A 107,625-nucleotide genomic window follows, 5' to 3' on the forward strand; every position below is an offset into this window, starting at 1 on the left:
ACCCTTATTCCAAGTGGCTCGACAACACCCAGCTCATTCTCGAAGAGCTGAAGCCGGTTGAACCGCGTGCGCTGCGTCGTGACGTGTCGCTGCTCGACCGCCAGCAGGCCTTTGGTTACACCCGCGAGGACACAAAGATCCTGATGTCGCCGATGGCGACCACCGGTCAGGAAGCCGTGGGCTCGATGGGCACCGACACGCCGATCTCGGCGATGTCGGAAAAGTCAAAGCTGCTCTACACCTATTTCAAGCAGAACTTTGCGCAGGTCACCAACCCGCCGATCGACCCGATCCGCGAAGAACTGGTGATGAGCCTGGTGTCCTTCATCGGCCCGCGTCCGAACATTCTCGACCATGACGGGATGGCCAACGCCAAGCGTCTGGAAGTGCGCCAGCCGATCCTGACGAACGGCGATCTCGAAAAGATCCGCTCGATCGGCCACACGGAAGACCGTTTCGACACCAAGACGCTCGACTTCACCTACGCGATCGAGCGCGGTGCCGAAGGCATGCCGGAAATGCTCGATCGTCTGTGCGAGCGCGCCGAGGCGGCCGTCAAGGGCGGTTATAACATCATCGTGCTCTCCGACCGCCAGATTGGCCCGGACCGCATGGCCATTCCGGCGCTGCTCGCAACGGCTGCCGTGCATCATCACCTGATCCGCAAGGGTCTGCGCACCTCGGTCGGTCTCGTCGTGGAATCCGGCGAGCCGCGCGAAATCCACCATTTCTGCTGTCTCGCCGGTTATGGCGCGGAAGCCATCAACCCGTATCTTGCCTTCGACACGCTGACCGACATGCATATGCGCGGCGAATTCCCCAAGGAAGTCGATGCGCAGGAAGTGGTCTATCGCTACATCAAGGCTGTCGGTAAGGGCATCCTCAAGGTCATGTCCAAGATGGGCATTTCCACCTACCAGTCCTATTGCGGCGCGCAGATCTTTGATGCCGTCGGCCTGTCTTCGGAACTGGTCGAACAGTATTTCTTCGGCACCGCTTCGTCGATCGGTGGCATCGGTCTTGAAGAGATCGCTCAGGAAACCACCAGTCGCCACGAGTCTGCATTCGGCAAGGACCCGATCCTTGCCTCGACGCTCGATATCGGCGGCGAATATGCCTATCGCATGCGTGGCGAAAGCCATGCCTGGACGCCTGACGTCGTCGCCACACTCCAGCACGCCGTGCGTGGCAACAGCCAGGACCGCTACCGCGAGTTTGCCGAAATCGTCAACGACACGGCCGTTCGCATGAACACCATCCGCGGCCTGTTCAAGATCAAGTCGGCGGAAGAGCTTGGCCGCAAGCCGGTGTCCATCGACGAGGTTGAAGCGGCTGTCGATATCGTCAAGCGTTTCTCCACCGGCGCCATGTCCTTCGGCTCGATTTCGCGCGAAGCCCATACGACGCTCGCCATCGCCATGAACAAGATCGGCGGCAAGTCGAATACAGGTGAAGGCGGCGAGGAAAGCGATCGTTATCTGCCGCGCCGCGATGGTTCGATGAACCCGGAACGTTCGGCCATCAAGCAGATCGCCTCGGGCCGCTTTGGCGTCACGACCGAATATCTGGTCAATGCCGATATGCTGCAGATCAAGGTCGCGCAGGGTGCCAAACCCGGCGAAGGCGGCCAGCTGCCCGGCCACAAGGTTGATGCAACGGTTGCCAAGACACGCCACTCGACACCGGGCGTCGGCCTCATCTCGCCGCCGCCGCACCATGACATCTATTCGATCGAAGATCTGGCGCAGCTGATCTACGACCTGAAAAACGTCAACCCGACCTCCGACATTTCCGTCAAGCTGGTGTCGGAAGTGGGCGTCGGCACGGTTGCCGCCGGTGTCGCCAAGGCGCGCGCCGATCATATCACCGTCTCCGGTTTCGATGGCGGCACGGGCGCATCGCCGCTCACCTCGCTCAAACATGCCGGTTCTCCTTGGGAAATCGGCCTTGCCGAAACCCAGCAGACGCTGGTGCTGAACGGTCTGCGTTCGCGCATCGCGCTGCAGGTGGATGGTGGCCTGAAGACCGGCCGTGACGTCATCATCGGTGCGCTTCTGGGTGCCGACGAGTTCGGTTTCGCCACGGCTCCGGTCATCGCTGCCGGCTGCATCATGATGCGCAAGTGCCATCTGAACACCTGCCCTGTCGGCGTGGCCACGCAGGACCCGGTTCTGCGCAAGCGCTTCAAGGGCACGCCGGAACACGTCATCAACTACTTCTTCTTCGTGGCCGAAGAAGTGCGCGAAATCCTCGCCTCGCTCGGTTTCACCAGGCTCGACGAGATCATCGGTTCTTCGGATTTCCTGGCCAAGGACGAGATGCTCGACCACTGGAAGTCCAAGGGTCTCGATTTCTCGAAGATCTTCCACAAGGTGGACGCGCCGAAGGAAGCCACCTACTGGACCGAGCGCCAGAAACATCCGATCGACGACATTCTCGATCGCAAGCTGATCGAAAAGGCCATGCCCGCCTTGGAAAACAAGGAGCCGGTGGTTTTTGAAGCCTCGATCAAGAACGTCGACCGTTCGGCCGGTGCCATGCTCTCCGGTGAACTGGCCAAGCGCTGGAACGAAAAGGGCCTGAAGGACGACACGATCCGCGTGACCTTGACGGGTACCGCCGGCCAGTCGTTCGGCGCTTTCCTCGCACGCGGCATCACCTTCGATCTCGTCGGTGACGGTAACGACTATGTCGGCAAGGGTCTTTCGGGTGGCCGCATCATCGTGCGCCCGCCGGAAAACTCCAAGATCGTCGCCGAAAACTCGATCATCGTCGGCAATACCGTGCTCTACGGTGCGACCTCGGGCGAATGTTATTTCCGCGGCGTTGCCGGTGAACGTTTCTCGGTTCGTAACTCGGGTGCCATCGCGGTCGTCGAGGGCGTGGGTGACCACGGCTGCGAATATATGACCGGCGGCATTGTCGTTGTTCTCGGCGAAACCGGCCGCAACTTTGCAGCCGGCATGTCGGGTGGCGTGGCTTACGTGCTGGATGAAGTTGGTGACTTCGCCAAGCGCTGCAACATGGCCATGGTCGAGCTGGAGCCGGTGCCGGAAGAAGACGACATGCTGGAAAAGCTGCACCATCGTGGCGGCGACATCCAGCACAAGGGCCGCGTCGACGTGTCGGAAGACATGACCCGCCACGACGAGGAGCGTCTCTACCAGCTGATCTCCAACCACATGCACTACACGGGCTCCACCCGCGCCAAGGAAATCCTGGATCGCTGGGGCGAGTACCGTCCAAAATTCCGCAAGGTCATGCCGGTCGAATATCGCCGTGCGCTTGAGGAAATGGAACGCATGCGGATGGGCGTGGCTGCGGAGTAGTTCGACTGTCAGCGCCTTATGGTATCAGAGATAATCTGATGATGGAGGTGCCGATGTCTGCCGTATCGCACAACATGAGAAGCAAGATCATCCGAAAAGACGGTGTTCGGATGGTCGTCATTCCCGAAGAGTTCTTCTTGGTGGGGGAAGAGGTTGAACTTCTCCAGGATCGAGACGGTCTGATCTCGATCTTTCCCGGAGAAGAGTGGGCGAGGGAAGAGTTATGGGCTCGGTTCAATCCATTTGTTGAATGGAAAGACGGGACTTGGCCAAAAGAGATCCCCAAGTGGGACAAAGATTGACCTGACCACCCCGAAACGAGTGGTCCAGACGGTTCAGATAAAGGAAAAAGCATGGGCAAGGTAACGGGTTTCATGGAAATCGACCGGCAGGTGGCAAAGTACCAGCCGGCCTCCGACCGCATTCGCCATTTCCGCGAGTTCACCATCCCCATGTCGGATGCCGAGGTCACCAAACAGGCGGCCCGCTGCATGGACTGTGGCATCCCCTATTGCCACGGCCCGACCGGCTGTCCGGTGCATAACCAGATCCCCGACTGGAACGATCTGGTCTATAACAACAAGTGGGAAGAGGCGATCCGCAACCTCCATTCCACCAACAACTTTCCGGAATTCACCGGCCGTGTCTGCCCCGCACCTTGCGAGGAAGCCTGCACACTGAACCTTGAAGATGCACCGGTTGCGATCAAGACGATCGAACAGGCGATTGCCGACAAGGCCTATGAACTGGGTTACATCGTGCCGCAGCCGGCAACGGTGAAGACCGGCAAGAAGGTGGCGATCATCGGCTCCGGCCCGGCCGGCATGGCGGCTGCACAGCAGCTCGCCCGCGCCGGTCACGAAGTCCATGTCTATGAGCGCGAGACGAAGGCCGGCGGCCTGCTGCGTTACGGCATCCCGGACTTCAAGATGGAAAAGAACTTTATCGATCGCCGCGTCGAGCAGATGACCGGCGAAGGCGTCACCTTCCATTACGGCGTCAATGTCGGCGTCGACAAGCCGACCGAAGAGCTGATGGCCGAACATGACGCCGTCATCTATTGCGGCGGTTCGGAAACCCCGCGTCCGGCCGGTATTCCCGGTGTCGAACTGCACGGCGTCTATGATGCCATGCCTTATCTGGTGCAGCAGAACCGTCGCGTCGGCCGCGAAAACATCGACAGCACGGGCTGGCCGGCAGAACCAATCCTTGCCGGTGCCAAGCATGTCGTGGTTGTCGGCGGTGGCGATACGGCGTCGGACTGCGTCGGCACTGCTTTCCGTCAGGGCGCAGTCAAAGTGACCCAGCTCGACATCCGCCCGATGCCGCCGGAAAAGGAAGACAAGCTCGCCGTCTGGCCGTTCTGGGCGACCAAGATGCGCACCTCGTCTTCGCAGGCCGAAGGCGCCAACCGCGAGTTTCAGGTGGCAACGCTCGAATTCGTCGGCGAAGACGGCATGCTGACCGGTGTGCGCTGCTGCCAGGTGGATGAACGCCGCAAGCCGATTGCCGGCACGGATTTTATCATCAAGGCCGATCTCGCCTTCATCGCCATCGGCTTTTCCGGCCCGATGACGACGGGTGTTCTTTCGGAACTGGAAGGCAAGCTCGAACTGAACACCGACCGCCGTGGCTCGACCAACGTCGTTGCCAATGAGCGTGACTACAAGACCTCGATCGACAAGCTCTATGTCGCCGGCGACGTGCGTCGTGGCCAGTCGCTGGTCGTCTGGGCTATCCGCGAGGGCCGCCAGGCGGCGCGTGCGGTCGATGAGGCGCTGATGGGTTCGTCGGTTCTGCCGCGCTAAGCACAGTCGCTTCGTTATCGAATATCGGCCCTCTCGCTTACCGCGAGGGGGCTTTTTGCTGCCGTCATCGTTTGACGGAAAAGCGGAATCACCGCAGCTTCGTTGCCATGTACATTCTCAAGCAAGGCATCAAGAAAAACCCGGAAAGGCGATGGGCTTTGCCCGATCGCATCTTCTTCGGTCACGGCGCCTGCGCATTGCTGGCCGGCACTTTTCTGCGCAATCCACCATTGCCCGGCTTTTATGCCGAGCGCATCATTCCTTCTGAAGAGTTTGCCGGTGGGCATGCCTATGTGACCGATGGAACGGTCGTCTTCGACTATCATGGATACTCGTTGCGCAAACGGTTGCTGGCGCATCATGCCAAGGGCTGGTCGAAACGATATCCGGGCTGGAGTTGCTCAATCGAGACGGTCGATTTCGATCTGCTCGATACAGCTGAGTTGAACAGCCGCAAGATGCTGGGACCGGATCAGTATCTGCATGACGTCATTCCACGCGCGCAGGCGTTCATCGACAAGGTTGATCACGCTGCCGTTTCTGCCAGAGCGCGGGCCCTGATTACTGCGTCGCCTTGATCCGGTAATCATCGACGCGACCCGCAGGCGCTTCCGGCAGTTCGCCCCGTGTCACCAGAAGGTCGCGTGGAGATTGGCTCAAGGCCGGGGCAGGGGCGCTGGCACCGAGCAGGTCCTTGCCGCCGTCGAGGTCAGGGTCAGAGAGTGCAATCGGCTGGGTGGAGACGATGGCAGCCATCGGCGTGCCTGGAAGCACGGGCAAAGCCGGCAGGTTGCTGCCGTCGAGATTGACCATTTCGGCCGGTGGAACATCGCCGAGATGACGGCGGATGACCTTTTCCACGTAGAAAGCCAGCTTGCGGCGGCCGGCCTCGGTCATGTTGATGCCGTCGGAACTGCGCAGGCGCACCTGCTGGCCGTTCACGTCCGAACCGGTGACGATGAATTTCCCGTCCTCGTCGACAAAACCGTCCCAGATATCGACGAACTCGCCGCCGATCTCTTCGGCCTGGGTGCGGAAGATGGTGTTGAGTGTGACCGCATCCGCGGTCATCGAGGCGGATTGGAAGGCCGGCAGGCCCACCCACAACAATGGCAGGTCGTGGTCGCGGGCAATCTGGCCGAATTCGTTGACGCGTTGCTTGTAGATCTCGAACCAGCGTTCGGTGCGGAATTTTTCGCGCGCGTCATTGCTGTCGATCTGCTGTCGGTCATTGGCGCCGATCATGACAACAACGAGTGATGGTTTTTCGTTGGCGATCAGTTCGGGCAGTGCCTGTGGCCAGTCGTAGTGGTCCTGACGCACGAGACCGGATGCGGTCTCGCCGTGATTGACGACAAGGACACCGGGATTTTCGGCAAAGGCGGCTTCAAGGCCACCGGCCAGGCGGCCGGCCAGAAAATCTCCGACGACCAATACCTTCTTGGCATTTTCCAGCTTCTGCACGGGTTCAGGCTTCGGCTCGGCGGCAATTACCGGCGCGGCCGGTGCGGTGCGAACAGGGCGACGCGGTGTCGAGGCAGGGGCCGCCCGTCGTTTGCGGCGCGGTTCCATCTCTATCATCGACGGATCGCGCCGGCGACGGTCACCAAAAAACATGTCCATCAGGGTGCGGCGCTGCGGGCGCTCATAACGGCGGGGTTCGTCCAGATAATAACGCCGTTCCTGCGCGGCGACAGGCGCGACAAATTCCGGCAGGGCGATGATGACGACCGTCACCACGAGAATGGCACGCGCACCAAAAACCTTCAGTCGTTTGCCAAGGGGGAGCCGTGCAGCCTTCATGTCCCTGCCGTCCATTTCTTCCGGGCCGCGAGTGGACCGCAGCCCGGTTCCAGAGTCAACGATGCGATCATAATGATGGCATCGTGATGTCAGCGGATCGCCTTCAACAGCGAATGCGAGGGCTCGCCATCCTGCTGCATGCCGAGGCGTTTCTGGATCGCGGAAATGGCGGCTTTCGAGCCGGAGCCGAAATTGCCGTCGACTTCGCCGTCGTAATAACCGAGTTCCTTCATGCGCGACTGCAGCTCGAACTTTTCGGTGATGTCGAGCGTACCTTGCGGACGCGGCCAGCGTTGCTGCATGCCGCCGTAACCGGCGATCTGGTCGGCCAGAAGGCCAACGGCCAGCGCGTAACTGTCAGCGGCGTTGTATTTCTTGATGGTGAAGAAGTTTTTCATCATCAGGAAAGCCGGGCCGTCGGAGCCTGCCATCAGCTTCAGCGTGGCGCGATCACCCCCGCGCGGAAAACCCTTGCCGTTGGGGCGGGTGAAGCCAAGCGCTGCCCATTGCGCAATCGTCTTGGTCTGGCCTTCATATTTGGCGGCACCGGCCGGCAGGGCAGCTTCGTAACCCCAGGTCTTGCCCGAGGTCCAGCCGTTCTTGGCCAACAGGTTGGCGGCGGTGGCGAGCGCATCCGGCACCGAATGCCAGATGTCGCGCTTGCCATTGCCATCTGCATCGACCGCATAGAGCAGATAGCTGGTCGGGATGAACTGCGTGTGGCCCATGGCGCCAGCCCAGGAACCGGTCAACTGTTTTGGTGTGACGTCACCGGCCTGCAGGATTTTCAGCGCGGCGATCAGCTGGGTGCGGCCGAATTTGGAGCGCTTCGGGTCGGCCCAGGCGAGCGTGGCCAGCGCCTGCGGCACGTGGTGCAGGCGTTCCGGGTTTTCGAGTGCGGCGCCGTAATTGGATTCCATCGACCAGATGGCGAGAACGATATGCTGATCGACGCCGAACTGTCGTTCGATGGCGTTGAGCAGGCGGCCATGACGCGCCTTCATCTCGCGACCGATCTTGACTGTATAGGGGTTCACGCGGCTGTCGAGATAATCCCAGATCTTCGACTTGAATTCGGGCTGGTACTGCGCCTTCTGCAGCACGTCCTGATCGGGCGTGCTGATGCCCGCAAAAGCCTTGTTATAGGTCGAGCGGGTAATGCCGCTCTTGGCTGCCGTCTCATAGAAATTTGCGACAAAAGCCTTGAAACCTTGGTCTGCCTGAGCATGTATCGGAGTGACCGCGAGCGTCATGCCTGCGATCATCGAGAGAGCGAGCGCTTGAAAGCGACGGGGGCGAGTCATAGTCATGGACGGCGTATCCGTTGTTCTTCCAGTCAGGGTTTTCACCGGTGATGGCGGCCGGGTTACGGTCAGTGTAGAACATCAGAATAAATAAATTCTTTACCATGAGAACATCGCTCTGTCATTGCCCCGAAAAGGTTGAAATATATCCCTAGAGACCTTTTCACGGGCGACCGACAGACAGATAGATTGTGCTTTTAGGAGGCATGAGTGGGACACCAAAAGATTCGCAAGGCAGTATTTCCGGTAGCAGGCATGGGTACGCGCTTTCTGCCCGCGACCAAGGCCGTGCCGAAGGAAATGCTGACCGTCGTCGATAAGCCTGTCATCCAGTATGTGGTGGACGAGGCTATCGAAGCCGGTATCGAACATCTCGTGTTCGTCACCGGTCGCGGCAAAGGCGTTATTGAAGATTATTTTGATATTCAATTTGAACTGGAAGCACTCCTCAAGGAGCGCAACAAGAATGCCGAACTGACCATTCTTTCCGACATGCTGCCGCAGGCCGGTATGGCGAGCTTTACCCGCCAGCAGTCGCCGCTCGGCCTCGGCCACGCCGTATGGTGCGCCCGTGATATCGTCGGCGACGAGCCGTTTGCCGTGCTTCTGCCCGACATGATCATGTCGGCCGAAAAGGGCTGCCTCAAGGGCATGGTCGAGCTTTACGAAAAGACCGGCGGCAACATTCTGGCCGTCGAGGAATGCGATCCGGAACAGGCCCACAAGTATGGCATCGTCGGCGTCGGTGACGCTGTCGGCGAGGGCTTCAAGATCACCCAGATGGTCGAAAAGCCGGCCAAGGGTACGGCACCTTCGAACTTCTTCATCAACGGCCGTTATATCCTGCAGCCGGAAGTGTTCGACATTCTGGAAACCCAGGAACGCGGCGCCGGCAACGAAATCCAGCTGACCGACGGCATGCTGACACTGGCGAAATCCCAGGAATTCGCAGCCTACAAGTTCACCGGCGAAACCTATGACTGCGGCGCCAAGGATGGTTTTATCCTTGCCAACGTGGCTTTTGCCCTGAAGCGTGCGGACATCCGCCCGAGCGTGGAAAACGGCTTGAAGGCACTGGTTTCCAAGCTCGGCTGAGTTTTGGGGAATTGAATGAGAGAGGCCTCGGAGTGATGCTCCGGGGCCTTTTTTGCTTGTCTTAACGTCGCAACGTCAGGCCCGCGCCGATCTGCACCGTCTTGGTCGGTGACCCTCCGGCGTTTTCCTCGTGTTCGTAAGTCACGTCGCCGGTCAGATCGAGATAGCGGTTGAGCCGATAGGTGATACCGGCACCCAGCTCGTAGGTGCTCTCGTCGCTGCCGGACGGAAAATCGCGCAGCGTGGTGGCGCCGGTCAGGCGGGCGATCAGGTCGTTGCGCATCTGGTGCTGCACGGCGGTGGAAAATCGGTATTCGGCCCAGCCGTTGGCGCCGGCCGCCGTCGCATCCTGCAGCGTCGTGCGCAGGCCGAAATCGATATCGGTGCCACGACGCGGAGACCATGTGGCATTGCCGTCGAAGGCGACGGCGCCGAGGTCATCGAGGCGGCTGTCGTCATATTTGGCGACGACGTAACCGACGCCCAGTTCGCCGCGAAGCTTTTCGGAAAAATCGAATTCGACACCGCTGCGGACGGCATAATTGTTCGAAGAGCGCTGGTAGCCGGATGAATCGAAACGTTCGTCATACACGGCGCGACCGGCGGCGACCTCCAGGAAAGGGATGATCGCCGGCGACAGCTCGTAACCGATGCGCAGGCGGCCATCGACACCGGTGCGATCGCGATCACCACGGCTGACGGTGGTTCCATCACTCAGATCGACATCGCCATAAACGGAGCGCGCCACCGAGAGGGCAGCCGTACCGCGCATCACGCCAAAATCGCGCTGAACTGCAACGCCGCCACCGAACCGCTGTACGGTCGATTGCGTGCTGGCACCGGCAACCGCGTTCGGGTCGCTGTTGCTTTCACGCTCCAGCGCGTAATTGCCGGTAATGTTGGCGATCGTCTCGTTGGACAGGTCCAGCCGCAGGTCGGCATCAATCCGGCCTTCCGGTTCGAAATCGGCGCTGTTGCTGGTGCGGCCGGACAGCGTCTTTTCGAACGTGCCTTCCCCTGTCACCGTCAGCGCATGGCGGGACCAGTCGGAGGACAGCGTGCCGCGGATGGCGGTGGAAAGGTAGTTGCGGCTGGCCTTGCCGGCGCCGGTACGTTCCGTCTCGTGGTTGATGCTCTGGTTGACGCTTGGCCGCAGCGTGAATGTGCCAAGCCGCACGCCCAATCCGTCATCGGTGCGCGGTAGCGGATTGTCGATGCCGTCACGATTGAGTTCGGGCGGGTTGAGCGGGCCCTCGACCGGCTGGTTCAGATCCAGTTCCGCCGCCTGGCTGGTCTCATCGACAAGGCCGTCCTGATCGGTGCCCCGGCCGTTCGCCTGCCTGCCATTCAATATCTGATTTTGCGCCTGGTTCGGATCGTCCGCGCCGGCATCCTGTGCGTTGGGATCACCATAGGGATCAGGGGAGCCGGTCGGGATCGGATTGCCGGCGACAGGGCTGATACCGTTGCTCGAGCCGAGAGCGCCTGTCGGTAAGCTTCCTGAAGTGGCGGGCGTGCCGTATCCCGTGCCGCCATTGGTCGTTGTGGAATAGGAGCTCGCGCGATTGGTCGCCGCGCCGGGATAGGTCGTCTGGGCCAGAGCTATGCTGGGCACTAGGACGGTGGAGGCAAGAAGCACAAGCATCGGGCCGCGGCTCAAGGCCGGACGGTTCTGCCATGTCGGGCGGGCGAGACTGACGGATGGTGCAGGGGCGGGTATCACGGATGCGCGCGAAAAAGCCGCCCGCTTGCGGGGCGCTCCCGATCGAGCCTTTTGTCCTGTGCCGTTCATCGCATCGCCTGCAAGGGATAGATATTATCCAATCCTAAATCACTATGGTTAATGATCCGTTTCTTGGCCATTGAGGCTTCTTGTGCGGCGATCCGCCCATGTTGCGATCCTGTGTTGCGATGGACAAAAAATCGCAACGGCGTTACATGCACGCCATGACCCAGAACGCCGCTGAAACCACCGCTGCAACCGTGCCCTTGGCCGATGTCATCGCATCCGCCTTGCGGACCGTCGCCTTTGAAAAGCAGGGGCTGGATGCTCTGGAAGCGGCCTTGAACAATGGTCTGGCCGAGCCGTTCCGCAAGGCGGTCGATACCATTTTGGCAACGACCGGCCGTGTCATCATCACCGGCGTGGGTAAAAGCGGCCATATCGGCGTCAAGATGGCGGCAAGCCTGTCATCGACCGGCACGCCGACATCCTTCGTGCATGCCGCGGAAGCGGCCCATGGCGATCTCGGTATGATTGCGCAGAACGACGTGGTTCTGGCCATCTCCAAAGGCGGAGAAAGTGCCGAACTGAAGAGCATCGTCGCCTATACGCGCCGTTTTTCCATTCCGCTGATCGCGCTCACCTGCAATGCGCAATCCTCGCTCGGTCGCGCCGCCGATATCGTGCTGCTTCTGCCGGATGCTCAGGAAGCCTGTCCGCATGGTTTGGCGCCCACCACCTCGACGCTTTTGCAGATGGCGTTTGGCGATGCGCTGACCGTGGCGCTTCTGGAAGCGCGCGGATTTACGCCGACCGATTTTCGCGTGTTCCATCCCGGCGGCAAGCTGGGCGCGAGCCTCATGCACGTGCGCGACATCATGCATACCGGCGATCGCGTGCCGCTGGTCAAAAAAGGCACGCCGATGGTGGAGGCGATCACCGTCCTGTCGCACAAGCATTTTGGCTGTGTCGGCGTGCTGGATGAGGAGGGACGTCTGGCTGGCATCGTCACCGAAGGCGACATGGCCCGCAATCTGTCGCGCAATCTTAGCCAACTGTGTGTCGATGACATCATGACGCGCCAGCCGAAAACGATAAAACCATCGGTACTGGCGACGGCGGCGCTGGCCCAGCTCAACCAATATAAGATCGGCGCACTGCTCGTGGTCGATGATGACAACCGGCCGCTGGGGCTTGTGCATTTCCACGATCTCTTGAGGATCGGCGTCGCCTGACGCCGACCGGCTTTTTTCGTTTCAGGCCTGTTCGACCGTGAGGTCGCGTCCACTTGATGCGATAACCTTGACGCGTGTGCCGGCTGGCAGGTCCGGCCCCATCACCGTCCACGTTGTGTCGTCGAGCTTGATACGGCCGCGGCCTTCCGTGATCGGTTCGGCAAGCGTTGCCGTGCGGCCGACAAGGCTCTCGCCGCGGCGGTTGAGCCAGGGCTCGTCCGTCTTGGTGCCGCTGCCGTTATAGATGCGGCGGCCGGCCAGCGCGAAGACGACTGAAAGGGCGGCGAACAGCAGAAGCTGCACATGCCACCCCCAGAAGCTGCTGTTCCAGAGGGCCAGCGACAGCGCGCCGAGCACGACGGCTGCCGCGCCGATCCAGATCAGGAAAAAGCCGGGCACGACCAGTTCGAGCGCGAGCAGGACGAGCCCGACGATCCACCAGCTCCATGGCCCAAAACTGTTCCAGAGTTCGATCACCATGGCCTTAGCTTTCGGTGGAGCCGAACGGCGGCACGGTGGGCGGGCGGCGGATGGTCGGCTGGCGTGGTGCCGAAGGCGTGGAGGTCGGGCCGTTGCCGTCACCGCCAAACACTTCCTTGGCAATGGCGCCGATGCCACTCAGCGAACCGATCAGCGAGGAGGCTTCGAGCGGCATCAGCACGATCTTGGAATTGTTGGCCTTGCCGATTTCCACCAGTGCCTCGGTGTATTTCTGGGCAACGAAGTAGTTGATGGCCTGCACGTCGCCGACGGCAATCGCTTCCGACACGACCTGCGTTGCGCGGGCTTCGGCTTCGGCCAGACGTTCGCGGGCTTCGGCATCGCGGAAGGCGGCTTCACGTTCACCTTCGGCCTGCAGGACGGCTGCCTGCTTGGCGCCTTCGGCGCGCAGGATCTGCGCGTTACGGGCACCTTCGGCCTCGAGGATCTGGGCGCGCTTTTCACGCTCCGCCTTCATCTGGCGGCCCATGGATGCGACCAGGTCGGCCGGCGGCTGGATATCCTTGATCTCGATACGGGTGACCTTGATGCCCCACGGCTGTACCGCTTCATCGACGACGCGCAACAGGCGGTCGTTGATGACGTCGCGGTTGGAGAGAAGCTCATCGAGATCCATCGAACCCATCACAGAACGGATATTGGTCATGGTGAGGTTCTGGACGGCAATTTCCAGGTTGGTGACCTGATAGGCGGCCTGCGCCGGGTTGAGCACCTGATAAAAGGCAACGGCGTCAGCGGAAACGCTGGCATTGTCCTTGGTGATGACTTCCTGCGTCGGGATATGCAGGACCTGTTCCATGACATTCATGCGCGCGCCGATGCGCTCGATGAAGGGTGTCAGGATGTTGAGGCCCGGCTGCAGCGTGCGCGTGTATTTGCCGAAACGTTCGACGGTGTAGCAATAGCCCTGCGGCACGGTTTTCACCAGCGCGAACAGCAACAGGATCGCCAGAATGACGATGCCGATGACGAAAATATCGAACCCACTCAGGTCCAGCATGTGAAGCCCCCTTCAACTCGCATTTGATCGGCGGCGATCCTATGCAAGCGGCTTGGCATAAACAAGCAATAAGGGCAGGGAGGGTAGATTCCGGTGTGATTTCATCAACTTCGCTGCGGATTTGCAGGAATTTCCCGGATCAGGCGTGTCAGAAGCGGCAGAACATGGGCGGGGCGATCGCGCAGGTGCTCGATCAGTTCCCGTTCCAGTCCGCTCAGTTTTGCGCCTGTCACATCGGTGGTCTTCGGCTCGCCGGCCAGCAGCCAGTCCAGCGAGATGCCCAGAATATCCGATAGCCGTGCGGCGTTTTCGATCGACATGGCGTGGCCCTGCATCCATTTGGATACCGCCGCCGGCGAAATGCCGAGATCGGCAGCCAGTGCCATCATTTTCTGTGGCCCGCGGGCGCCAAGCGCCTGTCTCAGCCGCCTGCCACGATCGCGATCTATCTTCTGGGGTGTACGGCCTGGCAAAGAATCATCTCCTGCGTGCGTTCTTTGCAATATCCTCTTTTGGTTGTGAATTTCAACATGTGTTTGCGCAAAACACAATCATTGGACGAAAATAATGTGATTATCACAATGTTGTCAAAGGCCATTTGCAAGCGTGGCCCAACGGGATAAACAGCCGCCCAGAAATGCCGGTCGCAGCCTACCCGGTCAAAACAAGGACACCGATCATGAAGACACTCGTCGTCTGCTCCGGCGGACTCGATTCCGTTTCGCTTGCCCATCGCATCGCCGCTCAAGGCGATCTCATGGGTCTCATCTCCTTCGATTACGGCCAGCGCCACAAGAAGGAGATCGAATATGCCGCCGCAGCCGCAATGCGGCTGGGCGTATTTCACCAGATCATCGACATGCGGGCGATCGGCAGCCAGCTGACCGGCTCGGCTCTGACCGACGATCTCGATGTGCCGGACGGCCATTATGCCGAAGAAACCATGCGCATCACCGTGGTGCCCAACCGCAATGCGATCATGCTGACGGTTGCCTTTGGCGTGGCGGCGGCGCGTAAGGCTGATGCGGTGGCGATCGCCGTGCATGGCGGCGATCATTTCATCTATCCCGATTGCCGCCCGGATTTCATCGACAGTTTTGACACCATGCAGCGCCATGCGCTGGATGGTTATGCTTCGGTCAAATTGCTGGCACCCTATGTGAGCGGCTCCAAGGCCGATATCGTCAGTGATGGCGCCAAGCATTCGACGCCGTTCGCCGAGACGTGGTCCTGCTACAAGGGCGGGGAAAAACATTGCGGCCGTTGCGGCACTTGTGTCGAGCGGCGCGAGGCGTTTCATCTGGCCGGCGTGAAAGACCCGACGGATTATGCCGATCCGGATTTCTGGAAAGCGGCGACGGCCGGATTTTCGGCCGAGGAGGTGCGCTGATGTACCGGATCACCAAGGAATTTCACTTTTCCGCCTCGCACCAGCTGACGCATCTGCCGGCCGATCATCAATGCGCGCGTCTGCACGGGCACAACTATATCGTCGTGGTGGAGCTTGCCGCTGCCGAACTCGATGATGACGGTTTTGTCCGCGACTATCACGAGCTGAAGCCGCTCAAGCAGTATATCGACGACAATTTCGACCACCGGCATCTCAATGATGTGCTAAGCCATGAAAAGGTGACGTCGGAATTTCTGGCGAAGCATTTTTACGACTGGTGCAAGGCCCGCCTGCCGGAAACCTCTGCCGTGCGCGTCAGCGAGACGCCAAAAACATGGGCCGAGTATCGGCCATGAGTGCCGTTTCAGAAAAGATCCGCATCAGCGAGATTTTTGGGCCGACCATTCAGGGCGAGGGCATGCTGATCGGTCAGCCGACCGTGTTCGTGCGCACCGGCGGCTGCGATTACCGCTGTTCGTGGTGCGATACGCTGCATGCGGTCGACAGCGACTACCGCCATAACTGGCTGGCTATGGAGGTGGAAACGATCTGGGGGCAGGTGCGGCATTTGTCGGGCGGCGTGCCGCTGACCGTTTCGCTCTCAGGCGGCAATCCGGCCATCCAGCCGCTGGGATCGCTGATCCGGCGCGGCAAGCAGGACGGTTATCGTTTTGCCATCGAAACGCAGGGCAGTGTCGCGCGCGACTGGTTTGCCGACCTCGATTTCCTCGTGCTGTCGCCAAAACCGCCATCGAGCGGCATGGAGACGGATTGGGATATTTTGACCGACTGTCTCAGGGCTGCCACGGGATGTTCCTCTGGCGGCCCGCGCATCGGCCTGAAATTCGTGGTCTTCGATGATGTGGACTATACCTTCGCGAAGGATGCGGCGGCGCGTTTTCCCGATCTGCCGGTCTATCTGCAGCCCGGCAACCACACGCCGCCACCGCCGGATGACGATGATGCCCGTATCGATCTCGATGGCATCATGGACCGGATGTTGTGGCTGGTGGACAAAGTGATGGATGATCGCTGGTTCGCCGCAACCGTTCTGCCGCAGCTTCACGTTCTGCTCTGGGGCAACAAACGCGGCGTTTGACCTTCCTTCTTTGCCTTTCTCACCGTTGCGCTAGATTTATCGGCGGGAGAACTGGAGGAGGAGCGCATGCGCAAAAATGTGCTGATCGTGGGAGCGGGCCCGACCGGGCTGGTGCTTGCCTTATGGCTGACGAAGATGGGTGTGGCCGTGCGCATCATCTCGAAAGCGCCGGGGCCGGGCACGGCCTCGCGGGCGCTTGCCGTGCATGCGCGCACGCTGGAATTCTACGACCAGATCGGTCTAGCCGAGGCCGTGGTGTCCGAAGGCCACCATGTCGCCGGGGTCAACCTTTGGGTGGAGGGGGACAGGAAGGCGCGTGCGGAGTTCGGCGAGATCGGTGGAGGGCTGACGCCCTATCCCTTCCTGCATATTTATCCGCAGGATGCGCATGAAAAGCTGCTTCTGGCGCGGCTGGAAGCACTGGGTGTTTTCGTCGACTGGAATACCGGCTTCATCGACTGCCACGAAACCGCCGAGGGCATTTCGGCGCGGCTGGTGCTGCCGGACGGGAAGGACACCATCTATGAGGCTGCTTTCCTTGCCGGTTGCGATGGCGCGGGCTCAGCGGTGCGCAAGAGCATCGGCGCCGGTTTTCCGGGTGGCACTTACGAGCAGACCTTTTACGTCGCCGATGTCGAGGCATCCGGGCCGGCGATGAATGGCGAACTCAATATCGCACTCGACAGCGCCGATTTCCTGGCTGTTTTTCCAATGGATGAGGGGCGCCGTGCCCGCCTTATCGGCACGGTGGAGGAGGACGAGACGCATGCCGGCACGTTGCGTTTCGAGGATCTGAACGACCGGGCGATCGCCCATCTCGGAATTCAGGTGACGGCGGTCAACTGGTTCTCGACATATCGTGTGCATCACCGTGTGGCCGAGCGGTTTCGCAAGAGCCGCGCCTTCATTCTCGGAGATGCCGCGCATATCCACAGCCCGGCTGGCGGGCAGGGCATGAATACCGGCATCGGCGATGCCATCAATCTCGCCTGGAAGCTGAAGGCGGTTCTTGCCGGCGGCGTGCACGACATGGCGGCAGCCAACCGCTTGCTCAACACATTCGAGGCGGAGCGGATCGCCTTTGCCCGCAAACTGGTGCGCACCACCGATCAGGCTTTTTCCATGGCGACGGCTGATGGCTGGATGGCGCGTTTCGTGCGCACGAAACTGGTGCCGCTGGTCGTGCCCATGGCGACGCAGATCGAGCCGGTTCGGGATTTCATGTTCCGCACCGTGTCGCAGCTGATGATCCACTATCGCGGCGAATATCTGAGCCGTGGCGAGGCGGGCGATGTGCATGGCGGTGACCGGCTGCCATGGTTCGATCTGGGCGATGGCCGCTCCAACCATGACGGTTTTCGCGACCTCTGCTGGCAGGTGCATGTTTATGGATATGCCGGCCCTGAGGTTGAAGAATGGTGCCGTGAAAGCGGCCTGCCATGCCATGTGTTTCCGTGGCAGACGGAATTCGAGGAGGCGGGGATCGGCCGTGATGCCTGCTACCTGATGCGGCCGGACAGCTATGTGGCAAGTGCCGCACATGCGGCGCGACCGGAGGCGCTGGAACGTTATTTCTCCGACCATGGCATCACGCTGCCGTCGAAGGCGCAGGCCTATTCGGCGTAGATCATCTTCTTCGTCATGCCGCCATCGACCGTGATCGTCTGGCCGGTCACGAAGCCGGCGCTTTCAAGATAAAGAACGGCATCGGCGATATCTTTTGCACGGCCGACGCGTCCGGCCGGGTGCTGCGCCTCGTCTTCATGGCTGAGATCGGTTTCACTGCTGATCCAGCCCGGCGCGATCGCATTGACGCGGATCTTTGGGCCGAGGCTGACGGCGAGCGCATGGGTGAGCGCCACCAAGCCACCCTTGGAAGCGGCATAGGCTTCGGAATTGGGTTCGGACATGAAAGCACGGGTGGAGGCCATGTTGACGATGGCGCCGCCCTCGCGCATCAGCGGGGCGATGGTGCGGGTCATCAGGAAGGCGCCGGTGAGGTGGCTGTCGATGACGCGGCGCCATTCCGTCAGCGACAGGTCGAGAAGCGGCGTGCCGAGCGCGCCGCCGGTGGCGCCGGCATTGTTGACGAGAAGGTCCATGCGGTCCCAGCCGAGTTCGGCAACGGCGATTTCGACGGAGGCTTCATCGGATACGTCGCACTGGATATGCCGCACGCCTTCGACCGGATGCGGCGTGTCGGTGAGATCGAAGGAGGCGACCTCGAAACCGCGAAGAGCGAGTGCCTCGCAGATGCCGGTTCCGATCAGCCCGGCGCCGCCGGTGACGATTGCCTTCTTCATGGTGTGCCTCCTGTGGCTGTTGGACCAAGCTGCTCGCATCGCCTTGGCCGTTGGTGCTGCCCCTCATCCGGCTGCCGCCACCTTCTCCCCGTATACGGGGAGAAGGGTCCTAGCCGCGCCGTTGCCGTTCCCCCTCGCCCCGCGTGCGGGGAGAGGGGGCGCCGAGCGAAGCGGAGGCGGGGTGAGGGGCTTTCTCGCCGCCAATCCGACCCGCTCTACACCCAGCCCTGCAGCTCGCGGCGCACCACGGCCTCCAGCACATTCATGCCGTCGTCGCTGTCGTTCAGACACGGGATATGCACGAACTTCTCGCCACCGTGATGCATGAAGATTTCTCCCGCTTCACCGGCAATTTCCTCCAGCGTCTCGAGACAATCCGACACGAAACCGGGGTTCATGATGGCGACGCGCTTGATGCCTTCGGCAGCCAGCCCCTCCATCGTCTTGTCGGTATAGGGCTGCAGCCATTCTTCCGGCCCGAAACGCGACTGGAAGGTGATGCGCAGCTGATCCTCACGATAACCGAGCTTTTCGCGCAGCAGCCGCGCCGTCTTCTGACAGAAACAGTAATAGGGATCGCCGGCCTTGAAATAGGACTGCGGGATGCCGTGGAACGAGGTGATCAGCAACTGCGGTTCCCAGTCGAGGGTCGCCAGCGTGTTGCGCACCGAATTGGCGAGCGCCTCGATATATGCCGGGTCGTCGTGATAGGTCGGCACGGTGCGCACGGCCGGCTGCCAGCGCATCTTCATCAGGTGCTCGAAGGCCTTGTCGTTGACGGTTGCCGTCGTTGCCGCCGCATATTGCGGATAGAGCGGAAACAGCACGATACGGTCGCAGCCCTGCGCCTTCAGCGCATCGATCTTGGAGGCGATCGAAGGATTGCCGTAGCGCATGGCCCAGTCGACCACGACATTCGGTACATCCTTCAGGCGCTCCGCCATCAGCTCACCCTGGTTGCGGGTGTAGGTGCGCAGGTAGCTTTCGTTCAGATCCTTGTTCCAGATCTCCTCGTAGGCCTTGCCGACCTTTTGCGGACGCTTGTTCAAGACGATGCCGTAGAGGATCGGGTACCAGTAGAGTTTCGACCATTCGATGACGCGGCTGTCGGACAGGAATTCCGCGAGATACCGCCGCATCGACCAGTAATCCGTGCCGTCGGGCGTACCGAGATTGATGAGCAGGACGCCCACCTTGCCGAGGGATACTTGCGGGTGGTTGGCGGGCAGAACGGCTGTTGACGAGGTCATGCGGGCTTTCCGGCTGGGCGTGATGAGACCGTTATCTTCGAAGATGTCGGCCGATGCGCCTTATGTAGAAACAAAGAACGGTCCGGGAAAGCCCCGGACCGTCGTTTAGCGTAGGACAAATCGTCTTGGCGACGTTGTGTCGCCTTCGACCTGGCGGGCCGGCTTACTTGGCCGGCAGTTCCAGTTCCTTGCCGACCTGGATCAGGTTCGGGTGGCGCAGGCTGTTGGCCTTGGAGATTTCGCTCCAGCGGGTGCCATCGCCATAGGCGCTTTCGGCGATCGTCCAGAGCGAGTCGCCCTTGACGACCGTGTACTTGCTCGGGCCGTTGGCCGGCTGGGCGGTCTGGCCCGGAGCCTCGACAGCGGCCGGAGCCGTGGTCGTTGCAGCGGGTGCTGCCGGTGCCGGAGCAGTCGGGGCCGGGGTTGCTGCCGGAGCCTGTGCGGTGGTGGCCGGAGCCGGAGCAGCGGCGGGCGCTGCCGGTGCGGCATCGGCCTTCGGGGCAGGCTTGTAGTCGGCAGGCGTCAGGTCGGTGATGCGGCCATCCGTGTAAGGCTTGTACGGTGCGTTGGCGCCGACATACGCAGCCGTCACGTCGGCAAGGTCCGGACCGTAATCATAGGCATTCTGGGCGCCGGTCTTGAACGAGGCGTAACCATCACCGCCTGCGCGCATGAAATTGTTGGAGACGACGCCGTAGGTCTTGGCCGGATCGATGGCGACAAAGTTGTCGCCTTCCTTGGCCTGAACGTCGCTGACGCGGGAGCCGGCAGGCTTGGACTTGTCGAAGGAGAATTTCAGGCCTGCGACCTGCGGGAAGCGACCGGCGCCGTCATCGATCTGGCTGACGCCGTTTTCGAGTGCCTTCACCACATCCGCGCCCGAAAGCTGGAAGGTGGCAAGCGTGTTCTGGAACGGCAGGACGCTGATGACATCGCCCTGGGTGACGTCGCCTGATGCAATCGAGGCACGCAGGCCGCCGCCGTTGATGATCGCCATGGTCATGCCCTGACCCTTGGCGGCATCGAGCATGGCGTCGGCGACGAGGTTGCCCATCGAGCATTCCTTGGCACGGCAAACCGTGCGGTCGCCTTCGATCTTGTCGGAGGACTGGCCGATGACCTTCTTGCGCAGCTCGTCGATCGGCTTGGCAAGCTCAGTGACCATGGCGGCGACCGTCTGGTCCGGTTCGAACGCCTTGTCGACGAGGATCGGGTCGCCCTTGGCTGATTTGACAACGCCGTTGTCATCGAAGGTGATGGTCACTTCGCCGAGATATTTGCTGTAGGAGGCGGCGGTCACGACCGGCACCTTGTAGCCGCCGGCATTGTCGACGAAGGTCGGGTAGGGGCCTTCAGCCTTGGTATCGGTGTTGGACAGAAGCGTGTGCGAATGGCCGCCGACGATGACGTCGATATCGGCGATCTTGGCCAGAACGTCGAGGTCGCGCTTGTAACCGACATGGGTGAGCGCGATGATCTTGTTGACGCCCTCGGCCTTCAGCTTGGTGACCTCGGCCTCAATGGCGGCGACGTCGTCGTCGATCTTCACGTTCGGGCCGGGATTGGCGATTTCGTTGGTATCGGTGGTGACGACGCCGATAATGCCGATCTTCTGGCCGCCGACTTCAACGACGGTCGACGGTTTGACGCGATCGCCGAGCGTGGAGGCCGGCGTGACCTTGACGTTGGCGCCGAGGACCGGGAATTTTGCGCCTTCGAGGAAGGGCAGGATGGCGGTTTCACCATCGTCGAATTCATGGTTGCCGACCGTCATGGCATCGAAGCCGATGGCGTTCATGACCTCCAGCTCGGCCTTGCCCTTCAGCGTCGAATAGAACAGCGATCCCTGAAAATTGTCACCGGCATTGAGCGACAGCACGTTCTTGCCCGAAAGGGCGGAGCGGCGCTGTTCGAACGCGGTCTTCAGGCGGGCAGCGCCGCCGAAGCATTCCTGCGCGGCCTTTTCCTTGTCCGAGCAGGTCGAGTCATACTTGTTGATCTCTTCGACGCGCGAGTGAAAATCGTTGATGTGCAGGATGTTGAGTTCGAAATCGGCAAGCGCTGCGCCCGTGGAAAGGGCCAGAACCGATGCGGTCAAAAGCCCGGTCTTCAATCTCTTCAACATATCTCTCTCCATTTATAAAAGGCCCCTGTCGAAGCCGTTCCGCCTCGTTCTAGTTATCAAATATGACAGGCTTTCCGGGCCGCATGCTTTCATCAACAGCGGGGCGGTTCAAGGAGAAATGTGACAGTGCTGCGGGATGTCCACGGTGCACGCAAAAGCAAAGGGCCCCGCTGTCGCGAGGCCCTTGCAAAATCTCAAAATGGTTGTGACCGGACCACTTAGCTGCGGCGCGACAGCGAGAACTGCGAGCCGCTGTCGGCGGTGCAGTTGAGCTGGTTCATGTTGACGAGAGCGCAATTGACCTTGGACTGCGTCTTGCGCACCAGCGAGGTCATGTTGATCTCGACCAGCGTCGGCGACAGGGTGACGTAGTTGCCTGATGCCAAAAGCGCGTTGTTATCGGTGGAGCGGGTGTTGAACGTGCCGCCCTGGAAGGTGGAAATGATGCCGTTCGGGTCCGACCATGTGCCTTCGACGCCCTGCGGCTGGGCCGGGGCGGATGCCATCTGGCGCGGCGGGGGAGAGGATACGCAGGCGCTCAGGGTGGCAAGGGCAACCAGCGCCAGGCTCAGTTTCAGCTTCATACTCTTAAATCTCCGCAAATCGGCTCGCTGTCGGAACCATGCTGTCAAACCCTATGTAACGCAAGCGGTTGGCTTTGAAAGAGCCGTTTACCAATTCTTCAACATGAAAAACGCCCGCACGATGGCGGGCGTTTGACTATTTCCAGTTCCGGGCTGTTTAGCGAACCAGAATGTTCTTGAACTGCCAGGCGTCCTTTTCATCGATATCTTCCGGGAACAGGCCCGGACGACCTTCGAGCGGGGTCCAGTCGGTGTAATGACCTTCGACCGGGCCGAGGTAAGGCGTCTGCACTTCCAGGCAACGCTTGTAATCGACCTCGTCGGCTTCGACGATGCCGGCCTTCGGATTTTCCAGCGCCCAGACCATGCCGGCGAGAACGGCAGACGTGACCTGCAGGCCGGTGGCGTTCTGGTAAGGGGCGATGCGGCGGGTTTCTTCCAGCGACAGGCGCGAACCGTACCAGTAGGCGTTCTTTTCGTGACCGTAGAGCAGCACGCCGAGTTCATCGACGCCATCCTCAAGCTCGTCTTCGTTGAGGACGTGCAGGACCGGCTGCTGCTTGCCGCCATTGCCGAACATTTCGTGCAGCGAAAGCACCGCGTCATTGGCCGGGTGGTAGGCGTAATGGCAGGTCGGGCGGTAGACGACTTCGCCGTCCTTCTCGACAGTGTAATAGTCGGCGATCGAGATCGACTCGTTATGGGTGACGAGGAAACCGTATTGCGGGCCCGGCGTCGGGCACCAGGTGCGCACGCGGGTGTTGGCGCCCGGCTGATCCAGATAGATCGCGGCCTTGCAGCCCTTCTTGTGCTTCTTGGCGTTTTTCGGCATCCAGTTTTCGTGGGTGCCCCAGCCGAGTTCGGAGGGCTGCAGACCTTCCGAGATAAAACCTTCTGCCGACCATGTGTTCCAGAACACATTCAGCGGCTTCGGGTGCTTGGTGCGCTGGGTGTCGCGTTCGGCGATATGCACGCCCTTGACGCCGAGCTTCTTCATCAGCTTGGCCCAGCCTTCGCGGTCGTTCTGATCCGGCTCGTCGAATTTCAGGCCGGTGTCATTGGCAAGGTTGACCAGCGCCTGCTTGACGAACCACGAGACCATGCCCGGGTTTGCGCCGCAGGTGGAAACGGCGGTGGTGCCGCCCGGGTTCTTGGCCTTTTCCTTGCGCACGGTTTCGCGCAGCGCATAGTTGGTGCGCTCGGAATTTTTCATGCTGGTATCGAAATAGAAGCCGAGCCACGGTTCGACGACCGTGTCGATGTAAAGCACGTCGAGCTTGCGGCACAGCTTCATCAGGTCGAGCGAGCCGGTATCGACCGACAGGTTGACGCAGAAACCCTGGCCTTCGCCTTCGGTCAGCAGCGGCTTGAGCAACTCCTTGTAGTTTTCCTTGGTGACGTGTTCCTTGATGTGGCGCACGCCGTGCTTGGCGAGAATTTCCATGTCGGCCGGCTCTTCGCGCGGGTCGATGACCACCATCCGGCTCTTGTCGAATTTGAAATGGCGTTCGATCAGCGGCAGCGTGCCGCGACCGATCGAACCAAAGCCGATCATCACGATCGGGCCGGTGATTTCGGCATAAACCGGGTAGTTCTGGTCAGACATGTCATGCTCCCTAACGATCGACTGCTGTTGTTTCGCCGCAGTCCAAGCTTTTCACGCTTAATAGGCCAATGTGACGGATATTGTGACGCGTGTTTTAATGCGGTGCGCTAGATCATATTTCATCGTCACAATAAAGCGTTTGTTCCATCCTCATGACCGGTTCAAGGCACTATTCTGCAAGCGTTTTTTGCGGCTCGGTTTCGCGGGTCTGCGATTGCCGCAAAAGGGACACCAGTTCCGCCCGTTTGCGGCTGATCCCCTTGTATTCGGCCTCGTCGATCGACAGCCTTTCCAGTTGATCCGCCATGCCGGGGCCGAGGTTTTGCGCATCCGGCTGGGCGAGGATGGCGGCGATCGGATCGAGATAGATGCGGATGGTGAAAAGGATATCGCCCGAGGCTGGCAGCTTGGTCAGCGTCTGGCGCTCGACGCGGATGACGGACTTTTCTGCCGGGGTACCAAGCACCTGATCCGTGGGCATAGAGACGGGGTGATAAAGCGCGTGGCGCCAGTTGATCGACCAGTTCATCCGCCGCACCGGATTGCCGGGCTGCAGGCGATCGAACATGCGGGCGATCAGTTCGGCATTGCGACTGCCGGCCTGAAAACCGGGTACCGGCGCATGCACCTCGTTCATCACCTTGCCGAATTTTTCCGACAATTCCCAGGATGATGGGAAGGCCAGAAAGGCGGCGGCGATGCGCCAGCCGTTTTCGCCTTTGCGCATGATCACCAGATCGTCCTGCACCAGAAGGCCGGCGCGGTGGATGGGCAGCATGGTTCCGTCGGTCAGGTCGACCGACTGGTCGGCCATATGAATGCGGTTGCCCTCGCGGCGATAGATGTCTGGATGGTGCGTGGTCAGATAGGCCGCGAGCCGTTCCAGCACCTCACGCTGGGCATTTTCCGTGCCCGGTTCGGCACGCAAAACCTTGTCGCCATGCTCTGCCACGAGGCGGCGTTTTTCCGCCAATTCGAAACCGAGATTGTCATCCGGCTCGATCCAGCGCTCCGGATCGAGCGGCGACAGACCGATGGCGAAAAGCGGTGATGAACCGTCATAGGGCGTATAGGTCGGTGGCGCATGGGCGGGTGTCATGATGTGCAGGCTGGCGGTGTGTCGCGCGCTTGTCAATGTCCCCGTTTCTGGTGCTGGTTGCAACCGGCGTAAAAACACCCTGGCCCTTGGAAGACTTCTCGCGCGCCCTAGAAACAGGGCGAATGGGGTTTTCAAACGAGATGGTGCAATGACGGAATTTACGCTGACGGCTTATGTCGTGGCCGGCACGGCCTCGATCTTTTCGGCTTTCGGATCGCAGGATGCGGGCATCAAGGCGCATGTGCTGGAAAAGGCGGCGCCGATCATTGCCGATTTCGGCGGTGACGAAGGGCGCGCGCGGGTCGCCGACGGTCTGGACCGCATCCTTGCCAGCAAGCGCATCGAAAAATACCACTGGCATGTGGCGCTTGCCACCGAGATGCTGTTTGCCGCCTATGGCACGCGGCCCGAGCCGGATGGTGCAGTGCTGATGCGTTTCCCCGAGGATTATATCGAGCCGGTCAAGGCGCTTGGCCTGCCGAGCCTTGCCGAAGCGCTTGATGTGCTGGCCTACAGTCGGGAAGTCCGCATTCCGGTGCCGATCGACAAATGGGATGATGTCAGCGGCCAGTATTATTTCGACCGCGAAAAAGTGACCGTGACTTTTGGCGAGATCGAAGCGCTCGGTAATGTTTCGAAGGCCATCGACAGGCTTTATGACGAGAAGCCGGAGGTGTTTGGCGATCTCGATGCCGACGATGTGCGCCATCTGGTCGAAAGCGTGTCGAGCATGCTGTCCAGCGCGAAGGCGGCAGGGGCGGATCTGGCGGTGTTTCGCCATGGCGGCGTGTAAGGGCAGGGGCGTTTCATGGGCATTGTGCGAACCGGCAGGATGATCGCTGCCGTCAGAAGTGGAGCGGACCTGCCGCGCTGGGCGTTGTGGCTTACCTTCTGGATGGTGTTTTTCCTCGGCTGCAACATGGCGGTGGCGCTGGCGGACGAGGAGCGGAAAGCGTGCGATCTGGAGGGATTGAAGCGTTATCCGATGTCGTTTGCCATTGCGCAGCATGCTTTCCTGATCGGCACTCCCCAAATAAAGTTTATGGATGAGCCAGAACGGTCCCGGATGAGTTATGAGGATCTGATGAGGGCCGAAGGCGCCATCAAAAGGCGTGAGGCACTGGCGCGCGGGCTTGCGACCTATCCGGAAATCGAGCGCCCGATCCTCATGTTGGTCGCAGGAAGCCAATGGACGACAGCTCCGCATGAAAACGGGCTTCTGAATTTTTTCGTTCTGCTCGACGGGGTTTTTGTCGATGAGTTGCTGGCAACACTGGATGCCGAGGGCCTGACGGCCCATGCGGCCCTGCTGCGGGAAGGCAAGGCGCTGTTTGGACCCAGCTATGGAACCGTCGAACAGCGATACGACATGTGGAACAAGGGCAATGGCAGGTTCGACGGAAAAATCGACCGTGGTTTGAAGGACCTTTCCGCCCGCTTTCTGAAACTGCCCCGTTTGCTTGACGAAGCCGTCAAGCGTATCGAAGCCTCGCCGGAACTGACGGCCATTTACGAGCCGATCCGGGCAAACATGCCCGAAGAAACCCGTTTCAACCGCATGGCCGGCGGCATTTTTGCCTGTGTTGATCCTTACGGCGATGTGGATGCCGTGCTGTCACGCCTTTCCGCCCTGCCAAAGCCCTATTCGCAGATCATGGTGGTGAAATATTTTCAGGACGAGATGCTCAATGGCTCGGTGCATCAGGCGTTTTTCAATTCATCCGGCAATGTCATGCCGGACGTGGAGGCGGCATTGACCGATTGGGGACTGACGCAACAGGCCGAAGCGGTGCGCAAGGGGATCGCCATGTTCCCGACGCCCTATCCGCGAGACCTTGAGGAGAGGCGCAATTTCATGGCGACGAAGGGTGAGGATTTCGATACTGCCCTTTACGAACTGACCGGCCCCGTCGATGACGGCGCCATGCATGAGGCGATGATCCGCGTCGCGCGCGAAAACGACATTATTCCGAAGTGATGCAAGGCAACGATAGTGAATGACGCAATGAACGCCTCTTCGGCGCTGATCGCCTATGGCAGCTATGCGCCGGGCGGTGAAAACCATGCCAGGCTGGCGTTCTTTCCGGGCGAATGGCGCAAGGGATATGTTCTCGGCACCCGCCATACATCCGAGGACGATATCGGACCGGGGCATGACCCGATCGAGGCGTGGGTGCTGGAGTTTCCGCGCCCGCATGCCGATGTGAACGCACCGGAATATCAGGCATGGTCGCGTCGACTGTCCGATCTCTGGATGGGGCTGGACAATGTCATGGGGGCCAGGATGACTCGTGACAGCCGTCCATGGTGGCCCGAAGGATCGGATATTGCCATCGGTGCGGTGGGTCTGAAAGTGGCAAACATTTATCTGCCGCGTCATCGTTTTGCTGATCTGCCCGAACATGGCGACCAGCCGCAGCCGCAACCGCCTGAAGAACCGGCACCTGAAATGGTGGCGGAACCGGAGCCTTTGGTTGAGGCGGCCCCGGAGGAAGAGCACGACCTCGCAACGCTCTGGCAACAGACCTTTTCGGGCGAGAGGGAAAATGACCACAGCCATTTCATCGGGCTGATCAGGGACGCGCATCCCGACCAGTTTGACGCCCTGTTCGCCGATCTGCCGGATGGCGGCAGGTTTCTTGAACGACTGAAGCGGCTGTTCGCGGATCACGCACCGCCCAAAAAATCCACAGGGGTATCGGGCGAAGAAGATGCCGGCTTCCGTGCCCATCCGCTTGTCCGCAATGCCCGCCCACTGGACGTCCTCGTCGAGCTTGCGCGGCGTGACATCGCCCAGCGGGCCGGTTTTCTGCGTGCACGCGACAAGACAAGCCATGCCGAAGCGCTCGAAAACCTGACATTTGTGACCGGCAAGCCGGACCATCCGGAATGGGAGAATGCTGGCGATGCGCTGGACGCCTTTGCCGACGAGGTGCGCTATTCAGGCCCCAAACGGCCAGGCTGGCATTATTGTCTCAAGGAAGCCTGCCACGGCATCGACGCGGAGTACGTTCTGCAGGATTGGTTGATGCTGTTTCTGCTGCAGCCGGATCTGCCGGCCCCCAAGCCCAGGCCGCGCGGCGGGTTGATCTCCCGGCTTGGACTGCGGCGCGAGTCGCCGACGCTCGATCTGGAACCGGCCTATTCCCTGTGGAAGGCGGGCGGTCGGTATGAGATCGATGGCCAAAAATGCTGCGTTTATGAGGTCGAGCGGCGCGAGGGCTGATTATCGGCGAAATGCGCGCAGGTGATCCACCAGTGCCCGCAGTTTTGGCGCCATGTTTTTCCGGCTCGGGTAATAGAGATAAAAGCCCGGAAACCACGGGCAGAAATCCTCCAGAACCGGAACGAGTTCGCCGCGTGACATCGCGTCTCGAAAACTGTCTTCCATGCCGAAGGAAATGCCGGCGCCGGCAATGGCCAGCCGCACCATCAGCGTCATGTCCGTTGTGGTGATCGTGTCTGCGACGGCGACCGCAAACTCCTTGCCATTCTCTTCGAATTCCCAGCGATAGGGCGCGATATGTGGTGAAACCCGCCAGCCGATGCAGCGATGCCCGGAGAGGTCTCGCGGATGCGCGGGCGTGCCGAACCGTTTGAGATAGGCCGGCGATGCGACGGCGAGCTGCCGCTGGTCGCCGGAGACCGGTACGGCGATCATGTCCTGCGCGATCACTTCACCCAGCCGCACGCCGGCATCATACCCTTCCGCAACGATATCGAATTCCTCGTCGGTGACGGTGATATGCAGTTTCACATCCGGGTTTTGTTCGGCAAAGGCGGAGAGCAGCGGTCCGGACAGAAAACTTTCGGCAATGGACGAGACCGCCAGATTGAGTTTTCCACGCGGACGGCCGTGGAGGTTGGCGGCGCTGTCGAGCGCGCCACGCATCTCGGCAAGCGCCGGTGCCGTTTCGGCGTAAAGCCGCTCACCGGCTTCCGTTAGCGACACGCTCCTTGTGGTGCGGGACACGAGCGCGATGCCGAGTGTTTCCTCCAGCTTGCGGATCGTCTGGCTGACGGCCGAGCGGGTGACGCCCATGCGGTCGGCAGCGGCACGGAAATTCCTCTCCTCGGCGACAAGAGCGAAAACGGCAAGCGCGTTGAAATCCGGCAGCATTGGTTAGTTTTGCTTTCCAGTTTGTGAAGTAATGCGTGGCTTATCGCGACAATGATCCAAAACTATCTTCAAGACAACCGCAATGGGGCGGTCAACTTCATCGGAGAAAGTCATGGACAGAATTACGGACAAGGTTGTTCTCATCACGGGCGCATCGAGCGGTATCGGCGTCGGCATCGCCCATGAACTGGCCAAGGCCGGTGCCACCGTTGTGCTCGGCGCGCGCCGTACGGATCGGCTGGAAGAGGTGTCAGGCGAAATTCGCGCAAGCGGCGGCAGGGTGATGACGCGAAAGCTCGACGTCACCGATCGCGCCGATGTCGCCGCCTTCGCCGAGGCGGCCCGACAGGAATTTGGTCGGGTTGATGTGATCGTCAACAATGCCGGCGTCATGCCGCTGTCGTTGATGTCGTCGCTGAAGGTCGACGAATGGGATCGCATGGTGGATGTCAACATCAAGGGCGTGCTTTACGGCATAGCCGCCGTGCTGCCGGAGATGACGGCGCGCGGTTCCGGCCAGATCATCAACATCGCCTCGGTCGGTGCGCTTTCCGTATCGCCGACGGCGGCCGTCTATTGCGCCACCAAATATGCGGTGCGGGCGATTTCCGATGGCCTGCGCCAGGAAAACGACAAGCTGCGCGTCACCTGCATCCATCCCGGCGTGGTGGAAAGCGAACTGGCCTCGACGATCACCGATCCGGTCGCCATCGAAGGCATGAAGAGCTACCGCGCCATCGCCTTGACCCCGGATGCCATCGGTCGTGCCGTGCGTTTTGCCATCGAACAGCCGGACGATGTCGATGTCAGCGAGATCGTCGTGCGGTCTGTCCGCTCTGCGTATTGAGGGAGGTCACGATGACCCGTCGCCAGCTTGTTCTTCGCACCGCCGTTTCGCTGGCGGCGGTGTTCGCCCATCCCGTATTCGCAGAGGAAGCCATGACCAACACACAAACCCATCCTTACGTCGGCATGTGGGTGACCGAAGACGGCCGCATCCGCCACGAGCTTTTGCCCAACAACCGTTACGACGAGGCGCGCGGCAACCGCGAAAGCGCCTATCAGGGCCGGTACGAAGTGACGGGCACCCATATCGAATATTGGGACGATACCGGATTTACCGCCGATGGCGATTTCGTCAGCCTTGATGTGCTGCACCATGGCGGCATGGTGTTTTACCGGAGAAAGCCGTAGTTTTCGCGCCTCTCGTTTCGTGGTAGAGATGCCGCAAACGAGAGGCGTGTTTGCTGATGACATCCCACATCATGTCGCTTCAGATTTCTGAAGAGATGAAAACGAGACTGGATGAGTTGTCGGCCGCCACCCAGCGGCCGGCAAGTGTTCTGGTTGAGGATGCGCTTGCAACATATCTCGACGAGCAAGAAAACGAACGGCGTTATATCGAGGCTGCCGTCGAGCGTGCTGATCATGGCGATTTCGTTTCGCATGCCGCAGTCGAAAAATGGCTTCGTTCATGGGGCACGCTGGATGAATTGCCTGCGCCTGAGACGGAATTTTGCAACTCAATTCTCTGATCTGTCACCGGTCGGGGTGGGCCTGACGGGTTAGGTCGTTGGTGTGCCTTGATGAAAGACCATGCGCCAGCCAGCATCCGTATCCAATCTCCAGAGGGAGCTTCGATTTGTCAGCTGCTTGCTGCCATCCGCTTGGAAGCGGATGCCGAGATAGGTTGCCAAGGCAACAGTGTCACTCACAAACGAAATGCTGAAATCTTCGATGGCCGTCCTGACGGCTATACTTTCACTCGTCAGATCGGCAAGGATTGTCTGAAAGTCATAACTACGGCCTGAGCGACCGAATTCACGAAAATCTGGAGCTAACAACTGGCGCAGTCGTACCTCGGAGTTTCGTGCAGTAAATGTTTGCAACTCGGTTTCGAGAGCAAAGAGATGGTCGTGCAGATCAGTCTCGACCACGAGCCTCACCCCACCAGTTCCGCCCTGATCAGCCCGCGCAGCGAATTGCCGACAAAGATTTGCCGGCCCGCCAGATCGGCCTCCTTTACCAGACCGGATTTGGCGCGGCCCTCGCGGATCAGGTCGCCGCGCAGAATGCCGGCGAGAAGGCCGGAGGAGATCGGCGGTGTCGTCAGCGTGCCGTCTGCCTGTTCGACAAAGATGTTGGTGATCGTGCCTTCGCAGAGTTCGCCGCGTTCGTTGAGCAGCAGGACTTCGTCCACATCCTCGACCGAATATTCGGCGCGCGCGGCCTCGTAAACTTCGCGGCGGGTGGTCTTGTGGCGGTACATCAGGTCGTCGGAGGGCATGCGTGTTTCGGCGATCTTGATGCGCCAGATCGTGTCTTCCGAGAGCGGATTGAAGGCTGACGTGGTGATATCGATATTGCCGCGAAAGGTCATTTCGAGGCGCACGCGCAAGGGGGCTTCGCCTTCGGCAGCTGCTTTGAGGCGTTGCAGAAGATCGTCCGGGCCGGAGCGGAAACCCAGCGCATCGGCGGAGCGTTTCAGGCGGCGCATATGCTGCTCGATGCGGGCATAACCGGTATCCGGTTCCCAGCGCATGGTTTCGATCAGCGACAGATCGGCTGGCTTCCCGCCGCGAACCTTGCCTTTAGCAGACATTCCTCATACTCCGCCTCTGCCGTGGAATCGAACACGATGCCACCGCCCACATTGAAGACCGCATCGCCGCTCCTGAAAAGAGAGATCGTGCGGATGGCCACCGAAAATCGCATCGGACCCGCCGGATCGCACCAGCCGATCGCGCCGCAATAGGCGTCACGCGGTCCGTCCTCCAGTTCCGACAGAATGCGCATCGCCCACATTTTCGGGGCACCGGTGATCGAACCGCAGGGAAAAAGAGCGGCGAGAATCTCCGGCAGGCCTGTTTTCGGCAACAATTGGGCGCTGATATGGCTGACCATCTGGTGCACGGTCGGATAGGTCTCGATCTCGAACAATTTGGGCACTGACAGTGTTCCCACCTCCGTCACGACCGAAATGTCGTTGCGCAACAGATCGACGATCATGCGGTTTTCTGCGAGTGTCTTTTCATCCGACAGCATGGTGGCGATGATGGCGCGGTCTTCCGCCGCGCTTTTGCCTCGTGCGGCCGTGCCTTTCATCGGATGCGTCTCGATCATGCCGCTGGCATCGACGGAAAAGAACAGTTCGGGTGAACGCGACAGAATGATGGGACCGCCGAGGTCGATCAGCGCACCATACTTGACCGGCTGACGTTCGATCAGCGACCAGAACAGTGTTTTGTCGTCACCTTGCCAGCGGGCGGTGATCGGCATGGTCAGGTTGGCCTGATAACAGTCGCCGCGTCTGATATGATGGTGCAGGCGTTCGAACCGCTCGGCATAGGCGTCGAAATTCCAACCGGCGCGGAAATCGGCAAGCGTTGCGGTGTCGGTCACGGCAGGCGGTGTCGCCAGCGGATGCTCGTTGCCGGCGGGCGCATCGAAAATGCCCATGGCGATCAGCGGTGTTTCCCGATTGTCTTCGATCAGCGGCCGCAGTTTTGGCTCGAAAATGTGGCCGGCCTCATAGGAGAGGTAACCGGCCAGCCAGAAGCCATTTTTGCGGGCGGCTTCGAGCTTTTCCAGTGTGGGCAGAATGTCGTCGGCGGTGTGGGCGAAAACGATTTCGCGCGGCCTGTCGAAGACCATGCTTTGATGGGTGCGATCATCGCGAAACAGCGCGAAGGGCGATGATGATGTCACTCGGGGCGTCCTCGATCCGCGCCACTAGAAGGGTTTGCTCCAACACCGGCGCGGCGTTCTGGTAGACCGCGCCAGACAAATTCACAAGCGGCAAGTCTTGGATGACCTCGTCCGGATGATTTTACCCGCCGCCAGACGCCAATTTTCAAATGTTTGGGCCGTTGCCGCAATTGGCATGTCGAAGACGAAAGCCTGTTCAGCCCGAAGCCGCAGAACCACTGAGCGCCGCGCAAATCGGAGGAGAGGCAAGATTTCGCTACTTGGCACAAATCGCCATCATCTGTAATGATCGGTAAAGTCATAAACGATCATTACAGAAAGTTCGTCATGCTTTCCTTTTTTGCGCGCCACCAACCGGCCCAACCACTCCACAAGACGGCCATTGCCGGTGCTGGAGGCCTTATCGCCATCGGCTTGATCGGCGCGCTCAGCGCCTATTCGCACGCGCCGTTCATCATGGCGCCCTTTGGAGCCAGTTGCGTTCTTCTATTTTCGGTGCCGGGCAGTCCGCTCTCCCAACCCGCCAATGTCATCGGTGGCCATGGAGTGGCGACCTTGGTTGGGCTTCTTCTCCGATTGGTGCTGCCGAATGAATGGTGGGCCGCCGCCATCGCTGCGGGCGTGGCAATCGCGGCTATGGCGGCCTTACGGGTCACGCATCCGCCGGCAGGGGCGGATCCGCTCGTCGTCTTCGCTGATGATCCGGGCTTCGGATTTCTCATCATGCCGGTTCTCGTCGGCGCCAGCCTGCTTGTTGGCACCGCGACACTGTTCCACAGGACGACCGGCACCCCTTATCCGATGAGGAAAGTCTGATGGCGCGTCTGGTTGCGGAGCGGGCCGATGTGATCCCCCTTCTCGGGGAGGTTTTTCGGCGTTTCGGATACGAGGGCGCGAGCGTCGCGCGCATCACCGAATATACGAAACTTGGGAAAGGCAGCCTCTATCATTTTTTCCCGAAGGGAAAAGATGAAATGGCGTCCGTGGTGCTGGAAGATATACGGGCCTGGTTCGAAAAGAACATTTTCATGCCGCTGGAAGGCCATGAGCCAGAGGCGGCAATCGCCGACATGTTCATCGCGGTCGAATCCTATTTCAAATCCGGACGGCGCGTCTGCCTCGTCGGCGCGTTCGCCCTGGAGGAAACGCGGGATCGTTTTGCCATGGAGGTAAAACACTATTTTTCCCGATGGCTCTCGGCTCTTTCCACCGCGCTCGAAAGCAGCGGTCTTGACGCCGCGCAAGCAAGACAGCGCGCGAAAACGATCGTCGCTGGCATACAGGGGGCCATCATACTCGCCAGAGCGCTTGATGATGAAAAGGTGTTTCTGGACGCCCTGGATCATCTGAAAGGTCTGGCTGCCTTCGCAGAAAGCAGCCGATAGGCACAAGGCGCGAAAAAGACGGCATCCCAGCCTCCCTGCCTGCGAAGGAAGAAGGTGGGATGCCGCACGTCTCATTTATAGCCCGACTGTCCGCCGGGCTGCGCAGGCCGACGTTTGATGGCCTTACGCCTTGTCCAGCGCTTCCAGTTCGTCGATCAGGCTTTCAATCATCGAAAGCCCCTTCGACCAGAAGGCCGGATCGGACGCGTCGAGGCCGAATGGTTTCAGCAGTTCGGAATAATGCTGCGAGCCGCCGGCCTTGAGCAGGTCGAAATACTTTTCCTGGAAGCCCGGAGCCGCATTCTGGTAAACCGCGTAAAGCGAGTTCACCAGGCAATCGCCGAAGGCATAGGCATAGACATAAAAGGGCGAGTGGATGAAGTGGGGGATATAGGTCCACCACGTCTCATACCCTTCCGAGATCCTGATCGCCGGGCCAAGACTTTCTTCCTGCACCGAGAGCCACAATTCGCCGATCTGCTTGGCCGTCAGTTCGCCATCCTTGCGGGCGGTGTGCACCTTGCGTTCGAATTCGTAGAAAGCGATCTGGCGCACGACCGTGTTGATCATGTCCTCCACCTTCTGGGCGAGCATGGCCTTGCGTTCGCGTTTGTCCCTGGTCTTTTCGAGCAGCGCCCGGAACGTCAGCATCTCGCCGAAGACGGAAGCGGTTTCGGCGAGCGTCAGCGGCGTCTGGCACATCAGCGCACCCTGTCCGCCGGCCAGAACCTGATGCACACCGTGGCCCAGTTCATGGGCCAGCGTCATCACGTCACGCGGTTTACCGAGATAGTTGACCAGAACGTAAGGGTGCGCCGAAGGCACCACCGGATGCGCGAAAGCGCCCGGAGCCTTGCCGGGGCGGGCGGGGGCATCGATCCACTGTTCGTCGAAGAAGCGGCGGGCGATATCGGCCATTTCGGGAGAGAAGGCGCCGTAAGCCGATAGCACGGTGTCCTTGGCATCTGCCCATGGAATGACGGCATTCGGGGTTTCCGGCAGCGGCGCGTTGCGATCCCAGAAATTCATGGTCTCCATGCCGAGCCATTTTGCCTTCATCGCATAATAGCGGTGCGACAGGCGCGGGTAGGCGTCCTTCACAGCGGCGGCCAGTGCATCGACGGTTTCGCGCTCGACGCGGTTGGCGAGGTGGCGGCTGTCGGCAATGTCGTCGAAACCGCGCCAGCGGTCTGAGATCGCCTTGTCCTTGGCCAGCGTATTGGTGATCAGCGTGAAGACGCGCAGATTGTCCTTGAACGTGGCCGACAGCGCTTTGGCCGCCTTGGCGCGGGTGTCTGGGTCCGGCTCCTGCAGCATGTTCAGCGTCAGTTCCAGCGGCTGCTTTTCACCATCCACCTCGAAACGCAGGTCCGCCATGGTCTCGTCGAACAGACGGTTGAAGGCGGCGGCCGAGGTCATCGACTTGTCGAGAAACAGTTGTTCCAGCTTGTCTTCCAACTGGAACGGCTTGTCCTTTCTGAGATCGACGATCCACGGCTGGTAATGCGCCACAGCCGGATCGCGGGCAATCGCGGCGTCGATGACGGCATCGTCGATACGGTTCAGTTCCAGCGCGAAGAAAAGCAGGTGGGAGGACAGGTCGGTGAGCCTGGCCTGCACGTCACCGTAGAACTTGCCATTGGCCGGATCTGACGTATCGGAAAAATAGGCGAGGCCGGCATAGGAACCGATCTTGCCGAACAGGTCGTCAAGCTCATCATATTCGGTGATCGCGGTGCCAAGCCCCTGTGCGCCCGTTTTCTCTGCGGCTGAGGCAAGCTTGCCTTTCCATGCCGCTTCGAAATTGCGGGCGCGTTCGGTGGCGCTATCGAGGTCAGCCTTGAAGGCCGCACCGTCGCGGCTGTCGTAGAGATCCTCCAGCCGCCAGGTCGGAAGATCTCCGAGGCCTGCGGCTGCGGCGGACCCGGCAGCGCTTTCGGCTGCGACCACGATACCGCGGCGGCTATCGATGCCATTCGGTCGAACGTGGGACGTCATCGTGTGAATTTCCTTCGTGTTAATGTCTGGAGTGCCGTTTCCGGCCGGTTTCGAAGCAGGTTTATGCGCAGGTGCTCTGTTTTGAGGCCAAGCCGTTAAAATGCAAGCCTTTCTCAAAACGGGATGTTCAAGCCTTTCATGACACAACCTCCTGTATGGGTGCCATTACGGCACTGCACACGATTTCAGGAGCGAGCATGACTGCGCACATTCTTGTCGTGGACGACGATCCGGTACAACGTCGTCTTTTGAAGAACGCCGTGGAGCGTCATGGTCATTCCTGCCATCTGGCCGAAAACGGCCGGATCGCGCTTGAGTTCCTTCGCCGCAACCGCGCGCAGTTCAATGCGGTCGTTCTCGACCTCATGATGCCGGAACTGGATGGCCTCGGTTTTCTCGATGCCGCCAACGAACTCAACCTCAATATTCCGATCATCGTGCAGACCGGACAGGGCTCTATCGAAACCGTCGTGCAGGCCATGCGGGCCGGTGCCTTCGATTTCGTCGTCAAGCCGGTTTCGCCGGAGCGTATCGCGGCCTCGATCGCCAATGCGCTGAAGCTTGATCAGAAGGAAACCAAGACCCGCACCGTGCGCAAGGGTCGCACCGGGCCGATCGGCTTTGCCGATATCGTCTCGGCCAGCCCCGACATGCTGCGTGTCATCGATCTCGCCGAGCGGGCTGCCCATTCCGGCATTCCGGTCGTGCTGGAAGGTGAATCCGGCGTCGGCAAGGAAATGGTGGCGCGCGCCATCCAGAGCGGCAGCGACCGTTCGGGCAAGCCGTTCATTACCGTCAACTGCGGTGCCATCCCGCACAATCTGGTTGAAAGCATCCTGTTTGGTCATGAAAAGGGGGCTTTCACCGGCGCCATCGACCGCCATACCGGCAAGTTTGTGGAAGCCGACGGCGGCACTTTGTTCCTCGATGAAATCGGCGATCTGCCGCTCGACGTGCAGGTAAAACTGCTGCGCGCCGTGCAGCAGGGCGAGATCGAGACCGTCGGTTCCTCGAAAACCCAGAAGGTCGATGTGCGGCTGATTTCGGCCACCAACAAAGACCTGATCGAGGAAGTCCGCGCCGGGCGTTTCCGCGAGGATCTGTATTATCGCCTCAACGTCTTCCCGATCACCATTCCGGCGCTGCGTCGCCGCAAGGAAGACATTCCGCATCTGGCACGTGTCTTCACCGAGCGTTTTTCCGTCGAGCAGAAGCTCGACCGCACGCTGACGCTCAATGCCGGCGCGCTGGCGCTTTTGACCGCCTATGACTGGCCGGGCAATATCCGCCAGCTGGAAAACTCGATTTTCCGTGCGGTCGTTCTGGCAAGCGGTGATGAACTGACGGAAGACGACTTTCCGCAGATCGCTGCCCAGCTGCCGGAATTCCGCACGGAAGAACTGCGGGCGATTGCCGTCGAACCGGCACCGCAGTCGGGGGCGAGCGGATCGGTGCGTGCCGACGAGGCGGCTTCCTACGCCGGTGAACGGCTGGAGGCATCTGCTCACCACATGCCCATGCATGTGCCGGACAATGTCATCGTCAGCACGGATGATACCGGCGACGTGCGCAAGCTGGCGGATGTGGAAGAGGAACTGATCCGCTTCGCGTTGAAGTTCTACCGCGGCCAGATGAGCCAGGTGGCGCGCAAGCTCGGCATCGGCCGCTCCACGCTGTATCGCAAGCTCAAGGATTACGGAATCGATCCGGACAATCCGCTGCGCGAAGCGGCCTGATTTGCTCGTAAAGAGTGAGTTGAGGGCAACGAGACCAATTTTGGTCCATAGAGATCGCCGTCCTGGCGATCTTTCCTGTTAATCCTGACGCAAGTCAGGGGTGGTAAAACCTGTCAATCTTTTATAAGTCCTTTGTTGACTATAAAAGAATTACTTGTGGGCATGTGGCGAATTTGCCATGGTGTCACCGCATTTCACAGTCATGTGAAGCAGCACTGGCTGTGCTGTCATCGGACGGGGATCGACTTGCCGTATCAGAACGAAAACACCACGCCCGGAAATGGGACAGGGCGCAGCGGGTTGGCCGCACGTTGCCTTTCCATTTCCAAGCGCGTTGTGGCTGCCGCCTCGCTCTGCGTGGTTGCGCTGCCATTGATGTCGGCGGTGTCGGCGACCAGTGCCGCTGCCGAGACCCGCAGCCTCAAGCTTTATTATACGCACACGCGCGAGAAGGCGGAGATCATCTTCAAGCGCAATGGCCGTTTCGACCCTAAAGGTTTGGCGCAGCTGAACCAGTTCCTGCGCGACTGGCGCCGCAACGAGCCGACGAAGATGGACCCGCGCCTCTTCGACTTGGTCTGGGAAGTCTATCGCCGCGTCGGCGCCAAGGACTATATCCACATCGTTTCCGCCTATCGTTCGCCGGCCACCAACGGCATGCTGCGCTCGCGCACCAAGGGTGTCGCCAAGAGCAGCCAGCACACGCTCGGCAAGGCGATGGACTTTTTCATCCCCGGCGTAAAACTTGCGACCTTGCGCTCGACCGCCATGCAGTTGCAGGTCGGTGGCGTCGGTTTCTATCCCACTTCCGGTTCTCCTTTCGTGCATCTGGATGTCGGCGGCGTTCGCGCCTGGCCGCGCATGTCGCGCGACGAACTGGTCCGCCTTTTCCCGAAGGGCAACACCATCCATCTTCCGTCCGATGGCAAGCCGCTGCCCGGTTATGATCAGGCGTTGGCCGACTACAAGAAGCGCGTCGGCGCCGATTCGATCGAGATCGCCAGCACGGCTGGTCCCGCCTCTTCGGCAACCGTGAAGAAAAAGAAGAACCTGCTGGCCATGCTGTTCGGTGGCGGCGACGAGGATGAAGATCCCGAAGCCATCACCACGCCGGCCCCTGCCGCTCCCGGCCGTCCTTCGGCTCCGGCAACGGCAGACGAGGGCGAAAGCGCGCCGGTCATGGTTGCGTCTGCCCAGCCGCAGGCGCCCGATATCGATGCGCCCGTGCCGCAGTCACGTCCGGCTTTCCGTCAGGATAACGGCACGACCCTTGCCAATGCGCTGTATTCCCAAGGTGGCCGCAGCGCCGCGCAGGATGCGCTGCAGGCAGCTTTGCCGGCCCAGCAGAATGGCGAGAGTTTTGCCGATCTGCAGCAATACACCATTCCTGTTCCCACCCTGCTTGGTCCACGCGGCATGAAGGGCGATGCCGAAAGCGGTACGATGACGGCCTATGCCGCCGCGATCAATCGCGCCGAAGTGAACGGTTCCGCCATGCCGGTGCCGGCCCATCGCCCGGCCTTTTCTGCGGGTCCGATGAACGCATCGCTTCCGGCCCCGCAGTCGCAGCAATCGCAGCAACTGGCCGCCGCTTCGCCGCAGGCCGTGCCGAACACACTTGATGCCCAGGCCCAGCATCTGGCATCTGGCGGCGCCGTTGCCGAAGGGTCGCAGGCTTTGACGCCGGAACTCGTCGCGGCTCTTGCCAAGAGCGCGGAATATACCCGTTCGCCGGACACGGCTGTGCCGGTTCCCGGAAAACGTCCGGTGCAGGTGGCGCTTGCCAATCCAAGTGCGGCTGGCAATGATGGTCGCACGGTTTTCGGTGATGGTTTCGACGCACCCAAGCCGGTTGCCAAGGCACCTGTGAAGCAGACGCCGAATGCTGCCGCTTCGCAGGCGGCGCCGGCCGACAAGGCTCTGACCGAGGACATGCTGGCGCAGTGGGCGCAGGTTAAGGGCAAGGCCGAAACCTCGACCAAGGCACCACGTGTTTCGCGCTCCTTCAGCACCGACAATGCCGCGATGAACGATGGCTTCAAGCCGGCGCATCCGGTGGCGATCGATCCGGGCCGTTTCTAAGTCCAAGGTTTCAGATAGACAAAACAAAGCCCGTCCGGATTGCTCCGGGCGGGCTTTTGCTTTGGGGGGCTGACCGTCAACCCATGGTTTGACGCCTGACACGCGTCAGCATCGGGCCATATTCAAGAAGATATAGACCGAAGGCGGCAAGCCAGAACAGGCCGGCCGCTGCGTAGATCAGGTCGGTCTGGCCGGGCAGGACGCCCGAAAGCGGCCGCACCAGCGCGCAGACAAGAATGGCGCCATAGCAGAGATTGGTGCGTTTCGAAGCCGTCAGTTGCCGGCCGGTATGACCGCGGGTGGCGCGGGTCATCACCGCTAGCATCATCATCGACATCGTGCCAACGGTCAGCACATGCATGGCAGAGGCGCGGTCGATATAGCCGAGTGCGGCGGCGGCAATGGCGACAAAACCGAGGGGGACGAACAGATAGGCGACGTGGAGGATGGTGACCAGCGTTTCAGCCGTCGTTGTCCAGCCGCGCCAGCGATAGAGGCGAATGAACTGCACTATGGCGGCAAGTCCGCAGGTGGCAGCGCTGATGCCGTTTTCGGGCAGGCTGGACCAGGCAAGAAGGGCGATGACGGAGCACAGGATTGCTGCCATGTCGAAACGGCCAAATGGTGCCGGAAAACGTGTCGCGCCCTGTTTGGCCAGCCAGTTGCGGGTAAAGCTCGGGATGATGCGTCCGCCGATGACGGAAATGAGCGCGATATAGGCCGAGATACCGAACCGAGAGGCATAATCCGGCGCACCGAAAACAATCGTTTCATAATGGAAGCCGAGATTGGCGGCGGTCAGCACACCAAGGCCGATCAGCACTTTGAGATTTTTCCATTGCTTGCCGGCGATGATTTCGCGGGCGCTGATGACGAGGAGAGCCGGCAGGAAAAGCGCATCCAGCGCCACGGCAATGGAGACACCGGTCCAGCCGGGAGCGAGCATGGCGAGCCGGCCGAGGCACCAGAGCGAAAACAGCCCGGCAAGCGGCCAGCCCGACACGGGCAGGCGGCCCGTCCAGTTGGGAACGGCGGTGAGGAAAAAGCCGGCGAGGATGGCGCTGCCGAAGCCGAACAGCATTTCGTGGGCGTGCCAGGCATAAAACCCGTAATCGGCCGCGATCTCGATCTGGCCGCTGAGCGCCGCGATCCACAGGACCATGGTGACGCAGGCCCAGATGGCGCCGCCGAGGAAAAACGGCCGAAAGCCGTAGGAAAACAGCACGGGTCCGGTCTGCAGAAGCCCGCGTGGCACGGCGACGCGGCGAGGTGTTTGAGGCTGATCGATTGTGGACATGGCGAGGCTCCTTCAGCACTCACCCCAATTGGCTTGAAAAAATCCGGCTTTCGTTGATGAATCGCAAGTAAGATGACGTTTGAGTGGTTAGTCAGGTCTGAAGGCTTGCATTGGTGGGCCGGCACGGAGGTCCGATTTGAAACTCGATATCAGTCTGGTCAAACACGCTGCCCTGTTTGCCGATATGCCCGACGGCGACATCGAGGCCATGCTGTCGCATGCGGTATCCCGGCGGATCGCTGCCGGTGATGCGGTGTTCGAGCAGGGCGCCCCGGCCACGCATTTCTATCTGCTTCTGAATGGCCGGCTGAAGGTGAGCCAGGTGACGCCGCAAGGACAGCAGGTCATCGTGCGTGTGGTCAATCCCGGTGATCTGTTCGGGATCGCCAAAGCCTTGCAGCGAACCGATTACCCCGGCACGGCGCTCTGCGTTTCGGAAGCCGTGGCGTTATGCTGGCCGATGGATTTGTGGCAGCAACTCATCGACAAATATCCGCAGCTGGCGGTGACGGCGCTCACCACAATCGGTCAGCGGCTACAGGAGGCGCATACGCGCATCCGTGAAATTTCGACCGAAGAGGTCGAGAAGCGGGTGGCGCATGCGGTGCTGCGGCTGAGCGAGCAGGCAGGGCGGAAGGAGGCCACGGGCGTGAGGATCGATTTTCCGATCACGCGGCAGGACATCGCCGAAATGACCGGCACGACGCTTCATACCGTGTCGCGCATTCTCAGCGCCTGGGAGGGCAAGGGACTGGTAACGGGTGGCCGGCAAAAACTGTTGTTGCGCGATGTGGCCGGGTTGAGGGCGCTGGCGGAAAACGAGAGGTCTGCCTGAGGCGGAAACGGAAAAGGGCGGCTGCGAAAAACGCTGCCGCCCTTTTCAAAAATCCGGAAATAAAGGCGGCCGATCAGGCTGCTTCTTCTTCCTCGGTGCCGGCGCCCGGGATCATGCCGAGAGCGGAGAGATAGGTGTCGAGGATGAGATCCTCTTCCATGCGCTCCTGGTCGTCCTTCTTGCGAAGCGCGATGACCTTTTTCATGATCTTGGTATCGTAGCCCATGGCCTTGGCCTCGCCGTAGACATCCTTGATGTCGTCGGCAATGGTCTTCTTTTCTTCTTCCAGTCTCTCGATGCGCTCGATAAAGGCGCGGAGTTGGTCGCGGGCGACGCCATGGGCATCAGACATCGGGGCCTCCTAAAATAGTCTCGACAATTTTGCGGGTGGTGTCACCTGCCGCGAAGTGCAGGCGAGGTCAAGCCAATTTACGCATCAGCCACCCATGCGATGGCTTGTTGCGTGCGAATGCGGCTTTTTGAGCGTCGGATGTCTTCGGCGGATCGGTTTCCCATTTTCTTCAGGCCGGGTAGGGGCCGGTCCGCGAAGCGAAAATCCGGCGTTGGTGCAGCGCCGGGTCTTCATTGAGCGTCCGGAAGATCGGTGCCAGACGCACAGCCCATTCCTCGATGCCGGTTTCGTCGCCGATCAGGTCCTGCCTGACCTCCAGAAGAGCGTGCGCCAGACCGGCGCGCATGCAGTGGCGATACATCGTGTCGTTTTTCAGCGCGCCATCATAAGGTTCGTTGTCGCCGATGATGAGGGTCGGGTCATCGCGCAGCATGCCCAGCAGCGGTTTGACGGCACGGTCATCATTGTCCCACAGCACCGAGGCATGCCAGGGGCGCGGCACGCCCTTCCAGGCCTGTGTAAAAGAGTGGAGCGCCAGGACCAGCGGCGTTTTGCCGCTCGCCTCGGCTGTCTTGCCGATCGTCAAGTCCACGGCCCGGTGGTAGGGGCGATGAAATGTGTCGAGTCGATGCGCCCATTCGCTGTCGGCAATCGGGTGGTTTCCCGGAATGATTGCGCCATCGGAAATGCGCATGATCAGGGTCGGGTCGTCCTCGCCTCTGTTCGGATCGATCAGCAGTCTTGAAAAACCGCAAAGCACGGCGGGCACGTTCAGCATGGCGGCCAGTCGGCGGGTGAGGCCTTCAATGCCGATATCGTAGGCGATGTGGCGCGCGAACGTTGTCTCATCGAGACCGAGCGTACCATATCCGGGTGGAAGTCTGTTCATGGCGTGATCGGCCAGAAGCACCATCCCGCCGTCATAATTGCCCTGTACGATTTCGTAGGAACTGAAGTCCTGCATTGCCTGCTGCCCGACTTGCCAATTGTTTGTTCTGCGTGATTTTTACCTTGATGCCTGATCGCACGCAGATTGCGGATAGGCAAGGCGAAGGCGTCATAAACGTCAGGATTCGGCTCGCAATCGGGCACTAACCGATTAGACTTTCGTTTGACTTTCGATCGCCATCGCGCCAAGACAGTCGCATCTGATTTAGCAGGGGACCCCGCCACACACCGTGTCAAAATCGTCCTTGTTCTCTTTATCCACCCTTGTGTCGCCAACCCTGTTCGGCTTGGCGCTTGCTCTTGCTTTACCGATCTTCGCGCCCAGCGAAGCGCGCGCGGATTTTCGCGTGTGTAACGGTACCCAGAACCTCGTCGGCGTCGGTATCGGTTACCGTGCCCAGGAGGGCTGGATGTCTGAAGGCTGGTGGCAGGTTCCTGCCTCAAGCTGCGCCACTCTCATCGAGGGCGAATTGCAATCACGTTATTATTATCTCTACGCCGAGGATTCAGCCCGTGGTGGCCGTTGGACCGGCGAAGTCAGCATGTGCGTCGCGGAAAACGAATTCAAGATTACCGGCGTCGGAGACTGCTTTGCTCGCGGTTACCAGAAGATGGGCTTCAAGGAATATGACACAGGCCGTCAGGGCAGCTGGATGGTCCAGCTTTCCGACACGCCAGGCACGCAGGAAGGCCAGAACTGATGAAGCGTAATCGCAAGGTAAAAATTCTTGCAACTCTCGGTCCCGCATCGTCCGAAGAGGCGATGATCGAGAAGTTGCACGAAGCGGGCGCCGATCTCTTTCGTATCAACATGAGCCATGCCAGCCACGACATGATGCGCACGCTGATTGCGCGCATTCGTGCTGTCGAAAGCCGTTCGGGTCGTCCTATCGGCATTCTCGCCGACCTTCAGGGCCCGAAACTGCGCGTCGGCAAGTTCGCCAACACCAAGGTGACGCTGACCCCAGGCCAGACGTTTACGCTCGACGACAAGGATGAGCCGGGCGACGAGACCCGCGTGTTCCTGCCGCATCCCGAAATTCTGTCTTCCGTCAAGGAAGGCCACCGCCTGCTGATCGATGACGGCAAGCTGGCATTGAAGGCCATCAAGGCCGATGGCAAGTCGATCACCTGTACGGTCATTGCCGGCACCAGCATTTCCGATCGCAAGGGCGTCAGCCTGCCGGATACGCTGCTGGAAGTCGGCGTCCTCACCGACAAGGATCGCGCCGATCTTGATGCCGTTCTCGCCACCGACGATGTCGACTGGGTTGCGCTTTCCTTCGTGCAGCGCCCGGAAGATCTGGTCGAGGTGCGTCGCATTTCCGGCGGTCGCGTCGGCCTGATGTCGAAGATCGAAAAGCCGCAGGCCATCGAGCGCATCGATGAAATCATCGAGCTTTCCGACGCCCTGATGGTTGCCCGTGGCGACCTCGGTGTCGAACTGCCGATCGAGATGGTTCCGGGTATCCAGAAGCGCCTGACCCGCGCCTGCCGCCGCGCCGGCAAGCCGGTCGTCGTTGCCACGCAGATGCTGGAATCGATGATCGAGGCTCCGGTTCCGACCCGCGCCGAAGTGTCGGACGTGTCGATTGCCGTGTTCGAAGGTGCCGATGCGGTCATGCTGTCGGCCGAATCCGCCTCCGGCAAATATCCGGTCGAAGCCGTGTCGATGATGGCGTCCATCGCCCATCAGGTGGAGCAGGATCCGCTCTTCCCGAGCATCATCTACGCGCAGCGCGCCACGCCGGAAGCAACCGGCGCCGATGCGATTTCGCTGGCCGCCCGCCAGATCGCCGAAACGCTGAACCTAGCTGCTATCGTCACCTATACCTCGTCGGGCACGACCGGCCTGCGCGCTTCGCGCGAGCGTCCGACCGTTCCGATCCTCGCGCTTTCGCCGAAGGTGCAGACGGCACGTCGCCTGTCGGTCTGCTGGGGCCTGCACTGTGTCGTCACCCATGATGCGACCGATCTGGACGACATGGTCAACCGCGCCTGCCGCATCGTTGTCGAGGAAGATTTTGGCAAGGCCGGCGACCGCATCATCATCTCGGCCGGTGTTCCGCTCGGCACGCCGGGTGCGACCAACATGGTGCGCATCGCCTATATCGGCGCAGATGGCCAGAGCGCTGTCTGAGGTTTTGCAGGCATCGCAATGACATTCGAGCGGCCGGAGCAATCCGGCCGTTTCTGTTTTTGAGGACTGCGTTTGATGACCTCTTTGCCAATCCCGACACTCCTTACCGAGCGCCTGACATTGCGTGTCCCGCGCATGGACGACTGGCCGGCCTATGCCGCCTTCATGGCGACGGAACGCTCCATCTATATGGGCGGCCCGCATGCACAGGCCATCGCCTGGGGCATGTTCTGCCATGACGTGGCGCAGTGGCAGTTGCTCGGTCATGGCGCGCTGATGATCGAGGTGCGCGAGGGCGAGGCAACGGGACAGTGCGTTGGTCAGATCGGCATCAATGCCGGGCCGCTGTTTCCCGAATATGAAATCGGCTGGATGCTTTATGATGGTTTCGAGGGCAGGGGATATGCCTTCGAGGCAGCCAGCCTGATGCGCGACTGGGTTTTTCGCACACTCAAGCTTGAGACGCTCGTGAGCTATATCCATCCCGAAAACGTGGCGTCCTGCCGTCTGGCGGAGCGGCTGGGAGCGGTGCTGGATGCCGATGCGGCGCGGCATGATCCGGCCGATCTGGTCTATCGGCACACGCGGGCGTGAGGCTCGTCACACCGTCGCGTTTTCCGCAATGCCACGGCGGGCGACGGTCAGGTCCCAGGCGGTGAATGGCGCGACGGCGCGGGGTGCGATGAAGGTCAGGCCCCAGAGGGCGCAGGTGCCAAGCCCCGCCAGAATGCCGATCAGCATGAAAACAACTCCTGAATGATGATGCTTCAGTCTGGAAAGGGCGAGCAGCGAAATCTATGGAATGCCGAAGGCAAACCTGCCAGATTGACTTTCATGAAAAAGGCAAATCCACCGCAAGGCCTTCGATCCGGCGCGCAGGTGCTGGACGACATCGATACCCGCATTCTGTCGGCGCTCGACGAGGATGCGTGGCTGCCGATGTCGGAACTGGCGCGTGCCGTCGGCCTGTCGGCGCCGAGTGTGGCGGAGCGCGTCAGGCGGTTGGTATCGGATGGTGTGATCCGCGCCTTCACTCTGGATGTCGATAGCCGTGCGCTTGGTTATCAGATCCGGGCGATGGTGCGCATCCGGCCACTGCCGGGAAAGCTGCATCTGGTCGAAAAACTCATTCAGGACACGCCTCAGTTCATCGAATGCGAAAAGGTTACGGGCGATGATCCTTTTCTGGGCCGGCTTGTCGTGCATTCGATTGACGAGATGGATGATGTGCTGGAGGCACTTTCCGACCATGCCGTCACCAGCACGGCTGTTATCAAGGGTACATCGGTGAAGCGGCGAATGCCGCCGCTCTAACTGTCAATGCCCTTCGCTCGACATGCCGATTGCCGTTCGAGCCGGCACGCCACTCTGCTTCAGCCGTGCTTCCGCAGTTCGCGCCGTTGACTGCAGGTCCCGCTCGAAGCCCGATACCTTTTCGATCGCCGCGATGCAGAGGTCGGTCACGACATAATCCGGCTTGTGGCCGAGCCCGTGGACCATGACCAGTTCGGAGCCTGCGATATCGCGCGCCAGCCCCTGCGAGTGGATTTCTTCCAGCACGATCGGATCGCTGTCACCTGTTATGATGACGGTCGGTGCCTTGATCTCCCTGTAACGCGGCGCGATGCGGGTCACGTAATCGTGGAGATTGAAAACGTCGGTGGCATTGGCGCGGAAGGTGGCGGGGCGCAGCACGAGCGCCGGGGCGCCTTCCTCGACATATCGATCGCGGCGAAGGTTGGGGCTGAAGACCGATTTCGTGGCGCCGTCCATCAGGAACAGGCCGGCGGGTAGCGAGACGAGGCGCGTGAACAGCCAGCCGATCACAGGCTTTGGCGCAAGGCCGTAATACCAGTCGACGCCGCCCGGCCAGGGATGGGTGGCGGGGGAGAGGAAAACGAGGCCGGCCGTCTTTTCCGGGTGGAAGACGGCGAAACTCGCGGCAATCGCGCCGCCGAAGGAATGCGAGACGATGACGGCACGTTTCATGCCGTAGGCATCCATCAGCTTGGCGATGGCGGCGGCCTGGCCATCCGGCGTATCGTTTTCAGGCCCGCCGCGCTCGGAATACCCGTGGCCGGGTCGATCGACGAACAGCATTTCTGCCCGACCGCGCAGCGGCTCCAGAAAAGCCGCTTCCTGATCGCGCAGATTGCCGCTGGCGCCGTGGATGAAGACAAGCGGCGGCAGGTCTGCGTCTTTTCCGGCCGGCACATGAAGGGCGTTCATGCGGTAACCGCCCACATCCGTCAGCGTGCCGATATTGGGAAAACGACGCTCGATACTGGCTGCCTGCCATGCGGTGAAGGCGAAAGCGGCTGCGATGAGAAGGGCGATGCAGATCAGGGCTGTGATCATCAGGCGAGAATGTCTGGAGGGTTTTGTCGTGGCGGGCGTTCGGCGAAGCATGTTCGATATAACGAAGACATAGGGCGGCGAGTTTCAGCCGAACAGATGCCTTCGTGTGTTTGACAGCCATCGCGTGCGGAAAGCCGAAGCCCTGTCAGGCCCCGCCGATCAGGTCCGGCTGCCGGCGATCTTTTCCGACAGTTTTTCCATCTGCTCGCGGGCTTCCTTGTCGGCCGGGTAGATGGCGAGATATTGCGCCAGCGCTTTTTCGGCGGCGGCGTCTTCCTCGGCTTCCATCAGGATGGCCGCCATGCCGGCAATGGCGCCGAAATGGCGGGGTTCGCGCTTCAGCACTTCGCTGATGTCGGCCATCGCCTTGCGTGGATCGCCCATCGTGTAATGCAAGGTGGCGCGTTGGTGCCATGCGCCGGTGAAATCAGGATCGATCAGAGTGGCGCGGTCAAGGAAATCGAGTGCCGCGCCATTGTTCTTCTTTTCCACGGCTTCGGATGCCCATTGCAGCAGAAGATCGACGGTCGGGCTGCCCGACTCGGTCCAATCGGTCTGGATTTCCTCGGCAATGCTCTTGGCCTTGTCGGGATTGTTCTCGCGTTTCAGCTGGGCAAGCAGACTGTCGATCTTGGCGGCAGGAGAAAGGTTTTCCGTTGGCGGTACAGGTGGTGTCTGCGCCTGCTGCTGCGGTTGGGCTTCCGTGGCGGGTGGGGTTTCCACATGCCGTTCGGGCAAGGGCGGCAACGGCTGGTCCGGTGCTTGCGATTGCGGCGGGATTTTTACGCCCGGCAGCGCGTCATCGCCCGGTGCTGCGCCATTCGGCGTTTCCTGCGCATGGGCGGTCGCAAATGGTGCGAGGCCTGCGAGAGGCAGACAGGCGAGGGCAATAGTCAGCGGGGTGGCAAAACGGAAAAAGCGCATGGCGGAAAAGATAATCCGCCTGCGCTCAATATCAAACCGAAATCGGTCTTTTATCAACAATGTGATCCGCAACGGCTTTCGATGAAAGCCGCCAGCCACAATCAGCCCTGACGAGCCTTGAAGCGCGGGTTCTGCTTGTTGATGATGTAGATGCGGCCCTTGCGGCGAACCAGACGGTTATCGCGGTGACGAGCCTTCAGCGCCTTAAGCGAGTTCTTGATCTTCATTGTACTGATCCAGCAGTCTGTGGGCCGTTAAGCCGCTTGTCTCTATCAATCAAAAGCGCGCCGCTTTGGTCATCAAAGGATGGCGCGCCTTTAGGTTGGCGTCGAGATACAATCAGCGTTGGCGCATGTCAACCATATGACGCGGTTTTCCGGGGCTTCTCGTGGCGTCAGCACCGATTTTCCGCAGCTTTGCCACAGGTTGATGCGCCTTTGCCGCGATTGACAATGCGTGGATCAACGCAAATCTTACCCCTCATACACGGTTTGACGGGAGGAAGAGTGGTGGATTTCATGAAAATGACGGGTCTGGAGCTGCTGCAGGCCTCCGCGGCGGGGCTGATTCCGGCCGCCAGTATTTCCGAGACCATGGGAATGAAGGGCATGGAGGTGGAAAAGGGCCGAGTCGTCATTCACGCCCGCGCCGATTCCCGCCATCTCAATCCGCTCGGCGGTGTGCATGGTGGCTTTGCCGCGACCTTGCTCGACTCGGTCACCGGCTGTGCCGTTCACAGCATGCTCGATGCCGGTGTCGGGTTTGGCACGGTTGATCTCGGCGTGAAGATGATGCGCCCGGTGCCGCGCGATGAGGATCTCGTCGCCGAGGCGCGGGTGACGCACCTGTCGCGGTCGATCGGTATTGCCGAGGGTACGCTGAAGGATGCCGCCGGCAATCTGCTGGCGAGTGCCTCGGCGACCTGTTTCATCAAGCAACCGAGGTCTGAGCAAGCCTGAACAGCTTTAATCGACCAGCTGCGTGACATGACCCATCTTGCGGCCGGGGCGGGCTTCGGCCTTGCCGTAGAGATGAACATAGGTGTTCTTGCTCTTCAGCCAGTCCGGCAGCGCGTCGATATCGTCGCCGATCAGGTTGGTCATCACGCAATCGGAATGGCGCACCGGATTGCCGAGCGGCAGACCGGATACCGCGCGAATATGCTGCTCGAACTGCGAGATGATGCAGGCGGCTTCCGTCCAGTGGCCGGAATTGTGCACGCGCGGGGCGATCTCGTTGGCGATCAGGCCGCCATCCGGCATCACGAAAAACTCCATGCCGACGACGCCGACATAATCGAGGGCGGTGAGCAGCTTTGTCGCTGCTTCACGGGCGGTCTGGGCCGTCGCGTCATTGATGCGGGCGGGCAGGGTGGATGTGTGCAGGATGCCGTTGCGATGCACGTTTTCGGCCGGATCGTAACATTCGACCGTACCATCGATGCCGCGCGCGGCGATGATCGAGACTTCGCGCTCAAAAGCGACAAAACTTTCGAGGATGAGCGGCACGCCACCGAGCGCATCGAAGGCGCCGGCAAGATCTTCGCCGCCGCGAAACACGCGCTGGCCCTTGCCGTCATAACCCATGCGGCAGGTTTTCAAGACACCCTGTCCACCAAAATCGGCAAGGGCTGCCTCCAGCTCGGCCTGATTGTTGACGGCGTGGAATTTTGCCGTCTCTATGCCGCAGCTGTTGAGAAAACGTTTTTCGGTCAGGCGGTCCTGCGCCACATCCAGGGCCTTGGCCGGCGGATAGACCGGCACGGAGCGCGCCAATGTCTCGGCGGCGGTGACTGGTACGTTTTCGAATTCATACGTGACGATATCGCAGCGCTTTGCGAGGTCCGCCAGTGCTGCCGGATCATCGTAAGCGGCGGTGATCTGCGCATTCGCCACCTGAGCGGCGGGACAATCGGCCTGCGGTTCCAGAATGATGGTGGAAAAGTTCAGGCGGGCAGCGGCCATTGCCAGCATGCGACCGAGCTGGCCACCACCGATAATGCCGATCGTCTTCATCTTAGCTGTCATACGGCTCTTCTTGGGCGCCTCAAGGGGCCTCGTCACTCGGGTATTCGGCAACCGAGGCAGTGTGCTCGGCGCGGTAAATGTCCAGGCGATCTGCCAGATCTTCGTCGGAAAGCGCCAGCACGGCGGCTGCCATCAGGGCTGCATTGATGGCGCCGGCGCGGCCGATGGCCATGGTGCCGACCGGAATGCCGCCCGGCATCTGCACGATCGAATAGAGGCTATCGAGGCCGCTCATCGTTTTGGATTGCACCGGCACGCCGAACACCGGCAGCGGGGTCAGCGACGCGGTCATGCCCGGCAGGTGGGCCGCACCGCCGGCACCGGCGATGATGACTTTAAAGCCCTCGTCGCGCGCACCCTTGGCGAATTCGTACATGCGGTCCGGCGTGCGGTGTGCAGACACGATGCGGGCTTCGTAACCGATGTCGAGCGCATCAAGTGTATCGGCGGCGTTCTTCATGGTTTCCCAGTCGGACTGGCTGCCCATGATGATGGCGACGGCGGGTCTGTCGGTCACGGCAAAACCTTTCAGGCAATGATGTCGGGAAGGATCTGATCTTCGAGCTGGGTCATCTTGTCCTTGATGACGAGCTTCTTCTTTTTCATGCGCTGGATGCGCAGGGCATCGGATCCGACCGTTATCATGGCGTTTATTGCGGTATCGTAATCCTCGTGCTCCTGACGCAAACGCGCGAGTGCGAGCCTGATATCCGCCTGCTCCTGATCGGCCATGACCTTGTCCCCATTCATGCCCGGGCCTTTATAGGCCCTGAAATATTGCGCATGCTCCTACCATCAAACAGGGGGCAGAACTAGTCTGACAAAGCGTCATTTGAAGTGACGGTTACCGCTGATCACAACTTCTGACGCGGCTTGCGGCGGCTGTTGGCCGCTCACGGCTCTGATGCGACGCGAAACCGGCCGATTTTGCAACGCCTGCGGTAGCAGAATAACGGAACGCAAATTTATTTTAGGGATGGATCATAATTCGTTATCAATGCCACGATTTTGCCCCTTAGTTATCAAGATTTCACCTTCGACAACGGGCTTTGATCGTGTCACACTTCCTTCGTAAACCTGAGGCCTCCAACCGATTGGATGGCTGGAGGCAGGTACTAAAAGGAAGGATATGCCACATGACCGTACAGGCTCATATTGCATCGCTTGAGAAGAAACACGAGGTTCTTGAGGATGAGCTTCAGAGTGTTCTTGCGTCTCCCTCCACGGATGATCAGGAGATTGTCCATCTGAAAAGGCGCAAGCTGCGTATCAAGGATGAGCTGGAACGCCTGAAAGGTTCTACGCGTCACTGATCCTATTTCAGAAGTAACGAGTTTCGAGCCGTCGCCGGATCGCCCATGATGAGGTGGTTTGAGCGGCGGCTCTTTCGTTTTATGGATTGAATGAAATATTTATGGTAAACAGATGCTTAAGTCGCATCTGCTGACAAGTGAGTTCAGCAAGTTAAGGTAGGGGATGAGCGGGGCGGCTTTATGCGTTTTCGCCCCAGAACTGGTCCAGCCACAGGTTCAGGCGGTCGAAGCCTCCGACATTGATCGCGTAGATTCGCCGCGTGCCTTCCGATGTCACCGTGACCAGATTGCAGTCGAGAAGTGCCTTCAGATGCTGTGACACCGCCGGCCGACTGATCGGCAGGCCTTTGGCCAGTTCGTTGACGGTTTTCGGCGCTCGTCGGAGTTCCTCGAGCAGGTGGCGCCGGTTGGGGTCGGCGATGGCTGTGAAGGGGTCAATCGCTGTCATGGCGGGCAGGCTATGGCATGGGTCCTGTCCCATCAAGACACATTGTGCACCGCAGCGAGGTTTGTTCCCGTCACAGTGTCGTGTGCAGGCGTTTACATCAGCCCGTCCCATAGCAACTTCAGGCCGGCGGCGAGCGCCAACGCATACATGAGCGGATAAAACAGTTCGATCTTCATGCGCTTGACAAGTGCTGCGCCGGCAATGGTGGCGAGAAAAGCAATCGGCAGAAGCGTGGCTGATGCGGTCAGGTTCTTCGTGTCAAAAGCGCCGAGCGCAAAATAGGGAATGACTTTGACCGCATTCACCAGCGCGAAAAAGCGGACGCTGGCGCCGGTATAGGCACGCGGATCAAGCCGCATGGGCATGACATAGATCTGGAAGGGCGGGCCGCCGGCATGGGCGACAAAACTGGCATAACCCGACAGCATGCCCCAGAAATTCGCCGCTACCGGCCGATGCGGCAAGGGCGGGGTTTCGTGATCGGCCGGCGTCATCCATTTCTGCTGGAAATAACGCAGGGCGAACAGAATGGTGGCAATGGCGATGACGACACGCAGTGCATCGGCAGAAACCATGGCCGACGTTGCCCAGCCGAGCGCGATGCCGACAATGCCGCCGGGCAGGATCATCAGCAGAGTTTTGCGATCGTTGAATTTGCGCCACGCCCACAAGGCGACGATATCCATGACGATCAGTATGGGCAGAAAGATCGCCGCTGCTTCCACCGGGCCGACCACCAGCGCCATCAAGGGTACGCCCATCAGTGCCAGCGCGCCGCCGAGCCCGCCCTTTGATAAACCGACGAGAATAACGGCCGGAATGGCGGCGAGAAAGAAATCGAGCGAAGGGAGAAACATGAAGCGGTGTTGATCCTTGTGTCGCTCCGGTTTATCGGATTTGCCAGAACCGGCGCATCGACCCGAAAACCGGATTAGGTTTTCGGAAAGTACGATGCGCAACTCTTAAACGTCCATAGTCTCCTTTGTTCACCAAATATGGCGCACAAAGGAGACTATGGACGAGGGCGCGATGCCGGCAAACGGTTCGCCTCGCAATATGAAGAAATGGAAACACCCATGTCCGCATCCGAAGACCGCTGCCGCCTCGTGCTGATCCTGCCCGATCTGGCCGACGATGCCGCATTGGTGGAACAGCTTTCTGCAGCGCTTGAAGGCGGCGATGTCGCCTCGGTGATCGTGCCGCAATATGATCTGGCCGAGCAGGCGTTTCAGACGCGTGCCGAAAAGCTGGTGCCGATCATTCAGGACGCTGGTGCCGCTGCGATGATCTGTGGTGATACCCGCGTCGCCGGTCGCGCCAAGGCCGATGGCCTGCATATTACCGGCCCGCTGGAGGAACTCGGCGAGGCAATCGAAAAGTTCACGCCGAAGCTGATGGTCGGTGCCGGTGCGGCGGCCGATCGCCACAAGGCGCTCGAAGTCGGCGAACTGCGCCCGGATTACATTTTCTTCGGCAAGCTGGATGGCGACATCAAGCCGGAAGCGCATCCGAAAAATGTGGCGCTCGGCGAATGGTGGTCGTCGATGGTGGAAATTCCCTGCATCGTCATGGGCGGTACGGATGCCGCTTCCGCGGTGACTGTTGCCGAGTCCGGTGCGGAATTCGTGGCCATGCGTCTCGGCGTATTTTCGCATCCCGAAGGCCCGCGTGCAGCGGTCGCACAAATCAATGCGTCCTTGGACGAAAAAGCGCCACGGTTTGACGCTTGATGAGCTTTATGAGCCGCGCCAACAAAACATTGATGTACAAAAAACTTCTGCCCGCCATGGCAATCGTTTCGGCACTGGTGCCGGCTGTTGCCGAAGCGCAGCAGTCGAAAACCACGCCGCGTGCCGTCTCGCGACCTGTTGAAAACGGTGCGCAGTCGTTTCGTGGTGCCCGCGATGCCGGTGAAAACGGGCAGGGCGGTGAGATCCCGTCGAGCGGTGTGACGCTCTACCAGCGCATGGGCACAGAACTGCCGCCGTTGCCGCCGGAAAAGCCTTTTACGGGCAAGATCGACGAGGCTTACGGCGCCTATCAGCGCGGCCTCTACATCACCGCGCTTTCGATTGCTTTGCCCAAGGCGGAAAAGGGTGATGCCGCCTCGCAAACACTGGTTGCCGAAATGATCATGCGCGGGCAGGGCATCAAACAGGACATCAATTCGGCCGCCTTCTGGTTCGGGCGCGCTGCCGAGGGCGGCGATCCGGCGGCGATGTTCCAGTATGCGCTGATGCTGATTTCCGGCCGTGGCGTCAAACACGACAAGGCCAAGGCCGACGAATACATGCACAAGGCGGCCGAAGCCGGCAATTCGTCTGCACAATTCAACTGGGGCCAGATCCTGATTTCCCAGAACCCCGGTGAAAAGGGCATGAAGCTGGCGCTGCCCTATTACGAAAAGGCTGCCGTGCAGGGGCTGGCGGATGCGCAATACGCCGTCTCGCAGCTTTACGTCGCCATCAAGGACCTGCCGTCGGAAAAGACGAAGCGTGCCCGTGAATTTCTGGAGCGCGCTGCCAAGGCCGGTTTCGACACGGCACAACTCGATATGGGTATCTGGCTGGTGAACGGCGTCGGCGGCGAGCGCGATTTTGACCAGGGCTTTACCTGGCTGCGGGTCGCCGCCGTGCGCGGCAATGTCGTTGCCCAGAACAAGCTGGCGCATCTTTATATCAACGCGCTCGGCACACGGCCGGACCCGGTGGAAGCGGCGAAATGGTATGTGCTGTCGCGCCGTGCCGGCCTGCCCGATCCGGTGTTGGAGGATTTTTATCTCGGCATCAACGAGGAAATCCAGAAGAAGGCGGTCGAGGCCGCCAACCGTTTTCGCCGCAGTTGATCAGCCCAGCGAGGCTTTGAGTGCAAACAAGGCGCCGCGGATGATAAAACCGTGGGCCAGTGCCAGGATAAACACCGTGGCCAGCCAGATTGCCAGATAACGGCCCTGGATGGCGGCGATGCCCTTGTTGAATTTCGGGCCGAGCGCGAAAAGAAGAGTGGCGAGCGCGCCGGCCGCCGGCAACACCGACAGCGCGATGGCAGCCGGCGCGAAGGTGTTCGGTTCACCCCAGAGCGTGAAATGGATAGGCAGCAGCGTTTCCGCCGGCAGGGCGACCGCGAGGCCGATCGACAGAGAACTCATGGTGATCAGCAGGCCAAGGCTGACGAACAGCGGCAATGCGATGGGCAATTTCTGAACTCCTGCTGGTGAGGCATCGACCGGAAAGTCCGGCCTCTGTTTTGCGGCTTGTCGCAAAGGTAATCAGAACTGGCAAGTGTCAACTATGTCGCGCCTCACTTGAATTTCCCGCGGTTTTGTGGTCATGAAGCCGCCATCACGACAAACTGACAAAAAAAGACGTCCCGCCCCACGAGTGCGCGGGACTTATCCCAAGGATTTCCCGCATGGCACGCTCCGCCCTTCTCAACGTCATGGTTCAGGCTGCCGTCAAGGCGGGCAAGTCGCTCACCCGCGATTTCGGCGAGGTGCAGAACCTGCAGGTCTCCGTCAAGGGACCTGGCGATTTCGTCTCCCAGGCCGATTTCAAGGCGGAAAAAATCGTTCATGACGAGCTGATGAAGTCCCGCCCGACCTATGGTTTCCTCGGTGAGGAAGGCGGCGAGGAAAAGGGCACCGACGGCGCGCATCGCTGGATCGTCGATCCGCTCGACGGCACCACAAACTTCCTGCACGGCATTCCGCAGTTCGCCACCTCGATCGCGCTGGAGCGCAATGGCGAAATCGTTGCCGGCGTCATCTTCAATCCGGCAACCGATGAACTGTTCACTGCCGAAAAGGGTGGTGGAGCGTTCCTGAACGACCGTCGCCTGCGTGTGGCTGCCCGCCGCGTTCTGTCCGATTGCGTCATCGGTTGCGGCGTGCCGCATCTCGGCCGCGGCGATCACGGCAAGTTCCTGCTGGAGCTGCGCCATGTGATGGGCGAAGTTGCCGGCGTGCGCCGCATGGGTGCCGCTGCCCTCGACCTCGCTTATGTGGCTGCCGGCCGTCTCGACGGTTTCTGGGAAGCCGAGCTGCATCCGTGGGACATGGCGGCCGGGCTGATCCTCATCCGCGAAGCCGGTGGTTTTACCTCCGACATGAAGGGCGGCCAGAACATGTTCGAAACGAAAACTGTGGTTGCCGGTAACGAACTGATCCAGAAGGCGCTGCTGGAAGTTTCCAACCGCCCGGTTCCGAGCCGCTAATACGCTGATACTAGCCGGGTCAAAGCGATCAGCGCTCCAGACCCGGCACCTTGCGCAACCGCTCCGTCAGAAAATCGGCGAGCAGCCGCACGCGGGCGATGCCTGCCCGTTCCGGTACGATGAGCATGTTCAGCGGCACCGATGGCGGCGCATAGCGCGGCAATATCTCTTCCAGTTTTCCGGTTTCGAGCAAATCGTCGATCAACCAGTGATGTGTCGGCGTGATGCCGCGTCCCGCGAGCAGTGCCTCACGGGCGGCAAGGCCGTGGTCGATGCGCAACCGGCCCGACAATGAGATCGAATAATCCTTCTGTCCGTCGCTGAGCAGCAGTACGTCGCTTCCGGCCACGTTGGACATGCGGATGCCGAGATGGTTTTCGAGTTGCTCGGGCGTCTGCGGACGACCGTGGCGATCAAGATAGGCCGGTGATGCCGCCAGCAGTCGACGGCTCTGTCCAAGCGGGCGCAATTTCAGGCCACTGTCCGACAAGGGGCCAAGCCTCAGCGACATGTCGAAGCCCTCGCGCACCAGATCGATACGTTCGTCCGACAGGCTGAGATCGATGGTGATATGCGGGTATAGATCCTGAAAAGCGAAGATCATGCCGGCGACATGACGGATGCCGAGCGCTGCCGTGCAGGAGAGGCGAACAGTGCCGGCAGCAGAGCCCCCGGCATTGCGTGCTTCGTCATTGGCCTGTTCCACCAGCCGCAGCACGTTCACGCATTGGGCATGATAGATTGCGCCTTCCTCCGTCAAATGCAGGCGGCGGGTGGTGCGGCTGAGGAGAGGCACACCAAGTGCTTCCTCCAATTCCCGCAACTGTCGCGTCACGGTCGACTGGCCGATGCCGAGTTCGCGCGCCACCGCTGAAAGATTGCCGCGTTCCGCCACCCGCACAAAGGTGCGCATACGCTCGAGTGTGATATCCGATTTATCCATTTTTCGGCATGGTCCTATGCATTGCGCAGGAATACCGGATGTTTCTTTCGCGGTCTATGTTCCCCTCATCACTCACCCATGAGGTCCACCATGAACGTTCTGATCGTTTTCGCCCATCCCGAACCACAATCTCTCAGCGCCTCCCTGCGGGATGCGGCCATTACCGAGTTGCAGGAGCAGGGGCATTCCGTTCGAGTTTCCGATCTCTATGCCCAGAACTGGAAGGCGGCAGTCGATCGTGCCGATTTTCCCGCATGGTCGAGGGATGAAAGACTGAATATCAGCCGTGCTTCGAAGGCGGCTTTTGCCGATGCAACATTGACCGACGATGTGCGGGCCGAACAGGAGAAACTGCTCTGGGCCGATGCGGTTATCCTGCAGTTTCCGCTATGGTGGTATGGCATGCCGGCCATTCTCAAGGGCTGGGTGGACCGGGTTTATGCTTTCGGTTTCGCCTATGGTGTGGGCGAACACAGCGACCGGCGCTGGGGCGACCGGTTCGGCGAAGGTGTGTTTGCCGGTAAGCGGGCCATGCTGGTGGTGACCGCCGGTGGCTGGGAGGACCATTATTCGCCGCGCGGAATCAATGGTCCGATCGACGACCTGCTGTTTCCGATCAATCACGGCATCCTTTATTATCCGGGCTTCAGCGTCCTGCCACCCTTCGTCGCCTACAGGGTGGATCGTTTCGACGATGCGGGTTTTTCTGCTGTCGCGGGCGAACTGAAAACACGCATGCGGGATCTGGCCTTGACCAAACCGATTGCCTACCGCCAGCAGAACGGCGGCGATTACGAAATTCCAAGCATGCAACTGCGTGCCGGACTGGAGAAGAGAGGTGCTTTGGGCTTTTCCCTGCATGTGGCGGCAAGCGCGGAGCTCGCAAACCACAAAGAGTAATCATGACACCTGTGGGTGGTCATCGAAATCCTGTGCGTTTTCCAATGCTTCGGCACTTCAATTCGTCGCAATTATAAAATAGCTTTCGTTCACGATATGCGGAGGCTGTTTTATGACGAATGACTCGCTGGGGGATGTGGACGTTTCCGAATCGGCTCCGCGCGATTACGGCCACAAGCTTTCCAACCCGATCCCCTTTCTCTGGACGATGACGATTTTCCTCATCATCGTCGGTTTCCTCGCCGCCATCCTGTTCCGGCAGGCGCAGCACGCCTTCATGACCAATCCGGGTCTCAATGGCGTGATCCTCGGGGTCCTCCTGATCGGCGTGTTTCTGGTCTATGCGCAGATCGTGTCGCTGATCCCGGAAGTGCGCTGGTTCAATTCCTTCCGCGCTGCCGGCAGCGCCGACAAGGTGGGCCGCGAACCAAAGCTGCTCGCACCGATGCGCGCGCTGCTCGGCCGTCGCCGCAAGGTGGCGCTGTCGACCGCGACGCTGCAATCCATCCTCGATTCGATCGGCACACGGCTGGATGAAAAACGCGATACCTCGCGTTACCTGATCGGCCTTCTCGTTTTCCTCGGCCTGCTTGGCACGTTCTGGGGCCTGATCGGCACGATCGGCTCGATCAGCGACGTCATCCAGGGGCTCGATCCGGCTTCCGGCAACAACAATGACATTTTGCAGGCGCTGAAAAGCGGCCTTACGGCCCCGCTGTCCGGCATGGGCACGGCGTTTTCGTCCTCGCTGCTCGGCCTCTCCGGTTCGCTAATCCTCGGTTTCCTCGATCTGCAGGCTGGCCGTGCCCAGAACCGGTTTTATACCGAACTGGAAAACTGGCTCTCTTCCGTCACCGAAGTCGGCGGCGATCACCAGCACGTGGTGACACCCGGAGTGGTGCCGGCAACTCCTGCCTCGGTCGATGAACTCCGCGCGCTGACCGAACAGCTGCAAAAACTGGCCACCGCGCAGGCGCAGGCGCAGGGCGGACCGCAGGCAGAACGCTCGCTGTCTGCCATGGCCAATCTCGCCGAAGGCATTCAGGGGCTGGTAAAAAACATGCGCGGCGAACAGCAGATGCTGCGCGACTGGATCGAGGCGCAGCAGGAAGAATCCAAGGCAATGCGCAAATCGCTCGACCGATTGAGCGAAAAACTGGCGGCAGACAAGGCTGCGATCGACAAAAGCGGGAGCAAATAAGCGATGGCGCTCGGCAGACACCGCCGCAGCGAACGCGGCGTCGATTATTGGCCGGGTTTCGTCGATGCCTTGTCGACGCTGCTTCTCGCCATCATGTTCCTGCTAACGGTTTTCGTGCTGGTACAGTTCATTTTGTCGCGCGAGATTTCCGGCCGTGACGAGGTGTTGAACCGCCTCAACAGCCAGATTTCCGAACTGACGGAGCTGCTGGCGCTGGAAAAGAGCGGCAAGACCGATCTCGAAGACACGCTCGCCAACCTGCAATCCTCGCTCGCCACCTCGGAAAACGAGCGTTCGCGGCTGCAATCGCTGCTCGACCGCGGCGCCGGTGCCGGCGATGCGGCCAATGCCCGTGTTGGCGCGCTGACCGACGAATTGAGCCAGGAAAAGCAGATTTCCGCCCGCGCCACCAGCCAGATCGAACTTTTGAACCAGCAGATCGCGGCCCTGCGTGCGCAGATTGCCGCCGTAGAGGGAGCCTTGCAGGCATCCGAAGCCAAGGATCAGTCATCGCAGGCGCGTATCGCCGATCTCGGCCGTCGCCTCAACGTGGCGCTGGCGCAGCGCGTTCAGGAGCTTAACCGCTACCGTTCCGACTTTTTTGGCCGGTTGCGGGAAATCCTGTCCGATCGTGAAAATATTCGTATTGTCGGCGACCGTTTTGTCTTCCAGTCGGAAGTTCTGTTCCCCGTGGGTGGCAACGAACTGGACGATGCCGGCCGTGTCGAGATGGACAAGCTCGCCTCGGCACTGCTGGAACTGGCGCAGGAAATCCCCGCGGAAATCAATTGGGTTCTGCGTGTTGACGGCCATACCGACAATGCGCCGCTGTCCGGCACCGGCCGTTACCGCGACAACTGGGAGCTTTCGTCCGCGCGCGCGACATCGGTGGTCAAATATCTGATCACCAAGGGCGTGCCCGCCAACCGTCTGGTCGCCGCCGGTTTCGGCGAATTCCAGCCGATTGCCGAGGGTGACACACCGGAGGTGCGCTCGCAGAACAGGCGCATCGAACTGAAGCTGACGGAGCGGTGAGGGCCTAAATTTCCCTGCGAAACACCGTCGGCGTCGTGCCGGTCAGCTTGCGAAAGCTGGCCGCGAAGGATGATGGCGTCTGGTAGCCGACGGCAAGCGCCACGGCCGTCACCGGCAGATTAGTCGTTGCCAGCATGCGACGGGCCTGTGTGATGCGCAAAGCCGTCAGCCATTCATGCGGCGTCTGGCTGGTGGCGAGCCGAAAGGCAGTGCAGAAATGGAAACGGCTCATGCCAACCAGTGCCGCCAGTTCGTCAAGCCGGATTTCGCGATCGATATAATCCTGCATGTAGTTCGTGACGCGTTTCACCTGCCAGTCGGCCAGCCCCTTGCGCACGGTTGGCAGTGTCAGCGACGCGTGGGCGGAATGGGCGCGCACGAGCTGGGTGCAGAGAAGATCGATCGCCTGCTCGACAAAGAGCGATGACGACGTGTCGCCCTGCGCGGCCTCCCGGCTCAACAGTTCGAGAATGCCGGCGGCGGAAAAATCCTCGAAACAGATACGACCGATCAGTTCGATGTGGCGTCCCTTGGCCAGCACGTCGGCCGAGGATTGCAGCCGTTCATCGGACAGGTAGACGTGGCTGACTTCGATCGGGCCTTCGACGTCCCAGCGTCCGTCCTGACCTTCGGGGATCAGTGTCATCGAGCCTGGTCGCGTGCGAGCGCTCATGCGTCGCGCGCCCTGCCGCCAGCTGCTGTCCTGCGCGGCGCCGTAATAGGTCATCAGCACATGGGTCTGCATGCCCGGCAGGTCGGCGTGGAATTCACCATGCTGCCAGCGTTTTGTCATGCGCGTGCCGCCACGCAACACGCTGTCTGCCAAGGCCGGTGGCTGGTCAAGAATATCGCCGATAGCTGACGGGGCATCGTGGATGTCGGGCGCGGAGATTGCAGGCAAGGGTGTGCGATCTGCCGAAAGGCGTATTGCCGTGCTCAACGTCCCGCCTCCCGTTTTCCCTTTGCCCGTTATCGAGAGTGTGACAGGTGATCGGCGAAGGCAAGGGGCATCCAACCGCAAGATTGCGATAGTGGTCGCAATCGCCGAACGGCGGGCTGTCGCTTCTGGAGCTAGGTTTCTCTCATCCTGACCAGAACGGTACAGGGCCTTTTAGAGGAGAGACCCCAATGAGCATTCTGAAAAAGATCGTCGTTATCGGCGGAACCGGCCTGATCGGCTCGAAACTTGTTTCGCTGCTGCGCGACGGTGGCCATGAGGTGATTGCCGCCTCGCCGCGCACCGGCATCAACGCCTTGACCGGCGAAGGTCTGGCGGACGTGATGTCCGGCACCGATGCGGTGATCGACGTCTCCAACATCGCCTCCTTCGATGGCGAGGAAGTGCGCAGTTTTTTCGAGACCTCGGCGAAAAACCTGATCGCTGCGGAAAAGGCTGCAAAGATTCGCCATCATGTGACGCTGTCGATTGTCGGCATTACCGGTGAGGGGCCGAACGGTTATCTGAACGGCAAGGTCGCGCAGGAAAACGCCATCAAGGTTTCGGGCCTGCCTTATACGATCCTGCGCGCCACGCAGTTTTACGAATTCATCGCCACCATTGCCGATGGTCACGCGGTCGATGGTGTGGTGCGCCTGCCGGATGCGCTGTTCCAGCCGGTTGCCGCCGATGATGTGGCCGCTGCTCTTGCCAAGACTGCTCTGTCGCCGCCGGTCAATGGCACAATCGATCTCGCCGGTCCGGATCGTGCTTCTTTCGAGGAGATCATCGGTGGTTATCTGAGGAAGGCCGGTGATACCCGCCCGGTCGAAAGCGATGCCGCCTCCGGTTATTTTGGCCTGCCGGTCTCAGGCAGTTCGATGGTGCCGAAGGGCGAGGTGCTGATCGGCCCCACCACGATCGAAACATGGTTCCGCCAGCACCCCGTTGCTGCCTGATCCCGAACCGGAGGATTCTTTCATGAAAACGCTTCGTCTCGCCTTGGCTGTCGCGGCTCTGCCGATGCAGCTTGCCTTTGCACATGACGTGTCTGCGCCGACCAAGGCTGCCGATATCGCTTATGAAACCGTCGGCGCCAAGGTGACGCCGGTCTACGAACATGCCATTCCCGGCATGCCGGGCAAGAGCCTCAAGGGCGTGCTGGTGGAATACCAACCCGGCGGCTATAACGCCGCGCATACCCACGCCAAATCAGCGATCATCTATGCGACCGTGCTGGAAGGCGCCGTGTTGAGCGGCATCAATGGCGGGGCAGTGAAGACCTATACCAAGGGGCAGAATTTTACCGAACTGCCCGGCGACAAGCACGATGTCAGTGCCAATGCCAGCAAGACGGAGCCGGCCAAATTGCTGGCAGTGTTCGTGGTGGATACCGATGACACGGTGCTGACGGTGCCGCGTAAACGGTGAGGCGGCGTAGTTCTCTAAGCGTAAAGGCGGGCCTCATCGGGGCCGCCCTTCGGCATTCAACCCGAATGCTGATTGCCGACCTGAAAATCCAGACGCGCCAATCCACGCCGCACTTCCGGGGCCTTCATGAATAGGTCCCACAAAAGCCCGGTGCGAAAATTCTCGATCATCGCGACGATCGGTCCCTCGTCGATGACGATGTAATGTGGGGCCGTCCAGTCTCCTGTCGGGGTAAACGCGTCGACGAAACCGAGCGGGCCGAACAGGGCGCCGTTGTCAAAGGCCATGAAGGCACGAAGAGCCTTTTCCGCCTCGCGCGGCAGGAAAGGGAAGCTGGAGAGAGCCGCCGTCGGGGCGATCGCGCCGACATCCTGGGTCGGTGAATTGGCGGCATAACCGTAGGGGATTTCCGAGGCCGTCAGGCCCCAGACATTGGCTTTCAGATATTCCGGCACGCTCAGGCAATAATCGTGGTTGATGCGCGCATGCGCCACCACCTGCTCCCAGTAATCGCCGTAACGATCTTCCAGTCCGCGCGGATCGAGCGCGCAGAAGGAATATTGCGACATGAACAGGGGGCCGCCCAGCGGCTCGCCAAAGGGCAGGCGGGTGCCAAAGTAGCTTTCGCCGTTGACGAAAGCGCCGTTGCGCGTCCAGCCGGAATGATAATTCTGCGGATCGATGGGATGTGTGTTCGAGCCGGCGGCGAGGATGTAGGCCGACAGCGATTCGTTCCAGCCGGTGATCGGCAGGTTCATGATCCAGTCGTTTTTTGCACTCCAGTGCCAGTAGAGCGGGCCGTCATCATCGCCACGTGTGTACCAGCGCCAGTCGGTCTCGTCGTAAAGGCGGGTAATGTCGGTGCGGAGCTTTGCCTCGGTCTTGCTGCTGCCTGCAAAATATTCGCGGGCGCAGATCAGGCCCTGCATCAGAAGCGCGGTTTCGACCAGATCGCCGCCATCATCCTTCTGCGAGAAGGGCAGGACCTCGCAGGTCGTGCCGTGGATGAGATGCGAAAACGCGCCGTGGAATCGGGGAGCGCGAAAAAGGCTTTTGACGATGGTGGCAGTGCGCTCAAGGCATTCCTCGCGCGAAATCCAGCCGCGCTCGGTGCCGACTAACAGCGCCATCAGGCCAAAACCGACACCGCTCATCGCCACCGCATCGGTGGCCATATAGCCGTCGGCACGGCGCTTTTCGAAGGGCAGGCCGGTTTCCGGATGACCGCCCTCCCAGAAATACAGGAAAGTCCGGTATTGCACCTCATCAAGAAGTGCGTCGAGGGGGAGGGAGGCTGGCGCGTGGGCCAGTTGGTTGGTGACATCCATGCCGTCGAAACGCGTAAAGCCCTTCTGAGAGTCGGAACGTTGCATGTCTTTCCGTTTGTTTGCCGGGGCCGGAAAGCCACCGGTCACCCATGCCGACACAATCCGGCGAAAGGATGCCGGCGAATGGATGATCGTCAGGTGAGGCTAACACGACTGTGTTAGCAGTGTGTTATTTGGGCGATTTAGTGCGTCAGCCCGTTCGGGCGTTCCAGTCCGCGGTCGAACTGCAGGCGGGCGAGTTTTGCATAAAGCCCGTCATCGGCGGCAAGGCTGTGATGCGTACCCTGTTCGACGATATGGCCGTCTTCCATGACGACGATTCTGTCGGCTTTCAGAACGGTGGCGAGGCGATGGGCGATGACGATGGTCGTGCGATCCTTCATCAGCCCGTCCAGCGCCTTCTGCACCAGCGTTTCGCTTTCGGCATCGAGCGCCGAGGTGGCTTCGTCTAGCAGCAGAACCGGCGCATCCTTGAGGATGGCGCGGGCGATGGCGATGCGCTGGCGCTGGCCACCAGAGAGCGTGATACCGCGTTCACCGGCGAGCGTGTCGTAACCGTTGTCGAGGGCGGAGATAAAACCATCTGCCTGGGCGGCAACGGCTGCGGCACGGACTTCCTCGCGCGTGGCGTCCGGCTTGCCGAAGGCGATGTTGTCATGGATCGACGCGGCAAAGATGGTGACATCCTGTGGCACGATCGCCATGCGCGCGCGCAGGTCGGTGAGGCGGGTCTGCTTCACATCGATGCCATCGAGCTTCACGCTGCCGGCCACCGGATCGTAGTACCGCAGCAGGAGAGAGAGAATCGTGCTCTTGCCGGCACCCGAGGGGCCAACGATGGCGACGGTTTCGCCGGCCTTCACCTTCAGCGACAGGCTGTTGAGCGTCACCGCGCTGACGCGGCTCGGATAGGCGAAGGAGACATTGTCGAACTCCACTTCGCCACGGGCGGGCGAGGGCAGAGCGACAGGCGCTTCCGGGTCGCGGATCGCCGGGACTTCGTGCAGCAATTCCGTCAACCGTTCGGCAGCGCCGCCGGCCTGCGAAAGATCGCCCCAGACTTCCGACAGCTGGCCGAGCGAACTGGCCAGCAGAACGGCGTAAAGCACGAACTGGCCGAGCGTGCCGGCGCTCATCGTGCCGGCGAGAACGTTTTGCGCGCCATACCACAACACGCCGACAATGCTGCCGAAGACGAGAAGAATGCCGACGCCGGTCAGAAGCGCACGCGAGCGGATCGCGCTGCGGGCGGCGTCGTAAGCGAATTCGACGGTGGCACTGTAACGCTTGTCGGCTTCCCGTTCGCCGTTGAACGCCTGGATGGTGCGCACGGCGCCGATGGTTTCAGACGCGAAGGCGGAGGTTTCCGCCAGCTTATCCTGAGCGGCGCGCGAACGGCGGCGCACCGAGCGGCCGAAGGCGACCAGCGGGAAGACGATCAACGGGATGGCACCCAGAACCATGCCGGACAGGGCAGGGCTGGTATAGATCATCATCACCATCGCCCCCAGACAGAGGATCAGGTTGCGCAGCGCCACCGAAGCGGACGAGCCGAAAGCGGATTTGATCTGGGTCGTGTCGGCTGTCAGGCGCGAGACAAGCTCGCCGGACTGGTTGACGTCGAAGAAGGATGGGGAGAGCGCGGTGATGCGCGAAAACACTTCTCGTCTGATATCGGCAACGACTCGTTCGCCGATCGTGATGACATAATAATAGCGCATGGCGCTGGCGAGCGCGAGAAGAGCGGCCAGAACCAGCATCATGCCGAAATAGTTGTTGACGAATCCGCCGTCTTCAGCGGCAAAACCGTGGTCGATCATGCGACGCACGGCGAGCGGCAGCGCCAGCGTGGTGATGGCAGCGAGCGTCAGGAAGAGGATTGCGGCGCAGACCATGCCGCGATATCGCAGCACATGCGGCATAAGACGCATCAAAGGCTGCGGTGAACGGCGGGTTTTGCTCTGGTTTTCCTGAATATCGGCCACGATAGTCCTCTTGATCGGTCAGGTGCCGACGTTCGGTTGCGGGCACTTGTACTCTTGGTGACCTTCCTGTATAGGCTCCGCATCAAATTGGGAAGCTCGGATCGAAAACCGGTCCAGGCTTCAATTTATCGTTCAGGGCTCGGCGCTTCGCTGTGACAAATGAGCCCTCTATCAGGAAGAGTGTCATGAAGGCCAGCATCCATCCCGACTACCACGTTATCAAGGTCGTCATGACCGACGGCACCGAGTACGAAACCCGTTCGACATGGGGTTCGGAAGGTCAGGTCATGAACCTCGAAATCGACCCGAAGTCGCACCCGGCCTGGACCGGCGGCAACCAGCAGATGCTGGACCGCGGCGGCCGCGTTTCCAAGTTCAACAAGCGTTTCGGCGGCCTCGGCCTCTAATTTCTGCTTGTTACTTGAATGCAAGAAGCCTGGCGCAAGCCGGGCTTTTTTGCGTTTGAGCCACTTCAACTGGCTTTGTCCAGCAATTGCATTTGAGTGCAATTTTAAATTGTGATTGATTGTCGGTTCATCTTCCGCAGCGAAAGCAGATGCGCTTTGCCAGGGCGCACCGGGGAGGATGGGCCGCTCCGGCTTTTGGCGAGGGCCTCGCTGCTGAACTGGAGATGATCTATGTGGTTCATCCCATTTAGTATCACTCTGACGATAAGGAAAACCCGCACGACCTGGCAAGTGTCCGTGCGGGTGCAATTCCTTACATAAGAGCGGGGAGGCAGGGTTTTCGCCCTGTCTCCTCCTCCAGAAATATAGGCGAAAGCCGGTTTTTCGGCAAGACTTATGGGTTGCATCGTGTTCGCCTTGCCTGCGAAACGGCATTTGCCGGCAACAAAGCAAAAAAAAGCGGACCGAAGTCCGCTTTGAAAATGTGTGCTTGGATGCGTAGACAGTAGATCAGTTCGAAAACGCGGTGCTCAGCAGGTCCAGCTGGGCGCGCACGCCGTTTTCATTGTCGGGAAGCTTGGCTTCACCTGGACGGTAGATCTCGCGATCCAGAATGGCGATACGGTTCTGCAGACGCAGCGAGCGTTCGACCAGATCACGGAAACCTTCCGGAAGATCATTCCAGCCCGGAGCATTGCGATCAACGTTAAAGCCGTCGAGGCGAACCTTGCTCTTTTCGGAAATCACCTGATCGCGGCTCATCTCGCCGTTGTTGACCGCACGCTGTAACAGAAGCCAGGAGGCCATCTGCATCAGGCGGGTGGTGAGCCGCATGGATTCGGCTGCATAAAGCACCGATGCCATGCGCGGCAGAACCTTGGATGCGGCGCGGCCCGTGCCGTCGAGATAACCGGCGGTTTCTTCAACCAGCGACATACCTTCAGAATACAGGCCTTTGAACTGCGACGAAGACGCCGCGCGGCCTGCGAAACTGACGGTATTCAATACCTGTTCTGACATGGGATTCATCCTGCTAACGCATCAACTTGATCAGGCAATGACGAAGGTGGCCCAAAGGTTCCGCCCTCGTCTGTCTTCCGCATCAAGATGGTACTGATAGCTCAAATCCGCAAGCCAATTCTTAAGGAAGGGTTAATTCCCACAGGATAGCTGCGCAAACCCAAAAAAAAGAGCCGCAAAGGCGGCTCTCAAGGTAAAACAGGGAGAAATCAGACCCGTTCACCGGATCGGCAAACCGTCTGACACCAGAAGAACTGGATGTGGATAGTAATGAATTAGAATGCTTAATATCCGGTTAAAGCAGCCGCATTTAATGTTGTTTTTATCAATTATTCCGGACTGCGATGGTCTTTCCGTCTCAAGATTTAAACAGACTTTCGGCTGCCGCCTTGCCTGATGCCTTGCGGGCCTTCTCCGCTTCCAGCCTTGTGATTTCTTCGCGCAGCAGGTTCATCCGTTTGTCGAGTTCATCGACGGACAGGGTGGAAAGATCCTGACCGATCTCGTGGCCTAATGGTTTCTTTGGGCGGTCGTCGTCAAGAAAGGTCATGGTTTCCTCCCGTTTGACCTCATCATAGGCTGCTCACGCCGTGGCGCGGCGCGGTTCCTCGGTGGCTTCGCCAGCGGATTCGACACCTGCGCGCGGATCGAGCGCCAGACCTTCCGGTGTGCCGAGCAACGCATTGCCGGCCGGTGCGGTCGTATAGGTGTCGCGTTCATCCACCGGCACCGCTGCGCGGATGCGGCTGCGAATGATCGCATAGACCGTCACAAGTATATGCGCACTGGCCGTCACCGCAAACAGGGCATAGGGTCCAAGCGCCGTCATCACCGGACCGCCCAGTGTCGGGCCGATGATCGTGCCGATGCCGAACAGCAGTAGCAAGCCGCCGGAGACTTTGACGAAATCCTCGGGGGCGGCAAAGTCATTGGCGTGAGCGACGGCGATCGGGTACAGCGCGTTCGCCATGGCGCCATAGATGGCGACGAGAATGATGATGGCCGTGACATTGGTCGGCTGGATGACGAGCAGGATCAATGCGGCAAGTGCCGCGGCTGCCGAAAGGCCGGCCAGGACATACCGACGATCCATGCGGTCGGACAGGCGACCGGCCGGAAACTGCATGATGGCACCGGCAAAGATGGTGATGGAGACCATGGCGGCAATCGAGGTCTGGTCCAGGCCCGCGCGCGCACCGAAAACGGCGCCGAGCGTGCCATAGGCGCCGTTGGCGATGCCGATCAAAAGGATGCCGATAAAGGCGATCGGCGAATGACTGTAAAGACTGGGCAAATCCAGCCGCACGCGTTTAAGCGGTTGCGGCGAGGCGGCCTTGGAGAGCGTCGTCGGCAACTGCGCCACGCAGTAGAGAATGCCGCAGAGCATGAAGAGAAGCGGTGTCGAGACATCGGCGAACATGACCATCATCTGCCCTCCGACCACGCCGAACAGGGTAATGGCGATATAGAAGGAAAAGATGGCGCCGCGGCTTTCATTGGTGGCGCGCTCGTTCAGCCAGCTCTCGATGATCATCGAGGTGCCGGCGGTACAGAAACCGGTAATGGCGCGCAACGTCAGCCATGCGGTCTGATCGACGAGAATCCCGGTCAGAAGCACATTCAGGCAGATGAGCCCGAGAAAGCCGGAAAAGGCGCGCACATGGCCGATACGCCTGACCACATTGGGCGCAACGAAACAACCGACCACAAAACCGGCTGCCCAGGATGTGCCGAGAAAACCGAGGGCTTCGTTGGAGTAACCTTCGAGCGAACCGCGCAGCGGCAATAACAGACCTTGCAAGCCATTGCCGAGAAAGAGGAAAAGTGTGCCGGAGAGAAGGGCGAGGACAGGCAGAAGATTGCGTCTCATGCGTATGATCGACCGTACTGTTCGTGTGTCAGCACGCCCGGCCGAAAAGGGAAGCCGGGCACCGAATGGAAGGCTGCCGGACTATAGGTTCGGAGTTATGAAAAAAGTCGTTCCGAATCCCGCCTCCCAAGCCTATCTGTGGTCGAACCAAAAAATGTCCAGCCTGTGGCGGGCAACGAAATAATGCGCCGGGTTTGAATGACAAAGATAATCGGACTGCTTCTTCTGGCTGCGATGGTCATCCAGATCATCAAGCCTCTCGGTCTGCCAGGCCTGAGACGCCGTGCCGATTTCTGGAAACTGGCGGTGCTGGCGTTTGTTCTCTGGGCGGTGACGCTGCTGCTGAAGGATTTTGTGTGAGGTTCAGCAGTCCAATTCGCCGCGCATCACCATCGCGCAGCGTCCGCCGACCAGAACATCGCTTACCTTGCCCTCGCGCTTCGTCACCTCCAGCTTGATGACGCTGCGCCGTCCCATTTCCACGCCCTGTTCGATGGTGATGGCCGTCGTTCCGTCTGCCGGCAGATCGGTGCTGGTCTCGACCAGATAGGCAGCCAGCGCCGCAGATGCGCTGCCGGTGGCCGGATCTTCCGCCACATTGTCGAGCGGTGAAAACATGCGGGCGCGAATGTGCCAAGGGCGGATTGCATCGCGAACATAGAGAAAGATCGGGAAATCGAGACCTTCGCCGGGATATCGTTTGGCCGCCAGCTTGAAGGCCGCCAGATCGGGTTGGGCACGGCCGAGCGCATCCAAGCTATCCAGTTCGGCGAACACGAAGGCGAGGCCGACCGAGACATAAAGCGGTTGATGGTTTGTCACGCGGATGTTTTCGATATCGAGCGATAGACAGTCGGCCACGCTTTGCGTGTCGACGGTGCTGCCGGTGCTCAATGCCTGCGGTGCACGGATAGAGGCGGCAGCGACCTTGCCATTTTCGCGTGTCAGCGTCACTTCGACGAGGCCGGCCTTTTCCTCGAAACGCAATGTGTCGCCAATCGGCTTTCCAAAGATATCGGCCTGCTGGCCAAGCACATAGGCCGTGCCGACATTGGGATGGCCGGCAAAGGGCACTTCCATGGTGGGCGTGAATATACGCACCTGCGCGCTGTTTGCTGGGTCTTTGGGCGGCAGCACAAAAGTCGTTTCGGAATAGTTGAATTCCGTGGCAATGGCCTGCATGTCGGCACTGCTCAGCCCTTGCGCATCGAGAATGACGGCGAGCGGGTTGCCGGTGAAACGCGTCTGCGTAAAAACATCGACGGTGACATAACGGACGGTCGGCATGGGCATTCTCCGGGTGGCCTGACTTTTACCATGCATGCGTAACCAGGAGAGGGGAGGACGACCAGCCAAAGTTTGTGATGGAGGGTATCAGCGTGATGCGAGGTAAGCTGTTCTATCGGGATGCGACGATTAAGGCCCTAATTTTTTCTCATGACACCTCCTAACCTGGAAGTGGTCTGGCGTTGCGAGGAAACACATGGTTTCTGTAAGCGTAAGGTTCTTTTCCTATTCCGCTTTGCTTCTCCTGGGCTTTGTCGCACAGGCCAAAGCAGGCGAAGAATTCGTTGCATGTTATAATTATCGTTTTTGTTTTGTCGGTCCGTGCCCATCCTACGACGTAATATTTCTGCACTCTGGGAAAGAACCGATATTTTTTCTGCCCGATTCGGAAATGCCGTTATTTACTTCTTGGACGTCGATCCAATGGGTTTTATTTGATGCGGAGAAAATTCCTCGCGCCGAATTGAAGCGACACGAAGCAGATTTGAAATTGGGTCGAGAGCTTGTCTACGAAGGTTACAGTTCTCTGATGCCAGACGGTCCTCTCACAATGCATGCTCAACACATCGTACGCGTGGCGAGCGAGGAGGATTTGGCGATTTGTCCTTAAGTCGTGATAGGATTAGCTGCAAACCTGTGGTGGCCAATCAATATGGGCTCCATCTCGGTAGAGGTTTCGCATTCGCTTAGGCTTTTCAAGCACCAGAAGCCTCAAAACACACGAAAGCCGCCCGTTGCCAGGCGGCTCCCATGCCGTTTTCCTCTCCCGGGAAACTCTTTTGTCTTACGCAGCCTTTTCCAGCGCCTGCTGCCAGGTGCCCTTGGCGGCGAGCGTGTTCATTTCGGCGCGGTGCGCGAAGGCGCGCTGGCCGGCGGCGACGTTTTCGCTCTTGCCGCCCCAGGCCTTGAGAGCCGTTTCCTGAAGCGCGCGGCCGTAGGAATAGGTCAGCTTCCACGGCAGGTCGTAACCGGCCACCATGGCCGACAGGTGCGCCGTTGCCTCTTCCGAGGTCTGGCCGCCCGACAGGAAGGCAATGCCCGGAACCGATGCCGGCACGGTGGCTTTCAGAACCTTGACGGTGCGTTCCGCCACTTCCTCGACGGATGCCTTGCGGGCGCTCTTGCCGTCGATGACCATGTTCGGCTTCAGGATCATGCCTTCAAGGTTGACGCGGGCGTCGAACAGGTCGGCAAACACTGTCTGCAGCACATGCTGGGTCACTTCGGCGCAACGATCGATATTGTGAGTGGCGGGAACGCCGTCCATCATTACCTCCGGCTCAACGATCGGCACGATATCGGCCTGCTGGCAGAGAGCGGCATAACGGGCGAGCGACTGCGAATTGGCCTTGATCGAACCCCAGCTCGGGCGATGCTCGCCAATGGTGATGACGCCGCGCCACTTGGCAAAGCGGGCACCGGCTTCGCGATAGTTGCGCAGGCGCTCGTACAGGCCGTCGAGGCCTTCGGTGATAAATTCGTGCGGATGCAGCGCCATCGGCTTGGCGCCGATATCGACCTTGATGCCGGGAATGGAGCCGGCGCCGGTGATGAGATCGACAAAAGGCGTGCCGTCGGCGGCCTTCTGGTAGAGGGTTTCCTCGTACAGGATGACGCCCGAGATGCAGTTCTTCATCGCCGCTTCGGTGCGGAACAGCATTTCGCGGTAATCGCGGCGGTTCGTCTCGGTCGACTCCAGGTTGATCGAGTCAAAACGTTTCTTGATCGTCGACGTCGACTCGTCGGCGGCCAGAAGCCCCTTGCCGTTTGCAACCATCTGTACGGCAATGTCTTCGAGGCGTTCGGTCATGGTAGTCTCCCGGGTGCTGATAGAAGCTGATATTTTGGCCATAACAGAAGAATAGGGCACAAAAAACAGGGAGCTAATTGTTTGAAACGATTGAAATTATTTCAATCGTTTAAAATAACTAAAATTTTTGAATATGGTTGTTAAAAAAATAGAGCGGCCTATGTTAGCCGCTCTTTGCTCGTCATGGCTGTGAACATTCGCTCACAGATGCGACGTTTGCCCCAGCCCAGGGGAGGGCCCAGTATCAGGCTTTCTTGAGGACTTCGACGCCCGGCAGGACCTTTCCTTCCATCCATTCCAGGAATGCGCCGCCTGCGGTCGAAACGTAGGTGAAATCGTCTGCCACGCCTGCATGGTTGAGCGCGGCCACCGTGTCGCCGCCGCCGGCAACCGAGGTCAGCTTGCCGGCCTTGGTCTGTTCTGCTGCAAACTTGGCAGCGGCGACCGTTGCCGTATCGAAGGGGGCGATTTCGAAGGCGCCGAGCGGGCCGTTCCAGACCAGGGTTTTTGCCTTGCCGATCCATTCGCTGATGGCTTCGACCGATTTCGGGCCGACGTCGAGGGCCATGGCATCGGCCGGGATGGCGTCGATGGCGACCGTTTCATTGGCGGCATTGGCCTTGAACTCGCGGGCAACGACGGCATCGACCGGCAGCACGATGGCGCAGCCGGCTTTTTCCGCTTCCGCCATGATCGCCTTGGCGGTTTCGCCGAGATCGTGTTCGCACAGCGACTTGCCGACATCGATGCCCTTGGCCGCGATGAAGGTGTTGGCCATGCCGCCGCCGATGACCAGCGCATCGACCTTCTTCACGAGGTTCTGCAACAGGTCGATCTTGGTCGAAACCTTGGCGCCGCCAACGATGGCGACCGTCGGGCGAACCGGCGCGCCAAGACCCTTTTCCAGCGCTTCAAGCTCGGCCTGCATGGTGCGGCCGGCATAGGCGGGCAGGTGGTGGGCAAGGCCTTCCGTGGAGGCGTGGGCGCGGTGTGCTGCGGAAAACGCGTCGTTGACAAAGATGTCGCCGTTCTTCGCCAGTTCCTCGGTGAAGGCAGGTTCGTTCTTTTCCTCGCCCTTGTGAAAACGGGTGTTTTCCAGAAGCAGGATATCACCATTCTTCATGGAGGATACGGCGTCGGCGGCATCCGGGCCGATGCAATCGGAGGCGAACAGGATCTTGTCGCCCAGCACTTCGTTGACGGCGGTGACGATCAGCGACAGCGACATGTCTGCGACCGGCTCACCCTTGGGTCGGCCGAAATGGGCGAGCAGGATGACTTTCGCGCCCTTTTTCGACAGTTCAAGGATGGTCGGTGCGACGCGCTCGATGCGGGTCTTGTCGCTGACCTTGCCATCCGCCATCGGCACGTTGAGGTCGACGCGTACGAGAACGCGTTTGCCTGCGATGTCGGAGAGGTCGTCGAGAGTCTTGAAGGCCGCCATATCGTCAATCCATATGTTTACGGGTTGGAATTTCGAAGCGGACCATACTATCCTTGACCACGGACGCAAGGAGCTAGGTCAACTGCCGCGGTACGCGGTTGTGTCAAAATGTCGTCGCTCGCCTGCGTTAACGAAAATCCCATCAAGCCGATGTGTAATCAGCGGCAATGATGCAGGGCCGGCTTTCAGGCGAAGCTGGTCGAGCGAGGTGAAAAATGGCCGGTCGGTCCAATCGGAAAGATACCGATGCTGGAACTGATGTGATCGGGACGGTATCGGAAGAGGCGCGGATTCTCGATCTTCTGCCGGCGCTGATCGGTTACATGGATGCCGATCTCAACCTTGTTTATGTCAACAAGACCTATGCGAACCTACGCAATATCGATCGCCAGGCGGTAATCGGCAAACAGGCCCGCGAAGTGGTGGGGCCTGAAAACTATGCCGCCATCCGCGAAAAGCTGGAACTGGCGCGCGCCGGCACACCGGTTTCCTTCGACTACGACCTGATGTCAAAAGGCCAGAAACGCCGGGTGATGGCACATTATCTGCCGGATTTCGCCACGGATGGCAGCGTGCGCGGCGTGCTGGTGCATGTCAGCGATATCGGCCAACAGGAGGATCTGCGCCAGCGTGCGGAAGAAAGCCAGGCACTGTTCGAAAACGCTTTCAGGAACTCACCGATCGGTCTGGCGCTGGTGGATACGAGCGGTATCATCCTGCGCACCAACAAGAGTTTTGCCGACATGTTGGGCCGCACGGTCGAAGAGGTGACCGGCATCGGCTTTGGCGGGATTACCCATCCGGACGATATCGATGCCGACCTGTTTCTGTTCCGGCAGGTTCTGGCCGGCCACCGCGACAGCTATCGTATCGACAAGCGGTATCTGAAACCCGATGGCGGCATTACCGAAACCAATCTTTCCGTGACCGCCATGCGCAACGAGGCGGGCCAGATCGTGCGTTTCATTTCGCAGATCGTCGATGTGACGGAGCAAAAACAGGCGCAGAGGGCAATGAGCGAAATCAATGCCCAGCTTGCCGTCGCCATGGATGCGGTCAGCGGTGGTTTCTGGCAGTTCGATATTGGCAGAAGCGATTTTCGCATTTCCGATGGTTTGAAGACGTTTATCGTCGGGCCGGGTCCGGTGCCGTTCGATCTGTCCGGTTATATCCAGCGCATGGATCCGGATGACCGCGCCGGTGCCGGTTTTGAGCGACTGGTCTCGGGTGAAACGGATCGCGAAACTGCCGAATACCGGCTGCAGACGGTGACCGGCGAACGCTGGATGCGCTGCGAGCGAAAACTGTTGCGCGACGAGGAGGGGCGGCCGATCAAGATCATGGGCGTCGCCTTCGATATTTCGCGCGAGCGGGAGACGCTGCGGCTGACGCAGGAACAGGCCAATCGCGACAGTCTGACCGGGCTTCTTAATCGTCGCGGGCTGGAGGCGGCGTTTGCGCTTGGCCGGAACGATCACGCCTGCGGCGTGCTGGCGGTCGATCTCGATGGGTTCAAACAGGTCAATGATCGCCACGGCCATGAGGCCGGTGACGAGGTTCTGACTGAGACGGCCCGCCGGCTGAAAATGGCCGTGCGCGAGACCGACCTCATCTGCCGCACCGGCGGCGACGAGTTCGTGGTTGTGCTGGTGGATGCCGACGAGCCGCTGATGGACGCGATCAGCAGCCGTATTATCGAATTGATGCAGACCACCATGATCATCAGCTACGGCGAGGTGAAGGTGGGCTGCAGCATCGGCACCGTCTGGTATCCGATATGGCCCACCAGCCTGAAGGAGCCGCAATCACGCGCCGATGCCGGGCTCTACCGCGCCAAGGCGGCGGGCAAGAATACCTGGCGGGCAGGTTGAGATCAGGCGTCTTCCGGCTGGGTCGAACTGGTCTTTGTAACCAGTGAAATCTTGAAGCCGAGTGCATCCGCTACCTTGGCGATCGTGCCGAATTCCGGATTTCCCTCGCCACTCAGTGCCTTGTAAAGCGATTGCCGCGGCAGGCCTGTTGTGCGTGAAAGTTCAGACATGCCGCGTGCGCGTGCGATCACGCCAAGTGCCTGGGCGATCAGTTGTGGATCGCCGTCTTCGCTCGCTGCCACCAAATATTCCTCGATCGCTTCATTCGTTTCGAGATAACGTGCTGCATCGAATTCCCGAGTCTCAAGGGGCATGCCGTTACTCCTTCAATTGCCTTGCCAGTTTTTGGGCGAGGCGAATGTCTCGATCCTGCGTGCTCTTGTCGCCACCGCAGAGCAGGACATACACAACCGTTCCATCCCGAACGAAATAGACGCGATAACCGGGTCCGTAATCGATGCGCAGTTCGCTGATGCCATCACCGACCGGTTTCACATCGCCCGGGTTTCCGGCCGCAAGGCGAGTGACACGCTCGACGATACGGGATTTTGCCCGCTGATCACGAAGGCTATCGAGCCAGCTTGCGAACTCGAACGTTTCCCGAATGGTGAACATGCCGCAATGTAAACCTGAGTTGACATCTGTTCAAGAGCTGTGGGCCTCGATCACGGCGCTCAGCCTCCCCGTGCCATCCCGTGCTGCACCAGCCTGTCGATCACCTCGGCATAGCTGACCCCGCTCGCCGCCATGGCTTTCGAATACATGCTGATGTCGGTAAAGCCCGGGATCGTGTTCACCTCGTTGACGACGAATGACATGTCTTCCCTTAGGAAGAAATCGACGCGGGCCATGCCGTCGCAGCCTAGGGCCCGGAAGGCGTCGGCGGCGATGGCGCGCATGCTGCTTTCCACCTCGGCAGGCAGGTCTGCGGGCACTTTCAGGGCGGCGCCGTTCTCGTCGACATATTTGGCATTGTAACTGTAAAATCCGTGGCTTTCGGCGGGAGCGATCTCGCCGGGGCGGGAAACGAACAGGCTGCCGTCCGGCGCTTCCAGCACGCTGAATTCGATCTCGCGGCCCGCGACAAATTCCTCCGCCAGCAGTTTGGCATCATGGCTGAACGCCTCGGTAAGAACAGGTGCGAATTCCTGGCTGCCGGAAACCTTGCGCACACCGACCGACGAGCCCTGCCTTGCCGGTTTGATGAAGATGGGTAGCCCGAGTTGTGCCTCCAAGGTATCCAGCGAGGGGGCGTCCGACTGATGGATTGTCACCGACCGCGCGACCGGAAGCCCGGCGGCCTTGAGCAATTGTTTGGCAATATTCTTGTCGAGCGCTGTGGCTGAGCCGAGGATGCCGCAGCCGGCCAGCGGCACACGCGCCACCTCGCACAGCCCTTGTATCGAACCATCCTCGCCATGCGATCCATGCAGGACCGGAAAGACGATGTCGACTCTGTCGCCTTCCGCCGCCTGCCCGTTTTGGCCAAGTTTGAGAAAACGGCCACGGCCACCTGGCAGGAAGCAGATTTCCATGCCGGCTGCCGGTGTTTCCAGAACGCCATCGGCAAAACTGCTTTGCAGCCAGCGGCCTTCACGGTCTACGAAAATCGGCAGCGGATCGTATTTCTGCGGGTCCAGCGCCCGCATGACATTGGTTGCCGACATGATCGACACTTCATGTTCGCTGGAGCGGCCACCGAAAACCACTGCAATGCGTATTCTGGCTTTTAAAGACTGCATGGGAAAAGACCTCAAACAACAACCTGAGGTGTGTCTTGCCCGAATTCTGGTCAGGAATAAGGAGAACCCCGCTTGTGCGAATGTAAACTTAATTTTCGGAAAATTCGTCGAACTGGCTCTTAACGGCTGGATGCCTTCCGGCGGTCAGCAGCATGTCCGCCAGCTCCACCGCATCCACCGGCCAATAAATCTGCGGCCTCGGCCGATGCACATTCTCCCGCCCTTGTTCCGGCCGGCAGGAGAGTATGCTTTGCCGCCATTGCGTCGGGATCGCCGCCTCTCCATGAACGGCACCGAGCAGTGCTCCGGCGATTGCCGCATTGGTGTCCGTATCACCACCGCCGGCGATTGTCCGCACCACGCCTTCTTCCAGCGACGGGGCAGAGAGCAACTGGAAGAGCGCGTTGCGGAAGGCGATCATCACCCAGCCCTGCTGGTGAGTAAAATCGTTGGGTGGTGCATGTTCCGCAGCCGCGATCACGTCCTGCACGGCTGGAGAAACGCCCAGTTCCTTCGCCCATACCCTGATCGCCTCGTAAAGTTCACGCGGTGTCGGGCCGGTGACGATGGCATGGGAAATGGCGCGGGCGAACAGGTTGTTGATCTGCCGGCAGACCGGGTTGGGATGGCTGATGACTGCATCCTGTTCCGCCCATGCGCCGACCTGTTGCAGCGGCAGGCCTGCGCCAAAAATGCCGAGCGGCGCAATGCGCATCAGCGCGCCATTGGCCTGGCTTTCATGATTGGGCAGATAATCGAGACCGTCGCGCACGGTGTTGCCGATATCGAACGGGCGCGAGTGCAGCCAGTCCTCATAGGCTTTTCGTGCGGCATCCTGAACATAACTGCCGTTGGCAACGATCGAGCGGGCAAGCGCCAGCGCCATTTCGGAATCGTCGGTCGGCTGGCCGGCAATCGTGTTCCATGTGCCGCCATCATGCATTTCGCGCACGCCAAGAGGATATTTTTGGCGGATTTGCTGTGGCGTCTTGAATTCCACCAGAGAACCGAGCGCATCGCCGGACAGTTGCCCGAGCAAACAGCCGACGGCGCGGGAGCGGATTGTGTCGTCCATGATGCGTGGTCCTGACATCTGTTTGTGGTGGCAATGTAGGGCGCGATGTCGAGGCTGCCACTTTGCCGTGCTCAGCTTGAAAGATGTCACACAAGGTAATACCTTGTTTCCGTCCGGTATTACGAGGCACAAGGCATGAGCACGACGGTGACAGCAAAAGGGCAGGTGACGATCCCCAAGGCTGTGCGCGACCTGCTTGGCATCACGCCCGGCAGCAAGGTCGATTTTCATCGGGATGAAGACGGCCGCGTGGTGTTGATGCCTGTAGGCGAGGAAAAGCCGGCCAGTCGCTTCCAGACATTGCGCGGACATGCGGGGGACGGGATTGATACCGATACGATCATGGCGCTGACCCGCGGTGAGCCGTGACGCTTGTCGATACCAATGTCCTGCTGGATCTGGTGACAGACGACCCTGTATGGGCAGGGTGGTCCATCGAACAGTTGGAAAATGCCAGCCTTCGCGGCCCGTTGCTGATCAACGACATCGTCTATGCCGAACTTGCGGTTCGTTATGAGCGTATCGAGGATCTGGATGTATTCATCGCGGATGCTCAATTGGTGATGGCTACGTTTCCGCGGGCGGCGCTGTTTCTCGCGGCCAAGGTTTTTACGCAGTATCGCGGTGCAGGCGGTACGCGTACTGGCGTTCTGCCGGATTTCATGATCGGTGCCCACGCTGCCATCGAAAAGCTGCCTGTGCTGACGCGCGATGTCGGCCGGTATCGCAGTTATTTTCCGACTGTCGAATTGATCACGCCATCAGCTTGATAAGCAGCCTCACTCCCCAGTTGCTGCCTTATCCTGCGCCGCCTTTTCTCGGGCTTCCTTCGCTCGTGCCCGGTAGCGTCTGAGCGTGTCCCGGATGCGGTGGGCGATTTCGCGCATGTTGATGAAAATCGGCAGGCCGGTGGCCGGTTCCACCGGTTCCAGCGAAATGCCCACGCCGCTGATATGGTTCTGCTCGTCGAGATCGCGCACGATTAGGATGATTGAGCCGAGGCGCACGCGGTCGGCATATTCGGCATGACCGCTCAGGCGGTGCAGGATGAGTTCGGAAACGGTCATGCCCTGTTCGGCTGCCGTCAGCAGGCCGGGACCGTAAGCGGCGTCCAGTTCCTTTGCTGGCCGGGCAGGGGAGATGGCGAAGGCGCCGAAAAAGTCGGCATCGTCTTCCTCCGCCGGCAGGCGGCTAGCAAACAGCCGGTCGAGCAGGCGGGAATAACCGGGGGCAATGAACAGGTAGACCTGATCGTTTTCCTTCAGGCGCCCTGCATATTGGTAACGCATGCTGCGGCCGTCGCGGATGACGAGCGAAGGTGTGGCCCAGCGGGGAATGCGCTCGCCGCGCAGAACCGCGCTGTCCTTTGCGACGCGGTAGGTGATCAGTTCGTGATTGGCACGGCCGGGCAGGTCCAGTTCCAGCTTGTCGACCTCGCCGATGCGCGGCGGAATGATCAGCCCGAGTTTTTGCGCCACCGGCTTGATGGTCCAGCCCTGCAGGAGAAGCGAGACGAGAACGATGATGAAGGCGGTGTTGAAATAGACCTGCCCGTGTGGCACCTCGCCCATGACCGGTAGAATGGCAAGCAGGATGGAGACGGCGCCGCGCAGGCCCACCCAGGCGAAAAAGCCGATTTCCTGCTGGGTGAAATCGAAGGGCAGAAGGCTGAGCCACACGGCGATGGGGCGGGCGACAAAGATCAGGAACAGCGCAAGGGCGATGGCCGGCAGCGCGATATCGCCGAATTGCGAGGGGGTGGCGAGCAGGCCGAGGACCAGAAACATGATGATCTGCGCCAGCCATGTCAGCCCGTCCTGAAAGCGACGGATCGCTTCCTTGGCAAAAATCTTGCGGCTGCCCGCATAGATGCCCGCCACATAGACGGCGAGAAAACCGCTGCCACCGAGCGTGCCGGTGAAGGAAAAGACAAGGAGAGCAAGGCCGAGCACGAAGATCGGGGCAAGGCCGCGGTCGGCGGCAAAACGGTTGACGATGGCGACGATCATCATGCCGCCAAGCAGACCAAAGATCAGGCCAAGGCCCATTTCCTGCACGAACTCGGCCAGCAGCTCGATATTGAGGCCGCTGGCGCCATGGCCCAGGCTGACGACCTGCACCAGCGAAAGCGTCAGAAAAATCGCCATCGGATCGTTGGTGCCGGATTCCACTTCCAGCGTCGAGCGCACCTTGTCGCGGATATGGATGCCGCCGATGCGCAGGAGGAAGAAGACGGCCGCCGCATCCGTCGAGGCGACGATGGAGCCGAGCAGCAGGCCTTCCAGCCATGTGAAGCCGAGGAGAAGCGAAGCGGCGAAGGCAAAGATGATCGCCGTGAGCAACACGCCGACGGAGGCGAGTGCCAGCGCCGGCAGGGCGGCGATTTTGAACGAATGGACGGACGTGCCGAAACCTGAATCGAACAGGATGATCGCCAGCGCCAGCGATCCGATCATATAGGCGAGTGGATTGTTGTCGAAGCGGATGCCGAGACCATCCGAGCCGGCGGCAAGGCCGATCATCAGGAAGACGAGCAGAAGCGGTGCGCCGAAGCGGAAAGCGATGAGGCTCGAAAAGGCTGCCGCCAGCACGAGCACCGTGCTCACCAGCAGAATGATGTAAAATGCCTCCACTGCCTGTCTTTCCTTTTCCGTTTTCGGATGTCCGCGTCGTCACAACACTGTCGGGTTTCCGGTCATGGCATCCGCGTTGCGGCATCCGTGAAAACGGGCCGGGCTTCGTCCGTCATGGACGAAAACGGGTAATGCGACGCAGGTCCGGCTCATGCCGGCGGGAATCAGGCAGTGGCCAATAAGGCGGAGGTAAAAGGGGCAAGAGAAGGGCAGAGGGTAAATTTTACATAAGAAAAGCGGGGCGGATTGCTCCGCCCCGCTTTTCCGTGATCAAGGTGCAGAATTGTGGTGCTTATGCCAGCCAGAAGATCAGGCCGGAGAGTGCAAAACCGATCAGGCCCACCATTGTCTGCATCACGGTCCAGGTCTTGAACGTGGTCTTGATGTCCATGTTGAAGAAACGGCCGACCAGCCAGAAGCCTGAATCGTTGACATGCGAGAGCATGACCGAACCGGAGGCAACCGCAATAACGATAGCTGCCAGTTCGAGGCCCTGGTAACCGGCTGCTTGGATGGCAGGCTGCACGAGGCCGGCGGCGGTGATCAGCGCAACGGTGGCCGAACCCTGTGCGACGCGCAGAGCGGTCGAGATCAGGAAGCCCGCGACGAAGACCGGCATGCCGATATCGGCAAGCGCGCCCGACAGGGCGTTGCCGATGCCGGATGCACGCAGAACGCCGCCGAACATGCCGCCGGCACCGGTGATCAGGATGACCGAGCAGACCGGACCAAGCGCGGATTCGACGATGCGTTCGACCTTGATGGCGGCGCGGCCGCGCATCGGACCCAGGGCATAAGAAGCCACTAGAACAGAGATCAGCAGCGCGATCGGCGTTGCGCCGATGGTGCGTGCGAGCTGGAACCAGCCGGCGTCCTTGCTCACCCATTCCTGAGCGCGGGCGAAATCGAGGCCGGTGTTGATGAAGATAAGCAGCAGCGGCAGAACCAGAAGGGCAACGACCAGAGCCGAGCTCGGTGGCGTGATCGTGTCTTCCGAGGACTTTTCTTCGGAAGCATTTTCCGGCACCGGCAGGTCGATACGGTTGCCGATCCATTTGCCGAAGAAGTGGCCGGCAAGGATCCAGGTGGGGATGGCGACGATCAGGCCGACCAGGATCAGCAGGCCGACATCGGCGCCCAGCAATTCGGCGGCAGCAACGGGACCGGGATGCGGCGGCACGAAAACGTGCATGACCGAAAACGCCGTGGCGACCGGGATACCATAAAGCAGAAGGCTGCCACCGAGACGGCGCGCTACGGTGAACATCACCGGCAGCATGACAACGAGGCCGGCATCGAAGAAGATCGGGAAACCGAAGAATAGCGAGGCGATGCCGAGCGCCATCGGCGCGCGTTTTTCACCGAACCGCCGAACCAGGTCATCGGCCAGCGCCTGTGCGCCGCCGGAGACTTCCAGCAGACGGCCGAGCATGGCGCCAAGACCAACGAGCAAAGCCACGCCGCCGAGCGTCGAGCCGAAGGCCGAGGTGAGTGTCGTCAGGATGTTGGCGGCGGGAATGCCTGTGACCAGTGCCGTCAGGAAGCTGACGAGGATCAGCGCCACGAAAGCGTGGACACGAAACTGGATGATGAGAACTAGCAGCAGCAAAACTGCGCCCGCGGCGATGGAAATGAGGGCGCCTGCGCCCAGTGTCTGTTCAAATTCCGGCAAAATCTAACTCCTCCAATGCGCGGCCTGGTCGTCCTGGCCCGTGCATTCGTTGCCTTGATGAATTTATGTGCGTAAGCCCGGTCACGAGCCCGTCGGATTCGCGCCTTACGACAGATTTATGCAGCGCATCAACCGTGTGGCGCGCGCCTTCCAGCCGATTTTAGTGTTTCGAACATATCAAACGATTAGATTTTGAGATTTGGCGTGGCGTCGTCCCTGCTTTCTCTCGCTCAGGCTATTTGCCGGTTCGTTTCTTCCCCACACATGTCGCGCGGAGCCTGCCCGACAAGGAAAAATTGCCTGAAAATATGTGAACTGCTCGTCCGGTTGCGATCGGATCAAGGCAATGTTGGGAAATTGCCATGACTGCTGATACCCACTCGACGCGCGTGTTCGGTTGAATTATCTATAATTTCATGACGACCGCCAAATCAGACACGATCGCCGTCCGTATCAGCCGCATGCTTGCCGAACGCATCATCGCCGGCACGATCGCGGCCGGAGCGAAGCTGCGGCAGGACCATATCGCCGAAGAATTCGGCACCAGCCATGTGCCGGTGCGCGAGGCTTTTCGCCTGCTGGAATCGCAGGGGCTCGTCGTCAGCGAACCGCGTCGCGGCGTGCGGGTGGCAAGCTTCAGTCTCGATGAGGTGAAGGAAGTGGCGGAAATGCGTGCCGCGCTGGAAGTGCTGGCGCTGCGCCATGCCGCGCCGCATCTGACGCGCGCCATTCTCGATGCGGCGGAGGTCGCCAATCATGCCGGTGACAAGGCGGCGGATGTGCATGCCTGGGACGAGGCGAACCGTACATTTCATCGATTGATCCTTGCGCCCTGCGGCATGCCGCGCCTTTTGAAGGCGATCGATGATTTGCAGATGGCCAGCGCACGCCTGCTGTTTTCCGGCTGGCGGGCCGAATGGGAGGCGCCAACCGATCGCGACCATCGCGCCATTCTGGTGGCTTTGCGTGCCGGTGACGTGGAGCAGGCGGCGGCCGTGCTGTCCCGTCATGTTCAGTGGGTCGGTAAAAACCCGCGTTAAAATCAATTTTCTCTCTGTCTAATCAATGTGTTTTGCTGGCCGTGATCATCGCGGCTTGCCAATTTATCTGTCTTGTGGATTCATTAGCTATAGATTCTAAAAATTATCTATAATTTGGAGATCCACATGAACTACCTCTCGACAGATGCACGCACACCGGCCTTCAGCCCGCTTGATTTGCAGAATGCCTCCCTGATCTGGAAGGGCATGGCCGTGCTGCTCGGCACCGGCATTCTGGCTGCCTCTTCCTATATTTCCGTGCCGATGATCCCGGTGCCGATCACCATGCAGACCTTTGCCGTCACCATGATCGGTGCGTTGTATGGCTGGCGTCTCGGCGCGGCGACGGTTATCGCATGGCTGGTCGAAGCCGCTGCCGGCATGCCGGTTCTGGCCGGTGGTGCGTCCGGCCTGCTGCCCTTCATGGGGCCGACGTCCGGTTATCTGTTCTCGTTCCCGATCATCGCGGCGCTAACCGGCTTGCTGGCTGAGCGCGGATGGAACGGCCACCGCCCGGTTCTCGCCTTCATGTCCATGATGCTCGCCAATCTTCTGTGCCTTGCCATCGGCGGCGTTGTGCTCGGCTTCATGATCGGCGCTGAAAAGGCGTTTCTGTTCGGCGTTCTGCCGTTTCTTGTTGGCGCGGTTCTGAAATCCGCGCTGGGCGCTGCGGTGCTGCGCTTGGCTGTTCGGGGCAGGGCTTGAGCCGGTCGGCATGACGGTTCTGTTGCGTCCGCATCATCTCCTTTGCCTGCTGACCTATGTGGGCAAGGGATACACGCCGGCCTTCGTCGCCAACTACGACCGGATTGCCGGCAGGCTTTCGGATGGCGAGGATATCGTTGTCGTTGATGGTCCGGATGATGTCTGTGCGGCTTTGCTCTGCGAACCGGATGCGCATTGTTTCCGCGACAGCGTGCGGCTGCGTGATGCACAGGCGGCGGCGGATGTCGGGGATCTGCTGGATATGAAGATTTCAGCCGGAGTGCTGATCGAGCTGCATGTGGCGCTGCTGGCGCGCATGCGAAAAGCTTTCGCCGGTGGTGTTACGCGAAAAGCCTGTGATGGCTGCGAATGGTCGGAGCTTTGCAGTGGCATTGCGGCCGGGGGATATGGTGAAGTGCGGGTGAGGGCGGTGGCTGAGGTCTGCTCGTAGGTCCCCATTTTCGCCGTCATCCCTGTGCTTGTCACAGGGATCCAGTCAGCCCAAGTCTTTGGGCTGAAAGAAGTCCTCTCACCGCGCCGACGCGCGGTTGCTGGGTCCCGGCTCAAGGCCGGGATGACGGCGGAGGGGTCTGTGCCGCGTGGCTGGGCAATCCGTCGGCATCAGAACGAGTATCACAATCATCAACAAAAAAGGGGCGCTCGCCGCGCCCCTTTCGTCATTCCATCTGGCTCGATCAGATGAGCTTTGCCAGCGCGACCGAGGTGTCGGCCATGCGGTTGGAGAAACCCCATTCGTTGTCGTACCAGGACAGGACGCGCACAAAATTGCCTTCCAGAACCTTGGTCTGGTCGATCGCAAAGATCGAGGAATGGCTGTCGTGGTTGAAATCGCGCGAAACCAGTGGCTCTTCGGTGTAACCGAGAATGCCCTTCAGCTTGCCGTTCGACGCTGCCTTGATGGCTTCGTTGATTTCGGCAGCCGTGGTGTTCTTCTTGGCGACGAACTTGAAGTCGACGACCGAGACGTTCGGGGTCGGCACGCGGATCGAGGTGCCGTCGAGACGGCCCTTGAGATGCGGCAGAACGAGGCCGACAGCCTTGGCGGCGCCGGTCGAGGTCGGGATCATGGACAGGGCTGCGGCGCGGGCGCGGTACAGGTCCTTGTGCATGGTGTCGAGCGTCGGCTGGTCACCCGTGTAGGAGTGGATCGTGGTCATGAAGCCGTGGTCGATGCCGACGGCGTCATCCAGCGTCTTGACGACCGGAACCAGGCAGTTCGTGGTGCAGGACGCGTTGGAGATGACCAGGTGGTCCTTGGTCAGTGCATCGTGGTTGACGCCGAAAACGACGGTCAGGTCGGCGCCGTCGGCCGGGGCCGAAACGATGACGCGCTTCGCGCCGGCGGTCAGGTGCAGGGCAGCCTTGTCGCGGGCGGTGAAGATGCCGGTGCATTCCAGCGCGATGTCGACGCCGAGTTCCTTGTGCGGCAGCGTTGCCGGATCCTTGATGGCGGTAACCTTGATCGGCTTGCCGCCGCCAACGGTGATGGTGTCGCCTTCGACCTTCACTTCGGCCGGGAATTTGCCGTGGATGGAATCGTAGCGCAGCAGGTGGGCATTGGTTTCGACCGGGCCGAGATCGTTGATGGCAACGACTTCGATGTCGGTGCGGCCGGATTCGACAATCGCGCGCAGCACGTTACGGCCGATGCGGCCGAAGCCGTTGATAGCAACCTTAACAGTCATATGAAGCTTTCTCCCTGAATGATGGGGCCTTTATATAGGCCGATGAGATGCCGTCCCAAATTGATCTAGGACGGCATTCCGAATTAAATTTTCGCCTGCGCGGCTGCGACAATTGCGTCAGCCGTGATGCCAAAGTGCTTGAAGACATCCTTGGCCGGGCCGGAAGCGCCAAAGCCCTTCATGCCGATGAACGTGCCTTCCGGACCGATAAACGCATCCCAGCCCTCGCGCACGCCGGCTTCGACGGCGATCTTGACCGGCGACTTTCCGAGGATTTCGGCGCGGTAGGCGTCCGGCTGTTCGAAGAACAGTTCGGTCGAGGGAACGGAAACGACGCGGACGGTCGTGCCCTTTTCGCCGAGCGTCGTGGCGGCGGCAACGGCGAGTTCGACTTCCGAACCGGAGGCGAAGATCGTGACCTTGGCGTCAGCATTGCCGGACAGCGTGTAGGCGCCCTTGGCCGAACGGTTCTCTTCCGAATATTCGGTGCGAACGGTGGTCAGGTTCTGGCGGGTGAGGGCCAGACCAGACGGACGGTCCTTGGTCGAAAGAGCGATCTGCCAGCATTCGGCCGTTTCCACGGCATCGGCCGGGCGGAACATCATCAGGTTCGGGATGGCGCGCAGCGATGCCATCTGCTCGACCGGCTGGTGGGTCGGGCCATCTTCGCCGACGCCGATCGAGTCATGCGTCAGAACGTGGATGACGCGGATGCCCATCAGCGAAGCGAGGCGGATCGGCGGGCGGCAATAATCGGAGAAGATCATGAAGCCGCCGCCGTAAGGGATCAGGCCGCCATGCAGCGCGATACCGTTCATGGCCGACGCCATGCCGTGTTCACGAATGCCCCAGTGCATGTAGCGCCCAGTGAAATCGGACGGCGTGATTGAGACCATCTGGCTGGTCTTGGTGTTGTTGGATGGCGTCAGGTCGGCAGAGCCGCCGATGGTTTCCGGCAGGAAACCGTTGATGACTTCGAGCGCGTCTTCCGATGCCTTGCGGGTGGCAACGGTCGGCTTGGTTTCGGCAAGCTTCTTCTTGTAGTCCGAAATGGCGGCATCGAAGCCGGCCGGCAGATCGCCTGCAAAACGGCGGTCGAACTCAGCCTTGTGAGCGGACTTTTCGAGGCGGCCTTCCCATGCCTTGACGGCATCGGCAGAGCGGGTGCCAGCGGCGCGCCATTCGGAGAGGACGTCATTTGGAACGACGAAGGGCTCGTATTCCCAGCCCAGCGCCTTGCGGGTGCCGGCGATTTCATCCGCACCGAGCGGCGAGCCGTGAACCTTGTGGCTGCCGGCCTTGTTCGGAGCGCCGAAGCCGATGACGGTCTTGCAGGCGATGAAGGTCGGGCGGTCAGACTTGTGGGCCTGCTCGATGGCGTCGGCGATGGCGGCCTGATCGTGACCATCGATCTGGATCGTGTTCCAGTTGACGGCCTTGAAGCGGGCGATCTGGTCGGTCGAATCCGACAGCGAAACGGCGCCGTCGATGGTGATCGAGTTGTCGTCCCAGAAGAGAACCAGCTTGTTGAGCTTCAGGTGGCCGGCCAGCGCGATGGCTTCGTGGCTGATGCCTTCCATCAGGCAGCCGTCGCCGTTGATCACGTAAGTATAATGATCCTGCAGGTCGGAGCCGAATTCGTCAGCGAGCTTGCGCTCGGCGATCGCCATGCCGACGGCATTGGCAATGCCCTGGCCGAGCGGACCGGTGGTGGTTTCGATGCCGGTGGCGTGACCGTATTCCGGGTGACCGGCGGTCTTGGAGCCGAGCTGGCGGAAACCCTTGAGGTCTTCCACCGTCATGTCCGGGTAGCCGGTTAGATAAAGGAGCGAATAGAGCAGCATCGAGCCGTGGCCGGCCGACAGCACGAAACGGTCGCGGTCCGGCCAATGCGGCTTCAACGGGTCGAACTTCAGGTATTTGGAAAACAGCACCGTTGCCACGTCGGCCATGCCCATCGGCATGCCCGGGTGTCCGGAATTCGCCTTTTCGACGGCATCCATGGCAAGGAAACGGATCGCATTTGCCATCCGGTCGTTTTGTTCGCGAGAAGTCATGGCTTATCCACTATCGTCCGAGTGTCGGTCAGCGGGCCCTTGGCGGGCCCTGTAAAGGGAGCGCCTGATCCTTAGCAGGTGCATCGCGCAAGTCAACAAATGGGGGCGTAGCGAAATCCTGCAAGTGCCGCATTTCGACGCAGCCTGCTCACATGTGGTGCAGCCGATCTCAGATGCTAAAAGAACATGTCGATCCACAACATAGAAGGGTTGGTAAAGGCAGTGGTTTATTGACCCGCATCGTGACGGTGCATAATCTGCCATATCTGTTGGACAGTCAGGACATTGCGATTCGTCGCTTTCCTGCATGCACCGGGAAGGCGAAAGATGCCGACGGACAAGTCGTTGGAGCTTGCCATTTCAGATTTGAAGTCCGCCATTGGCGGGCTGGAAAACGCAATCGACGCACGCGCCGAGCGGCAACGCATGGGCGCGGAAGTCGAGGGCGAGGTGCGTCGCGTGCATGCCGACAGGGCGCGCCTTGCGCAGGAACTCGACCAGTCGGAGTTTCGCGCCAACCGGCTCGAAGAGGTCAATCGCGAAGTGTCGCGGCGTCTGGTCACGGCGATGGAAACCATCCGCGCCGTGCTCGATCGGTAAAGAGTGGGATTGAGCATCAGATGGCGCAGGTCACGGTAACGATCGACGGCAAGGCCTATCGCATGGCCTGCGAAGAAGGTCAGGAACAGCATCTCGAAACGCTGGCCGGCCGTTTCGACCAGTATGTCGGGCATCTGAAAAGTCAGTTCGGCGAGATCGGCGATCTGAGGATCACCGTCATGGCCGGCATCATGATCATGGACGAACTGGCCGAACTCAACCGCAAGGTCGAAAATCTGCAGGGCGAGATCGCCAGCCTGCGTGTCAGCGGCGAGGGTGCGGCCGAAGCCAAGGCGCATAACGAGGCGTTGATGGTGTCGGCGGTCGAGGAACTGACGGTGCGGCTGCGCGATATCACCGCAAAATTATCCGCTCGCCCGCCGGAGCCAACCCAAGGCTGATCGTGCCGGGCAAGGCGGATTTTCGCGCCCTGCATTTGTGCTTGAATAAAAACCGCTGGCAACCGCTTGTCGCCTCTGGCGGTGCGTGATGCGACCGCCTATATTGCATCTGCGTTCTGCGCTTCCCGACAGGAACCACAATCCCTGGGGCCATACTCGATCCAAAGGGAGCTGTCCCTGGCCAGGCCTGTGGGCTTGGACATATGGCGCCCACCTACGTTTGTAGGCACCCAGGATCGTAAACCTCCATCGGTTGCCGTGGATCGCACCTGAATTTTCTCGATATTTATCGTGCCGGCACGTGCCCTCCTCATGGGGAGGGCAGGCGTGTATGGCCAATTTTGTGCTTATTCAGAGATGTTGCCAAAAATGTTATCCCCTCACGCCCTGCGTCCCAGGCGGTGCCGCCCTATCTCGCCGTCATGACAGAGGGCAGGACATATACGCCGGAACAGCTGCACCGCATCTACAATGCGCATGTGCGGGTATGCGCCATGCGTGGGGTCGAGCTCGTCAGTGGCGAAGGCAAGCAGATCGCCAAGCGGCTGCTGAGCGAATTCACGGGGTCGGAGGCGGAAGACGATATCGTTCGGAAGTTTCTGTCGTGAGGCGGTTAATGATGGAACGGTTGACTATAGTTCGTCTGGCCAGATTTGTGCGCTATGGAGAATGCGCAAAATCCTGACGCGATCCGTCAGTGCGACATAGGCTGCGATATAGGGGAGGCGAGGAATGACCAGCTCCCGAGTGCCAGCTATGCGTCCCAGACGGCCGCTTTCAGGGAAATCGATGAGGCGGCGGGCAGACCGGACGATTTCTTCATCGACGCGAGCCGCAGCTTGAGGATTTTCCTTCTCGATATGGACAAAGATTGCCTCGCGATCTTCGAGTGCAAATCGTGCCCAAACGAGTTTCATCGATCATCGGTCTCTTTTGTGCCGCGGGCGACCATCCGGCGTGCGCGAAAAACGGTTTCCACTTCTTCGTCATCAACGTCAGGGCGCGTGTCCTGCAAGGCTTCGATGACCTTGGCTTTGAACCAGTTGTCATAAGCTTCGCTATTGCTGATGAGTTCCAGCGGTATGGCGCCCTCATTGGCCGTGCGCGTCAGCAGAATTCTGACGGCATCCGACACCGTCAAGCCCATGTCGGCCAGCACTGCCGCAGCGCGATCCTTGATCTCTGCATCTATGCGGGTCTGGATAAGTGCGTTGGATGCCATGCAAAACTCCTTCGGATCAGACTGTAATTCATATGAATGACAGCGTCCACCGTGACCGAGAAATCTGGAGTGTCAGGCGCATCGTGTCGGCTGATGACGGCATCAATTGCGAAAATGGCGTCTCGCGGTGAGTTCCTACCTGTATGAACCAACCTAACTCCTTGACTTCCATGTCGTCCTCCCCACTTCTGTCTGCGGGGAGATCAAGCCGCACGCATGGCCATTCTGAACAACACTTTCGCGCGCTCGTCGCTGCTCATGCTGCTTGTCGGCGGCGTGATCATGCTTGGTATTGTTTTGTCGTCGTTTTTCCTGGCGCAGAACACCAGTGACTATTTCAACGAGGTAACGCGGCTGCGTGCCGTGCGCACCAATTCTGCCGATCTTCTGTTGCGCGTGCAGGCGGCCGAAACGGCCCAGCGTGGTTACCTTCTCACCCGCGACGCCGCTTTCCTGCGCACTTTCAACGAGGCGCGCGACGCCATTCCGGGCCAGCTCGCAAAGCTGGAGCGCTCGGGAAGTGCCCAGACCTACGCGCCGGTTCCGATCGACGAATTGCGCCAGTTGATCGGCGACAAGATCCACGAGATGGAATCGACCTTCGATCGCATGAACAACAATGACCTGCGCGGTGCCGTTGCCATTGTCCGCAACGATTCCGGCCGGTTGATCATGGAGCGGATGTCCACCATCCTCAACGGCATCATCGGGGTGATGGATACGCGCCTGACCCAGGGCATTGCCGAACTGCGTCGCTCCTCCGAAAGCCTGCAATGGGTCAGCGTCGGCGGTGGTCTCGTCATTCTCATCGTTGTCGGCGGCGCCATCGCCATCGTCGCCCAGCATGTCAGGGCGTTGCAGAAGTCGCGCCAGGAGGTCGAGCTTCTCAATACGGGCCTTGAAGCGCGCGTCGACGAGCGCACCGAAGACCTGATGCGTGCCAATAGCGAGATCCAGCGTTACGCCTATATCGTTTCGCACGACCTGCGCGCGCCGCTCGTCAACATCATGGGTTTCACCAGCGAGCTGGAAACCACCATGAAGGATATCCAGGCCTATGTTCTGGCCGAGGGAATGCCCGGCGAGGAACAGGTCAGGCAGGCACGTTTCGCTGTCGAGGAAGATCTGCCGGAAGCGATCTCCTTCATCCGTTCTTCGACGAAGAAGATGGACGGCCTGATCAACGCCATCCTCAAAATTTCGCGCGACGGGCGTCGCGAATTGAAGCCCGAGCCGATCGATCTTTCCGAAATGCTGGAAGTGACGGCCGCAACCATCAACCATCAGGTTGTCGAGGCCGGTGGTGAGGTCAAGATTGCGGTCAACGCTGCCAAGGGCCTGGTTTCTGATCGCTTTTCGCTGGAGCAGGTGTTTGGCAATCTTTTCGACAATGCCGTCAAATACCGCAATCCGGAAAAGCCGTTACAGCTTTCGGTGCGCGCTTATCCGGTTGGCCGATCTGCGTTGCGCATCGAGGTTGCCGACAACGGACGCGGTATCGCGCCGGAAGACCACGAACGGGTATTCGAACTGTTCCGCCGTTCCGGCTTGCAGGACAAGGCCGGTGAGGGTATCGGTCTTGCACATGTGCGATCGTTAGTCAGAAATTTAGGTGGGGACATTACGGTCACCTCCACGTTGGGGGGCGGGTCTACATTCGTGATCCGTCTGCCCGTGGATTTGTCCCAGTATGTCAGGAGCAACGGGTCATGAAAGCTGCCGGTAAGGAAGTCACCATCGTCATGATCGAGGACGATGAGGGCCATGCCCGCCTCATCGAAAAGAACGTTCGTCGCGCGGGCGTCAACAACGACATCGTTCCCTTCACCAACGGCAATGCCGCACTCGATTACATTCTCGGGCCAGACCGTTCCGGCGATGTGTCGCAGGGCCGTTATCTGCTGATCCTTCTCGATCTCAACCTGCCGGACATGTCGGGTATCGACATCCTGGAAAAGGTGAAGTCCAACCAGCACACCAAGCGCCTGCCGGTGGTCATCCTCACCACCACCGATGACGAGCGCGAAATCCAGCGCTGTTACGATCTCGGCGCCAATGTCTACATCACCAAGCCGGTGGAATACGAGAGCTTTGCCAATGCGATCCGGCAGCTCGGTCTGTTCTTCTCGGTCATGCAGATTCCCTGACCTCTTTTGAATGAAAAGGCCATCGCGCCGATGCCGCAGACCGTTCTTTATATTGATGACGATGTCGCCCTCGGGCGGCTCGCGGAACGGTATCTCGGCCGCGCCGGTTATGTGCTGAAACATGCCGTCGATGGCGCGACCGGTCTTGCGCTTGCGGAAGAGGGCGGCATCGATGCCATCGTGCTCGACCATTATTTGCGCGCTGAGACAGGGCAGGATGTGCTGCGCGGGTTGAAGGAGCGTGGCATCGAGCTACCGGTCATTTATGTGACCGGTTCGAGCGAAGCCACGATCGCGATCGATGCCTTGAAGAACGGTGCGTCGGACTACGTTATCAAGACGGTGGGCGACGAGTTCTGGTCGCTGATGGAAAACGCCATCCGCCAGTCGATTGCCACTGCGGAACTGCGCCGGGCCAAGGAAAAGGCCGAGGCCGAAATCCGCATCGGCAAGGAACGCGCCGAAGTGCTGCTGGCCGAGGTCAACCATCGCGTGGCCAACAGTCTGGCGCTGGTGGCGGCGCTGATCCGCCTGCAGGTGACGAGTAGCCGCAGCGACGAGGTGAAGGAGGCGCTGACGGAAACGCAGGCGCGTATTTCCGCCATCGCCGGCATGCACCGCAGCCTTTATACGTCCGACGATGTGCGCACGGTCGAGATCGACAAGTATCTCGAAACGCTGGTCAAGGAAGTGCAGCGTTCGGTGGAAATGGGCGACAAGGGACCATCGATCCGGCTCGAGGCCGAGGAAATTTCCCTGTCTTCCGATCGCGCGGTTTCGGTCGGCATGATCGTTACCGAGCTTCTGACCAACGCCATCAAATATGCCTATCCGACCGGTACGGATGGAGAGGTGCGGGTCATTTTCAAGAGATCCGACGATACGCATGCGTTGCTGGCGGTGGAAGACGACGGCATCGGCTGTCTCGATGATGCCGCCCCCAAGGGCACTGGTCTCGGCACGCGTATCATCAAGTCGATGGCCTCCACACTCGGCTCCGCCGTGACCTACGTGCCGGTTGCCATCGGCACCCGTGCCGAGCTGCCGATCAACCTTCAGGGCTGACCATCGCTCGGAAAAATGCCTGTTCCGAGATTTCATTTGACGGCCGTCCTTGCCAAGCGGGGATCGCGCCCCTATTCTTGCAGGCATATTGACGGATACAGGACCATGACATCCCTGAACCGGCGACGGTTTTCCGAACGCTGTGTGAGACATTGCTGAGACGCCGGACCCTGCGCTTTGCGTAGGGCTTTTTCCATTCCGGCGTGACGATCGTGGGGCATGAACCGCACGCGCCTCAGCCGGATCCTTCAGTTCCAATCCCCAATTCTTCCATTTAAAAAGAGAGCTTCTCTTGTTAACCGAAATACTTATCGTGGTCTGCCTCACGGTCCTGAACGGTGTTCTCGCCATGTCGGAACTCGCCGTTGTTTCCTCGCGTCCGATCCGCCTCAAGGTGATGGCCGAGCAGGGCAACCGGGGTGCAGCCCGCGCCATCAAGCTGGCCGAAGATCCCGGCCGCTTCCTCTCCACGGTGCAGATCGGCATCACGCTGGTCGGCGTCCTCTCCGGTGCCTTTTCCGGCGCCACGCTGGGTGCCCGCCTGACCGGCTGGCTCGAACTGCAGGGCATGTCGGAAAACCTCGCCGACTGGCTCGGCGTCGGTACTGTGGTGGTGATCATCACCTATATGTCGCTGATCATCGGTGAACTGGTGCCCAAGCAGGTGGCGCTGCGCAATCCGGAAGCGGTTGCCTCGCGCGTTGCGCCGGCCATGTGGCTGCTGTCGAAGATCGGTGCGCCGATTGTCTGGTTCCTGGATATTTCCGGCCGCACGGTGCTGAAGCTTCTCGGCCAGAGCGGCGAGAGCGAGGATCGCGTCACCGATGAGGAAATCCGCACCGTTCTCGCCGAAGCGCAGAGCGCCGGCGTGATTGAAAGCGGCGAAAGCGAAATGATCTCCGGTGTCATGCGTCTGGCCGACCGCACCGCGCGTGGCCTGATGACGCCGCGCCGCGACGTCGAGGTGATCGATACCGAAGACGATGTCGAGGAAATCCGCGCCCAGTTGCGCGATACGCACCGTTCGCGCCTGCCGGTGCGCAAGGGAAGCTCGGACGAAATCATCGGTGTTCTGTTCGTCAAGGACGCCTACGACTTCATGGCCGGCGGCAAGCTGATCGACCTGAAATCCTCGCTGCGTGATGCGCCTGTCGTGTCCGACCTCACCGGTGCGCTCGATGTCATCCAGGCGCTGCGCAAGGCGCCGGCGCATATGGTGCTGGTCTATGACGAATACGGTCATTTCGAAGGTGTGATCACCTCGGGCGACGTTCTCGAAGCGATCACCGGCGTGTTCCAGGAAGACGAGATCGAGGAACCGGCCATCGTACCTCGCGATGATGGTTCCTATCTCGTGGCCGGCTGGATGCCGGTCGACGAATTCGGCCATCAGATGGGCATTTCGATCGAGGAAGACCCGGGTTACGAAACCGTCGCCGGCTTCGTTATCGACGAATTGAAACACCTGCCGGAACTGGGCGAAAAATTTTCGACCCATGGCTGGACATTCGAAGTCATCGATCTCGACGGCCGCCGTATCGACAAGCTGCTGATCAGCCGCGAAAAGGTTGAGGACTGATGGTTTCTTCGCCGGAAAAGGCGGAGCTTCGCAACGGGCGGCTTGCCGCCCGTGATGCCATCCCCGTCGAGCTGCGGCTGGAAAAGAACCTGTCGCTGACCGCTCACGGTCTTGGCGCCATCCCTGTCTCACCCGGCACCATCGTTTCCGGCTTTCTGCCGATCCGCTCCGAAGTCGATCTGAAGCCGCTGATGGCGGCATTGGCGGAAGAAGGCGCACGGCTTTGCCTGCCGGCCATTCTCGACAAGACAACCATCGTGTTTCGGGAATACCGGCCGGATGCGGAACTGATTTCCATGGGGTTCGGCACCTATGGCCCGGCTCCCCATGAGCCGGTTCTCGACCCCGGCATCATGCTCGTGCCGCTCGCCGCATTCGACCAATCCGGCAACCGGATCGGTTATGGCGGCGGTTATTACGACCGCGCCATTCACCAAATGCACCAAAAAGGCCACAATCCGAGGCTGATCGGCATTGCATTCGACTGCCAGGAAGTGGCATCAGTGCCGGTAGAACCTCACGACATCAGACTGGACGCGATCCTGACGGAAAGCGGTTACCGGCCCTTCGCCTGAGAGGGGCGCGGCCGGCATCACCATCTGACAGGCACAGATTGGAATAGCATGCGCCTTTTGTTTCTTGGTGACATGGTGGGCAAGACCGGACGCACGACCGTCTGGGACAAACTGCCGGGCCTCGTCTCCGACCTGAAGCTGGATTTCGTCATCGTCAACGGTGAGAACGCCGCCGGCGGTTTCGGCATCACCGAAGACATCTTTCTCGAGACCATCAATGCCGGCGCCGATGTGGTGACCACCGGCAATCATGTCTGGGACCAGAAGGAAGCCGTCAGCTTCTCCGGCCGCCACGACCAGTTTTTACGCCCGGCCAATTACCCGACCGGCACGCCCGGCAAGGGCTCCGGCGTCTTCTACGCCCGCAACGGTGCGCGTGTGCTTGTTGCCAACATCATGGGCCGTGTGTTCATGCATCCGGAACTGGACGACCCTTTCAAGTCGGCCGAGGCGATCCTTGAAGCCGCGCCGCTGAAGGATCAGGTCGATGTCATCGTTTTCGATTTCCATGCGGAAGCCACCAGCGAAAAACAGTGCTTTGGCCATTTCGTCGATGGTCGCGCCTCCTTTGTCGTCGGCACGCATACGCATGTGCCGACCGCCGATTATCAAATCCTGAATGGCGGCACCGCCTATATGTCGGATGCCGGCATGTGCGGTGATTACGACTCGTCGCTCGGCATGGAAAAGGAAGAGCCGCTCAACCGGTTCATTTCGAAAATGCCGAAGGGCCGTTTTGAGGCGGCATCCGGCCCGGCCACGATCTGCGGTGTCGGTGTCGAGATTTCCGATGCAACGGGTCTGGCGGAAAAGATCGAGCCGCTGCGGATCGGACCGCGGCTGGCGGAGAATATTCCGAGCTTCTGGCGGTGAGGCTTTGAGTTCTGCGTCATCCCGGCCTTGAGCCGGGATCCAGCGGCCACGCGTCCGCGTGACGAAAGAGTCTTTTCAGCCCAAGGACTTGGGCTGACTGGATCCCTGTGACAAGCACAGGGATGACGGTGGAGTTTGCTGTCCGCCACACATTTCTTCTCTCCATCCCCTCAAATCTCACACCTTGGCACCTGTCGCGTGACCGTCATACTGGGCATGTACCGGATTCGGCTCCCTCATACGGAACTCCCGCCATGCCCCCCATCATCCACGCCGACGGCGCGACCAAATGGTTTGCGCAGAAAGTGCCGCAGTCCGGTCTTGCCCGTGCGTTTCGCAATTTCCTTGCGCCCGTCACGCGCGATGTGAAGGCGGTGGACGGCATTTCCTTTGCCATAGAGTCGGGGGAGGCGGTCGGTTATCTCGGGCCGAACGGCGCCGGCAAATCCACGATGATAAAAATGCTGACGGGCGTGCTGGTGCCCACGGCCGGCTCAGTCAATGTGCTCGGCCGCGTGCCGCATGTGGAACGTATCGCCAATGCGCGGGATATCGGCGTCGTGTTCGGCCAACGCAGCCAGTTGTGGTGGGATTTGCCGCTCTATGAAAGTTTTGAACTGCACCGGCGCATCTACCGCGTGGAAAAGGCGCGGTTCAACATCGTGCGGGCGGAACTCATCGATATGCTGCAGATCGGCCCGTTTCTGGAGCGACCGGTGCGACAGTTGAGCCTCGGCCAGCGCATGCGCGGCGAAATCGCCATGACGCTGCTGCACGAACCCAAAATCCTGTTTCTCGACGAGCCGACGATCGGGCTGGATGTCGTCGCCAAGGATGTTGTGCGCAAGCTGCTTTCCCGCATCAACCGCGAGCGCGGCACGACGATCATTCTCACCACCCATGACCTGCGCGATATCGAGGAAATCTGCCCGCGTCTGATCATGGTCGATGATGGCAAGCTGCTGTTCGATGGGCCGCTCGCCAACCTCAACACCACGTTTGGCGCGCGCAAAAAACTGACGCTGGAATTTGCGACGGAACCGAGAACGGTGACGCTGGCCGGTGCCGTGCTGGCAGGCGGCGAGGGCGTCATCCGCACATTCCTTCTTGCCGACGAAAAACGCTCGCTGGTGGAGATCATCGCGGCACTGAAATCCGATGCCGAACTGGTGGATGTGCATCTGCACGAGCCGGATATCGAGGAGGTGATCCGAACCTATTATCAGGCGCGGGAGACGACCTTATCGCCGACAGTTGCTGAAGCCCTGCGCCCGAAACGGGTGGGGTAGCCCATGTTCATTGCTCTCGCCTCTGCCGGTTTTCGTATTGAATCGAGCTTTCGCGCCAAATTCTGGACCCTGTTGATCGGCGGCATCATCAATGTTACCGCCCGCGCCTCGATCTGGCAGTCCGTGTTTCTGTATGGTGCCGGATCGAGCGACATCAGCCTTGCGCAGATGATCACCTATTCCATTCTCGGCGCCACGCTGCTGACGACCTGGGATATCAACCAGCTGGTGCGGGAAATGCGGGCCGATATCGTCAGCGGTGATGTGGTCAATCACCTGACCCGCCCCTATCATTATCCGGTCAGCCTGTTTGCCCGCCAGCTTGGTGTGCGCATTCATGAAATGCTGATGGTCGGCATTCCCGTCATCATTCTGATGGGTGCCATATATGGTCTGACGCCGCCGGCAAGTTTTGGCCATGCGTTGCTGTTTGCCGCCTCTCTGGCGCTGTCGATTTTCCTGCTGTTCACCATTGCCATCGCGGTCCTGATGATCGGTTTCTGGATGACGGATTTTCTGACGCTCGAATGGCTGCTGCGCGGAACGCTGGCCTTCTTTTCCGGCGGGCTGGTGCCCTTGTGGTTCTATCCGGAGGCGATCGCGGATGTCGTTCGCCATCTGCCCTTTGCCTGGATCAGCTTCTATCCGCTGGCGATCTATCTCGGCCAGTTCGATCTGGCATCGAGCCTGCTTCATCTTCTCTATGGCTTGGCATGGGCGGTGATCATGGCGTGTGTGGTGGCGCTGATCTGGCGCGCCGCCTGCCGCCGCATGGTCGTGCATGGAGGCTGATGACATGCGCCACAGCCTATCGCTTTATCTTCACCTCATGCGCATGCAGGTGCGCACCCGTCTGCAATACCGCGCCAATCTTGTCATCGGCTGGGTGGCGCAGGCCTTCGGTTATGCCAGCACCTACGGAACCATCTGGATCATCGCCAGCCGTTTCGAAAAGATCGGCGGCTGGACATGGCCGGAAATTGCCCTGATGCTTGGCTTTCACACGCTTGCCTATTCGCTCGGCGCGCTTTTCACGCTTGTCCAGTTGCGGGCCATGGAAGAACTGGTGCGGCACGGAACCTATGACACGTTACTGGTGCGTCCGGTCAGTCCCTGGGCTTTTCTGGTCTTTTCCGGCATCAATATCGAATATGGCGGTCACGTCTCGCTCGGCATCGGCATGATCGTATGGGCGCTGTTTCAGCTCGGGCTCGATTGGTCCGTTGTGACGGTATTGCAGTTTGCGCTCAGCCTGGTCAGCGCAGCGCTTCTGAGCGGCGCGATGTTGACCGCGATCGCCGCGTTGGCGCTGGTGTTGACCCGTTCGCGTTACCTGTTCGGGCTCTATTTCGATTTTCTGGAAATGTCGCGTTATCCGCTCGCCATTTTTGCCATGCCACTGCAGTTCCTGCTTCTCTCCATCGTGCCTTTGGGGTTCATGGGCTATGTGCCGGTGGCAGCCCTTCTGGGCAAGCCGGTTCCGTTTATCGGCGATGCCGCGCCGTTTGCCGCCATCCTTGCCGGTCCGCTCATGGTGGTGGTCGCCATGCTGGTCTGGCAGGCCTGCCAGCGGCGCTATCAGGGTGCCGGCGGCTGAAGGGCAATGACTAAAACGTGACGATCGCGATGTCATAACCGGCTGGACCGATCCAGACACTTCCCGCATCTTTCCGTTCATGGACGGGTCGCGAGAGCGGCAATGAACCGAGCGGGGAGTGGCATGATGCTGCGGGCATTCGCATTCGTTCTTTCCATTCTGGCCACAGCCGCAAATCCGGCTCTGGCGCAATCGCCGATCCAGCCGAGAGGCGGCGGTGACGGGCTTCCGGTCAGCCAGTGCCAGGCGATCGCGCAAGGCCTCCCGCGCGCCACCTACGCCAATTTTTCGCCATCCGCGTCGCTACCAATCTGGAAGGCGCAGGCGAACAGCAGGCTGGCGATGGCGGACAAGGAACAGGTAAAAATCACCTTTGTCGGCCATTCAACCTATTTCATTGAAACACCTGGCGGCATCGGCATCGCCACCGATTACAGCGGTGTCTATAAACCCTATCGCCTGCCCGACGTGATCACCATGAACCGGGCGCATTCCACCCATTACACGCTGACGCCCGATCCCGGCATCAAGACTGTGCTGCCGGGCTGGGGTGAAGTACCGGGGGAAAAGGCGCAGCACAATGTTTTGGTCGGTGATGCCTATATCCGAAATGTCGTCTCCGATATCCGCAACTGGGGCGGCGGCATCGAGGAAAACGGCAATTCCATCTTCATTTTCGAAGTGGCGGGGCTTTGCATCGGCCATCTCGGCCATCTGCATTTCGAACTGAACGAGCAGCAATATACGCAGATCGGTCGGCTCGACGTGTTGATGGTGCCGGTGGATGGCGGCCTCACAATGGGGGCCGATAGCATGAGCCGAGTGGTGCAGCGGCTGCGCTCGTCGCTGATCCTGCCCATGCACCGGTTTGGCCCGCCGCTGGATGCGTTTCTGTCCATGTTCGATACGAAATTCGATATCGCTTATGCCAAGGATGACGTGATTTCCGTTTCGATGAGAAGTTTGCCAAAAAAGCCAACGATTTTGGTGCCGAAGGGTTTGTAGAGCCTCTCCGTCGTCATCAATAACCATTAAAAAAGCCGCGAACTTTTTCGTTCGCGGCTCCAGCCATTAGGGGATCCAGCCGGCGTTTACGCGAACGCCAGATGCTGCTTTACGCCCACTTCCGGCATCTTTTCGTCCGAATAATTCGCCTTGGCGATTTCCCAGCCGAATTTCAGCTTGCTGTCGGTGGAGGCCCAGATGTCGGCGTCATCGACATGCATGGCGATCATCGTCAGCTTCGGATCGGCCTTGCCGTCCTCGTACCAGGCGGCGGTGACGCTGCTCCAGTATTCCTCGATCTTGGCAGGATCGGCGCGCAGTTCCAGCGTGCCGCCGAGGCTGGCATGGTAATCGTGGTTCTTGCCGACCACGCAAAAATATCCACGTGTGCCGGGGCGGATGGCCTGCGCCAGATCCGTATCGGTCTTGGTGAAGAACCAGATCGTGTTGGTCTTCGGGTCGGCATGCGGCGCCATCGGCTGCATGTGCGCTCGAGCGCCTTCGATGCCGAGCATGCCGGCGTGGATTTCGGCGATCTCGTCCCAGAGCTGGCGGGCGGGGGCTTCGCGGGCTTCTGTCAGGCTTGCCATCGGTGTTCTCCTCTTGGTCGGGATCATTTCTGTTCGCAGCGAAAAACGACGCGACCGGCGGCTTTGTTCCTCGAAAAGGCCGGGAGACGGTAACGGCCTGAGACAGCCGCCCCCTCTTGAACAGCACAGCCATCGAAACTATAAGGCGGCCATTCCATTATAAATGATGCAGGGGTGCCATGGCTGGCCATTCACAGTTCAAGAACATCATGCACCGCAAGGGCAAGCAGGACGGTATCCGTTCCAAGATGTTCTCCAAGCTCGCGCGTGAAATCACGGTTGCCGCAAAGACGGGTCTGCCTGACCCGACCATGAACGCAGCACTTCGTCTGGCCGTGCAGAACGCCAAGGCGCAGTCCATGCCGAAGGACAATATCGACCGCGCCATCAAGAAGGCCTCGGGCGCCGATGCCGAGACCTATGACGCGATCCGTTATGAAGGTTACGGCCCGGGCGGCACGGCGGTCATCGTCGAAGCGCTGACCGATAACCGCAACCGCACGGCATCCAACGTGCGTTCGACCTTCTCCAAGGCCGGCGGCGCACTCGGCGAAACCGGTTCGGTCTCGTTCTCCTTCGACCATGTCGGTGAAATCACCTACAAGGCTTCTGTCGGCGATGCCGACAAGGTCATGGAAGCGGCGATCGAAGCCGGTGCCGATGACGTTGTTTCGGACGAAGACGGCCACACGATCTATTGCAGCTTCGAAGACATGAACGAAGTGTCCAAGGCGCTGGAAGGCGTGCTCGGCGAAGCCGAGACCGTCAAGGCGATCTGGAAGGCGCAGACACCGATCGAGGTGGACGAAGACAGGGCACTCTCGATCATGAAGCTGATCGAAACGCTGGAAGACGATGACGACGTGCAGAGCGTCTATTCGAATTTCGAAGTGTCCGACGAAGTCATGGCCAAACTTTCGGCCTGAGTTTTTCAGGATTTTGAGATTGCGATCGGGGCCGGAAGGCCCCGTTTTGCGTTTATGCCTTCACGTCCAGATCGCCATCCCGCCAGACCACATGACGCGGCGACGCCGGCAGGGTCTCGATCTCGTCGGCGATGAAATAGGGTGGGATATCGAGTTCCTTCAGCGCCTCAGATGTCGCCTTTACCCATCTGAATTCGAGCTCATGAGTATCGATGACGCGATGGACGATATCGCTCTCATGGAACGGAAAACTCTCCGGCAGTTCCATGCGGTAATAAAAACCGAGTTCGTGCCAGTCCTTTTCCTCGTAATGGAAGAAGTTTTCGACCACCCAGAGAAGCGGGCCGATCTTGGCGGTCACGCCGAGTTCCTCGACCATTTCGCGTGCCAGCGTTTCCTCAGAGGTTTCGCCCATTTCGGCGCGGCCGCCCGGAAAGGTCCAGAAGGTTTCGTGTACGGCGCGGTGGACCAGCACATGGCCCTCGCGAAAGGCGAGGCCGGCAATGCGCATCTGGAAGACGCGGCCCGGCCTGAACTTCTTGCGGATACGTAGGTCCTGCGGTTTCTTACTCATCTTCCAGGCTCATGCGAAACTGTGCTGCTTCCATTTCCTTGGGCGGCTGAAGCCCGAGATGTTTCCAGGCGTTGGCCGTCAGCACGCGGCCGCGCGGGGTGCGCTGGATAAAACCCTGCTGGATCATGTAGGGCTCGATAATGTCCTCGATCGCGTCGCGCGGTTCGGACAGGCCTGCTGCAATCGTTTCGATGCCAACGGGACCGCCGGCGAAATTCACCGCGATCATGTTGAGATAGCGTTTGTCGAGCTGGTCGAAACCGGCGTGGTCGACATTAAGGCGCACCAGTGCCTCGTCGGCGATTTCCTTGGTCACGGCCTCGGCGTGCGCCACTTCGGCGAAATCGCGCACGCGGCGCAGAAGACGGCCGGCGATGCGCGGCGTGCCACGGGCGCGGCGGGCGATTTCGCGGGCGCCGTCGTCCGTCATGGCAAGGCCCATCAGCCGGGCGCCACGGCGCACGATGCCTTCCAGTTCTTCGACCGTGTAGAAGGACAATCGCACCGGGATGCCGAAACGATCGCGCAGCGGTGTGGTCAACAGGCCGATACGGGTGGTGGCGGCGACCAGCGTGAATTTCGACAGATCGATCTTCACCGAGCGTGCGGCCGGGCCTTCGCCGATGATCAGGTCGAGTTGAAAATCCTCCATGGCCGGGTAGAGGATTTCCTCGACGGCCGGGTTGAGGCGGTGGATTTCGTCGATGAACAGGACGTCGCGTTCTTCGAGATTGGTCAGAAGTGCCGCCAGATCGCCGGCCTTGGCGATGACAGGGCCGGACGTGGAGCGGAAATTGACGCCGAGTTCCTTGGCCATGATCTGCGCCAGCGTCGTCTTGCCCAGCCCCGGCGGGCCGACGAACAGGACGTGATCGAGCGCCTCGCCACGGTTCTTCGCCGCCTCGATAAAGATCTTCAGATTAGCGCGGGCCTCCGCCTGGCCGGTGAATTCATCCAGCGACTGCGGACGCAGCGCCGTGTCGAGGTCTTCGCCCCGCTTTTCCGGCGAGATGAGGCGGGTATCGTCTGTCATGCGAGCAGTTCCATTCCGGGCACGCGGCTGGCGGCCTTTTGGTCGAAGGTTTTTATCGATGTGCAGCCTGCGTCGAGCGAGCGTGCCGCGATCAGGGCATCGGCGAAGTCGGCTCGTTCCCTGGTCGCTTGTCGCAACGCTTTTACCACGAGATCGTGATGTTCAATCATCAGTCCGCGTGTCTGCAGTAACTTTCCGATAGCGTCCATGGAGGCTTGTCTGGAAAACCCAAGTCGCGACCTTAGCGCCCAATCGAGTTCAACGATCCCGATGAGCGTCATATATCCGGTATGCTTTACGCCCAGACCCTCCGCAAACCGTAATGCCGCGCGTCTTTGCGCAGGATCGTCATTGGTCAAAAGGCGGATGACCACATTGGTCTCAAGCCCGATCATGATCATGCGGCGACGTCGGCGTTGTCGTCATCCGTATCAAGCGCATTGTCGCCCGCGGCTTGGACGATTGCCGTGTCGATCTCCTCGAGCGTTGCAGGACCATTCGGCGGGTCCCCGAGAAAGCCGGCCAGATCCTTGAAGTCAATATTTTTCGGCGTCACGATGACTTCGCCATCCACGACGCTGTAGATCAGCTGGTCGCCCGCCCTCAGGTTGAGCGCTTCGCGCATCTCTTTAGGAATGGTAACCTGTCCCTTGGCCGACAATGTTGCTTCCCATGCCTTCATTGGATTGCTCCCATACCGTCTTCCGAAGAATAGCAGATTTTCCGACGGATGCCTATTCGTCGGATTTTACCGCGCCAGTTCCTTCAATCCCAGCCTGATCAGTTTGGCACTGTCGGCACCTTCGCCCGCCGTCTTCATGGCAGCCGCCACCGCATTGGCGGCCTGATCGCGCGAATATCCGAGATTGGTAAGCGCCGAGACTGCATCGGACACCGGCGCGGAGGCGACACCTTCGCCGAGTTCCTGCTTGAAGCCGATATTGCCCGAAGCCTCGCCGGCGAATGCCGGAGCCTTGTTCTTCAGTTCGGTCACGAGACGCACCGCCACCTTTGGCCCGACGCCGGGCGCGCGCGAAACAACCGTCTTGTCCTGCAGCGCGATCGCATTGGCGAGTTCGGATGGGGTGAGGGTGGACAGCACCGCCAGCGCCACCTTGGAGCCGACGCCCTGCACGCTCTGCAGCAGGTTGAACCATTCGCGTTCCAGCGCCGAAACGAAACCGAACAGCTTTAGCTGGTCCTCGCGGACATAGGTTTCGATGAACAGGATCGCCGCCTCTCCGACATTCATGCGCGACAGGGTGCGTGACGAGCAGAAGGCTTCGTAACAGACGCCATGCACGTCGATCAGCACATGGTCGTCGCCGATCTCGTCGATAGTGCCTTTGAGCTTGCCGATCATGTGCTGGGTCCTGAGATAGGGTGGGTGTCGGGGGAGATGATGTCGAGCGACGGAAAATAGGCGCGGTAACCGGATGGATCGCGGGTCAGCAGCTTGTAGCCGCGCACGGTCGCATGCGCACCGATCAGAAAGTCGGGCAGAACGCGGTCGCGTCTGCCGCCCGCCGATCGACAGCGGCGAAAAGCATAGGAAGCGGCGAATGCCGCCGGCCAGGGCAGGTTTTCGCGCGTGAACTGATCGCGTGGCAGAAGTGCTTCGACCGTGTCGATATCGTCGTAGCGATAGGAGAATTCGGAAAAAATGATCTGATTGATCACCACGCTGCCACGCTTCATGGCCGCCAGCAATTGCGCGCGCGACCAGTCCAGCCATGCGGCATCGCGCACGGCGAGATCCACCAGAATATTGGTATCGACCAGTGTCGTCATGTCTCACTACCGGTCGCGGGTGACGCGCATGAGTTCATCGGCATCCACGGACTGATCACCAGTGCCACCCAGTTGGTCGAGCGTTGTAATGAACCGGTCCAGACGTGCACGGTCGGCTTCGGCCGTCACGCCATGCTTGGGCGTGATGGTGATGACGCCACCCTCGACGCCAAAGATGACCTCGCTATTGGGCGTTATGCCTGCCAGTTCGCGCAGGTCGCGGGGTATGGTTACCTGTCCTTTGGATGTGACGCGCATGGCTTTGCTCCTTCGAGTAAGAATTTATCTTACCTTGAGAACAAGTCAAGAACAAACGTGCCGGAACTCACCCCGCCAGTGCTTGGCGCATGCGGTTGCCGCCACGATTGTGGGCGTGACAGATGGCGATGGCGAGCGCGTCGGCTGCGTCATTGCCCTTGAATTCCACCTTGGGCATCAGGATTTTCAGCATCATGTGGATCTGCTTCTTGTCGCCGTGGCCGACGCCGATGACGGATTTCTTCACCGCGTTCGGTGCGTATTCGGCCACCGGCAGTCCGGCGCGGGCCGGCACCAGCATGGCAATGCCACGAGCCTGACCGAGCTTCAGCGTTGCCACCGCATCCTTGTTGACAAAAGTCTGTTCGACGGCAGCCTCGTGCGGCTGGTAGCTGTGCACGACCTCGGCGAGGCCATCATGCAACTGGCACAGGCGCGAAGCGAGATCCATGTCGCCATCCGAGGTCACGGTGCCCGACGCCACGAAGCGCAGCGAATTGCCGAGCGTTTCGATGACGCCCCAGCCGCAACGGCGAAGTCCCGGATCGATGCCGATAATGCGAATCGTCTGTGTCATGCCGTGTACCCTATCGCGCCTGCCGAAAGCCGGCCAGTCAAATGCGAACAAACCAAAAACACGGCCCGTATTAACGTCCGGTTAATCCTCTTCCAACGGCGTTTGAAACTTCGTCCGTATATCAGTCGTTGCTGATGTAAATCCCGAAACGGTGACGGGAGGAGGAGGTCATGATGACGATAGTGAAGCAGTTGCGGGCGCGGCCGGTTCAGGTCCTTTCCGTTCTGTTAATATTGAATGCTCTGGCTGTCGGCGCCATGATGGCGCAGGCGGCTCCGGTCGACCAT

Annotated in this window: 117 protein-coding genes, 1 other RNA gene and 2 pseudogenes (2 of these 120 running past the window's edge); 61 read left to right on the forward strand and 59 right to left on the reverse strand. The window is 60.1% G+C overall.

All coding sequences use genetic code 11. From position 1 onward, the window contains the following. The 4 genes from gltB to ACRQ1B_RS01885 all read left to right on the forward strand — a co-directional run. A protein-coding gene (gene gltB / locus ACRQ1B_RS01870) for a glutamate synthase large subunit (protein ID WP_432291974.1) crosses the window boundary here: on the forward strand, nucleotides 1-3,329 show its 3' portion. 1,399 nt of this gene lie to the left of the window's left edge; 3,329 of the gene's 4,728 nt are visible here — the last part of the coding sequence; its start codon lies off the left edge, out of view; its stop codon occupies nucleotides 3,327-3,329. Nucleotides 3,330-3,382: 53 nt separating this feature from the next. Further along, the gene (locus ACRQ1B_RS01875) at nucleotides 3,383-3,631 is read left to right on the forward strand and encodes a hypothetical protein (RefSeq protein WP_432291975.1); all 249 of its coding nucleotides are present in this window, start codon (nucleotides 3,383-3,385) and stop codon (nucleotides 3,629-3,631) included. 51 nt (nucleotides 3,632-3,682) lie between these two features. Next, nucleotides 3,683-5,137 (forward strand): glutamate synthase subunit beta, encoded by a 1,455-nt coding sequence (locus ACRQ1B_RS01880; RefSeq protein ID WP_432291976.1) that lies wholly within the window; start codon nucleotides 3,683-3,685, stop codon nucleotides 5,135-5,137. Nucleotides 5,138-5,244: 107 nt separating this feature from the next. Next, the gene (locus ACRQ1B_RS01885; RefSeq protein ID WP_432291977.1) at nucleotides 5,245-5,715 is read left to right on the forward strand and encodes a hypothetical protein; all 471 of its coding nucleotides are present in this window, start codon (nucleotides 5,245-5,247) and stop codon (nucleotides 5,713-5,715) included. On the opposite strand, the gene ACRQ1B_RS01890 is transcribed toward ACRQ1B_RS01885, so the two are convergent. Together ACRQ1B_RS01890 and ACRQ1B_RS01895 are read right to left on the reverse strand one after the other, a co-directional pair. After that, on the reverse strand, nucleotides 5,699-6,940 hold the full coding sequence (locus ACRQ1B_RS01890; RefSeq protein ID WP_432291978.1) for an SGNH/GDSL hydrolase family protein: 1,242 nt from the start codon (nucleotides 6,938-6,940) through the stop codon (nucleotides 5,699-5,701). The two genes, ACRQ1B_RS01885 and ACRQ1B_RS01890, sit on opposite strands and share 17 nt — an antisense overlap. A gap of 89 nt (nucleotides 6,941-7,029) precedes the next feature. Next, a complete protein-coding gene (locus ACRQ1B_RS01895; RefSeq protein WP_432291979.1) occupies nucleotides 7,030-8,250 on the reverse strand; it encodes a lytic murein transglycosylase in 1,221 nt (406 codons plus the stop codon). 204 nt (nucleotides 8,251-8,454) lie between these two features. Here ACRQ1B_RS01895 and galU point away from each other — a divergent pair, with 204 nt between their 5' ends. Further along, the gene (gene galU, locus ACRQ1B_RS01900; protein ID WP_432291980.1) at nucleotides 8,455-9,339 is read left to right on the forward strand and encodes a UTP--glucose-1-phosphate uridylyltransferase GalU; all 885 of its coding nucleotides are present in this window, start codon (nucleotides 8,455-8,457) and stop codon (nucleotides 9,337-9,339) included. A 61-nt stretch (nucleotides 9,340-9,400) separates the two neighbouring features. Here the strand turns inward: galU and ACRQ1B_RS01905 are convergent, their stop codons facing one another. After that, the gene (locus ACRQ1B_RS01905) at nucleotides 9,401-11,131 is read right to left on the reverse strand and encodes an outer membrane beta-barrel protein (protein WP_432291981.1); all 1,731 of its coding nucleotides are present in this window, start codon (nucleotides 11,129-11,131) and stop codon (nucleotides 9,401-9,403) included. A gap of 155 nt (nucleotides 11,132-11,286) precedes the next feature. Here ACRQ1B_RS01905 and ACRQ1B_RS01910 point away from each other — a divergent pair, with 155 nt between their 5' ends. Beyond that, nucleotides 11,287-12,297 (forward strand): KpsF/GutQ family sugar-phosphate isomerase, encoded by a 1,011-nt coding sequence (locus tag ACRQ1B_RS01910; protein ID WP_432291982.1) that lies wholly within the window; start codon nucleotides 11,287-11,289, stop codon nucleotides 12,295-12,297. Nucleotides 12,298-12,318: 21 nt separating this feature from the next. Here the strand turns inward: ACRQ1B_RS01910 and ACRQ1B_RS01915 are convergent, their stop codons facing one another. The 3 genes from ACRQ1B_RS01915 to ACRQ1B_RS01925 all read right to left on the reverse strand — a co-directional run bounded on the left by ACRQ1B_RS01915 (nucleotide 12,319) and on the right by ACRQ1B_RS01925 (nucleotide 14,271). Continuing rightward, nucleotides 12,319-12,777 (reverse strand): NfeD family protein, encoded by a 459-nt coding sequence (locus tag ACRQ1B_RS01915; RefSeq protein WP_432291983.1) that lies wholly within the window; start codon nucleotides 12,775-12,777, stop codon nucleotides 12,319-12,321. Between the two features lie 4 nt (nucleotides 12,778-12,781). Continuing rightward, entirely contained in the window at nucleotides 12,782-13,795 is a 1,014-nt protein-coding gene (locus ACRQ1B_RS01920; protein ID WP_432293790.1) for an SPFH domain-containing protein, read from the reverse strand. Between the two features lie 107 nt (nucleotides 13,796-13,902). Next, nucleotides 13,903-14,271, reverse strand: coding sequence for a helix-turn-helix domain-containing protein (locus tag ACRQ1B_RS01925; protein WP_432291984.1), 369 nt, complete (start codon nucleotides 14,269-14,271; stop codon nucleotides 13,903-13,905). Nucleotides 14,272-14,477: 206 nt separating this feature from the next. Between ACRQ1B_RS01925 and queC the strand changes: the two genes are divergently transcribed. From queC to ACRQ1B_RS01945, 4 genes are all read left to right on the forward strand, one after another. Further along, complete coding sequence (gene queC, locus ACRQ1B_RS01930) at nucleotides 14,478-15,188, forward strand: 7-cyano-7-deazaguanine synthase QueC (protein ID WP_432291985.1); 711 nt, start codon at nucleotides 14,478-14,480, stop codon at nucleotides 15,186-15,188. Then, nucleotides 15,188-15,544 carry a 6-carboxytetrahydropterin synthase QueD gene (gene queD, locus ACRQ1B_RS01935; RefSeq protein ID WP_432291986.1) on the forward strand — a complete coding sequence of 119 codons (357 nt, stop codon included), beginning with the start codon at nucleotides 15,188-15,190 and terminating at the stop codon, nucleotides 15,542-15,544. Before queC ends, queD begins: the two co-directional genes overlap by 1 nt. After that, nucleotides 15,541-16,287: a 7-carboxy-7-deazaguanine synthase QueE gene (gene queE / locus ACRQ1B_RS01940; protein ID WP_432291987.1), complete on the forward strand. Its 747-nt coding sequence runs from the start codon at nucleotides 15,541-15,543 to the stop codon at nucleotides 16,285-16,287. Before queD ends, queE begins: the two co-directional genes overlap by 4 nt. A gap of 66 nt (nucleotides 16,288-16,353) precedes the next feature. After that, on the forward strand, nucleotides 16,354-17,913 hold the full coding sequence (locus tag ACRQ1B_RS01945) for an FAD-dependent monooxygenase (RefSeq protein WP_432291988.1): 1,560 nt from the start codon (nucleotides 16,354-16,356) through the stop codon (nucleotides 17,911-17,913). Here the strand turns inward: ACRQ1B_RS01945 and ACRQ1B_RS01950 are convergent. The 6 genes from ACRQ1B_RS01950 to ACRQ1B_RS01975 form a co-directional block, all read right to left on the reverse strand. Further along, the gene (locus ACRQ1B_RS01950; RefSeq protein ID WP_432291989.1) at nucleotides 17,901-18,590 is read right to left on the reverse strand and encodes an SDR family oxidoreductase; all 690 of its coding nucleotides are present in this window, start codon (nucleotides 18,588-18,590) and stop codon (nucleotides 17,901-17,903) included. The two genes, ACRQ1B_RS01945 and ACRQ1B_RS01950, sit on opposite strands and share 13 nt — an antisense overlap. Nucleotides 18,591-18,805: 215 nt before the next feature. Further along, nucleotides 18,806-19,840: a ferrochelatase gene (hemH, locus tag ACRQ1B_RS01955; RefSeq protein ID WP_432291990.1), complete on the reverse strand. Its 1,035-nt coding sequence runs from the start codon at nucleotides 19,838-19,840 to the stop codon at nucleotides 18,806-18,808. Nucleotides 19,841-20,003: 163 nt separating this feature from the next. Then, nucleotides 20,004-21,965, reverse strand: a complete 1,962-nt coding sequence (locus tag ACRQ1B_RS01960) for a 5'-nucleotidase C-terminal domain-containing protein (RefSeq protein ID WP_432291991.1) — start codon at nucleotides 21,963-21,965, stop codon at nucleotides 20,004-20,006. 218 nt (nucleotides 21,966-22,183) lie between these two features. After that, nucleotides 22,184-22,549: an outer membrane lipoprotein Omp10 gene (gene omp10 / locus ACRQ1B_RS01965; protein ID WP_432291992.1), complete on the reverse strand. Its 366-nt coding sequence runs from the start codon at nucleotides 22,547-22,549 to the stop codon at nucleotides 22,184-22,186. Nucleotides 22,550-22,706: 157 nt separating this feature from the next. After that, entirely contained in the window at nucleotides 22,707-24,155 is a 1,449-nt protein-coding gene (locus tag ACRQ1B_RS01970) for a homospermidine synthase (RefSeq protein WP_432291993.1), read from the reverse strand. Between the two features lie 169 nt (nucleotides 24,156-24,324). Beyond that, nucleotides 24,325-25,290: a heme-dependent oxidative N-demethylase family protein gene (locus ACRQ1B_RS01975; RefSeq protein ID WP_432291994.1), complete on the reverse strand. Its 966-nt coding sequence runs from the start codon at nucleotides 25,288-25,290 to the stop codon at nucleotides 24,325-24,327. Nucleotides 25,291-25,402: 112 nt separating this feature from the next. Here ACRQ1B_RS01975 and ACRQ1B_RS01980 point away from each other — a divergent pair, with 112 nt between their 5' ends. The 3 genes from ACRQ1B_RS01980 to ACRQ1B_RS01990 are packed head-to-tail and all read left to right on the forward strand — an operon-like array spanning nucleotide 25,403 to nucleotide 28,480. Continuing rightward, the gene (locus ACRQ1B_RS01980; protein ID WP_432291995.1) at nucleotides 25,403-26,047 is read left to right on the forward strand and encodes a hypothetical protein; all 645 of its coding nucleotides are present in this window, start codon (nucleotides 25,403-25,405) and stop codon (nucleotides 26,045-26,047) included. 15 nt (nucleotides 26,048-26,062) lie between these two features. Continuing rightward, nucleotides 26,063-27,232, forward strand: coding sequence for a DMP19 family protein (locus ACRQ1B_RS01985; RefSeq protein WP_432291996.1), 1,170 nt, complete (start codon nucleotides 26,063-26,065; stop codon nucleotides 27,230-27,232). A 27-nt stretch (nucleotides 27,233-27,259) separates the two neighbouring features. After that, nucleotides 27,260-28,480, forward strand: a complete 1,221-nt coding sequence (locus tag ACRQ1B_RS01990) for a hypothetical protein (RefSeq protein WP_432291997.1) — start codon at nucleotides 27,260-27,262, stop codon at nucleotides 28,478-28,480. On the opposite strand, the gene ACRQ1B_RS01995 is transcribed toward ACRQ1B_RS01990, so the two are convergent. After that, nucleotides 28,481-29,374, reverse strand: a complete 894-nt coding sequence (locus ACRQ1B_RS01995) for a LysR family transcriptional regulator (protein ID WP_432291998.1) — start codon at nucleotides 29,372-29,374, stop codon at nucleotides 28,481-28,483. Between the two features lie 112 nt (nucleotides 29,375-29,486). Between ACRQ1B_RS01995 and ACRQ1B_RS02000 the strand changes: the two genes are divergently transcribed. The 3 genes from ACRQ1B_RS02000 to ACRQ1B_RS02010 all read left to right on the forward strand — a co-directional run bounded on the left by ACRQ1B_RS02000 (nucleotide 29,487) and on the right by ACRQ1B_RS02010 (nucleotide 30,909). After that, the gene (locus ACRQ1B_RS02000; protein ID WP_432291999.1) at nucleotides 29,487-30,221 is read left to right on the forward strand and encodes an SDR family oxidoreductase; all 735 of its coding nucleotides are present in this window, start codon (nucleotides 29,487-29,489) and stop codon (nucleotides 30,219-30,221) included. Between the two features lie 92 nt (nucleotides 30,222-30,313). Then, nucleotides 30,314-30,568, forward strand: a complete 255-nt coding sequence (locus ACRQ1B_RS02005; RefSeq protein ID WP_432293791.1) for an Atu4866 domain-containing protein — start codon at nucleotides 30,314-30,316, stop codon at nucleotides 30,566-30,568. 56 nt (nucleotides 30,569-30,624) lie between these two features. Beyond that, nucleotides 30,625-30,909 carry a CopG family ribbon-helix-helix protein gene (locus ACRQ1B_RS02010; protein WP_432292000.1) on the forward strand — a complete coding sequence of 95 codons (285 nt, stop codon included), beginning with the start codon at nucleotides 30,625-30,627 and terminating at the stop codon, nucleotides 30,907-30,909. Nucleotides 30,910-30,939: 30 nt separating this feature from the next. Here ACRQ1B_RS02010 and ACRQ1B_RS02015 read toward each other — a convergent pair whose 3' ends face one another. The 3 genes from ACRQ1B_RS02015 to ACRQ1B_RS02025 are packed head-to-tail and all read right to left on the reverse strand — an operon-like array spanning nucleotide 30,940 to nucleotide 33,082. Then, a complete protein-coding gene (locus ACRQ1B_RS02015) occupies nucleotides 30,940-31,311 on the reverse strand; it encodes a nuclear transport factor 2 family protein (protein ID WP_432292001.1) in 372 nt (123 codons plus the stop codon). 5 nt (nucleotides 31,312-31,316) lie between these two features. Next, nucleotides 31,317-31,976 (reverse strand): aminotransferase class IV family protein, encoded by a 660-nt coding sequence (locus ACRQ1B_RS02020; protein WP_432292002.1) that lies wholly within the window; start codon nucleotides 31,974-31,976, stop codon nucleotides 31,317-31,319. After that, nucleotides 31,925-33,082 (reverse strand): aminodeoxychorismate synthase component I, encoded by a 1,158-nt coding sequence (locus ACRQ1B_RS02025; protein WP_432292003.1) that lies wholly within the window; start codon nucleotides 33,080-33,082, stop codon nucleotides 31,925-31,927. Before ACRQ1B_RS02025 ends, ACRQ1B_RS02020 begins: the two co-directional genes overlap by 52 nt. Nucleotides 33,083-33,409: 327 nt before the next feature. Here ACRQ1B_RS02025 and ACRQ1B_RS02030 point away from each other — a divergent pair, with 327 nt between their 5' ends. Both ACRQ1B_RS02030 and ACRQ1B_RS02035 read left to right on the forward strand, forming a co-directional pair. Beyond that, entirely contained in the window at nucleotides 33,410-33,898 is a 489-nt protein-coding gene (locus ACRQ1B_RS02030) for an HPP family protein (RefSeq protein ID WP_432292004.1), read from the forward strand. Beyond that, the gene (locus tag ACRQ1B_RS02035; protein WP_432292005.1) at nucleotides 33,898-34,467 is read left to right on the forward strand and encodes a TetR/AcrR family transcriptional regulator; all 570 of its coding nucleotides are present in this window, start codon (nucleotides 33,898-33,900) and stop codon (nucleotides 34,465-34,467) included. Before ACRQ1B_RS02030 ends, ACRQ1B_RS02035 begins: the two co-directional genes overlap by 1 nt. Before the next feature lie 123 nt (nucleotides 34,468-34,590). Here ACRQ1B_RS02035 and ACRQ1B_RS02040 read toward each other — a convergent pair whose 3' ends face one another. Then, nucleotides 34,591-36,465, reverse strand: a complete 1,875-nt coding sequence (locus ACRQ1B_RS02040; RefSeq protein ID WP_432292006.1) for a M3 family oligoendopeptidase — start codon at nucleotides 36,463-36,465, stop codon at nucleotides 34,591-34,593. Between the two features lie 197 nt (nucleotides 36,466-36,662). On the opposite strand from ACRQ1B_RS02040, the pseudogene ACRQ1B_RS02045 reads away from it, so the two are divergent. From ACRQ1B_RS02045 to ACRQ1B_RS02055, 3 genes and pseudogenes are all read left to right on the forward strand, one after another. Next, nucleotides 36,663-37,854: pseudogene (locus tag ACRQ1B_RS02045) on the forward strand (sigma-54-dependent transcriptional regulator); the annotation flags it as partial. Nucleotides 37,855-37,997: 143 nt separating this feature from the next. Next, nucleotides 37,998-38,201 (forward strand): annotated as a pseudogene (locus tag ACRQ1B_RS02050) (helix-turn-helix domain-containing protein); the annotation flags it as partial. A 246-nt stretch (nucleotides 38,202-38,447) separates the two neighbouring features. After that, a complete protein-coding gene (locus ACRQ1B_RS02055; protein WP_432292007.1) occupies nucleotides 38,448-40,283 on the forward strand; it encodes a peptidoglycan L,D-endopeptidase MepK in 1,836 nt (611 codons plus the stop codon). Nucleotides 40,284-40,359: 76 nt separating this feature from the next. On the opposite strand, the gene ACRQ1B_RS02060 is transcribed toward ACRQ1B_RS02055, so the two are convergent. Further along, entirely contained in the window at nucleotides 40,360-41,580 is a 1,221-nt protein-coding gene (locus ACRQ1B_RS02060) for an NnrS family protein (protein WP_432292008.1), read from the reverse strand. Between the two features lie 136 nt (nucleotides 41,581-41,716). Between ACRQ1B_RS02060 and ACRQ1B_RS02065 the strand changes: the two genes are divergently transcribed. Beyond that, complete coding sequence (locus ACRQ1B_RS02065; RefSeq protein ID WP_432292009.1) at nucleotides 41,717-42,415, forward strand: Crp/Fnr family transcriptional regulator; 699 nt, start codon at nucleotides 41,717-41,719, stop codon at nucleotides 42,413-42,415. A gap of 73 nt (nucleotides 42,416-42,488) precedes the next feature. On the opposite strand, the gene ACRQ1B_RS02070 is transcribed toward ACRQ1B_RS02065, so the two are convergent. After that, nucleotides 42,489-42,767: a DUF2312 domain-containing protein gene (locus tag ACRQ1B_RS02070; RefSeq protein ID WP_432292010.1), complete on the reverse strand. Its 279-nt coding sequence runs from the start codon at nucleotides 42,765-42,767 to the stop codon at nucleotides 42,489-42,491. A 169-nt stretch (nucleotides 42,768-42,936) separates the two neighbouring features. Beyond that, entirely contained in the window at nucleotides 42,937-43,731 is a 795-nt protein-coding gene (locus tag ACRQ1B_RS02075) for an N-formylglutamate amidohydrolase (RefSeq protein WP_432292011.1), read from the reverse strand. A gap of 250 nt (nucleotides 43,732-43,981) precedes the next feature. Here ACRQ1B_RS02075 and ACRQ1B_RS02080 point away from each other — a divergent pair, with 250 nt between their 5' ends. The 3 genes from ACRQ1B_RS02080 to ACRQ1B_RS02090 all read left to right on the forward strand — a co-directional run bounded on the left by ACRQ1B_RS02080 (nucleotide 43,982) and on the right by ACRQ1B_RS02090 (nucleotide 46,449). Then, nucleotides 43,982-44,416: a DUF1036 domain-containing protein gene (locus tag ACRQ1B_RS02080; protein WP_432293792.1), complete on the forward strand. Its 435-nt coding sequence runs from the start codon at nucleotides 43,982-43,984 to the stop codon at nucleotides 44,414-44,416. Then, the gene (gene pyk / locus ACRQ1B_RS02085; protein ID WP_432292012.1) at nucleotides 44,416-45,855 is read left to right on the forward strand and encodes a pyruvate kinase; all 1,440 of its coding nucleotides are present in this window, start codon (nucleotides 44,416-44,418) and stop codon (nucleotides 45,853-45,855) included. Before ACRQ1B_RS02080 ends, pyk begins: the two co-directional genes overlap by 1 nt. Before the next feature lie 75 nt (nucleotides 45,856-45,930). Beyond that, nucleotides 45,931-46,449, forward strand: a complete 519-nt coding sequence (locus ACRQ1B_RS02090; RefSeq protein ID WP_432292013.1) for a GNAT family N-acetyltransferase — start codon at nucleotides 45,931-45,933, stop codon at nucleotides 46,447-46,449. Between the two features lie 6 nt (nucleotides 46,450-46,455). Here the strand turns inward: ACRQ1B_RS02090 and ACRQ1B_RS02095 are convergent, their stop codons facing one another. After that, a complete protein-coding gene (locus tag ACRQ1B_RS02095) occupies nucleotides 46,456-46,596 on the reverse strand; it encodes a hypothetical protein (RefSeq protein ID WP_432292014.1) in 141 nt (46 codons plus the stop codon). A gap of 93 nt (nucleotides 46,597-46,689) precedes the next feature. On the opposite strand from ACRQ1B_RS02095, the gene ACRQ1B_RS02100 reads away from it, so the two are divergent. Continuing rightward, nucleotides 46,690-47,169: an Lrp/AsnC family transcriptional regulator gene (locus tag ACRQ1B_RS02100; RefSeq protein ID WP_432292015.1), complete on the forward strand. Its 480-nt coding sequence runs from the start codon at nucleotides 46,690-46,692 to the stop codon at nucleotides 47,167-47,169. 3 nt (nucleotides 47,170-47,172) lie between these two features. On the opposite strand, the gene ACRQ1B_RS02105 is transcribed toward ACRQ1B_RS02100, so the two are convergent. The 3 genes from ACRQ1B_RS02105 to ykgO form a co-directional block, all read right to left on the reverse strand. After that, complete coding sequence (locus ACRQ1B_RS02105; RefSeq protein WP_432292016.1) at nucleotides 47,173-48,213, reverse strand: alpha/beta fold hydrolase; 1,041 nt, start codon at nucleotides 48,211-48,213, stop codon at nucleotides 47,173-47,175. A 159-nt stretch (nucleotides 48,214-48,372) separates the two neighbouring features. After that, nucleotides 48,373-49,137: a tetratricopeptide repeat protein gene (locus ACRQ1B_RS02110; RefSeq protein ID WP_432292017.1), complete on the reverse strand. Its 765-nt coding sequence runs from the start codon at nucleotides 49,135-49,137 to the stop codon at nucleotides 48,373-48,375. Between the two features lie 101 nt (nucleotides 49,138-49,238). Beyond that, the gene (ykgO, locus tag ACRQ1B_RS02115) at nucleotides 49,239-49,364 is read right to left on the reverse strand and encodes a type B 50S ribosomal protein L36 (protein WP_006726873.1); all 126 of its coding nucleotides are present in this window, start codon (nucleotides 49,362-49,364) and stop codon (nucleotides 49,239-49,241) included. A gap of 279 nt (nucleotides 49,365-49,643) precedes the next feature. Between ykgO and ACRQ1B_RS02120 the strand changes: the two genes are divergently transcribed. Further along, entirely contained in the window at nucleotides 49,644-50,096 is a 453-nt protein-coding gene (locus tag ACRQ1B_RS02120) for a PaaI family thioesterase (protein ID WP_432292018.1), read from the forward strand. A 6-nt stretch (nucleotides 50,097-50,102) separates the two neighbouring features. Here ACRQ1B_RS02120 and ACRQ1B_RS02125 read toward each other — a convergent pair whose 3' ends face one another. The 3 genes from ACRQ1B_RS02125 to ACRQ1B_RS02135 are packed head-to-tail and all read right to left on the reverse strand — an operon-like array spanning nucleotide 50,103 to nucleotide 51,896. Beyond that, nucleotides 50,103-51,164 (reverse strand): 5-(carboxyamino)imidazole ribonucleotide synthase, encoded by a 1,062-nt coding sequence (locus ACRQ1B_RS02125; RefSeq protein ID WP_432292019.1) that lies wholly within the window; start codon nucleotides 51,162-51,164, stop codon nucleotides 50,103-50,105. Between the two features lie 19 nt (nucleotides 51,165-51,183). Further along, nucleotides 51,184-51,651, reverse strand: a complete 468-nt coding sequence (purE, locus tag ACRQ1B_RS02130) for a 5-(carboxyamino)imidazole ribonucleotide mutase (RefSeq protein ID WP_153360636.1) — start codon at nucleotides 51,649-51,651, stop codon at nucleotides 51,184-51,186. Nucleotides 51,652-51,692: 41 nt separating this feature from the next. After that, the gene (locus tag ACRQ1B_RS02135) at nucleotides 51,693-51,896 is read right to left on the reverse strand and encodes a YdcH family protein (protein ID WP_432292020.1); all 204 of its coding nucleotides are present in this window, start codon (nucleotides 51,894-51,896) and stop codon (nucleotides 51,693-51,695) included. A 404-nt stretch (nucleotides 51,897-52,300) separates the two neighbouring features. On the opposite strand from ACRQ1B_RS02135, the gene ACRQ1B_RS02140 reads away from it, so the two are divergent. Next, the gene (locus ACRQ1B_RS02140; protein ID WP_132271590.1) at nucleotides 52,301-52,477 is read left to right on the forward strand and encodes a YdcH family protein; all 177 of its coding nucleotides are present in this window, start codon (nucleotides 52,301-52,303) and stop codon (nucleotides 52,475-52,477) included. 178 nt (nucleotides 52,478-52,655) lie between these two features. Here ACRQ1B_RS02140 and ACRQ1B_RS02145 read toward each other — a convergent pair whose 3' ends face one another. Beyond that, nucleotides 52,656-52,925 carry an ArsR/SmtB family transcription factor gene (locus ACRQ1B_RS02145; protein ID WP_153360459.1) on the reverse strand — a complete coding sequence of 90 codons (270 nt, stop codon included), beginning with the start codon at nucleotides 52,923-52,925 and terminating at the stop codon, nucleotides 52,656-52,658. Between the two features lie 92 nt (nucleotides 52,926-53,017). Then, complete coding sequence (locus tag ACRQ1B_RS02150; protein WP_432292021.1) at nucleotides 53,018-53,782, reverse strand: sulfite exporter TauE/SafE family protein; 765 nt, start codon at nucleotides 53,780-53,782, stop codon at nucleotides 53,018-53,020. 219 nt (nucleotides 53,783-54,001) lie between these two features. On the opposite strand from ACRQ1B_RS02150, the gene ACRQ1B_RS02155 reads away from it, so the two are divergent. After that, on the forward strand, nucleotides 54,002-54,655 hold the full coding sequence (locus ACRQ1B_RS02155; RefSeq protein ID WP_432292022.1) for a thiamine phosphate synthase: 654 nt from the start codon (nucleotides 54,002-54,004) through the stop codon (nucleotides 54,653-54,655). A 32-nt stretch (nucleotides 54,656-54,687) separates the two neighbouring features. Further along, nucleotides 54,688-55,770, forward strand: coding sequence for a tetratricopeptide repeat protein (locus ACRQ1B_RS02160; RefSeq protein ID WP_432292023.1), 1,083 nt, complete (start codon nucleotides 54,688-54,690; stop codon nucleotides 55,768-55,770). Here the strand turns inward: ACRQ1B_RS02160 and ACRQ1B_RS02165 are convergent, their stop codons facing one another. Next, the gene (locus ACRQ1B_RS02165; protein ID WP_432292024.1) at nucleotides 55,771-56,121 is read right to left on the reverse strand and encodes an SdpI family protein; all 351 of its coding nucleotides are present in this window, start codon (nucleotides 56,119-56,121) and stop codon (nucleotides 55,771-55,773) included. 215 nt (nucleotides 56,122-56,336) lie between these two features. Between ACRQ1B_RS02165 and ACRQ1B_RS02170 the strand changes: the two genes are divergently transcribed. After that, entirely contained in the window at nucleotides 56,337-57,137 is an 801-nt protein-coding gene (locus ACRQ1B_RS02170; RefSeq protein ID WP_432292025.1) for an inositol monophosphatase family protein, read from the forward strand. 28 nt (nucleotides 57,138-57,165) lie between these two features. Here ACRQ1B_RS02170 and ACRQ1B_RS02175 read toward each other — a convergent pair whose 3' ends face one another. Continuing rightward, on the reverse strand, nucleotides 57,166-58,080 hold the full coding sequence (locus ACRQ1B_RS02175) for a LysR family transcriptional regulator (RefSeq protein ID WP_432292026.1): 915 nt from the start codon (nucleotides 58,078-58,080) through the stop codon (nucleotides 57,166-57,168). Nucleotides 58,081-58,170: 90 nt separating this feature from the next. On the opposite strand from ACRQ1B_RS02175, the gene ACRQ1B_RS02180 reads away from it, so the two are divergent. From ACRQ1B_RS02180 to ACRQ1B_RS02190, 3 genes are all read left to right on the forward strand, one after another. Further along, the gene (locus ACRQ1B_RS02180; protein ID WP_432292027.1) at nucleotides 58,171-58,980 is read left to right on the forward strand and encodes an NAD(P)H-dependent oxidoreductase; all 810 of its coding nucleotides are present in this window, start codon (nucleotides 58,171-58,173) and stop codon (nucleotides 58,978-58,980) included. A 112-nt stretch (nucleotides 58,981-59,092) separates the two neighbouring features. Further along, a complete protein-coding gene (locus ACRQ1B_RS02185) occupies nucleotides 59,093-60,181 on the forward strand; it encodes a flagellar motor protein MotA (protein WP_432292028.1) in 1,089 nt (362 codons plus the stop codon). Between the two features lie 3 nt (nucleotides 60,182-60,184). Then, complete coding sequence (locus ACRQ1B_RS02190; RefSeq protein ID WP_432292029.1) at nucleotides 60,185-61,216, forward strand: peptidoglycan -binding protein; 1,032 nt, start codon at nucleotides 60,185-60,187, stop codon at nucleotides 61,214-61,216. Nucleotides 61,217-61,220: 4 nt separating this feature from the next. Here the strand turns inward: ACRQ1B_RS02190 and ACRQ1B_RS02195 are convergent, their stop codons facing one another. Next, complete coding sequence (locus ACRQ1B_RS02195) at nucleotides 61,221-62,156, reverse strand: helix-turn-helix domain-containing protein (protein ID WP_432292030.1); 936 nt, start codon at nucleotides 62,154-62,156, stop codon at nucleotides 61,221-61,223. A gap of 188 nt (nucleotides 62,157-62,344) precedes the next feature. On the opposite strand from ACRQ1B_RS02195, the gene ACRQ1B_RS02200 reads away from it, so the two are divergent. Together ACRQ1B_RS02200 and ACRQ1B_RS02205 are read left to right on the forward strand one after the other, a co-directional pair. Then, the gene (locus ACRQ1B_RS02200) at nucleotides 62,345-63,112 is read left to right on the forward strand and encodes an SDR family oxidoreductase (RefSeq protein WP_432292031.1); all 768 of its coding nucleotides are present in this window, start codon (nucleotides 62,345-62,347) and stop codon (nucleotides 63,110-63,112) included. Nucleotides 63,113-63,134: 22 nt separating this feature from the next. Next, nucleotides 63,135-63,584 carry a cupin domain-containing protein gene (locus ACRQ1B_RS02205; protein ID WP_432292032.1) on the forward strand — a complete coding sequence of 150 codons (450 nt, stop codon included), beginning with the start codon at nucleotides 63,135-63,137 and terminating at the stop codon, nucleotides 63,582-63,584. A gap of 56 nt (nucleotides 63,585-63,640) precedes the next feature. On the opposite strand, the gene ACRQ1B_RS02210 is transcribed toward ACRQ1B_RS02205, so the two are convergent. Continuing rightward, a complete protein-coding gene (locus tag ACRQ1B_RS02210) occupies nucleotides 63,641-64,957 on the reverse strand; it encodes a glucoamylase family protein (protein ID WP_432292033.1) in 1,317 nt (438 codons plus the stop codon). 137 nt (nucleotides 64,958-65,094) lie between these two features. Further along, nucleotides 65,095-66,843 carry an ABC transporter transmembrane domain-containing protein gene (locus tag ACRQ1B_RS02215; RefSeq protein WP_432293793.1) on the reverse strand — a complete coding sequence of 583 codons (1,749 nt, stop codon included), beginning with the start codon at nucleotides 66,841-66,843 and terminating at the stop codon, nucleotides 65,095-65,097. A gap of 239 nt (nucleotides 66,844-67,082) precedes the next feature. On the opposite strand from ACRQ1B_RS02215, the gene rpmE reads away from it, so the two are divergent. Continuing rightward, nucleotides 67,083-67,304, forward strand: coding sequence for a 50S ribosomal protein L31 (gene rpmE / locus ACRQ1B_RS02220; RefSeq protein WP_132271598.1), 222 nt, complete (start codon nucleotides 67,083-67,085; stop codon nucleotides 67,302-67,304). A gap of 510 nt (nucleotides 67,305-67,814) precedes the next feature. Here rpmE and rcdA read toward each other — a convergent pair. From rcdA to ACRQ1B_RS02235, 3 genes are all read right to left on the reverse strand, one after another. Continuing rightward, nucleotides 67,815-68,324 (reverse strand): protease adaptor protein RcdA, encoded by a 510-nt coding sequence (rcdA, locus tag ACRQ1B_RS02225; protein WP_432292034.1) that lies wholly within the window; start codon nucleotides 68,322-68,324, stop codon nucleotides 67,815-67,817. Between the two features lie 358 nt (nucleotides 68,325-68,682). Beyond that, on the reverse strand, nucleotides 68,683-68,874 hold the full coding sequence (locus ACRQ1B_RS02230; protein WP_432292035.1) for a DUF1192 domain-containing protein: 192 nt from the start codon (nucleotides 68,872-68,874) through the stop codon (nucleotides 68,683-68,685). A 33-nt stretch (nucleotides 68,875-68,907) separates the two neighbouring features. Beyond that, a complete protein-coding gene (locus tag ACRQ1B_RS02235; RefSeq protein WP_432292036.1) occupies nucleotides 68,908-70,194 on the reverse strand; it encodes an MFS transporter in 1,287 nt (428 codons plus the stop codon). A 198-nt stretch (nucleotides 70,195-70,392) separates the two neighbouring features. Here ACRQ1B_RS02235 and ACRQ1B_RS02240 point away from each other — a divergent pair, with 198 nt between their 5' ends. Continuing rightward, nucleotides 70,393-70,554 carry a hypothetical protein gene (locus ACRQ1B_RS02240; protein WP_432292037.1) on the forward strand — a complete coding sequence of 54 codons (162 nt, stop codon included), beginning with the start codon at nucleotides 70,393-70,395 and terminating at the stop codon, nucleotides 70,552-70,554. Between the two features lie 3 nt (nucleotides 70,555-70,557). Here ACRQ1B_RS02240 and ACRQ1B_RS02245 read toward each other — a convergent pair whose 3' ends face one another. Next, nucleotides 70,558-71,481, reverse strand: coding sequence for a PhzF family phenazine biosynthesis protein (locus ACRQ1B_RS02245; RefSeq protein ID WP_432292038.1), 924 nt, complete (start codon nucleotides 71,479-71,481; stop codon nucleotides 70,558-70,560). Between the two features lie 196 nt (nucleotides 71,482-71,677). Between ACRQ1B_RS02245 and ACRQ1B_RS02250 the strand changes: the two genes are divergently transcribed. Next, complete coding sequence (locus ACRQ1B_RS02250) at nucleotides 71,678-72,091, forward strand: hypothetical protein (RefSeq protein ID WP_432292039.1); 414 nt, start codon at nucleotides 71,678-71,680, stop codon at nucleotides 72,089-72,091. 174 nt (nucleotides 72,092-72,265) lie between these two features. Here the strand turns inward: ACRQ1B_RS02250 and ACRQ1B_RS02255 are convergent, their stop codons facing one another. Together ACRQ1B_RS02255 and ACRQ1B_RS02260 are read right to left on the reverse strand one after the other, a co-directional pair. Then, nucleotides 72,266-73,291, reverse strand: a complete 1,026-nt coding sequence (locus tag ACRQ1B_RS02255) for a class I fructose-bisphosphate aldolase (protein ID WP_432292040.1) — start codon at nucleotides 73,289-73,291, stop codon at nucleotides 72,266-72,268. Nucleotides 73,292-73,535: 244 nt separating this feature from the next. Next, nucleotides 73,536-74,735 (reverse strand): phosphoglycerate kinase, encoded by a 1,200-nt coding sequence (locus tag ACRQ1B_RS02260; protein WP_432292041.1) that lies wholly within the window; start codon nucleotides 74,733-74,735, stop codon nucleotides 73,536-73,538. A gap of 260 nt (nucleotides 74,736-74,995) precedes the next feature. Between ACRQ1B_RS02260 and ACRQ1B_RS02265 the strand changes: the two genes are divergently transcribed. Then, entirely contained in the window at nucleotides 74,996-76,606 is a 1,611-nt protein-coding gene (locus ACRQ1B_RS02265) for a GGDEF and EAL domain-containing protein (protein ID WP_432292042.1), read from the forward strand. A 2-nt stretch (nucleotides 76,607-76,608) separates the two neighbouring features. Here the strand turns inward: ACRQ1B_RS02265 and ACRQ1B_RS02270 are convergent, their stop codons facing one another. The 4 genes from ACRQ1B_RS02270 to ACRQ1B_RS02285 form a co-directional block, all read right to left on the reverse strand. Beyond that, entirely contained in the window at nucleotides 76,609-76,920 is a 312-nt protein-coding gene (locus tag ACRQ1B_RS02270) for an addiction module antidote protein (protein ID WP_432292043.1), read from the reverse strand. Between the two features lie 4 nt (nucleotides 76,921-76,924). Next, nucleotides 76,925-77,221: a type II toxin-antitoxin system RelE/ParE family toxin gene (locus ACRQ1B_RS02275; protein ID WP_432292044.1), complete on the reverse strand. Its 297-nt coding sequence runs from the start codon at nucleotides 77,219-77,221 to the stop codon at nucleotides 76,925-76,927. Nucleotides 77,222-77,280: 59 nt separating this feature from the next. Further along, the gene (locus ACRQ1B_RS02280; RefSeq protein ID WP_432292045.1) at nucleotides 77,281-78,348 is read right to left on the reverse strand and encodes a D-alanine--D-alanine ligase family protein; all 1,068 of its coding nucleotides are present in this window, start codon (nucleotides 78,346-78,348) and stop codon (nucleotides 77,281-77,283) included. Nucleotides 78,349-78,436: 88 nt separating this feature from the next. Continuing rightward, on the reverse strand, nucleotides 78,437-79,423 hold the full coding sequence (locus ACRQ1B_RS02285; protein WP_432292046.1) for an ADP-ribosylglycohydrolase family protein: 987 nt from the start codon (nucleotides 79,421-79,423) through the stop codon (nucleotides 78,437-78,439). A 135-nt stretch (nucleotides 79,424-79,558) separates the two neighbouring features. Here ACRQ1B_RS02285 and ACRQ1B_RS02290 point away from each other — a divergent pair, with 135 nt between their 5' ends. Both ACRQ1B_RS02290 and ACRQ1B_RS02295 read left to right on the forward strand, forming a co-directional pair. Then, nucleotides 79,559-79,792, forward strand: a complete 234-nt coding sequence (locus tag ACRQ1B_RS02290; RefSeq protein ID WP_432292047.1) for an AbrB/MazE/SpoVT family DNA-binding domain-containing protein — start codon at nucleotides 79,559-79,561, stop codon at nucleotides 79,790-79,792. After that, nucleotides 79,789-80,193, forward strand: coding sequence for a type II toxin-antitoxin system VapC family toxin (locus ACRQ1B_RS02295; RefSeq protein ID WP_432292048.1), 405 nt, complete (start codon nucleotides 79,789-79,791; stop codon nucleotides 80,191-80,193). The genes ACRQ1B_RS02290 and ACRQ1B_RS02295 overlap by 4 nt, the downstream gene beginning before the upstream one ends. 9 nt (nucleotides 80,194-80,202) lie before the next feature. Here the strand turns inward: ACRQ1B_RS02295 and ACRQ1B_RS02300 are convergent, their stop codons facing one another. Both ACRQ1B_RS02300 and ACRQ1B_RS02305 read right to left on the reverse strand, forming a co-directional pair. Beyond that, on the reverse strand, nucleotides 80,203-82,056 hold the full coding sequence (locus ACRQ1B_RS02300; protein WP_432292049.1) for a potassium/proton antiporter: 1,854 nt from the start codon (nucleotides 82,054-82,056) through the stop codon (nucleotides 80,203-80,205). 292 nt (nucleotides 82,057-82,348) lie between these two features. Further along, a complete protein-coding gene (locus ACRQ1B_RS02305; protein ID WP_432292050.1) occupies nucleotides 82,349-83,728 on the reverse strand; it encodes a GntP family permease in 1,380 nt (459 codons plus the stop codon). A 416-nt stretch (nucleotides 83,729-84,144) separates the two neighbouring features. Between ACRQ1B_RS02305 and ACRQ1B_RS02310 the strand changes: the two genes are divergently transcribed. From ACRQ1B_RS02310 to ACRQ1B_RS02320, 3 genes are all read left to right on the forward strand, one after another. Continuing rightward, nucleotides 84,145-84,768, forward strand: a complete 624-nt coding sequence (locus tag ACRQ1B_RS02310) for a GntR family transcriptional regulator (protein ID WP_432292051.1) — start codon at nucleotides 84,145-84,147, stop codon at nucleotides 84,766-84,768. A 126-nt stretch (nucleotides 84,769-84,894) separates the two neighbouring features. Beyond that, nucleotides 84,895-85,473, forward strand: coding sequence for a biotin transporter BioY (locus tag ACRQ1B_RS02315; RefSeq protein WP_432292052.1), 579 nt, complete (start codon nucleotides 84,895-84,897; stop codon nucleotides 85,471-85,473). A gap of 10 nt (nucleotides 85,474-85,483) precedes the next feature. Beyond that, nucleotides 85,484-85,924, forward strand: a complete 441-nt coding sequence (locus ACRQ1B_RS02320; protein ID WP_432292053.1) for a DUF1284 domain-containing protein — start codon at nucleotides 85,484-85,486, stop codon at nucleotides 85,922-85,924. Nucleotides 85,925-86,168: 244 nt separating this feature from the next. Here ACRQ1B_RS02320 and gap read toward each other — a convergent pair whose 3' ends face one another. Both gap and tkt read right to left on the reverse strand, forming a co-directional pair. Continuing rightward, nucleotides 86,169-87,179, reverse strand: coding sequence for a type I glyceraldehyde-3-phosphate dehydrogenase (gene gap / locus ACRQ1B_RS02325; protein WP_432292054.1), 1,011 nt, complete (start codon nucleotides 87,177-87,179; stop codon nucleotides 86,169-86,171). A gap of 83 nt (nucleotides 87,180-87,262) precedes the next feature. Then, nucleotides 87,263-89,236, reverse strand: a complete 1,974-nt coding sequence (gene tkt, locus ACRQ1B_RS02330; RefSeq protein WP_432292055.1) for a transketolase — start codon at nucleotides 89,234-89,236, stop codon at nucleotides 87,263-87,265. Nucleotides 89,237-89,563: 327 nt separating this feature from the next. On the opposite strand from tkt, the gene ACRQ1B_RS02335 reads away from it, so the two are divergent. The 4 genes from ACRQ1B_RS02335 to ACRQ1B_RS02350 all read left to right on the forward strand — a co-directional run bounded on the left by ACRQ1B_RS02335 (nucleotide 89,564) and on the right by ACRQ1B_RS02350 (nucleotide 90,845). Further along, nucleotides 89,564-89,836: a DUF4164 domain-containing protein gene (locus tag ACRQ1B_RS02335; protein WP_432292056.1), complete on the forward strand. Its 273-nt coding sequence runs from the start codon at nucleotides 89,564-89,566 to the stop codon at nucleotides 89,834-89,836. Between the two features lie 20 nt (nucleotides 89,837-89,856). After that, entirely contained in the window at nucleotides 89,857-90,237 is a 381-nt protein-coding gene (locus ACRQ1B_RS02340) for a cell division protein ZapA (RefSeq protein ID WP_432292057.1), read from the forward strand. Nucleotides 90,238-90,347: 110 nt separating this feature from the next. Beyond that, nucleotides 90,348-90,506, forward strand: a non-coding RNA gene (ssrS, locus tag ACRQ1B_RS02345) — 6S RNA. A 132-nt stretch (nucleotides 90,507-90,638) separates the two neighbouring features. After that, nucleotides 90,639-90,845 (forward strand): hypothetical protein, encoded by a 207-nt coding sequence (locus ACRQ1B_RS02350; protein ID WP_432292058.1) that lies wholly within the window; start codon nucleotides 90,639-90,641, stop codon nucleotides 90,843-90,845. 24 nt (nucleotides 90,846-90,869) lie between these two features. Here ACRQ1B_RS02350 and ACRQ1B_RS02355 read toward each other — a convergent pair whose 3' ends face one another. Together ACRQ1B_RS02355 and ACRQ1B_RS02360 are read right to left on the reverse strand one after the other, a co-directional pair. Further along, nucleotides 90,870-91,154: a type II toxin-antitoxin system RelE/ParE family toxin gene (locus ACRQ1B_RS02355; protein ID WP_432292059.1), complete on the reverse strand. Its 285-nt coding sequence runs from the start codon at nucleotides 91,152-91,154 to the stop codon at nucleotides 90,870-90,872. Beyond that, nucleotides 91,151-91,459 (reverse strand): type II toxin-antitoxin system RelB/DinJ family antitoxin, encoded by a 309-nt coding sequence (locus ACRQ1B_RS02360; RefSeq protein ID WP_432292060.1) that lies wholly within the window; start codon nucleotides 91,457-91,459, stop codon nucleotides 91,151-91,153. Before ACRQ1B_RS02360 ends, ACRQ1B_RS02355 begins: the two co-directional genes overlap by 4 nt. A 216-nt stretch (nucleotides 91,460-91,675) precedes the next feature. Here ACRQ1B_RS02360 and ACRQ1B_RS02365 point away from each other — a divergent pair, with 216 nt between their 5' ends. From ACRQ1B_RS02365 to ACRQ1B_RS02410, 10 genes are all read left to right on the forward strand, one after another. Then, on the forward strand, nucleotides 91,676-93,172 hold the full coding sequence (locus tag ACRQ1B_RS02365) for a sensor histidine kinase (RefSeq protein ID WP_432292061.1): 1,497 nt from the start codon (nucleotides 91,676-91,678) through the stop codon (nucleotides 93,170-93,172). Then, complete coding sequence (locus tag ACRQ1B_RS02370) at nucleotides 93,169-93,606, forward strand: response regulator (RefSeq protein WP_432292062.1); 438 nt, start codon at nucleotides 93,169-93,171, stop codon at nucleotides 93,604-93,606. Before ACRQ1B_RS02365 ends, ACRQ1B_RS02370 begins: the two co-directional genes overlap by 4 nt. A gap of 30 nt (nucleotides 93,607-93,636) precedes the next feature. Continuing rightward, a complete protein-coding gene (locus ACRQ1B_RS02375; RefSeq protein ID WP_432292063.1) occupies nucleotides 93,637-94,671 on the forward strand; it encodes a sensor histidine kinase in 1,035 nt (344 codons plus the stop codon). 292 nt (nucleotides 94,672-94,963) lie between these two features. After that, nucleotides 94,964-96,250 (forward strand): hemolysin family protein, encoded by a 1,287-nt coding sequence (locus ACRQ1B_RS02380; protein ID WP_432292064.1) that lies wholly within the window; start codon nucleotides 94,964-94,966, stop codon nucleotides 96,248-96,250. Then, nucleotides 96,250-96,825 carry a 5-formyltetrahydrofolate cyclo-ligase gene (locus ACRQ1B_RS02385; RefSeq protein ID WP_432292065.1) on the forward strand — a complete coding sequence of 192 codons (576 nt, stop codon included), beginning with the start codon at nucleotides 96,250-96,252 and terminating at the stop codon, nucleotides 96,823-96,825. Before ACRQ1B_RS02380 ends, ACRQ1B_RS02385 begins: the two co-directional genes overlap by 1 nt. 48 nt (nucleotides 96,826-96,873) lie before the next feature. Beyond that, nucleotides 96,874-97,698: a TIGR00282 family metallophosphoesterase gene (locus ACRQ1B_RS02390; RefSeq protein WP_432292066.1), complete on the forward strand. Its 825-nt coding sequence runs from the start codon at nucleotides 96,874-96,876 to the stop codon at nucleotides 97,696-97,698. 254 nt (nucleotides 97,699-97,952) lie between these two features. Next, nucleotides 97,953-98,987, forward strand: a complete 1,035-nt coding sequence (locus ACRQ1B_RS02395; RefSeq protein WP_432292067.1) for an ABC transporter ATP-binding protein — start codon at nucleotides 97,953-97,955, stop codon at nucleotides 98,985-98,987. Nucleotides 98,988-98,990: 3 nt separating this feature from the next. Beyond that, nucleotides 98,991-99,779, forward strand: coding sequence for an ABC transporter permease (locus ACRQ1B_RS02400; protein WP_432292068.1), 789 nt, complete (start codon nucleotides 98,991-98,993; stop codon nucleotides 99,777-99,779). A gap of 4 nt (nucleotides 99,780-99,783) precedes the next feature. Then, nucleotides 99,784-100,584 carry an ABC transporter permease gene (locus tag ACRQ1B_RS02405; RefSeq protein WP_432292069.1) on the forward strand — a complete coding sequence of 267 codons (801 nt, stop codon included), beginning with the start codon at nucleotides 99,784-99,786 and terminating at the stop codon, nucleotides 100,582-100,584. 123 nt (nucleotides 100,585-100,707) lie between these two features. After that, entirely contained in the window at nucleotides 100,708-101,589 is an 882-nt protein-coding gene (locus ACRQ1B_RS02410; protein WP_432292070.1) for an MBL fold metallo-hydrolase, read from the forward strand. Between the two features lie 86 nt (nucleotides 101,590-101,675). Here the strand turns inward: ACRQ1B_RS02410 and ACRQ1B_RS02415 are convergent, their stop codons facing one another. Further along, on the reverse strand, nucleotides 101,676-102,179 hold the full coding sequence (locus ACRQ1B_RS02415) for a pyridoxamine 5'-phosphate oxidase family protein (protein ID WP_432292071.1): 504 nt from the start codon (nucleotides 102,177-102,179) through the stop codon (nucleotides 101,676-101,678). A 179-nt stretch (nucleotides 102,180-102,358) separates the two neighbouring features. On the opposite strand from ACRQ1B_RS02415, the gene ACRQ1B_RS02420 reads away from it, so the two are divergent. After that, entirely contained in the window at nucleotides 102,359-103,105 is a 747-nt protein-coding gene (locus tag ACRQ1B_RS02420; protein WP_432292072.1) for a YebC/PmpR family DNA-binding transcriptional regulator, read from the forward strand. 52 nt (nucleotides 103,106-103,157) lie between these two features. Here the strand turns inward: ACRQ1B_RS02420 and ACRQ1B_RS02425 are convergent, their stop codons facing one another. The 8 genes from ACRQ1B_RS02425 to ruvC form a co-directional block, all read right to left on the reverse strand. Next, nucleotides 103,158-103,679 (reverse strand): NUDIX hydrolase, encoded by a 522-nt coding sequence (locus ACRQ1B_RS02425; RefSeq protein ID WP_432292073.1) that lies wholly within the window; start codon nucleotides 103,677-103,679, stop codon nucleotides 103,158-103,160. Further along, nucleotides 103,672-104,712: a Holliday junction branch migration DNA helicase RuvB gene (ruvB, locus tag ACRQ1B_RS02430; protein ID WP_432292074.1), complete on the reverse strand. Its 1,041-nt coding sequence runs from the start codon at nucleotides 104,710-104,712 to the stop codon at nucleotides 103,672-103,674. Before ruvB ends, ACRQ1B_RS02425 begins: the two co-directional genes overlap by 8 nt. Beyond that, nucleotides 104,709-105,113 (reverse strand): type II toxin-antitoxin system VapC family toxin, encoded by a 405-nt coding sequence (locus ACRQ1B_RS02435; protein ID WP_432292075.1) that lies wholly within the window; start codon nucleotides 105,111-105,113, stop codon nucleotides 104,709-104,711. The genes ruvB and ACRQ1B_RS02435 overlap by 4 nt, the downstream gene beginning before the upstream one ends. Further along, the gene (locus tag ACRQ1B_RS02440; protein ID WP_432292076.1) at nucleotides 105,110-105,394 is read right to left on the reverse strand and encodes an AbrB/MazE/SpoVT family DNA-binding domain-containing protein; all 285 of its coding nucleotides are present in this window, start codon (nucleotides 105,392-105,394) and stop codon (nucleotides 105,110-105,112) included. The genes ACRQ1B_RS02435 and ACRQ1B_RS02440 overlap by 4 nt, the downstream gene beginning before the upstream one ends. Before the next feature lie 66 nt (nucleotides 105,395-105,460). Next, complete coding sequence (ruvA, locus tag ACRQ1B_RS02445; RefSeq protein ID WP_432292077.1) at nucleotides 105,461-106,075, reverse strand: Holliday junction branch migration protein RuvA; 615 nt, start codon at nucleotides 106,073-106,075, stop codon at nucleotides 105,461-105,463. Further along, complete coding sequence (locus ACRQ1B_RS02450) at nucleotides 106,072-106,503, reverse strand: type II toxin-antitoxin system VapC family toxin (RefSeq protein ID WP_432292078.1); 432 nt, start codon at nucleotides 106,501-106,503, stop codon at nucleotides 106,072-106,074. Before ACRQ1B_RS02450 ends, ruvA begins: the two co-directional genes overlap by 4 nt. Before the next feature lie 6 nt (nucleotides 106,504-106,509). Beyond that, entirely contained in the window at nucleotides 106,510-106,761 is a 252-nt protein-coding gene (locus tag ACRQ1B_RS02455) for an AbrB/MazE/SpoVT family DNA-binding domain-containing protein (RefSeq protein ID WP_432292079.1), read from the reverse strand. A 67-nt stretch (nucleotides 106,762-106,828) separates the two neighbouring features. Next, nucleotides 106,829-107,338: a crossover junction endodeoxyribonuclease RuvC gene (gene ruvC / locus ACRQ1B_RS02460; RefSeq protein ID WP_306837075.1), complete on the reverse strand. Its 510-nt coding sequence runs from the start codon at nucleotides 107,336-107,338 to the stop codon at nucleotides 106,829-106,831. 170 nt (nucleotides 107,339-107,508) lie between these two features. Here ruvC and ACRQ1B_RS02465 point away from each other — a divergent pair, with 170 nt between their 5' ends. Continuing rightward, nucleotides 107,509-107,625: the beginning of a hypothetical protein gene (locus ACRQ1B_RS02465; protein ID WP_432292080.1), read on the forward strand. Its footprint extends 1,341 nt past the window's final position; 117 of the gene's 1,458 nt are visible here — the first part of the coding sequence; its start codon is at nucleotides 107,509-107,511; the stop codon falls past the right edge of the window.

The organism is Endobacterium panacihumi (assembly GCF_050847465.1).
GTDB classification, from domain to species: Bacteria; Pseudomonadota; Alphaproteobacteria; order Rhizobiales; family Rhizobiaceae; genus Neorhizobium; species Neorhizobium panacihumi.

Bases quoted from the DNA above. Each gene is read 5' to 3' on its own strand.
- ACRQ1B_RS01875 (WP_432291975.1), top strand. From the start codon at position 3,383: ATGTCTGCCGTATCGCACAACATGAGAAGCAAGATCATCCGAAAAGAC.
- ACRQ1B_RS01880 (WP_432291976.1), top strand. From the start codon at position 3,683: ATGGGCAAGGTAACGGGTTTCATGGAAATCGACCGGCAGGTGGCAAAG.
- ACRQ1B_RS01885 (WP_432291977.1), top strand. From the start codon at position 5,245: ATGTACATTCTCAAGCAAGGCATCAAGAAAAACCCGGAAAGGCGATGG.
- ACRQ1B_RS01890 (WP_432291978.1), bottom strand. From the start codon at position 6,940: ATGAAGGCTGCACGGCTCCCCCTTGGCAAACGACTGAAGGTTTTTGGT.
- ACRQ1B_RS01895 (WP_432291979.1), bottom strand. From the start codon at position 8,250: ATGACTATGACTCGCCCCCGTCGCTTTCAAGCGCTCGCTCTCTCGATG.
- ACRQ1B_RS01905 (WP_432291981.1), bottom strand. From the start codon at position 11,131: ATGAACGGCACAGGACAAAAGGCTCGATCGGGAGCGCCCCGCAAGCGG.
- ACRQ1B_RS01910 (WP_432291982.1), top strand. From the start codon at position 11,287: ATGACCCAGAACGCCGCTGAAACCACCGCTGCAACCGTGCCCTTGGCC.
- ACRQ1B_RS01915 (WP_432291983.1), bottom strand. From the start codon at position 12,777: ATGGTGATCGAACTCTGGAACAGTTTTGGGCCATGGAGCTGGTGGATC.
- queC (WP_432291985.1), top strand. From the start codon at position 14,478: ATGAAGACACTCGTCGTCTGCTCCGGCGGACTCGATTCCGTTTCGCTT.
- queD (WP_432291986.1), top strand. From the start codon at position 15,188: ATGTACCGGATCACCAAGGAATTTCACTTTTCCGCCTCGCACCAGCTG.
- queE (WP_432291987.1), top strand. From the start codon at position 15,541: ATGAGTGCCGTTTCAGAAAAGATCCGCATCAGCGAGATTTTTGGGCCG.
- ACRQ1B_RS01945 (WP_432291988.1), top strand. From the start codon at position 16,354: ATGCGCAAAAATGTGCTGATCGTGGGAGCGGGCCCGACCGGGCTGGTG.
- ACRQ1B_RS01950 (WP_432291989.1), bottom strand. From the start codon at position 18,590: ATGAAGAAGGCAATCGTCACCGGCGGCGCCGGGCTGATCGGAACCGGC.
- hemH (WP_432291990.1), bottom strand. From the start codon at position 19,840: ATGACCTCGTCAACAGCCGTTCTGCCCGCCAACCACCCGCAAGTATCC.
- ACRQ1B_RS01960 (WP_432291991.1), bottom strand. From the start codon at position 21,965: ATGTTGAAGAGATTGAAGACCGGGCTTTTGACCGCATCGGTTCTGGCC.
- omp10 (WP_432291992.1), bottom strand. From the start codon at position 22,549: ATGAAGCTGAAACTGAGCCTGGCGCTGGTTGCCCTTGCCACCCTGAGC.
- ACRQ1B_RS01970 (WP_432291993.1), bottom strand. From the start codon at position 24,155: ATGTCTGACCAGAACTACCCGGTTTATGCCGAAATCACCGGCCCGATC.
- ACRQ1B_RS01980 (WP_432291995.1), top strand. From the start codon at position 25,403: ATGACGGAATTTACGCTGACGGCTTATGTCGTGGCCGGCACGGCCTCG.
- ACRQ1B_RS01985 (WP_432291996.1), top strand. From the start codon at position 26,063: ATGGGCATTGTGCGAACCGGCAGGATGATCGCTGCCGTCAGAAGTGGA.
- ACRQ1B_RS01990 (WP_432291997.1), top strand. From the start codon at position 27,260: ATGAACGCCTCTTCGGCGCTGATCGCCTATGGCAGCTATGCGCCGGGC.
- ACRQ1B_RS01995 (WP_432291998.1), bottom strand. From the start codon at position 29,374: ATGCTGCCGGATTTCAACGCGCTTGCCGTTTTCGCTCTTGTCGCCGAG.
- ACRQ1B_RS02000 (WP_432291999.1), top strand. From the start codon at position 29,487: ATGGACAGAATTACGGACAAGGTTGTTCTCATCACGGGCGCATCGAGC.
- ACRQ1B_RS02005 (WP_432293791.1), top strand. From the start codon at position 30,314: ATGACCAACACACAAACCCATCCTTACGTCGGCATGTGGGTGACCGAA.
- ACRQ1B_RS02010 (WP_432292000.1), top strand. From the start codon at position 30,625: ATGACATCCCACATCATGTCGCTTCAGATTTCTGAAGAGATGAAAACG.
- ACRQ1B_RS02020 (WP_432292002.1), bottom strand. From the start codon at position 31,976: ATGTCTGCTAAAGGCAAGGTTCGCGGCGGGAAGCCAGCCGATCTGTCG.
- ACRQ1B_RS02030 (WP_432292004.1), top strand. From the start codon at position 33,410: ATGCTTTCCTTTTTTGCGCGCCACCAACCGGCCCAACCACTCCACAAG.
- ACRQ1B_RS02035 (WP_432292005.1), top strand. From the start codon at position 33,898: ATGGCGCGTCTGGTTGCGGAGCGGGCCGATGTGATCCCCCTTCTCGGG.
- ACRQ1B_RS02040 (WP_432292006.1), bottom strand. From the start codon at position 36,465: ATGACGTCCCACGTTCGACCGAATGGCATCGATAGCCGCCGCGGTATC.
- ACRQ1B_RS02060 (WP_432292008.1), bottom strand. From the start codon at position 41,580: ATGTCCACAATCGATCAGCCTCAAACACCTCGCCGCGTCGCCGTGCCA.
- ACRQ1B_RS02070 (WP_432292010.1), bottom strand. From the start codon at position 42,767: ATGTCTGATGCCCATGGCGTCGCCCGCGACCAACTCCGCGCCTTTATC.
- ACRQ1B_RS02075 (WP_432292011.1), bottom strand. From the start codon at position 43,731: ATGCAGGACTTCAGTTCCTACGAAATCGTACAGGGCAATTATGACGGC.
- pyk (WP_432292012.1), top strand. From the start codon at position 44,416: ATGAAGCGTAATCGCAAGGTAAAAATTCTTGCAACTCTCGGTCCCGCA.
- ACRQ1B_RS02090 (WP_432292013.1), top strand. From the start codon at position 45,931: ATGACCTCTTTGCCAATCCCGACACTCCTTACCGAGCGCCTGACATTG.
- ACRQ1B_RS02095 (WP_432292014.1), bottom strand. From the start codon at position 46,596: ATGCTGATCGGCATTCTGGCGGGGCTTGGCACCTGCGCCCTCTGGGGC.
- ACRQ1B_RS02100 (WP_432292015.1), top strand. From the start codon at position 46,690: ATGAAAAAGGCAAATCCACCGCAAGGCCTTCGATCCGGCGCGCAGGTG.
- ACRQ1B_RS02105 (WP_432292016.1), bottom strand. From the start codon at position 48,213: ATGATCACAGCCCTGATCTGCATCGCCCTTCTCATCGCAGCCGCTTTC.
- ACRQ1B_RS02110 (WP_432292017.1), bottom strand. From the start codon at position 49,137: ATGCGCTTTTTCCGTTTTGCCACCCCGCTGACTATTGCCCTCGCCTGT.
- ykgO (WP_006726873.1), bottom strand. From the start codon at position 49,364: ATGAAGATCAAGAACTCGCTTAAGGCGCTGAAGGCTCGTCACCGCGAT.
- ACRQ1B_RS02125 (WP_432292019.1), bottom strand. From the start codon at position 51,164: ATGACAGCTAAGATGAAGACGATCGGCATTATCGGTGGTGGCCAGCTC.
- purE (WP_153360636.1), bottom strand. From the start codon at position 51,651: ATGGGCAGCCAGTCCGACTGGGAAACCATGAAGAACGCCGCCGATACA.
- ACRQ1B_RS02135 (WP_432292020.1), bottom strand. From the start codon at position 51,896: ATGGCCGATCAGGAGCAGGCGGATATCAGGCTCGCACTCGCGCGTTTG.
- ACRQ1B_RS02140 (WP_132271590.1), top strand. From the start codon at position 52,301: ATGACCGTACAGGCTCATATTGCATCGCTTGAGAAGAAACACGAGGTT.
- ACRQ1B_RS02145 (WP_153360459.1), bottom strand. From the start codon at position 52,925: ATGACAGCGATTGACCCCTTCACAGCCATCGCCGACCCCAACCGGCGC.
- ACRQ1B_RS02150 (WP_432292021.1), bottom strand. From the start codon at position 53,782: ATGTTTCTCCCTTCGCTCGATTTCTTTCTCGCCGCCATTCCGGCCGTT.
- ACRQ1B_RS02155 (WP_432292022.1), top strand. From the start codon at position 54,002: ATGTCCGCATCCGAAGACCGCTGCCGCCTCGTGCTGATCCTGCCCGAT.
- ACRQ1B_RS02160 (WP_432292023.1), top strand. From the start codon at position 54,688: ATGTACAAAAAACTTCTGCCCGCCATGGCAATCGTTTCGGCACTGGTG.
- ACRQ1B_RS02170 (WP_432292025.1), top strand. From the start codon at position 56,337: ATGGCACGCTCCGCCCTTCTCAACGTCATGGTTCAGGCTGCCGTCAAG.
- ACRQ1B_RS02175 (WP_432292026.1), bottom strand. From the start codon at position 58,080: ATGGATAAATCGGATATCACACTCGAGCGTATGCGCACCTTTGTGCGG.
- ACRQ1B_RS02180 (WP_432292027.1), top strand. From the start codon at position 58,171: ATGAACGTTCTGATCGTTTTCGCCCATCCCGAACCACAATCTCTCAGC.
- ACRQ1B_RS02185 (WP_432292028.1), top strand. From the start codon at position 59,093: ATGACGAATGACTCGCTGGGGGATGTGGACGTTTCCGAATCGGCTCCG.
- ACRQ1B_RS02190 (WP_432292029.1), top strand. From the start codon at position 60,185: ATGGCGCTCGGCAGACACCGCCGCAGCGAACGCGGCGTCGATTATTGG.
- ACRQ1B_RS02200 (WP_432292031.1), top strand. From the start codon at position 62,345: ATGAGCATTCTGAAAAAGATCGTCGTTATCGGCGGAACCGGCCTGATC.
- ACRQ1B_RS02205 (WP_432292032.1), top strand. From the start codon at position 63,135: ATGAAAACGCTTCGTCTCGCCTTGGCTGTCGCGGCTCTGCCGATGCAG.
- ACRQ1B_RS02210 (WP_432292033.1), bottom strand. From the start codon at position 64,957: ATGCAACGTTCCGACTCTCAGAAGGGCTTTACGCGTTTCGACGGCATG.
- ACRQ1B_RS02215 (WP_432293793.1), bottom strand. From the start codon at position 66,843: ATGCGTCTTATGCCGCATGTGCTGCGATATCGCGGCATGGTCTGCGCC.
- rpmE (WP_132271598.1), top strand. From the start codon at position 67,083: ATGAAGGCCAGCATCCATCCCGACTACCACGTTATCAAGGTCGTCATG.
- rcdA (WP_432292034.1), bottom strand. From the start codon at position 68,324: ATGTCAGAACAGGTATTGAATACCGTCAGTTTCGCAGGCCGCGCGGCG.
- ACRQ1B_RS02230 (WP_432292035.1), bottom strand. From the start codon at position 68,874: ATGACCTTTCTTGACGACGACCGCCCAAAGAAACCATTAGGCCACGAG.
- ACRQ1B_RS02235 (WP_432292036.1), bottom strand. From the start codon at position 70,194: ATGAGACGCAATCTTCTGCCTGTCCTCGCCCTTCTCTCCGGCACACTT.
- ACRQ1B_RS02240 (WP_432292037.1), top strand. From the start codon at position 70,393: ATGACAAAGATAATCGGACTGCTTCTTCTGGCTGCGATGGTCATCCAG.
- ACRQ1B_RS02245 (WP_432292038.1), bottom strand. From the start codon at position 71,481: ATGCCGACCGTCCGTTATGTCACCGTCGATGTTTTTACGCAGACGCGT.
- ACRQ1B_RS02250 (WP_432292039.1), top strand. From the start codon at position 71,678: ATGGTTTCTGTAAGCGTAAGGTTCTTTTCCTATTCCGCTTTGCTTCTC.
- ACRQ1B_RS02255 (WP_432292040.1), bottom strand. From the start codon at position 73,291: ATGACCGAACGCCTCGAAGACATTGCCGTACAGATGGTTGCAAACGGC.
- ACRQ1B_RS02260 (WP_432292041.1), bottom strand. From the start codon at position 74,735: ATGGCGGCCTTCAAGACTCTCGACGACCTCTCCGACATCGCAGGCAAA.
- ACRQ1B_RS02270 (WP_432292043.1), bottom strand. From the start codon at position 76,920: ATGCCCCTTGAGACTCGGGAATTCGATGCAGCACGTTATCTCGAAACG.
- ACRQ1B_RS02275 (WP_432292044.1), bottom strand. From the start codon at position 77,221: ATGTTCACCATTCGGGAAACGTTCGAGTTCGCAAGCTGGCTCGATAGC.
- ACRQ1B_RS02280 (WP_432292045.1), bottom strand. From the start codon at position 78,348: ATGCAGTCTTTAAAAGCCAGAATACGCATTGCAGTGGTTTTCGGTGGC.
- ACRQ1B_RS02285 (WP_432292046.1), bottom strand. From the start codon at position 79,423: ATGGACGACACAATCCGCTCCCGCGCCGTCGGCTGTTTGCTCGGGCAA.
- ACRQ1B_RS02290 (WP_432292047.1), top strand. From the start codon at position 79,559: ATGAGCACGACGGTGACAGCAAAAGGGCAGGTGACGATCCCCAAGGCT.
- ACRQ1B_RS02310 (WP_432292051.1), top strand. From the start codon at position 84,145: ATGACGACCGCCAAATCAGACACGATCGCCGTCCGTATCAGCCGCATG.
- ACRQ1B_RS02315 (WP_432292052.1), top strand. From the start codon at position 84,895: ATGAACTACCTCTCGACAGATGCACGCACACCGGCCTTCAGCCCGCTT.
- ACRQ1B_RS02320 (WP_432292053.1), top strand. From the start codon at position 85,484: ATGACGGTTCTGTTGCGTCCGCATCATCTCCTTTGCCTGCTGACCTAT.
- gap (WP_432292054.1), bottom strand. From the start codon at position 87,179: ATGACTGTTAAGGTTGCTATCAACGGCTTCGGCCGCATCGGCCGTAAC.
- tkt (WP_432292055.1), bottom strand. From the start codon at position 89,236: ATGACTTCTCGCGAACAAAACGACCGGATGGCAAATGCGATCCGTTTC.
- ACRQ1B_RS02335 (WP_432292056.1), top strand. From the start codon at position 89,564: ATGCCGACGGACAAGTCGTTGGAGCTTGCCATTTCAGATTTGAAGTCC.
- ACRQ1B_RS02340 (WP_432292057.1), top strand. From the start codon at position 89,857: ATGGCGCAGGTCACGGTAACGATCGACGGCAAGGCCTATCGCATGGCC.
- ACRQ1B_RS02355 (WP_432292059.1), bottom strand. From the start codon at position 91,154: ATGAAACTCGTTTGGGCACGATTTGCACTCGAAGATCGCGAGGCAATC.
- ACRQ1B_RS02360 (WP_432292060.1), bottom strand. From the start codon at position 91,459: ATGGCATCCAACGCACTTATCCAGACCCGCATAGATGCAGAGATCAAG.
- ACRQ1B_RS02365 (WP_432292061.1), top strand. From the start codon at position 91,676: ATGGCCATTCTGAACAACACTTTCGCGCGCTCGTCGCTGCTCATGCTG.
- ACRQ1B_RS02370 (WP_432292062.1), top strand. From the start codon at position 93,169: ATGAAAGCTGCCGGTAAGGAAGTCACCATCGTCATGATCGAGGACGAT.
- ACRQ1B_RS02375 (WP_432292063.1), top strand. From the start codon at position 93,637: ATGCCGCAGACCGTTCTTTATATTGATGACGATGTCGCCCTCGGGCGG.
- ACRQ1B_RS02385 (WP_432292065.1), top strand. From the start codon at position 96,250: ATGGTTTCTTCGCCGGAAAAGGCGGAGCTTCGCAACGGGCGGCTTGCC.
- ACRQ1B_RS02390 (WP_432292066.1), top strand. From the start codon at position 96,874: ATGCGCCTTTTGTTTCTTGGTGACATGGTGGGCAAGACCGGACGCACG.
- ACRQ1B_RS02395 (WP_432292067.1), top strand. From the start codon at position 97,953: ATGCCCCCCATCATCCACGCCGACGGCGCGACCAAATGGTTTGCGCAG.
- ACRQ1B_RS02400 (WP_432292068.1), top strand. From the start codon at position 98,991: ATGTTCATTGCTCTCGCCTCTGCCGGTTTTCGTATTGAATCGAGCTTT.
- ACRQ1B_RS02405 (WP_432292069.1), top strand. From the start codon at position 99,784: ATGCGCCACAGCCTATCGCTTTATCTTCACCTCATGCGCATGCAGGTG.
- ACRQ1B_RS02410 (WP_432292070.1), top strand. From the start codon at position 100,708: ATGATGCTGCGGGCATTCGCATTCGTTCTTTCCATTCTGGCCACAGCC.
- ACRQ1B_RS02415 (WP_432292071.1), bottom strand. From the start codon at position 102,179: ATGGCAAGCCTGACAGAAGCCCGCGAAGCCCCCGCCCGCCAGCTCTGG.
- ACRQ1B_RS02420 (WP_432292072.1), top strand. From the start codon at position 102,359: ATGGCTGGCCATTCACAGTTCAAGAACATCATGCACCGCAAGGGCAAG.
- ACRQ1B_RS02425 (WP_432292073.1), bottom strand. From the start codon at position 103,679: ATGAGTAAGAAACCGCAGGACCTACGTATCCGCAAGAAGTTCAGGCCG.
- ruvB (WP_432292074.1), bottom strand. From the start codon at position 104,712: ATGACAGACGATACCCGCCTCATCTCGCCGGAAAAGCGGGGCGAAGAC.
- ACRQ1B_RS02435 (WP_432292075.1), bottom strand. From the start codon at position 105,113: ATGATCATGATCGGGCTTGAGACCAATGTGGTCATCCGCCTTTTGACC.
- ACRQ1B_RS02440 (WP_432292076.1), bottom strand. From the start codon at position 105,394: ATGAAGGCATGGGAAGCAACATTGTCGGCCAAGGGACAGGTTACCATT.
- ruvA (WP_432292077.1), bottom strand. From the start codon at position 106,075: ATGATCGGCAAGCTCAAAGGCACTATCGACGAGATCGGCGACGACCAT.
- ACRQ1B_RS02450 (WP_432292078.1), bottom strand. From the start codon at position 106,503: ATGACGACACTGGTCGATACCAATATTCTGGTGGATCTCGCCGTGCGC.
- ACRQ1B_RS02455 (WP_432292079.1), bottom strand. From the start codon at position 106,761: ATGCGCGTCACATCCAAAGGACAGGTAACCATACCCCGCGACCTGCGC.
- ruvC (WP_306837075.1), bottom strand. From the start codon at position 107,338: ATGACACAGACGATTCGCATTATCGGCATCGATCCGGGACTTCGCCGT.